The following is a 112,706-nucleotide window of genomic DNA, read 5'->3' on the forward strand; positions in this document are numbered from 1 at the left end:
CTTATTCTTATTTTGAAAAGAACGACGAGACAAAACAAAATGAATCTGAAGAAAAAACAGAAAAAACATCTGCTCCAAATTGGATTGATAAGCAAACAAACGAATCTTTTTATCATCTTGTATTAGGTGATTCACTCGCTAAAGGATATGGATCGACACAAGGTGGGTTTGCTGAATTAGCTTCTAAGCAAATAGAAGCACAAATTCACAAACCAATTACAGTAGAAAACCTTGGGGTAAACGGTCTTACAACAGATCGTCTCGCAAAAAAAGTTCAATCAGAAGATGTAAAGGAAAAAATTAGAGCAGCAAATATAATTACAATTAATATTGGAGGAAATAATTTATTTCGTTTAAATCGTGATGTTGGTGTTATAGATGGTATAAAAATGTTAAATAAAGAAAAAGCCCATTTTGAAGCGGATATAAAAAGTATTGTAAAGACAGTTCGAGATCAAAATCCTGACGCTTTACTCATTCTCTCAGAACTCTATAATCCGTTACAACTCGATGACTCCATCGCAAGTTATGCAGATATGTTTTTAGATGGCTGGAATGAATCTGTTTATTCCATTTCCAAAGCAAATCAACCATCTATCGTTTTACCAATTCGCAAATTAATATCGAATGATAAAAAAGAGTTATTATTTGACCAAGTACACCCAAATGATAACGGCTATGCGATTATTGCCAATATATTTACAAAGCAAGTGTTATCCTACAAATATTAAAGCGACCATGAAACAATTCTATTTTTATAACATGTCTTTTTTGTTACAATGATAGTGGAAGGGGGCCTTTATATGGAATCACGCGAGTGGGAACGTATTGTTGATCATCTTCTTTCGCTAGTGCCTCTTTTTTATCGCAAATTTATGCTTCCTGGAGAATTTTCTTCTCAAAGACATATGCCGCCATCACATACACAAGTATTACTGCTTTTGCATGAAAACGGCACATTAGCAGTTTCCGAAATCGGCAAGCGGCTAGCGATTTCACGGCCTAACATGACACCTCTATTAAACAAACTTATTCAAGAAGAACTAATAGAGCGTCATTATAGCGAAAAAGATCGACGGGTCATTTTAATTTCTCTAACAGCTGAAGGGAAATTATTAGTAAATCAGTATCAGCAATTCATTTTAGACAAACTAAAAGAAAATTTCCAAACATTATCTGAGGAAGAGCGCGAAAAGCTCATTCATTCTCTTCAAACCATTCAAAATTTAATTTTGAAAACAAACGTATAAAGCTGCTTCTAAATAGAAGCAGCTTTATGATTCGTAATAGTTACCATAGTATACATTGGAATATGGCCATGTTGTTAAATATGGTTTTTTTTCCTGCGTAGGCTGTTGTGTTGGTAATTGTGGTATTTGTGATAATTGCTGTAATTGTTGTTGCCGATATAATTCGTATTGTCTACTCGTATCATAAACCGGATAATAACTTACATATGGATATACTTGAGGTACGTAATAATAATACATTATCCTCTCCTCCTTTTTCTTAAACATATTCAAAGGAGAAAATGAATGTGACATTGTTTATAATTGTACAAGTGGTTCTCTCACTCGTTTCTTCCTTTTCTTCAAACGTAACTTACGGTTCTTTTCGTATAAATAATGCACAACGAAATATGAAATGAGACCAAACCCAACTCCTAAAATCGTCATTCCAATTAATACATACACTTCACTTTGTAATAAGCTCTTTAATATCGTAAAAATGTGACTTGAAAACAAGTCCGATATCGTAAATGGTTCATGTTGAATTTTCTGTACATGAAATGGATAAATCATTTTTCCTAGCGCATACGCAAGCGGAAATAAAAATACTGGGAGAAACGATATTTTCCCAATAATATTGCCAATAACTGCCGCAGGAAAAGATCCCTTTGCTAACCTGACGATTGGATAAAATATTACATATACGAGCGATGCCGTATAAATGACTAACATTTCTAAGCCGAATCCTATAGCAAACCCTAACGATACTTTCTTTGCGCCTTCTGGCGATCGAAGCAACTTATAATATTGAAACTTTAATATTCTCCACATCCGCTGAAAAAACGAATATGTTTTCTTAGTTGTTTTCACCCTCATCATCTCTTTAACTATATTTTTATATGTAGTATGTCCTTACACACTCTGAACAACAAATTTAGTTTTCTCTTTTATTATAAATGATATCAAAATGGTTAACCAAATATACATCCAACATTTTAATATAAAAAAACCTCCCTTTTAGGAAGGCTCTTCTACATTTTTAAATAAACTCACTAATAACGCTTTTTGAGCATGCAATCGATTACCAGCTTGCTCAAAGACGATAGACTGTGGTCCATCTATAATTTCTCCTGTTACTTCTTCTTCACGATGGGCAGGTAAACAGTGTAAGAAACGATATGTTTGCTTCGCATGCTTAACAAGTTCGTCATTGATTTGGTAAGGTTGAAATAAAGTATATTTCTCTTTTTCGCCCTCTTGCCCCATGCTCATCCAAACGTCAGTATAAATGAAATCTGCTTCATTCACCGCTAATTCAGGATCATGCAAAACTTCAATTTCAGCTCCTGTTTCCTTGGCAATCGCTAACGCTTTTTTTACAATCTCTTCATTCGGTTCATATCCTACAGGCGTTGCAACAGTCATATGCATTCCGACTTTTGCACTCGCTAGCAACAATGAATGACATACATTATTTCCGTCACCTACGTAAGCCAATTTTATTCCTTTAAATGTATTTGTTTCTTCATATATCGTCATGAGGTCTGCCAATGCTTGACAAGGATGATGATCATCCGTTAAACCGTTAATAACAGGAATACTCGATTCTTTTGCAAGCTCTTCTACATCCGCGTGTGAAAATGTACGTATCATGATCCCGTCAATATACTGTGATAATACTTTCGCAGTATCTGAAACGGTTTCTCCTCTTCCCATTTGCATCTCTTTCCCACTTAAAAACATACCATGTCCCCCGAGTTGTACCATTCCCGCTTCAAAAGATACACGAGTACGAGTTGAATGCTTATCAAAAATAAGCCCTAATATTTTGCCTTGTAATAAAGGCTCTTGCTTATTCTTTTTTAAATATATAGCGAACTCAATTAATGAAATGATTTCTTCTTGCGTCAATTCTTCTAATGTTAAAAGATCTTTCGTATTTAATTTTGGTACTTGTACAGTTGACATGAAACTTCCCCCTTATATAATTGATACGTTTTTTGTAAAAACTACTTTTTTTATTATATATACTGCCTGTTCTAACTCTTCATTCGTGACAATGAGTGGCGGTAATAGTCTTATAACATTAGGCCCTGCTTGTAATACGAGAAGTCCTTCGTTTTCTAGTTGCTCTATAAAACTTGCAACTTCATGCTTACACTCAATCCCAATCATAAGCCCTTTACCACGTATATTTTGAATACATTCGACATGCTGTAATTCCTCTTGCAACTTCTGTAATACGTACTCGCCCTTTTCCTTTACTTCTTTTAAAAACGATGGTTTCTTAGTTATTTGCAATACTTCTTTCGCTGCAGCCATTGCAATATAATTTCCACCAAACGTTGAACCGTGTGATCCTGCAGGAAACGATGTTCCAAGTTCTTTCCGGCCAATCATTGCTCCGACAGGAATCCCATTCCCAAGTGCCTTTGCAACGGTAACGATATCAGGCTCTATTCGCACTTGTTCATAAGCGAATAGTGTTCCAGTTCTTCCTATCCCCGTTTGAACTTCGTCTATAATAAATAAGGAACCGAACTTATTACATAATGTTTCAATCTCTTTCAAAAAAGATAGATCAGCAGGTATTACTCCTCCCTCTCCTTGAACAACTTCTACCATTACCGCCGCAACTTCTTCATTCATTACTTCCTCTAATGCTTTAATATCGTTAAAAGGGATATGTAAAAAAGATGGAAGTAATGGACCAAATCCTTCTTTTACCTTATCTTGGCCCGTTGCACTCATCGTTCCAAATGTTCTACCGTGAAAAGACTGCTGGCATGTTACGACGAGAGATTTTCCAGTATGCTTACGTGCTAACTTTAAAGCCGCTTCATTTGCCTCTGCCCCACTATTACAGAAAAACACATAATCTAATGCTCTATTTTCTGTTAATAATGACGCAACTTCTTCTTGTAAGCTGTTTGTAAACAGGTTAGATATATGCCATATATCATCAAGTTGCTCTTGTACACTTTTGAAAACAGTAGGGTGACAATGTCCTAAATTACATACGCCAATTCCTGATGTAAAATCTAAATATTGCTTACCTTTATTATCAATAACTTTCGTTCCAGTTCCCTTTACAAACTCAATAGTTCTTCTGCCATACGTTTGAAAAAGATGACTCGTCATACAATACTCACACCTTTCGTTACCGTCGTTCCAATACACTCTCCCGTAACCTCAGTAAAATCTTTTGTACCATTCACAATACTTATCTTTTGCACTCCCATTTTTAATGATGCTAGTGCCGCCTGTACTTTCGGAATCATCCCACCTGTAATAACACCTGTTTCTATAAAAGTAGCAATTTCAGATTCATCCGTTTCCTTTACCAAATTCCCTTCATGTAATATTCCATCTACATCCGTAATAAAAACAAGCTCTTTTGCCCCTAACGCGGCCGCAATCCCAGCTGCAGCATTGTCCGCATTTATGTTATAAATTTCATTACCATTTACCCCGATTGGAGCAATAACAGGAATATAATTCATATTCATTACCCCTTTTAGTAAGGACGTTTCGACATAACTTACTTCTCCCACATATCCTATCTCCTCGTTGACAGGTTGAATTTGAAGTAAATTGCCGTCACACCCTGAACAACCTACCGCAAGTAAATTGTGCTTTTGTAAATTCATTACGAGTTTTTTATTCGTACTTCCGCATAGCACCATTTGAACAATATCCATAACTTCTTTTGGTGTTACGCGTAATCCATCTCTTTTTTCTACGTTGATGTTACAATCTTTTAATTTGGCATCAATTTCTGGCCCACCACCATGGACAATCACTACTTTATACTTCTGCTGTAATTTCTTTATACAATCAAAAAACACATCATTTAATTGATCCAACATACTACCGCCGCATTTCACTACAATATAATCGCTCATCTTCCCTCTCCTTATGTACGATAACAAGCGTTTATTTTCACATATTCATAGCTTAAGTCACAGCCCCAAGCTGATCCTGTCTCTTCTCCTAAATGTAAATACACATCAATCATAATTTCATGTTCTTTTAATTTCATTTCCATTTCCTCTTCAGAAAACATTTGAGGTTCACTATTTTTCAGCACCGTAATAGATTGAAGAGTAATATCAATTGTATTTGGGTTAATCGTGACTTCACTTTGTCCAATACTGCTAATAATTCGCCCCCAGTTTGGGTCTTCACCATGTATTGCTGTTTTCACAAGACTCGAACCGACTATTTTCTTTGCAATTTTCTTTGCCTCTTCATTCGTTCGAGCTCCTAACACATTTACTTCTATTAACTTCGTAGCGCCCTCACCATCTTGTGCGATTTTTTTCGCTAAATCTTCACATACCTTCTGTAAAGCAAATACGAAAGTTTCCCAATCTGCATGTTCCATATTGATTGGTTTCGTTTCTGATAATCCACTTGCCATAACGATGACCATGTCATTCGTAGAAGTATCTCCATCTACCGTAATTTGATTAAATGTACGATTCGTTATTTGTGATAATGCTGTTTGCAATTCTTCATGTTCTATATTGGCATCTGTCGTAATAAAACTAAGCATCGTTGCCATATTCGGATGAATCATCCCTGAACCTTTTGCAACACCAGCAATCGCCACTTTCTTCCCATCAATAATCATTTCATAGCAAGTTTCTTTCGTTATAAGATCCGTCGTTAAAATTGCTTCCGAAAAAGAATATGATTCACTTTCTTCCTTCGTCGGTATAAGAGTTGCAACTCCCTTTCGGATTATATCCATCGGCAGCGGAACACCAATTACACCTGTTGAGGCTATTGCAACGTAGTTTTCTTTCATCCCAAAATGTTCTGCCCCTAATGCGCGCATCTCGTAAGCATCTTGCAATCCTTTCATTCCTGTACAAGCATTTGCATTTCCACTATTAACGATAATAGCTTGTAATTTCCCCTCAGCCGTTATACTATCCTTCGTTACTTGCAAGGGGGCTGCTTGTATTTGATTCGTTGTATACACAGCGGCACATGATGCTGGTACATCACAAACGATGGCACCTAAATCCTTTTTCTCCTTTTTCAAACCATTTGCAGTACCAATTGCCGAAAAGCCTTTCGGCGTTACAATTGAACCATTTTCTAATTTTGTAATAGACGCTACTTTAATCATCATGTCCCCCTTATGGATAAAGCGGCATATGTTGTAAACCTGTTGTCTCTTCTAGTCCCGCTATTATGTTTGCATTTTGCATCGCTTGCCCAGCCGCGCCTTTCATCATATTGTCTATAACAGAAACGACCGTAACTCTTTCTGTTCTTTCATCGTAAGCTATGCCAATATCACAATAATTTGAGCCTCTCACTTCCTTTGGACTTGGAAATTTGCCTTGCGTACAAATTCGGATGAAAGGCGATTGTTCATACGTTTCTTCATACAATTTTTGAAGTTGCTTTATTTCCATCTTTTGTTTTACTTTTGCATAAAGTGTAATCATGATTCCTCGTGATATCGGTATTAAATGTGTGCTAAATGTAATTGGCTGTAATTCACTATTCCATTCTGTAAGCATTTGCTCAATCTCTGGAACGTGCTGATGCTGGTTTACTTTATAGATATGTAAGTTATCGTATAGCTCAGGAAAATGAGTCATTGTTGTTGGTGTTTTTCCTGCTCCTGATACCCCTGATTTCGCATCAATAATAATCGAATCTTCTTCAATCATGCCGCTACGTACTAACGGCGCTATCGCTAGCAATGTGGCTGTAGCAAAACATCCTGGGTTTGCAATTAAATTTGCATTTTGAATCTCAGACCTTTTCCATTCACTTAACCCATACACTGCTTTTCTAAGAATTTCTTCTTTCGCTGCTGGCCTTTTATACCACAGTTCATATGACGAAGGATCTATCATACGAAAGTCTCCAGATAGGTCAATTACTTTTAAACCTTCTGCTAATAACTTGGGAGTTAACTTCGCCGATACTCCTGCTGGTGTTGCTAGAAATACAATTTCTGCTTCTTTCCCTATTGTCTCCACATCAATTTCTTGTAACGTATGAACGAGAACATTTCGAAGGTGTGGATATACATTTGTTATACACTCACCAACTTGTGAAAAAGAATGAAGAGATGCTATAGAAAAATATGGATGTTGTTCTAATAAACGAATTAACTCAATGCCCCCATATCCAGTGGCTCCAATAATTGCGACTTTCATAAGTTCCTCCTCATATTGATTCTTTAAATTAAGTATGATTATAATATTGTATATTTATAGAGTCAATTAAATATTTATAAATTTTTAAAACTAAAAAAACTTAATTTTACTAGAAAAACAATATGCACAACCGAATTTTTATACACAAATAGTGCATGATAGTTTTTTTATTTCACTTCAAGTACAATAAAACAATACATACGTACATACAGGCGGGAAAAAATATGAACGAAAAATTAATTGAGAAAATGATTATAAAAAGTTTTCAACAATATCAATGCAGTCCAATATCAAAAGAAGATCGGGAAATGCTAGTGAAACATATTCAAACGGTGACTCATTCAAATATTGAAATTGATTTATACGAGGAGATTGAGGATATTGTTTATGATTATGTGACTGGAAAACAATAAAAAATAGGAGATTTCCATGTGGAAATCTCCTATTTTTTACTTAATGATTTACCTGCTACACGTTCAAATAAACCTGGGAATAAAGCATAAAGTTTCGGGCCAATTCCCATCCACTTCGGTAAGTTTACTTCACGTTTTTTCGTGTGCATCGACTTTACGATTTGTTCTGCTACGTATGTTGGTTTTAACATGTAACGTCCCATATTCTTTACATATGTACCAGATTGATCCGCTATTTCAAAAAAGTTTGTATCTATCGGACCTGGATTAATTGCTGTAACATAAATATGTGTATTCGCTAATTCCATGCGTAAACTATTCGTAAAACCTAATACAGCATGTTTCGTTGCTGCATAAGCACTCGATTTCGGAGTTGCAATTTTTCCAGCAAGTGAAGCAATATTAATAATATGTCCTTCGTTCTTGTTTACCATATAAGGTAGTACCGCTTTCGTACATGCTACTAATCCAAATACATTTACTTGGAACATATCTTTTACTTCATCCATTGACGCATCTTCAAACGTTTTAAAAATACCAAATCCCGCGTTGTTTACTAATATATCAATACGTCCTACTTCTTGTAATACCTTTGAAAAAACAGACTGTACTTCTATCTCTTCACTTACATCTAATACATAATAATAGCAAGGCGTATTATAAGTTTCTTTAATTTTGTCTACTAACGCTTGTAGTTTCTCTTCTGTTCGAGCCATTAATACGGGAGTCGCTCCCTGTGCTGCAACTTGCATTGCAACTTGCTCACCAATCCCACTAGAAGCACCTGTAATGACGATTACTTTATTTTGTAAACGTCCTGTCATTGCTGTCACCTACTTTGCATAATAAATCAATCGTTGCGATGACTCATCAATCATCACTTGTTGATTATATGCTAAATAGTCCAATTGTCCAACCGTTTCTGAAATAGTAAGTGGTAACTGTTCTTTATATAATACCGGAAATAGTTTTACACATACTTCAAATGCTGTCATTGGTTTTTCCTTTAATAACTCAAGCACTTTAAAAGCACGTGTTTCTTGCTTTTGTAATCTCGTTTCAATAAGTTGTTTCACATTTAGAACATCTTCCCCATGCCCTGATAAAATGCGTGAAATATTCATTTCGCTTAAACGCTGTAATGTTTGATTATATTGTAGTAATGGGTGTGCCCGCTCTGTTTGCCCTTCATATGGCGGTTCTAGTATTGGATTCGAAGAAATATGACTAATGAGAGCATCTCCACCAATTAATATTCCATCAGATTCTCTATATAAAGAAATATGAGTAGAAGCATGACCTGGTGTTTCAAGTACTATAAATCCAGGCAAAGAATCAATACGATCTCCTTCTCTGACAGTATGCGTTAACGATCTATTACAAGAATATTTAAGTGTCCTCGTCGTCAATAACGACTCGTCTTTCAAAAATGCTGCTGGCACACCAAACTGTAAGGCCGTCTCTCTAAAAAATTCATGATACCGCTTTAAAAATTCTGGATTTTGTGTAATCCAAGGCTCATTCCAAGGATGTCCAATAATATTCGTCTTCTCAGAAAATATATTTAAAAGTCCACAATGATCTGCATGATGATGCGTAATGACTACTGTTTCAATTTCTTCTATCGTATGCCCTAATGCACCTAATTGACTTTCTAACGCATTCCTTGCCTCTTCTGTATTCGTCCCTGTATCAATTAATGTTAATGTCTCCCCCTCAACTAAAAACACATTCACAGTTTCCACTGCAAATGGTACAGGAATCTCCATTCGGTGAATCGCCGTCATGCTTAGCCCCCCTGTCTCTTTCCGGTTCAAAAATGAATACTTCTTCAGTTTACAACTTCTATATATATTTGTCATTATTTTCAGACAAAAAGAGGTGTTTCCTATAAAAAAACGAATGTATGTACATTTATAAGAATTTCTAACCAAAATTAAAGGAGGAACATCATGTCTATTCAAAACATTTCCTTTCTCGGTGCAGGCTCTATTGCCGAAGCTATTATTGGTGGCTTGTTACATGCAAATGTCGTTAAAGGTGAACAAATTACTGTAAGTAATCGTTCTAACGAGACAAGATTACAAGAGCTACATAAAAAATACGGTGTCAAAGGTACTCATAATAAAAAAGAATTACTTACTGATGCAAATATTCTTTTTCTAGCAATGAAACCAAAGGATGTTGCAGAGGCGCTTACCCCTTTTAAAGAATACATAAATAATAACGTGCTTATTATTTCATTACTAGCAGGTGTTTCTACTGACTCAATTAGAAAACTACTTCAAAAAGACATTCCAATTATTCGTGCAATGCCAAATACATCCGCAGCCATTTTAAAATCAGCTACCGCTATCTCCCCTTCAAAACATGCAACAGCGGAGCATATTCGCACTGCAACATCTTTATTTGAAACGATTGGTCTCGTCTCTGTTGTAGAGGAAGAAGATATGCATGCTGTCACTGCATTATCCGGAAGTGGACCTGCTTATATTTATTACGTAGTGGAAGCTATGGAAGAAGCTGCAAAAAATATTGGTTTAAAAGAAGATGTTGCAAAATCACTTATTCTTCAAACGATGATTGGTGCTGCTGAAATGCTAAAAGCAAGTGACAAACACCCTTCTATTTTGCGAAAGGAAATTACTTCTCCTGGTGGAACTACCGAAGCAGGTATTGAAGTATTACAAGAACATAAATTTCAACAAGCACTTATTTCTTGTATTACACAGGCAACGAAACGATCACATAACCTTGGAAAAACATTAGAACAACTAACAAAAGAAAAATAGAAAAAGGAGCTCAAGTTTATTTGAGCTCCTTTTTCTATAATTACACTTAGTTATTGTTCTTCCCAAAAATCTCTTCTTGCAGGCGACGACCAGTTGGCGTTGCTGCAAGTCCACCTTCTGCTGTTTCACGAAGTGCTACTGGCATCGTTTGTCCGATTCTAAACATTGCCTCAATTACTTCATCACATGGAATTGTACTCGTTACACCAGCTAATGCTAAATCTGCTGAAATCATCGCATTTGCAGCTCCTGCTGCATTACGTTTTACACAAGGTACTTCTACAAGTCCTGCAACAGGATCACACACTAAACCAAGCATGTTCTTTAATGAAATTGCCATCGCTGTAGCTGCTTGATCTTGTGTTCCACCAGCCATCTCAACTGCAGCTGCAGCCGCCATTCCACTTGCTGAACCAACTTCAGCTTGGCATCCTCCCGCTGCACCAGAAATACAAGCGTTATTCGCAACAACCATACCGAAAGCTCCTGCTGTAAATAAGAATTCAATCATTTCTTCACGTGTAGGCTGCAATTTTTCTCTTAGTGCAAATAGTACACCTGGCACTGTTCCAGCAGACCCTGCTGTTGGTGTTGCACAAATAATTCCCATCGCCGCGTTTACTTCATTTGTTGCAACAGCTTTGCTTACTGCGTCCAAAATCGTATCTCCTGATAAGCCTTTTCCGCTCTTCATATGCGCTTGAACTTTTACAGCATCTCCACCAGTTAAACCAGTTGGTGATTTCACGCCGCGAATACCACGTTCTACTGCTTGCTCCATCACTACTAAGTTCTTTTCCATACCAGCAATTACTTCTTCACGTGAAATACTTCTTGTTTCCATTTCACATTGAATCATAATTTCTGCGATTTTTACATTTTGTTCTTTAGCTTGCGCCACTAGTTCCGCTGCGTTCCGAAACATGGTGTGTCCCCCCTGCAATTATTCCATAATAGTTACTTGACAAATATTTTGTTGCGCTTTTATTTCTTCAATTACTTCATCTGCTAATAATTCATCTGTTTCAATGACCATAAGTGCTCTTCTTCCTTTTTCTTTACGAGAAACACTCATTGTACTAATGTTAATCTCATGTTTCGCAAGGATTGAAGCTACCGCTGCAATAGCACCGAAGCGATCGTTATTTACAATAAGTAGTGCTGGGCTCGTGCCTGATAATTGAAGATCGAATCCGTTTAATTCTACAACTTCAATTTTACCGCCACCAATTGAGCAAGCAACAACTTCAATTTCATCTTCACCTTTATACAAACGAATTCTCGCTGTATTTGGGTGAGGTGCATTGGCATCTTCTTCAATGAATTCCACTTCAATTTCGCGCTCTTTTGCTATTTCTAGCGCCTCTGGAATACGTAAGTCATCTGTTTCAAATCCTAATATTCCACCGATTAGTGCTACATCCGTACCATGCCCTCGATACGTCTTTGCAAATGATCCATATAACGAAATGCTTACTCTTTCTGGTTCATGACGAAACAGCTGGCGAGCAACTTGCCCCATTCTTGCTGCGCCTGCTGTATGTGAACTTGATGGTCCAATCATAACTGGACCGATAATATCAAATACTGAGCGATACTTCATCATAACTCCCCCTAAACCTCTATGAAAAAAATTTATTCTACTATTCTATTAAGCTGCTACATCTGTCGCTTTTCCAGTTGTACCACGAATTTGTTCTGCTGTACGAATTGGATAGTTTTTGAATAAAAGTAATCCAATATAACCTGAAATAATACCAGTTATCATAATACATAAGAATCTTAGCATTATTTTCATTTAAAAATGATACAAGATAATCCACAATAAAGTCTGGTAGCAATCCAAAGTTTAACACAGAAGCCATTGCAAGCATAGCATAAACAAGTGATATAACCATTGCTAATGCAACTAAATTTGCACCCGCTATTCCGCCTATACTACCTGCTGATGTTCTGAACTCTTTTAAAGAGTGGTGTACCAATTAAATCTCCACCACCTTATTAATAAAAAGCTTCTACTAAGGAACTCGCAATAGATACACTTGCTAATCATATCGTTTAGCTAAAAAGTGAAAAAGACTTATGACAAATAATAGTAATATCTTTCCTATTATAATTCTCGTGTTACTCTCTCATGATTTAGTCAACTTCACTTGTTACGATAATGACTAAAATACATGTGACTTATCATAAATTATAATCTGCCCTCATTATAGCTTGTTTTTTATAAAACGCTTACTTTTGTTGAATTTTAAAAGTTCTGAATAAAAGTCCATTTCTGCTATTTGTATCACTTGTATGTCATCTGACTTATATAACAGTTTTTCTAAATAATCATTATTTCGTATTTTTATCCTATATATTCAAACCATCCTAATTTTCTGTATCATCCAAGTATAAGTATAAAATAATAACAGTTTTATTTTTAAATTTTTTTAAACATAAAAAAATGGTAACCCGCCGTTACCATTTTTTACGAAATTATCATTTTTCTACTGGGAATGATTTCAAATCTGTCGCTATTTCTGTATTAGAAAACAACTCTCTAGCCTCTTTCAATAATTCCTTATATGTATCTCCTTGATAGCGAGAACTAATGTGAGTTAATATTAGTCGCTTCGCATTTGCCTGAAGTGCAATGCTCGCAGCTTGCTTAGATGTAGAATGAAAATAATCATACGCTTGTTGCTCATCTTCTGCTGCGAAAGTCGCTTCATGGACAAGTACATCTGCATCTTGCGCAAGCTCCCTACTCGCTTCGCAATATCGCGTATCACCTAAGATAGTAATAATTCTTCCTTTTTGAGGTGGGCCGATAAACTCATTTCCATTTAATATCGTGCCATCCTCTAATTCAACTACTTCACCATCTTTTAAACGTTTAAAGATTGGACCTGGTTTCACACCCATCTCAAGCAACTTATCAACTAAAAGAGCACCTTGTATATCTTTCTCTACAATACGATATCCAAAGCATTCTATACCGTGTGACAATCTTTTCGTTTCTACATAAAATTCATTATCTTCAAATACGGTACCTTCTTCTGTTATCTCCACAACTTCAAGTGGATATTTCACATGTGTCGTACTTACCGATAATGCCACTTCAATAAATTGTTTAATTCCTTTCGGTCCATACACCGTTAAAGGCGTAGTTCCTCCTTGAAATGAACGGCTACCTAATAAACCAGGCAACCCAAAAATATGATCGCCATGTAAATGCGTAATAAATATTTTTTCAATGCGGCGCGGACGTACAGATGTATGTAATATTTGATGTTGCGTGGCCTCACCACAATCAAATAACCAAGTTTGTCCTCGTTCTTCTAACAATTGTAAAGCAATTGCTGAAACGTTCCTTCCTTTTGAAGGAACACCTGCACCAGTTCCTAAAAATACAAATTCCACTTTCTTTCCTCCAGCTCTAAATATACTCTATCTCTCATCTTACGGAATGTTATTTCAAATGGCAAATTGAATTTACATAACGAAACATCTAGACAACTATATAACACGAACGTTATACTTAAAAAATTTAGCTATCGTTCGTTTTTTGTGTTAAAATAATTATACTACATTTTAAGGGAGCGTTTTATTATGAAAGAAGTATTTCGTTTACAAACTGATTTTTCATCTTCATTTGATCGCTGGGTAAGTTCTTTCGTGTCTGATCACCCAGCACAATTAGAATGGACAACTTTAAAGGAATTAATCCATGAATATACAACATCACATACAAATGATACGTTACCAGCATATATTTCTTCAGCTTTAACATATTACGCCCAACGCGTTTCAACTACAAACAGTTCAGAGATTGTTATTTTTGAAAACCCTACAATCTCGTAATCTATAATAAAAAAAGCACTAGTTACAGTGCTTTTTTTATTTATACTTATTTAACAAATAATCATATTCCGTCCAAAAGTCGGTATACATACTTCGCTCAAACTCATTTGAAATTATCTTTTCACTTGATTTATTAAATAATTCTTTTGCTTGTAGTGCAAAAGAAACAATTTGTTTTCTATATTCATTTTCATTCAATTCTATATGAAGTCCTTCATAGTATATAGCCTTTTGATTAGTAGAAATAACTTTGACAAAGTCCTTTAAAATCACGTTTTCACCTATATGGTTTATAGTCCAATGAATTGAAATTGGGCATCCTAACATTAACATAGTGCCACATCCGTGCAAAATAAGCCCCTCTTCATTTTCAATATCACAAATATATTCTTTATCCAAAGTTCGTAACAAAGCTAAAGCTGATTCACTTATTCCCCATTCCTCATCCATACCTGTCTGCGTAATAATCGTTCCAGCCACATTTAAATATATTTCTCCATGAGAACATAAATCTTCCTGCTCATTAAACAACCATTTTTGATTTTCAATTAAAGATTTATTTTTTAATCAATCTTCTTTGACAGGGGAAGCACTTCCTGTAGAAAAATACGAACACTGCTACCATACAGAAAATAAGCATATCTTACCGAAAAACATGAAAAAAATTACAATCCACTCGATACGGAAAACCTTTGCTTCATGGGAACAAATATTGTAAGTGGTAGCGCAAAAGCTGTTGGCATCTCAACAAGTACCGATACGTATTTCCGCTCTTTAGCAAATAAGGTAATTGGAAAGCGTGTAGAAACAAGCTTTGATAAAGGTGTAAACAAAGTAAGCTGGCTCTTAATTACATTCATGCTTATTATGGCAATCGGGATTTATATTCCATTCTCATCACTTGGTGCCTGTATAATAGGAAAGGTGTCATGATTTTACTACTTCATGACACCTTCTACATAAACTTATTTTCTAACTTTTGTTGAAACGACTTCTCTTGCTTACGTAGTAGTTGACTACCTCGTTGTAAAATTGGTGTTCCATACTTATCATTAATTTGATCAATGACAGCAAGTAGTGGTTCTTTTTTCGCATCCTCTTCAAATGAAAACAAATCTAATTGTTTCACCGATTCTGTCTTCCACTCTATTTCAGTAGCTGTAACACCTAGTAAACGAACGGAATCACCATCCCAATGTTGCTTCCATAAACGGGATGCTGCTTGAAAAATATCACGTTCCTCCCAAATTGCATTTTTCAATTGCTTACTCCGTGTTACTGTTCGCCTATCATGGTATTTAATCATAATTTGAATATTATAGCTGACAAGGGTTCGCTTTTGTAATCTTTTACTCACTGATTTTGATAACCGTTCTAACATATCAAGTAATTCTTTCTCTTCATCCATATCCTTTGAAAAAGTCATCGAGTTACCGACACTTTTATGTTGGCCCATTTGACTAGGATCCACTTCCCTATCATCCGTACCTTTTGCACGCTTTTGTAAATCAATACCGTGCTTCCCAATTTTAGCGCGAATGATATGCTCGTCTCCCTTCGCTAATTGTTCAATTGTATGTATATGAATTTCATTTAATTTTTCAGCTGTTTTTTCTCCAATCCCATGCATTGCTTCAACTGGAAGTGGCCAAATCATTTCTGGAATATCACGTTTTCGAAGTACGGTAATACCGAGAGGTTTTTTCATATCAGAAGCTGTTTTTGCTAGGAAAAGATTTGGAGCGATTCCGATACTACACGGAAGCTGCAACTCTGTTAGTAGTGCTTGTTGAATCATCTTTGCTATTTCAAGAGGCGAACCAAGTGCGTAGCAATCTGTAATATCTAAATATCCTTCATCTATTGAGACTGGTTGTATCTTTTCTGTAAAACGAGAAATGACTTGAAACATTTGAAATGAAGCTTCGCGATATAATGTGAAATTAGGACGCCTTACAACTAATTGCGGGCATAACCTTTTCGCTTCCCAAAGGGGCATCGTCGTACGTATTCCGTATTCTCTCGCCTCATAACTACATGTTATAATAATTCCTTTTCTCTCTTTTTCATTTCCAGCAACCGCTAATGGCTTTCCTTGTAATGATGGATCATGAGCAATTTCAACAGATGCGAAAAAACAATTCATATCTACATGTAAAATTACACGACCATTTTTCGGATACATTTCTCGCATAGTACTCACTCCTAATCAGAACGTTCGTTCTTTTATTATATCAAATTTTGCACAATAGTTATAATAATTACTTGTTCTTTTTTATAGTCGATATAAAGAGGATATATAATAAAGTGAAAGTTTAATCAGCCCTCACCAATCGGGCCTTTACGGGCAGCAGGGCCCCACCTAACTTTTTTACTTTCGCTGAATTTTGAGGTAGGGGTGTTACTGCCCGGCAAATAGCGGGATAAACTCAACTATACATTCCTTTTTGTTATATTAATCATTGCAATTAATTATTTACTACTTCCCATTTTCAATATGAATACGTTAGGATTATTCCCTCGTCTAGTATATGTAGCAACAACGTATATACTTCCATAGGTTTTCTTATATTGGCTTATACGTTTTGTCAAAGCAATCGAGTCAAAATAAAAAGCGTGTAAATCACAATTGATTTACACGCTTTTTCTATTCCATTACTTCGCTACTTCTTCAATAATTGCAACAACTAATTCTGCTGTTTTTGCTAACTCTTCAACAGGAATCTTCTCGTTTGTTGTATGAATTTCTTCATAACCAACTGCTAAGTTAACTGTTGGGATACCATGTCCTGCAATTACGTTTGCATCACTTCCGCCACCACTTTGGTGAAGAGAAGGTGTACGACCAATTTTTTCAGCTGCACGTTTTGCGACTTCTACAACGTGATCGCCATCAGCAAATTTAAATCCTGGGTACATAACGTTTACTTCAACGTCTGCATGACCGCCCATTTCTTTTGCAGTTGTTTCAAATGCTTCTTTCATTTTCGCAACTTGTGCTTCCATTTTCTCATTGATTAAAGAACGAGCTTCTGCAAAGATTTGTACATGATCGCAAACGATATTCGTTTGTGTACCACCTTCAAAACGTCCAATATTTGCAGTCGTTTCAGAGTCAATGCGACCAAGTGGCATCTTCGCAATTGCTTTCGCTGCGATAGTAATTGCAGATACACCTTTCTCCGGCGCTACACCAGCGTGAGCTGTTTTCCCGCGAATAATTGCGTTCACTTTCGCTTGTGTTGGAGCTGCAACAACGATTTCACCAACTTTTCCATCGCTATCTAATGCGTAGCCATATTTCGCTGTAATACGCTCACGGTCTAATGCTTTTGCACCAACAAGACCTGATTCTTCTCCGACTGTAATAATAAATTCAATTTTACCATGAGGGATATTTTTCTCTTTTAAAACACGGATTGCTTCGAACATTGATGCTAATCCAGCTTTATCATCCGCACCTAAAATTGTTGTACCGTCTGATACGATATATCCATCTTTAATAGAAGGCTTAATTCCATTACCAGGAACTACTGTATCCATATGAGAAGTAAAGTAAATTGTATCAACACCCTCTTTTGTTGCTGGTAAAGTACAAATTAAGTTACCTGCACCATGACCAGTTACAGCCATTGTGTCATCTTCAAATACTTCTACACCTAAATCTGTAAATTTCTTCGTTAATACTGTGCAGATTTCTGCTTCAAATTTCGTTTCAGAATCTACTTGTACTAATTCCATAAATTCATTTACTAAACGTTCTTGATTAATCATAAGACTGCGCCTCCTGCACTACCATTATGTATGTAACACTATTAATTATAACAGAATTTCGCAAAAGTTTCGAAATACAAGACAAAAAACAGATGGTTTACATGTCTAGATAACCATCTGCTTTCTATTACTCATTTAACAATACCCAGCGCATATGATCTTCCCACACGCCATTTACCATTAACATCTTCCTAGACACGCCTTCATATTGAAAACCTATCTTCGTTACTACTTGTATAGATGCTAAATTACGAGGCATAATCGGAGCTTCTATACGATGTAACTGAAATTCCTCAAAAGCAACTTGAATCGCTTTTCTAAGTGCTTCTGTCGTATACCCTTTGTTTAACTCTGCTTTATCTAATTTATAACTGAGTACACAAGATTGATAAATGCCACGAACGATTAAATTAAATGAAATACACCCAATTATTTTCGTATCATCACCCTTTTTAAAAATCCATAGTCTGATGATTTTCCCTTCTTCGAACTCTTTTCTATCCTTTTGCAATTTTTTCTTTTGATAATCTAGCGTAAAAAAATCATCCGGTCTATACTCTTCCCAAGCTTTTAAAAATTCACGATTTCTGTCGTAATATTGAAGAACTGTTTCAGCATACGACTCATCAATTTCCCTTAAGTATAAACGATCTGTTTCGTATATTTTCATCATCGTATCTCCATTCTTCAGCTTGCCCAACTAAAAATTAACAATATACCCTTTAACTATATTCTCTATACACACTCAAATTTCCTGTTATATTTTGCAATCCCCTCCCGAATTTTGTCCTCACTCTCCTCTTGTCCATAATTTCATTTCTCGTTACAATGAAATTGTACTGATTTGCAAGGAGGTATAACGATGCATAAAAAAGCTCAAAAAATTATGGTTTATGTGATGCTAATTTCTATGCTTGTAACAACATTACTTGCTGGCGCGAGTATGTTTTGGTAAAAAGGGCGATGTGTTCGTCCTTTTTTTACTTTTTACACATGAAAAAATAAACCATCTCGACATCGAGATGGTTTATTTTATATAAAACACAATCGCTACAATACTAAAGGAAAATGACATTACAAGTGCTATTACAAAACTTGTATATTGTTTCTGCTGAAATGCCCCAATAACAAAAGTGAGATTAAGTAATGCCATACATACAATCGCTACAAGATAAGAACATATATTAAAAGTTGCCAATATGAATGTAATAACAAATAGAAATCCCATAAAAAACTGCATATATGAAAGTTTCGGATTCAAGTACATATGAGCAACCCCTTTATCTAATTTTATCTTTCTATACTCTCATTAACGCACGGTTATGTACACATGTCAAGACAACTTATTATAATAGAAAAAGCCAACCTTTTCGTTGGCTTTTTCATATGCAACGGCTCCTTTTTCTTTTGCCAATTGCTGAAATGATTTTTTCGATTTCACAATCCATACTTTCGTTCCAATTGGAATGCGATCAAACAAATATTCCACATCGTTTTTCTTCATTCTTATACACCCTTGTGAAATATACTTTCCAATTGAACTCGGTTGGTTTGTTCCATGTATTCCATATTTACTTCCATCAGTTCCTCTTGCATTAAATCCAATCCACCTTGACCCAAGTGGATTTTTTGGCGATCCACCTGGAATATCCTTCGCAATGTAATACGGATCCTTTGCTTTCATTACAACATCAAAAGTTCCTTCTGGAGTTAATTCATTCGTTTTCCCTGTCGCTACTGGAAAAACCTTTTGAATCTTTCCATCGTCAATGTAAGCTAATTTATTCGTTGCTTTATTTACAATAATAAAAGGATCTCCGGCACGTGGATTATCCCCAAGAGGCCAAATCGGCGATAAAGAAAGACATAATATGATAGAGAGAAGATACGGCATAGATAATTCCTACCTTCTATATAAGTTCTTTTATATTATCCTTTCCCTTAAAGCGACTTTTAATGAGTAAATATTGTTCCATTTCATACACAAGTTGAACAAGTTTCGCACGTATCTCAAATTCTTCGCGTGTAACTGGCAATGGCATGTCTCTAAATAATTCCCTCATTTCTTGAAGCTGCCTTAAGGAAATAACGCCAGTACTCTCAGGGCTAATAGCATTACCAATGTTTTCAACAACATCTGCAATCATGTCAGCTTGTTCATATGTCCACGATAAAGAAGCTGCTAGTGGTATCATTCGCTCTAAAATTTCGAATTGTTGCATGCGCATATTAAAATAACGATAGTAATAATCATCTTCTCGCATAAATGCATTCTCAAGTTTTTTAAACGATAAATCCCTTGCTTCATTTAACATATTCTCGGTTTCAATGAGTTCTGCTCCACTCCAACTACTTTCTCGATTTCGTAAATACACAACCATTTCAAACAAAATCGTTTTAAAATTACTCTCTATTTTATCCTGATACTCTTTTAGCTTATTTTCACTACTCGGCATATACATATTTACTAATAACGCCACGCTAATCCCTATCGTTAATATAGCAATTTCATTTCCAACTATAAGCCATGTAATTTGCTTCAATGAATATAGATGCATAACAATAACTGAACTCGTGACAATACCTTCTTGAATTTTAAGCATTACTGCAGTCGGAATAAATGTAAGTAACAATATGCTAATTGCAAGTGGTGTATAGCCTATCGTTTCAAAAATACAAAACGCGAATACCATTGATAATACACACGCTAGAAAACGATGTAACGACACTTGAAGCGATTTGCGCTTCGTATTTTGTACACATAAAATAACTAAAATACCTGCTGAACTATAAAATTCTAACCCTAATAACTGAGCAATAAAAACTGCCGCGCCTGTCCCTATTGCTGTTTTTACTGTACGATATCCAATTTTAAACATATCATTACTCCTATATGTATAAACGTATTTACAGCTAGTATAAAAAAAGGATGACACAATGTCATCCTTTTCTACTTATTATTCACATAACCTTTTCATATTACAATATTTTTTGTAAAAATTGTTGCGCACGTTCACTTTTCGGCGCTGCAAAAAATTCTTCTGGCGCACTATCTTCTACAAGCTTTCCTCCGTCCAAGAAAAGAACACGATCTGCCACTTCTTTTGCAAAACCCATTTCATGTGTAACGATAGCCATCGTCATTCCTGTCGTAACTAACGATTTCATAACTTCTAACACTTCTTTCACCATCTCTGGATCTAGCGCCGATGTCGGTTCATCAAATAACATAACTTCCGGTTCCATTGCTAACGCTCTTGCAATTGCTACACGTTGCTTTTGTCCTCCCGAAAGACGATTTGGATACGTATCTTTTTTATCTACTAATCCAACCTTTTCTAAAAGTTTCTCAGCTTTCTTTTCAGCTTCTTGCTTCGTTACCCCTCTTACATTGATAGGAGCATACGTAATATTTTCTAATACAGTCATATGAGGAAATAAGTGAAAATGCTGAAATACCATACCGACATTTTCACGAACATGCATAACATTCGTTTTCGGATTGGTTACTTCTTCCGTTCCAATCCAAATGTGACCATCCGTTGGTGCTTCTAACATATTCATACAACGTAAAAATGTTGATTTTCCTGATCCAGAAGGTCCTATAATTGCAACTACTTCCCCTTTTTCAATCGTTGTTGTAATTCCTTTTAATACTTCGTTTTTACCAAATGATTTATGAAGGTTTTCAATTTTAATCACTTTTCTTCATTCTCCCTTCAATTGCCTTCCCGACTAATGTAAGAATAATGACTAACATATAATAAATCAGTCCAACAAAAAGTAATGGTTCAAGATATTTAAATGTCTCACCGCCTACAATGTAAGCACGACGCATTAAATCAGTCGCGCCTATTACTGTTACTACAGCCGATTCTTTCGTAAGTGTCGCAAATTCATTCACAAGCGCTGGTAATATATTTTTTAATGCTTGAGGGAAAATAATATTTCTCATCATTTTTCCGTATGGTATCCCTAAAGCCATTGCTGCTTCTGTTTGTCCTTTATCAACCGCTTGAATACCAGCACGAATTACTTCTGACATGTATGCACCTGAATTCAAGCTAAACGCAAGTACAGCTGCTAAGAATGCTGGTATTTCATAACCAATTATTTGTGGGACGCCGAAATAAATAATCATTAATTGCAATACAAGTGGTGTACCACGAAAAATTGATGTATAAAAATCTGCTGCTATATTTAATGCTCGTATTCTAACAATTTTACAAAGTGCTAATAGCGTTCCTAAAATAAATCCTGCTAAAGCTGATACCGCTACAATTTTCAAAGTAACTTCTAAACCTTTTAGTATATATGGTATCGAAGGCGTAATCGCCGAAAAATCTAAATTCATTCTTTTCATTCCCCTCACAGAAAAGTGAAAGGCAGCTTATTTTCCGCTGCCAAACCATTTCTTCACTAATTTATCCATTTCTCCATTTCCTTGCATTTTTTTAATTACTTTATTAAATTCAGCTGTTTTATCACTGTTTTTCGGAAGGGCAATTGCTGCTCCAACTTCTTCTGGTGCTTCTTTAATTTCAATTCCTTGTAAATCTTTCATTTTCTCTAAATAATTTTTAGCAACTGTGTCTTCTATAATTGCAGCCTCAAAACGACCAGCTTTAATTTCTTGTACGATTTCTGGTATACGGTCACGTCCCTCAACTTGGAAATCTACTTGTTTTTTAAATTCGGCTGCTTTCTCTTCTTGAATAGACCCTGTTTGTACTCCTACTTTTTTCCCTTTTAAATCCTCTACAGATTTAATGTTAGAATCCTTTTTAGAAACGACCATATTTTTCGCAACAAAATAAATATCTGTAAAATCAACATTATTTTTACGCTCTGCAGTTGGCGTCATGCCTGCCATTACGAAATCAACTTTTCCTGAACTAAGAGATGCTAATAAACCACCAAAATCCATATCTTTCACTTTCACTTCATACCCAAGTTCTTTTCCGATATATTTAGCAACATCAACATCAAAACCAATAATTTCATCACTTTTTGAAGCTTCCACGTATTCATATGGTTTATAATCCGCTGAAGTCCCCATTACGAGTACTTTCTTATTTCCTTTTCTTTCTTTCGGCTCCCCATTACTACAAGCGCTGAATATACTTACAATTAAAATAAGTGCAAACGATATTGATACTAACTTCTTCATCTTTCTTCCCCCTAATAATGTATATTTAAAAGTTTAATAGAATATTTATTCGATGTTTGTATTGTATCAGCACTTTTATTTTTATGCAATATATAAAATAAAAATAAATAAAACAGCAATACAAACGCTGTTTATTATGTATAAAAAATGCATAAAAAAACATAACTATGCATATCTCAGAAATTTTAATAATAAATAAAAAAGCGGCACATCCACTTGATTGTGGATGTGCCGCTTTTTCTCTTATTTTTTATAGTTCTTCACAATTCTCTTCGAAATACGATTGTAGTTTCGCAATAACTTGCATCGGTTCATGACCTTCAATTTCATGACGCTCTACCATCGTTACAATTTTTCCATCTTTTAATAAAGCAAATGATGGAGAAGAAGGTGGGTACCCTTCGAAATATTCACGCGCTCTTGCTGTCGCTTCTTTATCTTGACCTGCAAACACCGTTACAAGGTGGTTAGGACGTTTATCATAATGTACGGAATGCGCAGCAGCAGGACGAGCAATACCACCTGCACAACCACATACAGAGTTTACCATTACAAGTGTTGTTCCATTTCTTTTAAATGCTTCTTCTACCGCTTCTGGCGTCGTCAATTCTGTATATCCAGCAGAGACAATCTCTTCACGCGCTTGGCGGACAACATCATTCATAAAAAAGTTAAAATTAATCACTCTTTTCCCTCCTCTAAAACTACCTATTTGTATCTTACCAGTTAATGTTTATGAAATACAAGTAAGTTTACTTGTATTTAAGTATAGAAAAGGTGTTAGAGCTCTTGCTCTAACACCTTTTCTTTAATGACCACGATGTTTTTGCTTTGCTTTTTGTACTTTAATTAAACGTCTTCTTTCTTTTTCAGCTTCTCGCTTCTCTTTAGACTGCACTTTCTTTTCTTGCTTATGCAATTCATAAGATAAACTAATCGCCTCTTGCGCCTTAGTAAAACGTTTAATAGTTGTTTCTTTTGCTGCTTGTCGTATGATACGCTTTATGTTTTTAGGACGCTGTTTTTCATTAACTTCTACACCACATTTTGCAAAGTGCTGAAAATGCTCTAAAATTGAACCATTCACAAACATAAGCACTTCTTCATCTGACGGTTCCGCTCCAAAAATATACCTCGCTCCATACAATTTCCCTTTTTCTTTACATGTAATAATTCCAACAAAAAATTGACCATCGTGATATACTGTCAAATCCATTGACAGCCCCTCCTTTAAAAGATTAGAAATACGGGACATCCCGGAGGGGAAGGTTACTGACATGAAATCATGCGTCTGGACTACCAACCAGAGCTGTGTTTTTGTATTTCTTTCACTATTATTATATCTTTTTTTCCATAATCTTCATATATTCAGCAATCATTTTTTTATGCGATCCTACAATATAGTCAGGTAGTTCTGTTAGTGAAAAGAATTTAAGCTGAACTGCTTCTTCTTTATTCATAACAAAATCCCCTTCGTATTCATCCGTATAATAGGCGGTTGTTACAGATTGAAATTCATCACCGTTTGCTAATTTTGTAAAGTAGTTCGCTCCAGAAAATACATTGATTAGTCGCAAATTCTTCACTTTTATTCCTGTCTCTTCATATACTTCACGATAAGCTGTTTCTTCTGGTGATTCACTAAGCTCCATTAGCCCGCCAGGTAGCCCCCATTTTCCGTACGGCTCTGTCCGCTGCTGTAATAAAACATATCCATTTTCATTTATAACGAGTACAACAGCACCAACTAAAATTAAAGGGCGATGACCAACTATTTTTCGTAATTCTTCTACATATCCCACCGTATCGCCTCCTTTTTCGTTGTCCACACTATTGTATCATATGTACGAAACGACAAAATGCGTATATCTTTCATTTTTTTAACAAAATATTTATTTTATGTGATTCATCTATTGTAGCTAACATGATAGATTCGACTTCTGTACTCTCCTCTAGCAATTCTCTCGCCCACGCTTCTGTTTTTCCTAATAATGCAAGAACATCTTTCTGTATCCTCCCATCCTTTACTAATACAAAAGAAACTGGAGATTTTTTTCCCGCCACTTTAAGATCAAGCCGCGAAACTGCTTCATATTTTGGATACCGAAATATAGAAACGACACCGTTTGCTTCCCATAATGCTAATTTAATCGTTTGAATATCGCTCACATTTCGCATACGAAATTCCGAAAATAAATATCCCGCCGTAATTCTCGCCTTTTTCAAATTGCTACAATCAATGGAACCATTATGTATAAGAATAATCGGTGCAGGCTTTAAAAACCGTCTCCATCTATCCCATTTCAACATTAAAATAGAGCTTACAATATGAAGTACAACTAGTATACAAATTGTACTCATTGAACCAAGTAATCCGACCTTTTCATCAAAAACTGCATTAGAAATATTCCCGCCAAGTAATAACACTAATACGACATCTAAAAAGCGCAACTAATATTAAAAATATCTACGCTATTATAACTCGAACAACCCATTCACCAATTGAAAGATGCTTTGCTCCTTCAAAAATATGCATATGCATCACTTTGCACTCCTTACCCGTCTCAAACTGCTATCCTGTTTTAGTTTGCAACGTTTATGAGCATATATGTAAAAAAGCTGGTTCGTTTAAAAACGAACCAGCTTTTTTTACTTAACTGAAAACATATATTTTTTATAAGTTTTCCGTACCGATAGTATGAGCCCCATCATAATCATATTCGAGAATAAGGAACTTCCCCCATATGATAAGAAAGGTAATGCAATACCTTTTACAGGCATTAATCCAACAATCATACCGATGTTTTGGAATATTTGAACTGTTAATATACCGATCGATCCAGCGCATAATAATGTACCAAATAAATTATCAGCAGAATAACCAATAATAATTGTTCGATATAGTAGTAATAGGAACAAGAAGACAACTAAGGCTGCTACGATAAATCCACCTTCTTCGGCAATTGTAGCGAAAATAAAGTCAGTATGCTTCTCTGGGATATAGACGCTTCCTCCCCCAAACCCTTTGCCTTCCATTCCTCCACTACCTACAGCTAAAATCGATTGCTGTGTTTGATAACCTTGATCTGCATTTTCAAATGGATTTAACCAACCTACAATACGCGACTGTTGGTGAGGTTTTAGTAAAGTAACTAACTTATTATAGAAAAAATCTGGATACTTAAAGAAAATAAATATTAATGTAGATAATATGGTCACCGGAATAACTGTACATAATGCTATCAATTTTTTTTGAATACCTGACATAAATAAAATACATGCAATAGCAGCAGCATATAAGAACACCATACCTGTATCCGGTTGGCTATATACAACAGCCATAGGAGGAAGAGAAACTAGCATAATTTTACCTACTAATTTTAAATCCGTTTGGAATGTCCTTGCCATATACTGCGCATTATGTTTCACAGCTATGCTTGCTACTACAAGAAGCAATGCAATTTTGAAAAACTCAGACGGCTGAATTTGTCCAAGTACTGGAAAAACGAACCATCTTTTTGCACCTAATTTTTCAGGTGTGAAGGTGGAAACCGGTAGTATTTTCAAAAGAATAAGTGAACCAAACCCGGCAATATAAAGTGGCCAAGACAATTTTTGCAATTGATCTAAGTCGATGCTTGCAACAAGAAGTAACAATACAATCCCAATTATGTAGTTAACACCTTGTTTCATAGCAAAGTTTGCAGCTCCATACTGGCCCGTTTGCTGACTGCTATATATAGCAGCTATACTCGTCACACATAGTGCACACAAAATTAAAATTAATTTTACATCTAAACTTTTTAGAAACTCGGTACTTCTTTTCATGACATCCTCCTGAAACATTGTTACGACAAAAATAAAAAACCAGGAGTCAACATTCTTCATGTTTTGACGACTGATTACACATTATCTATAAAACACTTATATAGAATAACTCTCTTTTTCATACAATACAATATCTATTATACTACAGTTTCATCAGTAAGATTTGCCAAAAAAATTATTCTTTTCTTATTTTATATCCATATACCATATATCAGCAATGTATTTTCGTAAATTCCTAATACATAATTGTTTATTGTAAGATTACTGGGAAAGGTATTATACATATAGTAGGATGTAGATGAAGAAATAAGATGATAGGCTGAACTCTTTTGTTTCGCTCATAATAATTTTCAAGGCGAATGTTTGTTTCTTTTTTTCTTACGATATCATGTAGATAAGGAGGGAATAGATTGTAAGACAACGAAATTAGATAATGATTATCATTCCGCTACTTGATCCAAAAGGAATTACGATGAAGACCATGTTCGCATGTTGTTTCATTTCGTTTCAAATATTGATTTGTCAAAAGTAATGAACTCTCTAAGAAAGGTGGTGAAAGAAATGGCTAGAAAGAAAGCAGTGAAAGTATTACGGAAACAAAAGAAAAGAGAAAAGATGCAACGATTCACGCAGAAACAGAATATCGGACGAACTATCCTGACTGCAAAAGAATTTCGTTTACTTGAGCGTATGTCGCATAGTTCAAAAGCTTTGCGAAATGTTGGCTTGTACACGATGAAACAAAGTTACTTAAACAATAACAGGATGGCTACTGTAAAAGAAGTGGATACTGCCATGCAAGCCGATATGAACTACTCGGGCGTTCAATCAAACTCTGTTCAAGCGATTCGTAGAGCCTTATTTACAGAAGTGAAGAGCTTTTTTAAAGCAATGGAACAGTGGAAGAAACATCCTGACAAGTTCACAGGTCGTCCTAAGTTTCCGAATTATTCTCGTTCCACTGACAAACGAATCATCGAAATCTATAAAGTTCCAAAAGTGGATGATAATGGGTATTGGATAATTCCGATGAATGTGGCATTCAGAAAAAAATTCGGTTCCATTAAAATACGTATGCCAAAAAATTTAAGACATAAAAAAATCTCCTACATTGAGATTGTACCGAAGCAAAAAGGTCGGTTCTTTGAGGTGCATTATACATATGAAATGCACGTTTCTCAAATGAAGAAACCATCCACGACTACGAGTAACGCTTTGAGTTGCGATTTAGGTGTAGATAGATTAGTAAGTTGCGTAACCAATACAGGTGACGCCTTCTTAATTGATGGGAAAAAATTAAAATCTATAAATCAATACTTCAACAAAACGATACGTAATCTACAACAGAAAAATATGGAGAATGGACTTTCAAAACGAGTTGTAACGAATAAAATCGCTGCACTTTGGCATAACCGAGAAAAACAAATAAATGGTTACATTTCACAAGCGGTAGGCCTGTTGTTCAAAAAAGTGAAAGAATTCGATATAGATACGATTGTTGTAGGGTATAACGCTGGTTGGAAACAAAAATCTCATATGGGGAAACAGAATAATCAAAAGTTTGTTCAAATCCCATTTCATAAACTGATTGCAGCGATTGAGAATAAATGTATAAAAGAAGGCATTCGATTTTTAAAACAAGAAGAAAGCTATACTTCAAAAGCTAGTTTTCTTGATAAAGATCCGGTTCCAGTTTGGTCTAAGGATGATAGGACGCAGTATCGCTTTAGTGGCAAACGAATTACTCGCGGTCTGTACCAAAGTAAAGCAGGAACATGTATCTATGCTGATATTAATGATGCGTTGAATACATTGAAAAAATCAAAAATTGTAGAATTGGATGAAAATCTGAAAGTGAAAACGCCGATTCTATTAGAAGTGCAAAAACGTAAGGCTGTTACTTCGCGCATAGCTTAGTGGGTGCGTCAACCATCCATGTGTACTTGACTTGTCGGGGCTTGTAGCACACGCCGGATTCATCTGAGCGGTGGCTTCTTCCATAGGGAAGAACTTCTCTTTTTCGAAAGAGTGGTGCAAGTGGGAAAACAATCGTTCGTTGTCAGTACCGACCAAAAATATACTTGGGGTGTTACCATAAGGTGGCATGAATGCTAGAGCGTCAAACTGTCTAGCGATAGACGAAAAGACCTAGCGTTCAAACTCAAGCCCCCACTGAAATGCTTCATCTCAGTGGGGGTAGTTGACTAATATACAGATGTATTATTTTCTGACATGTTTTCTAAAATTTCTTTAACACGTCCTAAGAACTTACCACAAATTAAACCATCAAGTACTCGGTGATCAAGTGATAAACATAAGTTAACCATATCACGAGCACCGAACATACCGTTATCCATAATTACTGGGCGTTTTACAATTGATTCAACTTGTAAAATAGCCGCTTGTGGGTAATTAATAATACCCATAGATTGAACAGAGCCGAATGATCCTGTGTTATTAATTGTAAATGTTCCACCTTGCATTTCGTCTGCTTTTAACGATTTCGTACGTACTTTTCCTGCAAGTTCTGTAATTTCACGAGCGATACCTTTAATTGTTTTCTCGTCCGCTTGCTTAATTACTGGTACAAATAGTTCTTCCTCTGTTGCAACAGCGATAGAAAGGTTAATATCTTTCTTCTGAACAATTTTATCGCCAGCCCACATTGAATTAATTTGAGGATACTCTTTTAACGCTTGTGCTACTGCTTTTACGAAGAAAGCAAAGAACGTTAAGTTAAAGCCTTCACGCTTCTTAAATTCACCTTTAATTGAGTTACGGTATGACACAAGGTTTGTCACATCTACTTCAATCATCATCCAAGCATGTGGTGCTTCGTGTTTACTACGTAACATGTTTGCTGCGATTGCTTTACGCACACCTGTTACTGGAATTTCGATATCTCCAGGCATTGTAGGTACAGAAACTGGTTTCGCAGCTTCTATTTTTTGCGCTACTGGTGCTGCTTTTGGTGCTTCTGGGCGAGCTTCTACTACTGCCGCTACAGCTTCCTCTTTCTTCGCCGCACCTGCTTGTGGAATATTTCCAGATTCCACTAGCTTTAAAATATCTTTACGAGTGATACGGCCGTTTGCTCCCGTACCTTCTACTAAATCTAAATCAACGTTATGCTCACCCGCAAGTTTTAACACAGCTGGTGAAAAACGTGGTTTTCCATCAGTTGGTTGTTTTACTTTCGGTGCTTTTTCAGACGTAGCTACTTCTGCATTTGGTTCTTCTTTTGTTTTTTCCTCAACAGCTGTTGCTGCTACTTCATCTGCGCCTTCTACTTGAATCACACAAACTACTTCACCTACAGCTAACGTATCACCTTCACCAGCGATTAACTCTTTCACAATACCCGTGAAAGAAGATGGTACTTCAGCATTTACTTTATCAGTCATTACTTCTGCAAGCGGATCATACTTGTTTACGTGATCGCCAACATTAACGAGCCATTTACTAATTGTGCCCTCTGTAACGCTCTCCCCGAGCTGAGGCATTGTAATATTTTCTACAGCCATGTATAGTCCCCCCGATTAAAATTCCGCAAGTTCACGCATTGCTTTTTCAACTTTATCTGGATTTACCATAAAGAATTTTTCCATTGTTGGTGCATATGGCATTGCTGGAACGTCTGGACCTGCAAGACGTGCGATTGGCGCATCTAAATCAAATAGACAGTTTTCAGCAATAATTGCTGCCACTTCACTCATAATGCTTCCTTCTTTATTGTCTTCTGTTACAAGAAGAACTTTACCTGTTTTAGAAGCTGCTTCAATGATTGCTTCTTTATCTAATGGATATACAGTACGTAAATCAAGAATGTGTGCAGAGATGCCATCTTGTGCTAACTTTTCAGCCGCTTGAAGAGCAAAATGAACACATAATCCGTACGTGATAACTGTAATATCATCACCTTCACGTTTTACATCTGCTTTTCCGATTGGTAATACGTAGTCATCCTCCGGCACTTCACCTTTAATTAAACGATATGCACGTTTATGTTCGAAGAATAATACTGGATCTTCATCACGAATGGCTGCTTTTAATAAGCCTTTTGCATCATATGGTGTAGAAGGGATAACGATTTTTAAACCTGGTTGGTTTGCAAACATCGCTTCTACAGATTGTGAATGATACAATGCACCGTGAACACCCCCGCCAAATGGTGCACGAATTGTAACTGGACAAGTCCAATCATTATTAGAACGATAACGAATTTTTGCTGCCTCAGAAACAATTTGGTTTACTGCTGGCATGATGAAATCAGCAAACTGCATTTCAGCGATTGGACGCATACCATACATTGCCGCACCAATTGCTACCCCAGCAATTGCAGATTCTGCAAGCGGTGCATCAAGCGCACGATCTTCACCAAATTGATCATACAAACCGTGTGTCGCTTTAAACACACCACCTTTTTTACCAACATCTTCTCCTAAAACGAATACTTTCTCATCGCGTTCCATTTCTTCGCGCATTGCTAATGTAATAGCATCAATATAAGACATTACAGCCATGAAACGTTCCCCCCTATTCTGCGTATACGTGCTTCAATGCATCTTCAGGTGCTGCATACGGAGCATTTTCTGCATATTCTGTTGCTTCATTTACGATATGCATAATTTCGTCTAACATTTGTTTTTCCGATTCCTCAGTTAACACACCAGCTTCTTTTAAATAAGCCGCGAATGTTATAATTGAATCTTTTTTCTTTGCTTCTTCTACTTCTTCTTTATCACGATAAACACGATCATCATCGTCACTAGAATGTGCTGTTAAACGATATGATACTGTTTCAATTAAAGTTGGGCCTTCACCACGACGACCGCGATCTGCTGCTTCTTTTACAGCTTTATATACTGCAAGCGGATCGTTTCCGTCTATTGTATATCCAGGCATACCGTAACCAATCGCACGATCTGATACGTTTTTACATGCTAATTGTTTTTCAACTGGAATAGAGATTGCATATTTGTTATTTTCACACATAAAAATAACAGGTAGTTTGTGTACACCAGCAAAGTTTGCCCCCTCATGGAAGTCACCTTGGTTTGAAGAACCTTCTCCAAATGTAACGAACGTTACTAAATCTTTCTTCTCCATTTTTCCAGCTAGTGCAATACCGACTGCATGTGGTACTTGCGTTGTTACTGGAGATGAACCTGTAACAATACGATTTTTCTTTTGACCGAAGTGACCAGGCATTTGACGACCACCAGAGTTTGGATCTCCAGCTTTCGCGAAAGCAGACAACATAAGCTCTTTAGCTGTCATACCAAATGCTAGTACAACACCCATATCACGGTAGTATGGTAATGCATAATCTTTCTCTCTATCAAGAGCGAACGCCGCTCCAACTTGTGCAGCCTCTTGTCCTTGACAAGAAATTACGAATGGAATTTTACCAGCGCGGTTTAATAACCACATACGTTCGTCGATTTTACGTGCAAGTAACATCGTACGGAACATTTCTAATACTTGCTCATCACTTAAGCCAAGCTCTTCATGGCGCTTTTCTTTTACTTCTGCCATTTTTCATAACCTCCTAAATCCACATTTTTATGCGTGTAACGCTCTTCCATCTACAGCAAGTGCTGCTTCACCAATCGCCTCAGATAATGATGGATGCGGATGAATTGTATGTGCTACTTCCCAAGGTGTTGCATCAAGTACTCTTGCAAGACCAGCTTCAGAAATCATATCTGTTACATGCGGTCCGATCATATGAACACCAAGAATGTCATTTGTCTCTTCATCAACTACAAGTTTTACGAAACCATCTGATTCTCCGTATACAAGTGCTTTTCCGATTGCGCGGAATGAGAACTTACCTACTTTTAACTTATAGCCTTTTTCTTTCGCTTCTTGTTCTGTTAAACCGACAGAAGCAACTTCTGGACTGCTATATACGCATTTTGATACCATAGAGTAATCAATTGGTGTAACTTCTTTCCCTGCAATATGTTCTACTGCAGCAATTCCTTCATGAGAAGCAACGTGAGCAAGTTGCAGGCCACCGATTACATCTCCAATTGCGTAAATATGCGATTCTTTCGTTTGATAAAACTCATTTGTTTGAATGTATCCTTTTTCCACAACGATATCTGTGTTCTCTAAGCCAATATTTTGCGTATTCGCTTGTCTTCCTACAGATACAAGCATTTTTTCTGCTTTAAATTCTTTATTTTCACCGTTGTGTTCAGCTTGGATTGTTACTCCATTATCTTTTACCAATGTTTCTGGTAATACTTTTGCACCAGTTACTACTTTAATACCTTTTTTCTTGAATAGACGTTGCATTTCTTTTGAGACGTCTTGATCTTCTAGTGGTAATATCGTTTTCGCATACTCTAATACTGTAACTTCTACACCGAAGTCAGCAAGCATAGATGCCCACTCAATACCGATTACACCGCCACCAACGATAATAATCGAACTAGGAAGCGTTTCCATTTTTAGAGCATGATCTGAAGACATTACGTACTCTCCGTCTAATTCTAAACCTGGTAATGAATTTGGACGAGAACCTGTTGCAATAAGTACATTTTTGGGAATTAACATTTCATTCTCTTCTCCACTTGCAAGTTCAACTGAAATTGTCCCTGGCATCGGAGAGAAAATAGATGGGCCAAGAATACGGCCAATACCTTCAAACACATCAATTTTACCTTGTTTCATTAAGTGTTGAACGCCTTTATGAAGCTGCGTTACAATCTTCTCTTTACGCTCTTGTACTTTCGCAAAGTTTAGTTCTACATTGCTTGCAATAACTCCGAACTCTTCGCTTTTTTTAGCAGTTGCATATACTTCCGCACTACGTAAAAGAGCTTTACTAGGGATACATCCTTTGTGTAAACAAGTACCACCAAGATTTTCTTTTTCGACTAGTGCAGTTTTTAACCCTAGTTGTGATGCACGAATTGCAGCAACATATCCACCAGTACCGCCGCCAACGATGACTAAATCATATTCTTTTGCCATTATCTCAACCCCTAGCTACCGTTTCTTTTTCACGTACAACGTATTCTTTTGGAGCTTCTTCTTCACGTAATACACGAAGTGCTCCTTCTGCTAACGCTTCTAACTCATCTTCGCCTGGATGTACAATAACATCTGCAATCCAGTCCACTCGCTCTTTTATTTCATCGACAAGAATTTTACTGTATGCCAGTCCACCAGTTAATACGATTGCATCGATTTTCCCGTGAAGTACAGCGCTAGCTCCGCCAATCTCTTTTGCAACTTGATATGCCATTGCTTTATAAATAAGAGTTGCTTCAGGATCACCTTTTTCAACCATTTTCTCTACTTTAATCGCATCATTTGTACCGATTAAACTTACAAGTCCACCTTGTCCGACAAGCTTTTTAATCATTTCATCTCGGTAATACTCACCAGAGAAACACATTTCTACTAGTTGCCCTACTGGTACTGTACCAGCACGCTCTGGACTAAATGGTCCTTCTCCGTTTAAACCGTTATTCACATCGATTACTCTTCCTTTTTTATGAGCACCAACTGTAATACCACCGCCCATATGTGTAACTAATAAATTTAAATCCTCATATTTGTGGTTTAACTGTTCGGCTACTTTACGAGCAACTGCTTTTTGATTTAATGCATGGAAGATACTTTTACGTTCCATACCAGCAATACCACTTATACGAGCAACTGGCTCCATCTCATCTACAACGACAGGATCCACAATAAATGCAGGAATGTTTAATCCAGAAGCAATTTCATATGCTAAAATGCCTCCAAGGTTTGAAGCGTGATGACCGCTAAACCCATTTTTTAAATCTTCTAACATCGCATCGTTTACTGTATACGTACCGCCTTCGATTGGACGAAGTAATCCACCACGTCCACAAACAGCGTTTAATTTTGAAATGTTAATACCATGAGAATGTAGAACTTCTAAAATCGTTTCTTTTCGAAACTCATATTGGTCGATAATTCGCTTGTATTTCCCAATCTGTTCTACGTCATGACGAATCGTTTCTTCTAAAACGGGTCTTTCATTATCAAAAACACCAATTTTTGTGGATGTACTACCTGGGTTAATAACAAGAATTCGATTTACAGACAATGTTGCTACCTCCACTAATAAATTCAAAAGGAAGCGGAAACCTCATAAGAGGTAACCACGCCTTTTGTAAAAGTTATATATGAATGATTAGCGACGGCTAATAATATCGTGACCGTTGCGTAAGTAAGTGCTACGAGAATTTTTCAAGCTTGCAATGCGCTCTTCAGCTAGACGATCTGCCGCTACATAAGTTGCTATGCCATCGCGTTTTGAAATTTCGATTACTTTTGCAATTGTGTCATAAATAGACTCAACACGTTTTAGTGCACGTTCTCTATTGTATCCATATAATTCGTCTGCTACGTTAATTACGCCACCTGCATTAATTACATAATCTGGTGCGTATACAATACCCATTTCATGAATGATGTCACCGTGACGATTTTCTTTTAATTGGTTATTTGCAGAACCTGCGATTACTTTTGCTTTAAGTTGTGGAATAGTTTCATCATTAACTGTTGCGCCTAATGCACATGGTGCGTAAATATCGCATTCAACACCGTAAATTTCATTTGGTTCAACTGCTGATGCACCGAATTCTTCTACAGCACGTTGTACAGCTTCTTTATTAATATCTGTAACGATTAATTTTGCTCCTTCAGCGTGTAAATGTTTGCATAGGTGATATGCTACGTTACCAACGCCTTGAACAGCAATTACTTTTCCTTCTAAATTGTCAGTACCGAAAGCTTCTTTTGCAGCTGCTTTCATACCACGGTAAACACCGTATGCAGTTACTGGAGATGGGTTACCAGAAGAACCGAATGATGGTGAGATACCTGTTACAAAGTCAGTTTCTTCATGGATAATATCCATATCATCTACTGTTGTACCAACATCTTCAGCTGTAATGTAACGTCCGTTTAGTCCTTGGATATAACGTCCTAGTGCACGGAACATTGCTTCGCTCTTATCTTTACGAGGATCACCGATAATTACTGTTTTCGCACCACCTAAGTTTAAACCAGCTGCTGCGTTTTTGTATGTCATCCCTTTTGCAAGACGCAATGCATCTTCAATCGCCGCTTCTTCAGAATCATATGTCCACATTCTTGTTCCACCAAGAGCCGGTCCAAGTGTTGTATCATGAATTGCAATAATTGCTTTTAAACCAGATTCTTTATCTTGACAAAATACTACTTGCTCATAATCATATTTTTCTAAGTATTCGAAGATTTCTAATGTCATTGTCGTTTCCCCCTAATGTTTTACCCTTTTTGGTTTATTTTGAAGCAGTCGCAACTGCCAATGCTAATGAATATACTTTTGTTTCTGCTGAATCAGCACGAGATGTTAAAACAATCGGTGCTTTTGCGCCAGCAATCATTGCTCCTACTTTTGCATCCGCAAAGTATACGAGTGATTTATATAGCACATTTCCAGCTTCAATCGTTGGGACGAGTAAAATATCTGCCTTACCTGCTACATCACTTACTATGCCTTTATGCTCTGCTGCAATTTGTGATACTGCATTATCTAAAGCAAGTGGTCCATCAACGATACAATCTTTAATTTGTCCGCGGCGATTCATTTGTGTTAACATCGCTGCATCAATTGTCGCCTGCATCGCTGGATTCACAACTTCTACTGCTGCGATTGGTGCCACTTTGGGCAAGTCGATTCCTATTGCCTGGGCAACTTCTACAGTATTTTGTATAATAGCAGCTTTTTGTGTTACGTCAGGTGCGATGTTCATCGCTGCATCTGTAACGAAAATAAGACGGTCGTAATTTTGAACTTCAAATGCTGCTACATGTGAAAGTACGCTACCTTTACGTAGGCCCCACTCTTTGTTTAACACAGCCTTCAAAATATTTGCTGTTGGGATGTTCCCCTTCATAAGCACATCTGCTTCACCATTTCTCACAGCTTTAATAGAAAGTTCTGCAGCTTCAGCACTAGACATTGCTGCAATCACTTCAACATGTTCTGAAGTTTGTAAACCATGTTCTTGTAGCATCCCCATTATTTTTTCTTGATTTCCATATAGACGAAATTGAGCTAGCTGTAATTTAATTGCTTTCGCTACAGCTTCAATTACTTCATGATCTTCAGCTACTGCTACAGCCACAGTTTTTTTAGGCTGTCCTGCTTGATCAATTAAGTATTCTAACTTCATATTTTGTAATCAACCCTTTCCGTCGTCCCTCGTCCATTTATAAAGCAAATACCGTGCCAACTTTTAAAAGTGGTCTTACCAATAATGAAAACGTATTCAAAATGCAGTAAAATCAATACTTTGGAAAATAACGAAAAATTCCGTCTTATCTTGTCGCTTTTTGCATACCATGCAATAAATTGCACGGTATGCAATTTATTGCGTGCTATTTTTTGCATGGTTATACTTTTCTAGCTTGTAATATAAATTTCGAACGGAAATTCCTAACGCTTTTGCAGTTTGTGTTTTATTCCCATCAAATCTCTCCAAATATTCATAAATAATATTCCCTTCAAACTCTGTCACTAAATGTTCAAGTGGCTTTTCTTCTAATTCAGGTAATAAATGAGATTGCTTTGACTCCACCTGCTCTTCGTTATGTAATGGCGGTAAATGGTGTACATCAATATAGGTCTCGTTATAATTCATAAAGATAATAGCTCTCCCCAAAATATTTTCAAGTTCCCTCACATTTCCTGGCCATTCGTATGATTGTAAATATAAAACGGCTGAATCAGTGAGCCCTTCTACATTACGACCGTAATCTTGATTAATTTTTTGAATCAACCTGTCCGCAATTGTCGGTATATCTCCTTTACGTTGACGAAGAGATGGAATTTGAATTGGGATTTTATTTAATCGATAATATAAATCCTCCCTAAACTTCCCTTCTAGAATAGCCTTTTCTAAATTCACATGTGTCGCTGCAATTACTCGAACATTAATAGGTATCGCTTTCGTTCCACCAACTTTTACAATTTCTTTTTCCTGCAATACACGAAGGAGTTTCGCTTGTGTATTTGCAGACAACTCCCCTATTTCATCTAAAAAAATACTACCGTTATTCGCTTCCTCAAAGAACCCACGTTTCCCGCCTCTTTTCGCTCCAGAAAACGCCCCTTCCTCATAACCAAATAATTCACTTTCTAACAACGTCTCCGAAATGGCCGCACAGTTTACACGGACGAACTTATTGTATTTTCGATTACTTCCATTATGGATTGCATGTGCAAACAATTCTTTACCAGTCCCAGATTCCCCGCGTAACAGTACTGTTGCTGGTGTATTCGCTCCTAGCTTCGCCTGTTCGATAGCTGCAGTTGTTTCATCTGAATTTCCGACAATATCATCAAATGAATATTTCGCTTCTAATGTGCGAATAATTTGCCTTGCTCTATTCAATTCATTTGTTAATTTTTGAATTTCCGACACGTCACGGATAACGCCGACGCTTCCTTTCAATATTCCATCCACAATAACTGGTGCTACGTTTACAATTACATCTCGCTTTTTTTGCCCAATCTTCATATGTATTCCGCGCACCGCACGACGCGTTCGAAGTACTTTCATATGCATACTTTCGCCTTCTACAATATCAGTTGTAGCAGGCTTCCCAATAATATCTTCTTCTGTTAAACCCGTTAATTTCGTATATGCCGGGTTAATGACTAAACCTCTTCCTTTTTCATCCACAACTGAAATCGCTTCTTCAGATGAGTTAATAATTGCCTCTAATAGTGTTTGAATTTCTTTTAAATCTGTAACTTCTTCCGCAAGATCTACAACTTCTGTTATATCTTTAAAAATTGCAAATGCCCCTTGCACCTCTCCGCCTTCTTTTAATATTGGAATACGCGTTGTAATAATTTTCTTTCCATTCTCTAATGTCAGTTCATAATTTACTTCTATTTGTTTCGTACGTATAATGCGAAGTAATTTACTAGTTGGAATGACTTCTAAAATATATTTTCCTATCGCCTCTTCTTTTTTATATCCGATAATACGCTCTGCACTTTTATTAAAAAGACGAACTTGTCCCTCTCGATCAATTACGATCATGCCGTCATGTGTAGAATTTAAAATTAATTCTCCTTGTTGCGTTTGTTCCTCTAACTGCCCAATTAGCCCTTCCTTCTCATGCGCTAATCCTGTAACAATTTTTGCGATATCACCTGGTATAAGAAGAGTGTCTTTTTTCTTTTTTTCCAATAAAACTTTATGTACATCATCTTCACCTGTCATATCAAATATTACATCAATATGCATAGAAAGAAATGGAGTTACACTTTCTCCAATTGCAATCCCGTATTCCTTAGCAATTTGTAATCCTTTTGCCAATGGATTTATATCAATAATCCCTATAATTTGAAATATATTCGAACTTTGTAACAGATTCAGCAGTGCGCTCCCGCCTTCACCTGCACCAACAATTAATACTTTTTGTTTCATATATTACACTTCCTCTCGAAGTAACTCTGCAAATTTTTTCACACCCTTATCTTACTCGTTCAGCACCCTCTTGACAAACCCCTTTCCGTATAACATCATTAAAATATACGAAATAATCTGAAAAGGAGTATTATGTATGCAGCGTTACGTTGCTCTACTATTAGCACTCATCCCTATTTCATTAGCTGTATTTGGTATAAAGTTAATGAGAGATACGGTATTCGGGATTCTATTTCCACCAATTTCTATACTGTGGTTACAATTTTTAATCGGCGCTCTCTGCTTCGCGCTCGGCTTTTATATCTTTGGTGGCTTCGTCTTGCACCGAGATCGCAAACGAAATAAAGTACAAGCTCGCTTTAGAAGATAGGAATGCCCCACTATTTATAAATAAAAAAATGAGACCGTTACACGCGGTCTCATTTTTTTATTGGCAATAACGTTCTTGCCGTTTCAGGGTAATCAGTAATAATCGCCGATATATTCATATCAAAATATTTACGCATAAGCGTTTCTTCATTAATTGTATAAGGGCGAACCTCTACACCACTTTCCATCGTTAGTTCGACAATAGCATCTTGAAGGTAACGATAATTCGGATGTACTGCTGTAGCCCCCATTTTTTTCGCGTATGCCCACGGACTATGCAAACCTTCGCGATATAAAATTGCTGTTTGAATATCAGGAGCCATCATATGGCACCGTTTCATACTGTAGTGATTAAACGAAGAAAATACAACACGATCCTCTAAACTAAATTTCCGTACAAGCGTTATAACTTCTTCCTCTAAACCTCTGTATGGAATTTTATTATTTTTAAGTTCAATATTAAGTAGCAAACTCGTTTGTTCAAGCCATTCTAATACCTCTTCTAAAAGTGGTATTTTACAAAAACCTACTTTATCACCAAATTTATAACTTGCATCTAACTTACATAAGTCCTCATATACATAATTCCGAACCGCACCTTTTCCATTTGTTGTCCGGTCCACCGTTTCATCATGAATGACGACAACTTTCCCATCTTTCGTTAATTGAACATCAAGTTCAATTCCATCCGCTCTAAAAGACTCAGCCGCTTCAAATGAAATCATTGTATTTTCTGGGTACGTTCCAGCCGCACCACGATGTGCGAATATAAGAGTCATCCTCACTCCCCCAATCTTATGCTATACTATACGAAAAAGGAGGTACTTCTATGAAACCATTACAAATTTCTCCAGACACTGCAGTCCGCTTATCAAAAGCACTAGGTGTTCCACTTGAACAACTCATGCATATGCCGCAGCACATTTTAATTCAAAAGCTAGTTGAATTAGAAAAACAAAATAAAGACGAAGAATAATACAGTCCTGTTTTGCAGGACTTTTTATTATTTTCTATTATATCATGGATGCCTTTCCTACTAAAATCCTTTAACAGATGTGCTACGATGCAATTTAGCCGTCCCTTCATCCTTTAATAATGAATCACACCTTTTCTTTTTTGTTACATGTAATAAAGAAAGCAGACCATTTATTTATAAGTTCCCATTGCGTCCTAAAAACACGATCATAAAAAAACTAGAAGCCCTTTATATTATTTTTTATTGAACGTGCGGAGCATCCCCTGATTCGTACAATTCTTTCGCTTTTTCCTCCCCGAATGTAGTTAAAATATAATGTTGCTCTTCTAACGCATCCATTGCTCTAGTTGCTTTACAAATGCTATCTTCTTGAGCATCCGACAAATAACTGTGATCTTCTACAATTTTACTAAAATCCTTTTGTACCCATCTATTAGCAATTGCTAATAGCTCATTTTTCTTCGCAAAGCTATTCTTATTTATAATTTCTTTTAATTTTTTAGCATTATTTTGAATAATTGGGATAGAGCCCGATTTTCGTCCTGCCACCACTTTTTGATGAGTCATGCGATGCATTGCTGTAATGACTTCTCTTTCAGTAGAATTTTCAGTAACATACACATCAACAAAGACTCCATCTATCTACTATTGTTTGGTCTTCTTTTTTATCTATTTGAGCACTCTCTTCTTTATCTACTGGATTATGGGCAAGTTCTAACATTCCAAATGTAACTGCAATAGCAAGAACTCCCATAGCTGCTACTATTCCTAGCCAAGTTGAAATTTTATTTTTCATTCCCCTTCTCCCTATCTATATCTATTTAATTGCCTTATAAAAAACTCACTTACATGTAATATTACTAAAAGTAGGTTTTATTTTCCATGATATCAAATAGTCTCTTTTTCTCAACAAAATAAAAAGACCAACGAATTATAACATTCATTGGTCTTTCATTAAAAAGTTTATTGATTTTAAAATTACTATTGAGCATAGAGTTCCAGCATGCATCGGTTTTACTAAAACGAAAACCCTTTGGTACTTCTACTCTCAGCTAGCTTTATGTTCAAGTCTCAACTTATCCGCAACCATTGCGATAAACTCAGAGTTCGTAGGTTTTGCTTTTGACATGGATACTGTATAACCAAATAAGGACGATATAGAATCAATATTCCCACGGCTCCACGCTACTTCAATTGCGTGACGAATTGCGCGCTCCACACGGCTCGCTGTCGTATTATATTTCTTTGCGATATCTGGATACAATACTTTCGTAATCGATCCTAATAATTCGATATCGTTGTATACCATGGAAATCGCTTCTCGTAAATACATATATCCTTTAATATGAGCGGGTACACCAATTTCATGAATGATACTCGTAATACTCGCATCTAAGTTTTTCGGTTTTCCATCTACTGTTGTTGCTGATCGGAATGATGGTAGTGGACGTTTAATCATAGCGTTTGCTTTACCACTCACTTGACGAATATGACTTGTTAAATTCTCCATATCAAATGGTTTTAATATGAAATATGAGGCACCTAAGTCAACAGCTTTTTTCGTCACATCTTCTTGCCCGAATGCCGTCAACATAATTACGCTAGGCTGTTTTAACCTTTCAATATGTCGCATTTTTTCCAATACAGCTAAACCGTCTAAGTGTGGCATAATAATGTCTAAAACGAGTACATCAGGTTGCTTATCTGTTAATAAGTTTAAACACTCTTGACCATTATAAGCAGTACCGATTACTTCCATATCATCTTGAGCGGCTACATAGCTCTCTAACATTGATACTAGTTCTTTATTATCATCCACAAGACATACTTTAATTTTCTCCACAGCTTTTCCTCCCTTACCGAATCGATTCTCCGACATGTGTATCCTTCTAGGCTACATGAATTGTTCGACAATTGTGTGAAAATTCCCTTTTAAAGTTTCTTACTTTCCGATAAAATCACAAAAAAATATGTTTATCGTTCATTTATTCCCTTTCGCAACACATTCCATCATAGAAATACAACGAAACGTTCAACCCTTTCCTTTTATTTTACAACAAAAAACACCTCTTGCGGAGCTTTTACAAAATTTCAACGAATTTTTCAACAGAAAAAGCGAGCTAATAATATATATTAGCTCGCTTTTTTCTCTTGATCATAAATATTAATTCCAGCTTGATGTAACATCCATTCAATATGAACACCATATCCTGATGTTGGATCATTTACAAATACATGTGTAACAGCACCAATTACTTTTCCATTTTGTACAATTGGACTTCCACTCATTCCTTGTACGATACCGCCCGTTTTCGCTAATAGACGTTTATCTGTTACTTTTATTACCATACCCTTTGTAGCTGGGAATTTTTGCTGCACTGTACTAACAACTTCAATATCAAACGCCTCTACTTTATCTTGATTAATAACTGTTAATATTTTTGCTGGTCCTTCTTTTACTTGATGAGATAATGCAATAGGCATTGCTTTATCCATTATACCGTTTTTCATATTCGTCTTTAATTTTCCAAAAATACCATATGGACTATTAATTGTAATATCGCCAATCACTTCACGGTCTGGTGAGAATCTTGCTAATTTCTCTCCTGGATTCCCATGACTACCTCTTTCAATCGATGTAACTGTCGAGCGCATAATTTGTCCATCTTCGACTTGAATCGGCTTTTTCGTATCATTATCAGAAATAACATGACCAAGTGCCCCATATTTCATAGAATCTGGATGAACAAATGTCATCGTTCCAATTCCAGCTGCCGAATCACGGATATACAAGCCAATTCGATAAGACGATTCACCGTTGTCTTTTTGTGGAGTTAGCTTCGTACGAATATATTTTCCATCTCTTAACAATACAAGATTAAGCGGTTCACCTGTTTCTCCACTATTATGAATAAACGGTGCTACATCACTCATTCTTTCAATTGTTTTACCATTAATTTCAGTAATCATATCTCCGATTTGTACACCTGCTGTTTCACCAGGAGATATTTTACCTTTTTCAGTTTGAATTAAATGATGGCCTACAACAAGTACACCTTTTGTATTTAATTTCACACCAATTGATTGTCCACCTGGAATCACTTTAAAATCTTTTAACACTTTCACATTTACTTTTTTCACTGGAAAACCAGCAAGCTGAAATACCATATCAGCTTCACCATTTTGATGAGAATTTACCATAAGTCCTTGTTTTTGTTCATTCGAACTCACTGTAAATACATGACGATTTGTGGATGAAGCTTTGAAAACTGGTAATGATGATATTTCTGATTGTTGTCCTTCAAAAACAACAAGTTGTTTCGGTGATGAAATAAACGTTCGAAGCGGTTTAAAACATCCAATAAAAACTAAAGAAACAAGGAGACAAAGACCTATTATTTTTCGAAATTTTTCTAATTTCAACTTGTTCACTCTCCTCGCTCCTACCCCACATTCAGCCTCTTGGCTTCACTTTTTAATCTCTCCTTGCAATGCTTTATTTATAACCGGAAGAATTAAGAAATCTTCATTTGAGAAAAAAAGCTATCCATTACTGGATAGCCTCTGCTGTCTGTTTAAAATGATGCGCTTGCGTAAGTAATTCTTTCGCATGCTCTGTCGTTAAATCTGTAATTTCCACACCAGAAATCATTCGAGCTATTTCTGTTACTTTATCCTCCATAGTTAAAACAGTAACCGAAGTAATTGTCCGATCATTCGCTACTTGTTTTCGAATAAATAAATGCGAATCCGCCATTGAAGCTACTTGAGGTAAGTGCGTAATACAAAGTACTTGCGAGTTTACTGATACTCGATAAATTTTTTCTGCAATAGCCTGTGCGACCCGGCCACTTACACCCGTATCCACTTCATCAAAAATAACAGATGCAACCCCTTGATGCTTAGAAAAAATGCTTTTTAAAGCTAAAATGATACGAGATAACTCTCCTCCAGAAGCAACCTTTGAAAGTGGTTTTAGCGGCTCTCCTGGGTTCGTTGAAATATAAAATTCCACATGATCGTAACCGTCCGCCGTAAGTCTTACCGGTGCACCTTCCACAAGGGGCTCTTCTGCATTTCCTTCTCTCTTCATAATTCTCACTTCAAATTTCGTTTTTTCCATATATAATTCTTTTAATTCCTGATGAATTGCATTTGTAAGATGTTCTGCAAGCTCATGACGCATATTACTTAACAACGTTGCTTCTTTCAGAATAACACTTTCTAATTCCTTCAACTGTTTCTTCGTCGTTTCAATATGAACGTCTTTATTTTCAATCGTAAAAATTTCCTTTTCAATTTTATCAGCATACGCTAAAATCTCTTCTACAGTATTTCCATATTTTCTCTTTAGCATACGAATTTCATTCAAACGTGTTTCGATTTCATCTAAACGATTTGGATCATATTCCATCATATCGAGCTTTTCTCTCAGTTGATAGGCAACCTCTTCTAATAAGTAATAACTATTTGCAATTGAATCATGATTCTCTTGATACACTTCATCTAAATGTGTAATACTTTCCATTTGCCCCATTGCACTTCTTACATTATCTAATCCTTGTCCGTCGGCACTTAACGAACGATATGCATCACCTAATGCTTTATAAATCTTTTCAAAATTAGAAATTTGTAATCGTTCCTCAGTTAATTCATTTTCTTCATCCAGCTTTAAATCCGCCTTGCGAATTTCTTCATGCTGAAACTGAATTAAATCTAAGCGATGTGCCATTTGTTGTTCATTTTCACTTAACGATTTCAATTGTTTTTTTAATTTTTCATAGTCAGCGTATACGTTTTGATATATATCTAATTGTTTAACGATTCGATCCCCATCAAAATGATCAAGCATAAACAGATGTCGTTCTTCATTCATTAAATCTTGCGTTTCATGCTGTCCATGAATATCAACAAGTGTTTTCCCAATTTCTTTTAATATGCTAAGTGTAACAAGCTTCCCATTTACACGACATACACTCTTCCCGTTCGCAGCAATATCACGCTTTAAAATAATCATGCCATCTTCTATTTCTATATCTAACTCTTCTGCCTTTTCAATACATGGATGCTTCTCATCTTCAACATAAAATAACCCTTCAATCTCAGCCTTTTCTGTTCCATATCGAACAAATTCTGCTGACCCACGGCCACCTACAAGTAAACTAATTGCATCAATAATAATCGATTTTCCGGCCCCTGTTTCACCGCTTAAAACCGTTAAACCTTTTTGAAAAGAAATATTTAATGCTTCAATAATAGCAAAGTTTCTAATCGATAATTCCGATAACAATGCCCCATTCACCTCGTTATAAAATAATCCCTTACTAAAGGATTTTCTCAGTTCTTCATTCAAATAATCATGCTATATATTTGTATGTATATACTCTTCTAACCCGCTTCATTGTACCAAACATTTGTTTTACGGGTCAATCCATCTATTTTTTAACTTTATACACACAAAATATTATATTACAATTGAAAATTCATATTTTTAAACAATAAAAATATCTTGTTCACTTTCCACTTTATGATGGAAAGCAAACAAGATTTTTTGTTACAACATATTTAAGAAACGATCAGAGACAACACCTGTATCTTCAGGTGTACGGCAAATAATTAAGCAAGTATCATCACCACAGATGGTTCCGATGATCTCATCCCACTCTAAATGATCAATAAGTGCTCCAAGTGAATGAGCGTTACCAGGCAATGTTTTTAGCACAAGCATATGTCCTGCCGTGTCTAATTTTACAAATGAATCCACTAGATTTCGTTTTAATTTTTGTAACGGGTTAAATCGTTGATCTGCTGGCAAGCTATATTTATAGCGCCCATCATGTAATGGCACCTTCACTAAGTGCAATTCTTTAATATCGCGCGATACTGTTGCTTGCGTTACATTAAATCCCTCATTACGTAAAATATCAACTAATTCATCTTGTGTTTCAATTTCTTTGTTTGCAATAATTTCCCTGATTTTAATATGGCGCTGACCTTTATTCATACATTTGCACCTCACACTATCTCTTACCATAGTTTAAACATTGGTATACTTCACTTATTTATGTTAACTTATAATTCGTTTCTTGTACACAATTGTTTTTGCAATCATTATACAATTACAGCAAAAAGAGGAACAACGTATGTTATTCCCCTTTCCCTTTTTGTTTTAGAACGTCATGCGCTTCTGTAACAACTTGCTCTATAGAAATTGGAGAATGATTTTCGCCATTCTCACGTTCACCATGCCATTTCAGATGAATTAAAAATTCAATATTACCATCCCCACCCGTAATTGGTGAGAATGTTAAACCTTCCACATCATAGCCTTCTTTTAAAGCAAAATCGACAATCATTTCTACAACAGCTTCATGTACTTTTCTATCACGAACGATACCTTTTTTCCCAACTTGCTCTCTTCCAGCTTCAAACTGCGGTTTAATTAACGCTGCTACATCTCCGTTAGGCATAAGCATTGTTTTTAAAACTGGCAGTATAAGCTTTAATGATATAAATGAAACATCAATACTTGCAAATTGCGGTAAACCACGTTCTAAATCTGCTGGTGTCACGTAACGGAAGTTTGTTCGTTCCATTACAACAACACGCTCATCTTGACGTAATTTCCACGCTAGTTGATTGTATCCTACATCTAATGCATAAGATAATTTCGCTCCATTTTGAAGCGCGCAATCTGTAAAGCCACCAGTTGATGAACCAATATCTATCATAACTTTATCTTGTAAATCAAGATGAAATGTCTCTAATGCCTTTTCAAGTTTATAACCACCACGACTTACATACGGCATAACTTGTCCTTTCACCGTAATCTCAGTATCTTGCGAGATTTTCTCTCCTGGCTTATCAAGTCTCATCTCATTTGCATATACGAGTCCGGCCATAATGGCGCGCTTTGCCTTCTCACGCGTTTCTATAAGTCCTCGCTCTACTAATAGTACATCTACTCTTTCTTTTTTTACGCTCATTTGTTACGCCCTTTTTTGTTTTGATGGAATCATTGTATGAATACGGTCTACAACAGCATCTGTCGTTAAACCAATTTCTTCTAATAATTTTGTTACACTTCCGTGCTCTATGAAGCGGTCTGGAATACCCATTCGTTCAACTAATGCACTATGGTAACCATTTTCAGATGCAAATTCAACTACTCCTGTTCCAAAACCACCAATTAAACAAGCTTCTTCAATCGTTAAAATCGGTATATTCTTTCCTAGAAGATCATGTAAATATGCTTCATCCATTGGTTTAATAAAGCGAGCATTCACTACTTTCACTGAAACCCCAGCTTTTTCAAGACGCTCAGCTGCTTCCATTGCCATTGGTATTGTCGTACCAAACGTTAAAATAGCTGCTTGTGTACCCTCTTTTAACGTCTCCCACGTACCGATTGGAATCGCCTTTAATTCTTCATCCATATGAACGCCAAGTCCATTACCGCGCGCATAACGCAATGCGATTGGTCCATCTTCATATTGCATCGCCGTATAAACTAAATGTTGCCCTTCATTTTCATCTTTCGGCATCATAAGCACCATATTCGGCAAGTGACGTAAGAATGAGATATCAAATACGCCTTGATGCGTTTCACCATCTGCTCCTACTAATCCCGAGCGATCTATTCCGATGAAAACATTTAAATTTTGGCGGCATATATCATGAACAACTTGGTCATATGCTCTTTGTAAAAATGTCGAATAAATTGCTAAGAATGGCTTCATTCCTTGCGTTGCCATACCTGCTGCCATTGTTGTAGCATGCTGTTCTGCAATACCTACATCAATCATACGATCTGGGAATTCTTTTTGGAATTTCTCAAGTTTTGATCCAACAGGCATTGCAGGTGTAATTGCTACGATACGCTCATCTGCTCTCGCTAGCTTAAGTACTGTTTCACTAACGACAGCACTCCATGCTGGTGCAACTTCTTTCGGCTTAACGAAGTCACCTGATTCAATTTTATAAGGTCCTGTTCCATGCCAAGTACCGATAACGTCACTCTCAGCCGGTTTATAACCTTTTCCTTTTTTCGTAATAACGTGAACGAGTACTGGGCCTTTTGTTTTCTTTGCATATTGCAACGTTTCGAATAACTTTTCATAATCATGCCCATCGACTGGACCTAAATATGTAAAGCCTAACTCTTCGAAAAAGACACCAGATACTAGTAAATATTTAAGACTATCTTTTATTTTCTCTGCTGTCGCAGCCACTTTCCCGCCAACTGCTGGAATTTTCTTTAATATATACTCTAATTCATCTTTTACCCAGTGATATTTTCCTGCAGTACGTAAACGACCGAGTACATTATGAAGCGCACCAACGTTTGGTGCAATTGACATTTCATTATCATTCAAAATAACAATCATGTCTGTTTTTTCATGTCCAATATGGTTCAATGCCTCTAAAGCCATTCCGCCTGTTAAAGCACCATCTCCAATAATTGGTATAACATATTCTTTCGTTTTCTTTAAATCACGTGCCAGAGCCATTCCCATTGCAGCCGATAACGAAGTCGAGCTATGACCAGTTTCCCATACATCGTGCTCACTCTCGCAACGTTTCGGGAAACCACATAGACCTTGATATTGCCTTAATGTACCAAACTCTTTCGCGCGTCCAGTTAAAATTTTATGTACATAGGATTGATGTCCTACATCCCATAAAAATTTATCTTGCGGGCTATCAAATAATTTATGCAGAGCAATTGTGAGTTCTACTACACCTAAATTAGGTGCAATATGTCCACCTGTTTGAGAGAGCTCTTCAATTAAAAACTTACGAATATCCTCACTCAATCCCTCTAGTTCACTGATAGACATATCTTTCAAAAAACTAGGGTTTTGAATTTGCGTTAGATCCACATGGATCACTCACTTTCATTTCATAATCTGTCAACATGTCAAATATTATAAAAAAACATTTACACAAAACAAGAAATTCTCTTTTCTATTTTTCGTCTTGTCCCGCTATTAACCAGTCTATTGCGCCCTAATCCTATTATAAACCATATTTCTTTAGGCGATGAAAAAAATAGCCGCTAACACGAAGTGATAACGGCAATGTAATCTACATATATTTTTGCCAATAACAAGAAAAGAAAAACCTTTTCCTACATTTATATCATAAAATGATGAATGACTCAACAAATGAAAACGCTGTTATATTAGTTATTACGTTTTGCAATCAAATCACAAATAGATAGTAAATATTCATCTTGTAATTGCAAGGAGCTAATCGCACCTTTTGCTTCTGCAATTGTTTCTTCTAAAATATCCTTTGCTCTATCTATAGTAAACAACGTCGTATATGTGCTCTTTTCGTTAGAAAGATCGCTACCAATCGGTTTTCCAATCTCTTCTTCAGTTCCTTCGACATCTAAAATATCATCTCGAATTTGGAAAGCTAGACCGATATATTTAGCAAAAGTAAGCAACTTTTCTTCTTGCTCTTCTGTCGCATCAGAAAGTATCGCACCCGCAAGTACAGCAAATTCAAGCAGTTTTCCGGTCTTATGTTTATGGATGTACTCCAATTCATCAATCGTAAGGCGTTTCCCTTCCGCTTCCATATCTGCCACTTGTCCGCCAACCATTCCTTCTGGTCCTGCTGCTTTTGCAAGTTCAAGTACAAGTCTTACTTTTTTTTCAGCAGAAATTTCTTTTTGCTCATATGCCATAATAACTTGAAAAGCATACGTCAATAAGCCATCTCCTGCTAAAACTGCCATCGCTTCACCAAATACTTTGTGATTTGTGGGCTTTCCTCTTCTTAAATCATCATCATCCATACAAGGTAAATCATCATGAACTAACGAATATGTATGAATCATTTCAAGAGCACAAGCTGCACCTACTCCAAGATTTCTTTCTTTCCCAAACGCTTGTAATGTTGCAAACAAAAGTAACGGGCGGAGACGTTTTCCACCCGCTTCCAAAGAATATGCCATTGCTTCACGAAGTACATTTGGACATTGTAATTCATTTGCATAGCTTACAAGTTTTTCTTCTACGAAAGTTTTACTTTCTTTCAAAAAAGTATCAAAAGCAATCGTCACTATGCTTCATCTCCTAAAGCAGTAAACGGTTCAAGCTCTCCATCTTCCCCAAGAATAACTGCCATTTGTTCTTGTACATTCTTCAGCTTCTCATCACAAAGCTTAGATAATTCCATACCTTCTTTAAAATAAGAAATCGCTTCTTCTAAAGGTACGTCACCTTGTTCTAGCTTAGAAACAAGATGCTCAAGTTGCGAAATTGCCTCTTCAAAGCTTAATTTATTTTCCATTATTCAATTCACGCTCCTCTATGCCTGATACGCTACAATCTAGTATTCCATCTTGTAATTGAACTGAAACAGCATCTCCAAGGCTTACATCTTTCACACTTTTTAACACTTGCTTCTCTTCATCATATACAAGCCCGTACCCTCTCATCATTACTTTAAGCGGACTTAACGCTTCAAGTTTTTGAGCAGCTCTTACAAAGGCAAATTCTTTCGTTTGAAGTAACGTTTGCATTTCACGTTGTAATTGCTTTTGCAACGTTTCAACAGCTACCTTTGTTTGCATAATTTTTTGAGATGGGTGGTGCTTCTCTAAATAAAATGAAAGTTGCTTTAACTGATTCACCTTTTTATCAATATAGCGCTCTTTCGCTAAAACAAGCTGTTCTAGCGCTCTATCTAATTGCTCTTCCTTTTGCTCATATACTTGTCTTGGATAACGGAACGCATACGATTTTTGCAACACTTGTAGTTTTTCTTCTTTTTTATGTACTAACTCTCTCATCGCTCTTTGCAATCTCAGAGTTCTTTGTAATACCTTTTCTTGTAACTCTATAATGTTAGGTGCTGCCAGCTCAGCTGCTGCAGTCGGTGTTGGCGCGCGTAAATCTGCAACAAAATCTGCGATTGTAAAATCCGTTTCATGGCCTACTGCCGAAATAATAGGAATTTCACTCTTAAAGATTGCTCTTGCAACCATTTCCTCATTGAAAGCCCATAATTCCTCAATAGAACCTCCACCACGGCCAACGATTAGTACATCTATCTCTCCCATTTCATTCGCTGTACGAATCGCTTGTACAATCGAGGGAGCCGCTGACTCCCCTTGTACAAGTACCGGAAATACAATAACATTCCCAATTGGATAACGACGTTTAATCGTTGTTATAATATCACGAATCGCTGCTCCTGTTGGCGACGTAATCACACCTATTGTTTTAGCGTAAGGAGGAATTGCTTTTTTATAAACTTGAGAAAAAAGTCCTTCTTCTTCTAAACGAACTTTTAACTGTTCGTACGCTAAATGTAAATTTCCGACTCCGTCAGGCTGCATGTCTTGAATATAAATTTGATAAGAACCACTCGCCTCGTAAACAGAGATTTTCCCTTTCACGAGTACCTTCATCCCATTTTCAGGTTTGAATTTAATATTACGATTATGACCCGCAAACATAACCGCTGCGATTCTTGCATTTTCATCTTTCAATGTAAAATACATGTGGCCACGGCTATGATTTTTAAAGTTGGAAATTTCACCTTTTAACCAAACAGACTGCAAATGCGGATCATATTCTATTTTTGTTTTTATATAGCGTGTTAACGCTGTAACGGTTAAATATTGCTTCTCCATTTCTCTCTCCTCATAGCCGATTCAAATTATTTACAAACGACACCTGCACGTTTGGCAGATTCAACAGTATTATGAAGAAGCATTGTGATTGTCATTGGACCAACACCCTTTGGTACAGGTGTAATGTAACCCGCAACATCTAACACGTTGTCAAAGTCAACATCACCACAAAGTTTTCCTGTTTCTAAACGGTTAACACCAACATCAATTACAACCGCTCCTTCTTTCATATAATCAGCTGTTATCATTTTAGGTCGTCCAACAGCTACGATTAAAATATCAGCTAACTTCGATAACTCTTTCATATTTTGCGTCTTAGAATGACAATATGTGACAGTTGCATTTTCATTTAAAAACAATTGCCCCACTGGTTTACCGACAATATTACTTCTTCCAATTACTACTACATGTTTCCCAGAAATATCAAGATTTGTTTCTTTTACTAATTCTACAATACCATGCGGTGTACATGGAAGGAATGTATCTTGTCCCGTCATCATGCGTCCCACGCTGATTGGGTGAAATCCGTCTACATCCTTTTCTGGTGAAATTCTTTCAATGATAGCTTTTTCTTCAATATGTTTTGGTAAAGGTAATTGCACTAATATACCATTAATACGGTCATCGCCATTTAAGCGATCGATTTCAGCAAGCAAACGTTCCTCAGTAATTGTTTCAGGAAGTTCAATTAGCTCTGAGTAAATTCCTACTTGTTCACAGCCTTTTTCTTTTCCTTTCACATAAGAACGAGATGCTGGATCTTCTCCAACTAAAATAACTGCTAATCCTGGTACAATACCTTGCTCTTTCAACTTCACAACTTCTTCTGTTAATTGTGCTCGTTTTTTCTCCGCAACTTCATTTCCTTTGATGATTACTGCTACCATTTTAAGATTCCCCCTTAAAGAATTTACAGTGTATCTTTTATATTAGATAAAACGCCGTTAATAAAACGACGAGATTCCTCATCCCCAAATGTTTTTGCAATTTCAATTGCTTCGTTAATTGTTACGTTATGTGGAATTTCTTCCATGTACTTCATTTCATACACAGCTACACGTAAAATACTGCGATCAACAATACTAATACGCTCAAGCTTCCACTTTTTTAAGTTTTGACGAATCGCTTCATCGATTGCTTCTTTATTTTCTACAAAACCTACTACAAGTGACTCTAGAAACTCATTTGTTTCTTCGCCTTCATCTAGCGTGTTTTCCACTGCTACTTTCGGTTCTAATTCACCTGTAATATCCATTTGGTATAATGCTTGCATTGCTCTTTCTCTAGCCGTCCTACGTTTCATTGTAACTCTCCTTTATGCTTCAAGTCTTTCCTTATACTTTGTTATATTATTATAATTTATAAGCCGTCAATTCACTTACTCTTACAGTTTTCATTGATTTTCCAACCTTATAATACAATGATAATAACACAATTTATCGTTTCACACACGGGTTACAAGGCTGAAAAATAATAAAAAGATTAACTTCAAGTTCCATATCTTATCACAATGTACGTTTTTTGGAAAAACGACACATTTTCTTGTTTATTTCTTATTTTTTGAAATAGTATAATAATTAGAGGGTTGTAATTTGTGAAGAAATGAAACGATAAAAAAGATGCCTATGTTACTAGGCACCTTTTCATTCTTACACTGGTTCGATTTCTGTTTTTTGTGTTTCGAATGTTACGCCAACGATGTGAACATTCACTTCTTTTGGCTCAAGTCCTGTCATTGTAAAGAGTGCTTGGCGAATATTGTCTTGAATCTTTTGTGCAACAACTGGAATTGCTACACCAAAATACATTACAACATAAAGGTCAACGATAATATCTTCGTTTGCTAATTCAACCTTTACACCTTTACCATGATTTTTCTTACCTAACTTCTCAACAACATCTGTAGCAAAATTACCGCGCATTGCCGCTACACCTTCTACTTCAGCAGCTGCAATACCTGCAATTACTTCAATTACTTCTGGTGCAATTTCTACTTTACCAAGAGTTGTATCTTGACCCATATCTAACATATGTTCAGCCATGAAAAAAACCTCCTTTAATGTATCACTGCGTCACAAGTTCATGCTCTTCCAAAAACTTCGTATTAAACTCACCTTTTACAAAATCAGGATGATCTAACAATTGCAAATGGAACGGGATTGTTGTATGTACGCCTTCAATGACAAATTCACTAAGTGCGCGCTTCATTTTTGCAATTGCCTCTTCACGTGTTTTTCCGTGAACAATTAATTTAGCAACCATCGAATCATAGAAAGGTGGGATTGAATATCCCGGATATACAGCTGAATCGACGCGAATACCAAATCCTCCTGGTGGTAAGTACATTTCTACTTTACCTGGAGATGGCATAAATTTTTTGGCAGGGTTTTCCGCATTAATTCGACATTCAATTGCCCAACCATTAAATTGTACTTCTTCTTGCTGTAACGATAACTTTTCTCCTGAAGCAACAAGAATTTGCTCTTTAATTAAGTCCATTCCCGTTACCATTTCAGTAACCGGATGCTCAACCTGAATTCTCGTATTCATCTCCATGAAATAAAAGGTTTTCGTTTTATATTCATAAATAAACTCAACCGTACCAGCACCTGTATAATCAACCGCTACCGCCGCTTTAACTGCCGCTTCACCCATCTGCTTGCGAATATCTTCATCAAGTGCAGGTGATGGACTTTCTTCTAATAGTTTTTGCAAACGGCGCTGAATTGTACAATCACGCTCTCCTAAATGAATGGCATTTCCGTGTGTATCTGCCATTATTTGAATCTCAACATGGCGGAAATCTTCAACGTACTTTTCTAAGTATACACCAGGGTTCCCAAAAGCGGTACTAGCTTCTTGCTGTGTAATTTGAATTCCTTTTATAAGCTCTTCTTCATGGCGTGCAACACGAATACCTTTTCCGCCGCCACCTGCAGTCGCTTTAATAATAACTGGATATCCAATTTGATTAGCAAGCTCGATCGCTTCTTCGGTATTTTTAATAATCCCTTGTGAACCTGGTACAATCGGAACCCCTGCTTCTTTCATTGTATCACGAGCAACGTCTTTTGTGCCCATCTTTGAAATAGCTTCTGGACTTGGACCGATAAAAATCAAGTTACATTCACGGCATAACTCTGCGAAATCTGCATTCTCTGCTAAAAATCCGTATCCCGGATGAATAGCATCGCAGCCTGTTAACTTCGCAACGCTAATAATGTTTGTCAAATTTAAATAGCTTTCTTTCGAAATCGTTGGTCCTACACAATACGCCTCGTCTGCAATCTGTACGTGAAGTGACTCTTTATCTGCTTCTGAATAAATTGCAACTGTTTCAATATCCATTTCTTTACAAGCACGAATAATTCGTACAGCAATTTCCCCACGATTGGCTATTAATACTTTTTTTATCATCACAAAGACTCCCTTATTACGCTTTTACAAGAAATAGCGGTTGTCCATACTCAACAAGCTGTCCGTTATTAACAAGAATTTCAACAATTTCGCCCTCTACATCAGCATCAATTTCGTTAAATAACTTCATAGCCTCGACAATACATACGATAGAATCTTTCGATACTCTATCCCCAACACTTACATATGGAGGTGTATCAGGCGAAGAAGAAGAATAGAATGTACCTACCATCGGTGATGTGATTTTATGTAGGTTTTCATTTTGAACAGCCTTCTTCTCTTCTTGTTTTGGTGCTTCTGCTTGCGCTGCTGCTACTTTCGTTTCAACTTCAACAGGCGCTACTGGTTGCATAGCTTGTTTTGCTGCAGGTGCTTGCACAGCAACAACTTCATTACCACGCTTTTTCATTTTGATTGTTGTACCGTCTTTTTTGTATTCAAATTCATCAATATTAGAGCTATCAATTAATTTAATTAATTCGCGAACTTCTTGAATTTTAAACATGTAAAATCCACTCCCATACTCTTGTTTGTCCCGTTTTTACAGATTCTCGTCACGAAAACTAGATTGACTGTAAAAATACGATGTATTCTATTAGAAAATATATTTCATTAACTAATAGAAATATTTACTATTTCCATCTTACGATAAATTTTTTAAACATTCCAATTTATATTTCTTTATAATAAATCGAAACTCCTGTAAAAATATTATTCCAACAAAAATTTAATACCTAGTAATAATACCAAGTTTCACATGAAATTGGCAAGACCACTTCTTAAAAAACATTCACTACTTTTTCAAAACGTTACACAGCAAACATGCCATTCCCTCTCCACTCTTCACCACATCTATAGTCAATAATATATTTTTACCAAATATTATTTTTTTGTTTACACTCCGTTCATCATTCCTTCATATAAGAATAGTATGTTCAAGGTGTAGAAAATATATTGTGTCGAGGTGTGGAAATATGATATGGCTCATTCTCTTTTTACCTGCCGTAATCGTTTGGGCATGCGTTCTTTTCATCCACGTCAAATCCGGAAAAAGTAATCATCAGTACCATGAACCATTAATCTTTTACTCACAACGTGTTTCTCCATTCCGAGTTGAACATAATAAAAATAAATACAAAGACGAAATAGAAAAAAGCTATCGAAAATGATAGCTTTTTTCTATTCACACGCTTACTTACATACTCTATTTTACTATTTGCATACCTTTTGCTTAGTAAAAGATAATAATCCGCAGGGAAATCCCTACGGATTAAAGTTTCACTTATTTCGCTGGTGGATCAAATTTCACACCTACATCTTTTGATCCACCTTCACTTCTTACAAGTTGAATAATTTTATTTGCTTCTTTCTGTGAATGTTTTGCCGCTTTAACCGTTACTCTAATATCAGTACCATCAGCTCTTACAAGAGCATCTGGATATCCTCCTTGAGATTTAATTACTGTCTCAAGTAATTCTTGCTTCGTTTCCATTGTAGTGATTGCATCAAAGTTATCTTTCGCTTTACTCTTTTCTGTCGCTGAAGATTTCGAAGAATTCATCACTTCTTGTAATTTTGCTTTCTCTTCACTACGCTGATCTTCCATTTGCATACGTAAAGCTGTGAAATTCTCATCACTTGATTGAACTGATACATTACCCTCTTTTTTACTTGTTTCTTTTTTTGCATTTTCTTTTTTGTCTGTTTCTTTATTTGTTGTTTCCTTGCTTGTATTTTCTTTTTTCGGAGTTTCTTTAGGCGCTTCGTTTGTTACCGCTTTATCAGTACCTTGTTTTTCTTGTCCAATCTTTTCACCTGTTGCTGGCGATGCTGTATTCATTTTGTCAGGAGTTGTCACGTAATACACAGATAGTACAACAACTAAACTTAACATCGTTAATAGCCAAACTGTTTGTTTTTTTAACACTTTATTTCCTCCCTATCAATTTTTCGGTGAAACTGAAACGCGATGGGCCGGTACATCTAGCAGCCTTATCACAGCTTCTTTTACCATTGCTTTAACTTGTATATTATCCACTCCCTTTGCTACGACAAGAACACCACGTACTTTCGGCTTCTCTGTTCGTAAAACAACAGGAGTTTCTTTATCCCCTTCACGTATAATGACAGTCTTTTCATCAAGAGACTCGTCCTCTACTTCTCTCTTACCGCCTGTTTTATCTGTTTCACCTGTTGTTTGTGAGCGTTTCACTGTATTTTTTTCTAAAATTTTTTCTTCAGATGAATCTAAATTCACTTTAATCGTTACGTCTTTTACTCCTGCTATTTCTTCTAAAGCAGTTTTTAATTCTTGTTCATACGCTTTTTCATATTTTTCTACATTTGACATACTATCATTACTTTTTTGTCCGAAAGTTGGTACGTCTTTTTCTTGGTTTTGAGTTTTTTGTTCTTTAAATACAGGTACTTCTTCTTTTTTACTTGAAAAGAGACTACTAGAAAACATAAGCAAAATTCCAAGTATGAGTAGGACAAGTAAAAACTTAGGTGTTACCTTTTTACCCTTCTCGTTGCTTTCTTTTTGATCCCCATTCAATAAGTTTCGAAAAAATGAGAACTTCGAATTTTTATCTTTATTGTCCATTTACTCTACCTGTCCTCCCTTCCATTTGAACTTGGATTTGTTTACTCTCTAGTTGCCACCTGCTTGAAAAGAAATCTTTCATTTCTCCATTCGTTTCTTCCACTTTTTTTGGAGGCTCTTTCGTGTTAATTTCAATTGGCTTTACTGTTTCAATTGCATCATTTTTACTACGTTCTTTTTCTTTCAACGTCACAACAACAGATTGAATATCTTTCGCTGACTTTACTTCTTCTGTATTTTCTGCTGCGACTATTTGTATTTCGGAGACAGTCATACCATACTTTTTCTCAAACTCTTTTCCTACTTCTTTTTTCATTTTGGTAGCCATCTCTTCTAAACTATATGCACGTGTTAGAGCTTGTATTTCTTTTTTCTTCGAATCTATTGAATTTTTTACAGATCCTTCTGCTACGTACTTTTCTTCATTAAAATTTGCAATTACTTCATTTATATCTGTCTGCAATAGTTTAAAAAGAGGCGTTAAAATTAATACGACTAACAAAAGACTTACAACGAATTTAACGTATTTTTGCAAATTCGAATTTGGAAGAATAAGATGAAGCATTGTTGCTAAGAGCAAAAAAACGATAATATTTCTGATCCACTCTGTAACAAATTGCATACTCTTCACCTCCTATCGCATCATAAGTGTAATATTCCCCGCAGCAATAATAATTGTAATACTTAAAAAGAACATAAATGATACGATAGCTAAGCAAGCAAATACGTAAATGATGCTTCGTCCAATAATGTCTAAACATTGAATAATTGCTCCGCCGCCAACCGGTTGCAATACTGCTGCTGCAAATTTATAAATAAATGCAATACAGAAAATTTGAATCGCAGGAAAAGCAACAATTAAGCATAAAATGACGAGCCCAATAATTCCGACTGTGTTTTTCAATAATCCTGATGCGCTAATAACAGTATCTGCTGCTTCGGTAAACATCCTTCCAACTACTGGAATGAAGTTTCCTGTTACAAATTTAGCAGTTTTCACAGCTATTCCATCAGCAACGGCTGTCGCTGTTCCTTGTACAGATAATACTCCTAAAAAAATCGTTAAGAAGATACCGATAATCCCAACGCTAACGTTTTGCAGAAGCTTGGACAATTTCGTAACTTTATATTGATCACTCATTGTACTTACAATACTTAATATCGTTGCCAGTAATAAAAGCGGTAGAACGATATAATTCATAAGAAGCCCGCTTGTATTCATTAAGAAAATGATAATCGGATGAAAGAAAGATACAGATACAACCCCGCCACCAGTCGCTATAAGCGCCAATAAAATTGGCAATAGCGCTAATATGAAATCTACCATTGTTTGTATCGTTTCTCTTGCATATGTCATAACGACATAAAAACTATTCAAAGCAAAAATAATAAGTACCATATATACAACAGCATCAGCAATTTTACTTACACTACTTTTTGAAAAAGCAGATTGTAGTGATTGCAACAATGCACTAAAGATTGTGAGCATAATGAGTGTGCCAAGCAGTTTTCCATTAGCTGCAAGCTCATGAAATAAATATTTTAATAACCCTATCATCCACTCTTTTAGAGAGAATTCTTTTTCTCCCTTTACAAACTCCATAAAACTCCCTTTTTGACTCTCTGGCAAATAGCCTCCATATTTTGTAACAAGCCCGTCCCAAAATTGCTTCACATCTTCAATTCCGAGCTTATCCAATTGTTGATCAACGACGTTTGTTTCTACAGGAGAAGCTTGTACAACAACCGGTAAAGAAAAGAAAAGGAAGCAAGCAAATAGCAGCTTAGCTCCAAACCTCCTCAACATTCACTCCCCCTTATCCTGTCGGTAAAAATCCGAGAATAGTTTCAATTACAACCGTCAAAATAGGAATTGCCATAACGAGAATTAAGATTTTCCCAGCAAGTTCAATTTTCGAAGCGATGGCACCTTGACCAGCATCTTTTGTGATTTGAGCTCCAAACTCAGCAATATAAGCAATTCCAATAATCTTTAGTAACGTTTCCACGTAGACATTACTAACTTTCGCTTCACTCGCTACTCTCTCAATCATTTGTAAAATAGAATGAATTTGATCGATTAAAATAAGAAACATCACACTGCCTACGAACACAATAAATAAAGATGTAATACTAGATTTATGCTGGTTCAAAACAGCAGCTAAAAACGTAGCAACGAGGCCTAATCCGACAATTTGTATAATTTCGATTCGAACCGCCTCCTTTACTGGAAGAAAAAGACACTTTTAATCTTGTCGAATAGCGTATTAATTAAAAATGCAACATGAAATAAAATGACGACAAAACCGACAAGGATAACCCAATTTGCAATATCCTCACGCTTCAATTCTTTTAGTACAGTATGAATGAAAGCTAAAACAATGCCGATTCCGGCGATTTGAAATATTAATCCAACATCAATGGACATCGCCTTTCTCCCCCCTATAGCAGTAAAATTACAATTAGTAGTCCTGCTAGTACCCCTAAGCTCTTGATCATTTTTTCGTATTGCAGTTGTAAAGCTTTTGCTTCCTCTTCTTCTCTCTCCAAATGTGTAATACATAAGCGAATATGTTTTTGTTGTGATTCACGATCATGTTGCCCGAGAGTTTCACCAAATTGCTGCAGTATTTCATACTCGGTTTGTTGAAAAGCCGTCAACTTCCAATTCTCTTTCAAACTATCTATCCAAGCTTCCCTTACTGTTTGTTCTCCACTTTCTAGTTTTTTAGCGAAACTTTGAAATATCCAATTTAATGGCTTTGGCATTTGTTTAACTAATCGCTCGGCAGCCTCAGATAAAGGTGTGTGTCCATACATAATTTCTGCCTCTAATGATTGAAGTGCTGATTTTAATAACCTAAGTTGCCTAGGCCTCTCACTGTATCTTTTAGCGTACGAAAACCCGAAAAAGGTGCTGACCGCAACGATTAACACTGCACCAAATATTTTCACCATACGCCCTCAGCCTTTCTATTTGATAACACTGGTTTTCCATATTTATCTTTCACCTGCATAACCGTTCCTGGACCCCTCGCTTTTGACAACTCCACAAACCTATCAAATATACCAAGCTCTAGCACTGCCTTGAGCGATGGACGTCTCACAACATCCTCATAGGAAAATCCGTGTGCACTTATAAAAAGCTGAACACCTGCATGCACTGCCTCCATAATTGCTTCACTATCTTCTTTACGGCCAATTTCATCTACGATCAAAATATCAGGACTCATAGAACGAATCATCATCATCATTCCTTCTGCCTTTGGACATGCGTCTAACACATCGACTCGGGTACCAAAATCGTATTGCGGGATCCCTTTCACACAGCCAGCAATTTCTGACCGTTCATCAACAATCCCCACTTTACAGGAAGGAATTTCCGAAGCACTTACCCCTTGACTCATGCAACGTGCTACATCTCTTAAAAGTGTCGTTTTTCCTGTTTGGGGAGGGCCAATTACCATCGTGTTTAACCACCTTTTTTCATACAAATATGGCAAAAGCGGTTCAGCAATCCCTATTTTTTGACGAGCAATACGAATATTAAAGGAAGAGACATCACGAATCATTTTCACTGCGCTTTTTTCTGTAATGACTTTTCCTGCTAACCCGATTCTATGCCCCCCGCGAAGCGTCACATACCCACGTTTTAATTCCTCTTCCATCGTATAAATTGAGAATTGACTTAACTTATTCAATAAGTAAATAGCATCCTCTGCAGTAGTAATATAGTCATAAAAAAACACCTTTCCGTGTGCAATACACTCTAGCGGCCTTCCAATTCGAACACGAATTTCCTCTAAAGCATCGTATTGCTTACACTCTTCAATTAAGTACTTCATCGTTTTTGGTAAAACTTCTAATACCTCTTTCATCGGCTTCTCCCCACTATACTCGACTTACTATTTCAGTAATGCGATAAAAATACAGCAAATTCCAAGCGCTAGAAAAAAGAGCTTCAAGAAAGAAATTTCACTTGCTACACTCGCTATCCCAATTGTCATTGTTAAAATTAATACGGTAGGTCCAACAAACGCCAACATACCATTTATAAACAACGCTTTCTTCGCATCATTCACATAAAGCATAAGCAAAGCAGCAAATATCTCCGCACTACCTGAAAATAATCGAAGTGCTCCCATAACAAGCACAGATGTTTCCATTGCCGCTAGCCACTGTTTCATTCTTCCACCTTCTCCCGTAACAGTTACTAACTTCGTATTCTAAAAAAGAATATATTTGTACAACCATATGCAGAGGTTGTCTATTTCAGAAGTAAAAACATAATTTTTCTCTAAAGTCTGAATTACAATCTGAATATTCATATTATTTTATGGTATATTAATGGTACATTTAGTTTAAAAGGGGTATAAACCATGCAGCACGTCACTTTATTACCACTAGATTTATGCTATACAAATGTGATTTTCGAGCTATCAAATGATCTACATATAAAAAATGCATTGGGGATAACGGTAGAAAACATCGAAGATACGAAAGCATTTCTTCTTTTTGCAATAGAAGAAGAACGTCAAAAGAAATCCTTATCGAGAATGATTGTGAATGAAGAGGAGGAAATAATTGGCCTCACCACACTTAAACATATTAATAATGAGAAGAAGCAATCTCACATTGGTAGTTGGCTTGGCTATCCGTACTGGGGAAAAGGCTATAACGAGGCTGCTAAAAAAGAAATCTTTAAAATAGCCTTTTTAGACTTACAACTCTCCTACGTATTTGCTGGTGCTAAAACGAATAATATCCGCTCATTAAAAGCACAAGAAAAACTACCTTATATTTCATTGCATGTGGAAAACAAGTTTCCAGACGAACACGCTGCACTAGAGAAAGAAGTAAAGTCACCTTGCTCTCTGCATGTCGTGTCACGTGAAAATTTTTTAAACTGGTTGAAATTACAGAATGAGGAGGAAAAATATGAAGGCATTGAAAGTTAGTTTAACCGTTGTAGTAGAATTAGCTCTTATTTATCTTTTTTCATTATTGGTCGGTTGGTCATTTATAGAGACCTTTTTCCTTGGTAGTTTAGCAATATTTGCAATTATGTGGTTAATTATTATGAGTAACCATAGAAATAACATTACAGATCACGCAATAAGTAAAACATTAACTGGCGTTGAGACTGGCGAAATAAAACCATTTCAAATTGTTTTGACTCCATCTATTATGGGTACTCTTTCACTTGTTTTAGTCAGTTTTATAATAACAGCTATTTACTATCTACCCTATTTCCTATAAAAAAGCACTCGTGAATTATCACGAGTGCTTTTCTACTATGCACGAGAAACGTATTTACCTTCACCAGTGTTGATGATAAGCATTTCGCCTTCGTTAATGAAGATTGGTACTTGTACAACAAGACCAGTTTCTAATGTAGCTGGTTTTGTTACGTTAGAAGCAGTATCACCTTTAATACCAGGCTCTGTTTCTGTAACTTGTAATTCAACTGTGTTTGGAAGTTCAACACCAAGTACTTCGCCTTGGTAAGTCATGATTGCTACTTCCATGTTTTCTTTTAGGAATTTAAGCTCGCGCTCGATTTGGTTTTCACCAAGTTCGATTTGCTCATAAGTTCCGTTATCCATAAATACGTGAGCCTCACCGCTTGCGTATAAGTATTGCATACGACGGTTTTCGATGTGTGCTTTTTCTACTTTCTCACCTGCACGGAATGTTTTCTCTTGAACAGAACCTGTGCGAAGGTTACGTAGTTTAGAACGAACGAATGCAGCACCTTTACCTGGCTTTACATGTTGGAAATCAAGTACTTGCCAAAGGCCATTATCCACTGCAATTGTTAAACCTGTACGAAAATCGTTTACTGAAATCATGTAAAAAAATCCTCCTGTATGTTACAAAATAATAAGTTCTTTTGGTGATTTCGTAATTACTTCATTACCTTCACTTGTTACAATGATATCATCTTCAATACGTACGCCGCCAATACCTGGAATATAAATACCTGGTTCTACTGTTACAGCCATACCTGGTTCAAGAACTGTATCAGAACGGAACGCTAAACCTGGTGCTTCATGGATTTCAAGACCGATTCCATGGCCAGTAGAGTGTCCGAAGTATTCACCGTATCCTTTTTCCGTTATGTAATCGCGCGTTAACGCATCCGCTTCACGGCCTGTTAAACCAGCTTTAATACCGTTCACACCACGTAGTTGTGCTTCTAAAACGATATTATAAATTTCTTTCAATTTATCAGATGGTTCACCAACTGCAATCGTACGAGTAATATCAGAACAATATCCTTTATAATAAGCGCCGAAGTCTAATGTAACGAAATCTCCTGTTTCTATCACTTTTTCAGATGCCACGCCGTGCGGTAATGCCGAACGAAGACCTGAAGCAACGATAATATCAAACGAAGAAGATGTTGCTCCTTGTTTTCTCATGAAAAATTCAAGTTCATTTGACACTTCAATTTCAGATACTCCCGGGCGAATGAATGATAGAATATGCTCAAAGGCAGCATCTGCAATCTGTGCAGCTTCCTTTAATATCTTAATCTCTGAATCAGTCTTTATCAAGCGTAACTTTTCTACAAGGCCAGAAGTCGGGATAAATTCAGCATCAATCGCTTCCTTATGCACTGAATAAGAACTATATGTAAGAGTATCTTGCTCAAAACCAAGCTTTTGAATTCCAAGCTCTTTCACTTGCTTTGCCACTTCATCAATGATCAATCCTGCGTGCTGCACAATCTCATATCCAACCGCTTGTTTACTTGCCTGCTCGACATAACGGAAATCTGTAATAAATTGAGCACGATCTTTTGAAATAAGAACAACACCAGCTGTTCCTGTGAAGTTAGCCATATATCTACGACTATGTTCATTTGTTAACAAAATACCGTCAATACCAGTCTCATCAAATGCACTTCGTAATCTTTCGATTTTCTCCATTACTTTATGCCTCCCTCAATTTCTCCATTAATGCAAATAACGCTAACTTATAGCCATAAAAACCAAATCCAACAATTTGTCCCGCACAAACAGCTGCCGTCACAGATTCATGACGGAACGACTCACGCTGGTGAATGTTAGAAATATGTACTTCAATAACAGGAATCGAAATGCTCGCAATTGCATCTCGAATCGCATAGCTATAATGTGTAAATGCTCCAGGATTTAAAATGATCCCTTCATATATATCTTCCGCCTCATGAATACGATCGATAATCGCACCTTCATGATTCGATTGGAAACATTCTAACTCCACTCCCATTGTTTCTGCTTCTTGCTTCATATCAGCTTCAAGTGTCGCTAGCGTGCCCTTTCCATATACATTTACCTCACGAACACCAAGGCGATTTAGGTTAGGACCGTTTACGAGGAGTACCTTTTTCATATGCTTAAAACTCCTTATTATTAAATGTCTATACAACATTTTAACATAGGAGTTACTTATTTGAATAGTTTGTCTTCTCTTCCCCTTCTCGCTCGGCCTTATTGGTATTTACTGCGTAAGAAACAGAGTAGGCTATAAACACACCATACAATATAAAAATGCATATGGTCGTCACAATTGTTTCTTTCGGTAAATGGAGTGCACTTTTAATAGCAGGAGCCATTAAACCCATCCCCAAAAACAGTAGTGCCCACCAAAATAGCCCATAAATAATTCCCGCTATAATCCCTTCAAACTTCGCAAAAAATGCTTTATACAAAAAGGCAATCAAAATTGAAAGAAGTCCCATACACACTATTCCGGACACATTGCCCCATACACCCTCTTTCCAACTTCCAAACGCAAATGGTAAAAGGAAATAATTTGGTCCCGCCTCCGTGAATGAAAATATATGAAGGAAATACCATATTCCGCCCCAAAAGATTCCACCAAACAAACCAATCTGCACAAAATTCCTTGTTCCTAATTGTTCTTGACTCACATCAACACCTCCGCTCAATAGTATGCCCGAAACTATTTTGAAGCATGTTTAAATACTGCGAAATTTGTCTATAAAAAGAATAAGAAATGTCCGACTCTCATAACATTTTCACTTGTCATCTACTTGTATTTGCCGATAAAATAAAGGAAACTCGGTGATTGTCTTATTTCAAAACGACAGAACCCAGTATGACAATTGCCTCTTTTTCTACATAAGAGAGAAACAAATACAGGTTGGTGTTAACATGGCAGAAGAGTCAAAACAAATATATGGCGGGCAAGCGGTCATAGAAGGAGTTATGTTTGGCGGTAGAGAATATACTGTTACAGCGGTTCGTCGTAAAGATAAATCGATTGAATTTTATCGATTACCACGCGTTCGTAATAAAGTACTATCTACCCTAAAAAAAATTCCATTTTTACGAGGGATTGCCGCTATTGTGGATGCAAGTGCGAATGGAGCAAAGCATTTAAACTTCGCTTCAGAACGATTTGACGTCCACCCAGAAGATGATGAACAAATTGCAAATAAAAAAGAAGAACAATCAAAATTAACGATGGTATTAGGAGTTGCAGCTGTTGGCGTTTTATCTTTTATATTCGGTAAAGTCATTTTCACAGCAGTTCCTGCACTATTAGCTGAATTAACGAGACCGATTTTCCCATCTCATACTGGGCAAATCATTGTCGAAAGTGTCATTAAGCTCATGCTATTATTGAGCTATATATACTTTATTTCTTTAACCCCACTTATTAAGCGGGTATTTCAGTATCACGGTGCAGAGCATAAGGTAATCAATGCTTACGAGAATAACCTTCCTCTGACTGTAGAAAACGTTCAAAAGCAAACTCGTCTCCATTATAGATGCGGCAGTAGCTTTATTATATTTACAGTCATTATTGGAATGTTCGTTTATTTCCTAGTCCCTACAGACCCTCTTTGGGCACGAGTTATAAACCGAATTTTATTAATTCCAGTTGTACTTGGTATTTCTTTTGAAGTATTGCAATTTACAAATCGATTAAGAGATATTCCCGTATTACGCGTACTTGGATATCCTGGGTTATGGCTACAACTATTAACAACGAAAGAACCAACAGATGACCAAGTGGAAGTAGCAATTGCATCGTTTGAAGAATTATTACGTTTAGAGAACAAACAATAATTATTTAAAAATGGTGTTCAACTCCTTTCCTCATCGTTAATATACTAATTTTAATATACGTTTTTAGGAGGTGTCCCTTATGAACGGTCGTTCGTTTACTTTCGCTATATTTGTGCTTATTATCGGATTGGCAATATTCGGCCTTGTTTCATCTGTTATTACAAATCCCATGGGTGTATTAAGAAATATCGGGTACATGTTACTTGTTGTCGGTATCTTTTACTTGCTATACAAGATGTTTACAAATTCCAGTGGTTCTGCAAATTCGCAAAGCTCATATAAGCGTGCGGCAAAACAATCGAACCGCAAACATGGGAAACAAAATGTAGCACCCCTAGGCAATTCTTTCTTTAAGTCAAATACTTCTAATGACAAAATTAAAAAAGGGAATTCTTCCACTTTGAAACGAAAAAGAAAACAGTCTCATTTAACTGTCATTGAAGGCAAAAAAAGCAAAAAGAAAGACCGTGCTTCCTTTTAGGAAGTACGGTCTTTTTTTATACTTTGAAGCACTTCTTTTAAACTTTTCTCTTTCATACTTTCAATTCGAAGATGATGATTTTCAAATGGTAAATTCCGCGTCACATCATTGGGTACCACAATGCACGTTAATCCCGCTGCAACTGCTGCTCTCAATCCATTTAATGAATCTTCAAATACAACAGCTTCAGACGGCTTAATTCCTAATTCTTCTATTGCAACTCGATAAAGAGCTGGATCTGGTTTTACCTTCTCAACATCTTCTCTCGTTTTAATTACTTCAAAATATTCTCGAATTTGTAGCTCTTCTAAAAAATGAATAACCCATTCTCTAGACGAACTAGAAGCTAGTGCGATTTTTAATCCCATTTCTTTCGCTTCTTCTAAATATTCTTTTACCCCGTCACGAGCTTTTGGTATTTTCATTTTCTCTTTATGTAAAGTTGCCACTTTTTCTTTTAATGCACTTTTGTTAAAATTCTCTTTTAATTGATCATTTAAATATGCATAAAGTACCTCATCTGTTGTTCCAATGCATTTCACAAATTCCTCTAAAGGTAGTTCCCCGCCGTATTCACGAACAGCATCTCTGAAAGAGTGAAACCATATCGTTTCTGTGTCCACAATTAATCCATCAAAATCAAAAATAATTGCTTTCATAATTCTCCCATCCTTTTCGAATTGAAATAAAAAAGGAAACGCCATACGTTCCCCTTAATTACTTTTCTCTTCATTTGCTCTTTGAACACCGCGAAGTGTTTCCACTCGGACTGCATCTTGTTCAAAGTATTGCACTAAATCACCAATGCGATCAATCGCTTCCCAACTTAAATGATGTTCAATTCCTTCTACATCATTGTAAATTTTACCTTCATCCACACCGATAATACGCATAAATTGCTCTAGCAAATCATGACGATATACGAGACGTTCTCCGATTTTTTTACCTTTTGTTGTTAATACAAGCCCTCTATATTTTTCATAAATTAGATATTCATCTTTGTCTAATTTTTGCACCATTTTTGTTACAGAGGATGGATGTACACTAAGCGCTTCAGCAATATCAGATACGCGGGCATAACCCTTTTCATCAATCAACAAATAAATTTGTTCAATATAATCTTCCATACTAGGGGTAGGCATCGGTTTCCTCCATCCAAGTTCATTTTGCTTATTCCGTACGAAGCAATCAATAAAATGATACACCAGAAAGAATAACGTGACAAGGTGGAAACGAGCCTAAATATATAAAACAAAAAAGAATCTGTATTTGCATACAGACTCCCCTTAAGTAAAATATTGTATTTCGGCATTAGGGAAAAACTCATTTATATAACCTCTTATCGTTTCTTCCAATACTGTTGCATCATCCTTTTTATATACATATTTTCCGATGCCATATCGGCCCCATTTATACTTTCGCTTCTCTTCATCCATTTCAAGCTTCGTATTTGGATAACGCTCTTGAATAACCTTTTTCGCTGGTTTCGTAAAACGATGCTGAATTAATTCAAACGTTAAATTTGGTATCGTCATATCTTTGAGCGCATTGTACAGTCGCTCAAATAGTTCACGATATCCTTCTTCCCATCCTTCATGCATATAAAGTGGCGCGACTATAAAACCAAGTGGATAACCTGCACCTGCTACTTTACGCGCCGCCTCTATTCGCTCCTCAAACGGCGATGTCCCTGGTTCAAAATTTTTAATTACATATCGTGAATTTATACTAAACCTGAAACGAGTTTTCCCATTATGTTTTGCATCTAATAAATGATCAACGTGCGAATATTTCGTTACGAAACGTAAGCGCCCATGTTCACTTTCTCCAATGAATTCAATCGCCCGCTTTAATGCATGTGTTAAATGGTCAATCCCAACAATGTCTGATGTACACGCTGCTTCAAATCTTGTTATTTCAGGTGCCCTTTCATCCATATATTGCTTTGCCTTCTCAAATATTTCATCAAGATTGACATACACACGAACGTAAGGCTTACTCCCAAGTGTCGTTTGCAAATAGCAATAATGACAATGTCCCATACACCCTGTTGCGAGCGGAATTGCATATTCAGCTGACGGTTTTGACGTATCAAACTTTAGCGTCTTCCTTACTCCAACAACAAGTGTAGCCTTTGCATTACGATACTTTTGCAAATCATTTTCTCCTGGCAAATTTCTAATTTGATTATGTGATGTCGTTTCACGAATTTCTAATCCCATCTTCGTAAACTTCTCATAAAGCTCTTTTCCAAGTGGATATTCAAGTGCCTTCGGTTCAAAGTAAACGAGTTTTGGCATAAATGGTTTCATACGCTTCCCTCCTCTTGTTAGTATGAGGAACGCGGAAAAATTAAAACACATTAAAGTTTTCCACTTCAGTAACTCGCATTGCAAGTTACTGGATGTTATAATTTGGATAACAGCTACCTTGCAACGCAAGTTACCTGAGTAAAAGGTGGTGAAATCATGCACAGCCAAATGTTAAAAGGTGTACTAGAAGGTTGCATCCTATACATCATTTCACAAGAAGAAGTGTACGGATATGAACTGAGCACAAAATTAAATAAACATGGCTTTACATTCGTAAGCGAAGGAAGCATCTACCCTTTATTATTACGTATGCAAAAAGAAAAATTGATCGAAGGAACATTAAAAGCTTCCTCACTCGGTCCAAAGCGAAAATATTATCACGTAACCGATAAAGGGTTAGAACAACTTGAAGAATTTAAACAAAGTTGGGGAATGGTTTCTACTACGGTAAATAACTTATTACAGGGGGAGTGATAGGGATGAATGCACAAGACATGATTGAATTGAATAATAAAAAACGTGAGTTTCTAACTTCCGAAAACGAAGCTGCTTATGGCGATATGTTAGTATATCTTCGAATATCAAACGTACCTGAGCAACAAATGGAGGAACTGTTACTAGAAATATTAGATCACCTCATCGAAGCACAAACAGAAAATAAAAGCGCTTATGACATTTTCGGTAGTGATTTACAATCTTATTGCGATGAACTTATATCAGCTTTACCAGCCCAAACAAAATTAGAAAAAACTTCTTTAATCGGTTTTGTTGTTAGCTTACTTCTTGCTATACAGTTTGGCATAAATGCAATTATTTCATTTTTTATGTTTCTCTTTGAAAAAAACAATACATTATCAAGTCCGCCTTTTAGCATCCTTGGAACTACTTTGTCTGTTTCAATAATTATACTAGGTATACTATTTATTTTATATTTATTAAAGCGTTACTCATTTAATCAGAAAATGAATTGGAAAAGAAGAATTCTATTTGGATTCGCATTTGCTACTCCATTTTGTTCCGCTGTATTCTTAAATATTTATTTCCAAAAGCAACCTTATCTCATTTATCATCTAAACTTTTGGCAAAATGTTTTAATTGCTATCTTATTTTTTATTTTATATAAATTACTATATAAAAAATCAAATTTTTAACAGCCCTTCAAAAGGCTGTTTTTTCTTCTGTCTAATTTTACAAATTGAAAAATTTCATAAAGAAAATAAGAAAAATGCAAAATAATTAAAGTTAATTGTTGACGTGATGCTTTTATTATCGGTATCATAAATCTTCGTGAGCAATTATTTTTCGTTATACGATTTTTTTATTATTACTGAATTTTTGAGAGGAGAAATTAGATGTCAGTTAAGAAGAAAACGCAAGTACGCACCGGCAAAATGGTACGTGAACTAATGTTAGCAGACGAAGATGTAAATGCTTCGCTAATTATGGTATATAGTGAAAACGGTGTAAACGCAGAAATTAAAATCGAGGGCTTAACGCCGAAATGTAACGAAGAATTATTTTTGAGCGGAAACGTGGATTGGAACAAGAGTGTTATTTATAAAATTGTTGATTTCACTGGAAACGCTGAAGTTGGTAAAGTTACATTAACAGCGATGAACAAAAACAATGTTTCTCTAGAAATTGAACGCGTTATGTGGAGTAAAGAAAATAAAGAAGCTGCCGAGCAAGAAGAAACACAGGTAGAAGCAGCACCGAAAAAAGAAGTAGTTGTAGAAGCTCCAAAAGCAATTACACCTGCTCCTAAGCCTGTTACGCGGGTGGAAACACCTGCTATGGCACCTAAGCCACCGAAGCCAGTAAGCGTAGAAGCAGCTGTAGAACTAGCAACTCCAGCGCCTGTGAAAAAAGCAGTCCCTACTCCAGTTACAAAGCAAGAGACAGCACCGGTTGCTCCTGCAAAACCGAAGCAGCCTGCTTTGACTGAAACAAATTCAAAACTACAAGAAAATTATGTTAAACTCGTGAAAAAGACAATTGAAGTTTGTCAAGATTACGAGCTTGGCATCGACATAGATGATTCTATTGAAAGCTTAAAAGAAGAACTACAAAACCAAGGTATTAGCGTTACATTTGACAAAGAAATTATGGACGTTGTAAGTCGCCTTCGTTCTTTACAAGATAAAGGAATCAAAGTAGAAAAAGTACTTAATTTACTATAAAAAATAAGAGATGGCAATTGCCATCTCTTATTTTTTATAGTTCCACTCATTACTTTCATACTTTTCTTTCGCTAACGTTTGAACTTCATGTAACTGTTCTTCTGTTAATTCATATGGAACAAGTTCTATATCTAATCCTTCTTCAAAGCCAACTTCAAACGCTTTAATTAACTGTTCTATCGTAAATGTACGGTCTGTTAATTCATTAATTGCTACTGCTTTAGAAGAGAACATACTCTTCATACGTTCCTTCACACGTTCATTTGGGAATAAAAATAGATCATATAGTTCATCTAAATCAATTTCTAATGGAATCGATCCATGCTGTAAAATAACACCTTTTTGACGTGTTTGAGCACTACCAGCAATTTTTCGTCCTTCCACTACAATTTCATACCAAGATGGTGCATCAAAACATACGCCTGAACGTGGATTTTTTAAATTTTCACGATCTGCTTCTGTTTTTGGAACTGCATAATAGGCTTCTAACCCTAATGCCTTAAAACCATCTAATAAACCTTGCGAAATAACACGATACGCTTCTGTAACTGTTTTCGGCATGTTCGGATGATCTTCAGACACAATAACACTATACGTTAACTCTTTGTCATGTAGTACCCCCCTGCCGCCTGTTTGACGACGAACGAATCCATATTTCTTTTCGTTAACTACATCCATATTAATATCTTTTTCAACACGTTGAAAATATCCAACTGTTAATGTTGGTACTTCCCATTCATAAAAACGAATTGTTGGTGGCATTTTCTTGTCACTTTGCCAATTTAACAAACATTCATCTAACGCCATATTAAATGCCGGTGAACATTGACCAGAGTTAATATAACACCATTTTTCTTTTCCCATCCTGCACCTCATATAACCAATTATTTTTCACATTCTCTAGTCTACCAAATTCGACAAAATTTGTGAAAGAATACGAAATTTCTTCTTATATGCAAATGAATCTGTTGCATAAATACATATGGGCATTATAATATTGAAAGTAGGATAAGAAAAAAGGGAGCGATAGAATCGTGTCAACAACTTGGATTATTTTATTAGCCGTAATCGTAGCATTTATCGGCTACACTGTATGGATGTACTTCTATCAGAAAAAATTAATAAAAACTCTTACAGAAGAAGAATTTCGCGCTGGCTACCGTAAAGCACAGCTTATCGATATTCGTGAAGCAGACGAATATAACGCAGGGCATATTTTAGGTGCACGTAACATTCCGTTATCACAAATTCGCCTTCGCCATAAAGAACTTCGTCAAGATCAACCTGTTTACTTATATTGCCAAAGCGGATTCCGTACAGGTCGTGCAGCGCAATACTTAAAAAAACAAGGCTACAAAGATTTCTACCAATTACAAGGTGGATTTAAATCTTGGACAGGCAAAATTAAAAAGAAATAATAACATACAAAAAACTAGCTGAATAAATCAGCTAGTTTTTTCATTTCATCTTATTCACAATGTATAATAAACTCTGCTTGATTACCTTTTCATCGTTCTCTTCTACATTCCGATATAGCAGGCGATATTCAATGCCTTTCTCTTTCCACGTTATTCTCACACATTTTGACAACACTTTTTGCAAACAAAAAAGACCCCTATTATTCTTACGCCCAAGTGAAAAGGTTACGCGAATAAAAAGAAGTCTTATTAATACCATAGTTTGTGAAAAGCTTTTCAGGTCAAGATTTTTTCTTTCTTATTATTTTCCCTTTATAATAAGGGAAAGAGGTGATACATATGGCCAATATAAAACAAATTGCTAAAACTGCTGGTGTATCGATATCAACTGTTTCTCGTGTCCTGAATAATCACCCTTACGTAAAAGAAGAAAAGCGTAAGCGTGTTCTAGATGCTGTTGAAGAATTAAACTACGCAAAAAATATAAATGCTGTCCATTTAATAAAAGGGAAAACATATACAATTGGCGTTATGCTTCCTTTCATTAACCTCCCCTACTTCAGTACGATTATTGAAGGAATCGGAAACGAAGCGTTATTAGCTGGGTATCATATTAATTTATGTCAAACGAATTACGATAGCATTGAAGAAATTCGTGTTCTTGAAATGATGAAAATGAAACAATTTGATGGGATGATTATTTGCTCCCGAACGAGCTCTTGGGAACAAATCGAACCTTTTGCAAAATTTGCCCCTATTATTTCATGTGAAAAAATGAAGCATCCCCTCATTTCATCCATCTACGTAGATCATTATGAAGGTTTCCGTCTCGGTACTGCCTATTTACTAAGTAGAGGCCATGAAAAAATCGGAATTTGTTTAGCAAGAAAAACAAGTGTAAATTCCATGGAGCGCGAAAAAGCATTCGCCGATACACTTCGTAACGAAGGGAAAACGTTGCATCCTGAATGGATTTTCCACCAATGCTATACAATGCAGGATGGTGCACAAGTACTCCATCGTATTGTAAACATGAAAAATCGTCCAACTGCTATTTTTACAGCGAACGATCAAGTTGCAGCTGGTTTATTAACAGAGGCTCGAAAACATGGCATTCGAGTACCTGAAGACCTTGCTATCCTTGGATTTGATAATCATGAAATTTCAAAGGCATTAGAAATTTCCACAATTGAACATCCCGGTCTCGCAATGGGCTCACATGCTTTTTCTTTATTCCATAAGCAGATCCAAAGCGAGCAAATTGTCGGCAGTGCAAAAGAGCTTTCATTCCATTTAATTGAGCGAGAGACTGTCTAAAAAGAGCGTTACCTATAACGCTCTTTTTCAGCTTTTCACCTATTGACTTTATATTTTCCATCTCATATAATGAACCTAACGAACGGTAGGTAGGGGATGAAAATGACAGCAAACCGCATTAAAGCTGTAGCACTTTCTCATTTCGCACGCTACGGCTACGAAGGAACTTCATTAGCAAATATTGCTCAAGAAGTTGGGATTAAAAAGCCATCGATTTACGCACACTTTAAAGGAAAAGAAGAGCTATATTTTATATGCTTAGAATCCGCTCTTCAAAAAGATTTACAAAGCTTCACTGACGATATCGAAAAATTTTCAAATTCGTCTACTGAAGAATTGCTCTTACAATTACTAAAGGGCTACGCAAAACGATTTGGTGAAAGTGAAGAATCAATGTTTTGGTTACGAACTTCTTATTTTCCGCCTGATGCATTTCGCGAACAAATTATCGAAAAAGCGAATGCGCACATTGAAAACGTCGGAAAACTTTTATTCCCTATATTTAAACAGGCAAACGAGCAAAGTGAACTGCATAACATTGAAGTGAAAGACGCTCTAGAAGCTTTTCTATGCTTACTGGACGGACTTATGGTTGAACTACTATTCGCAGGTTTAAATCGCTTTGAGACTCGTTTAAACGCCTCTTGGCAAGTATTTTGGCGAGGCCTTTCAAACTGACGGATTGCTCCTTTGCAATGCGTCGTTTTTAAGCCCTTTACCTAACGACTGGTAGGAAGGAGAAATGACAAATGGCATGGATTTATGTAATCTTAGCTGGTATTATTGAAATCTTTTGGGTGATTGGATTAAAACACGCGGAAGCACCACTTCAATGGGCTGGTGTTGCTCTATTAATTACAATTAGTTTCGTCTTATTATTTAGAGCTTATAAAGATTTACCTGTCGGCACTGTATACGCAGTCTTTACAGGTATTGGAGCTGGTGGAATCGTTCTTACTGAGATTTTCGTTTTCGGAGAACCTTTCTCTATCGTAAAAGTTTTATTAATCGGTTTAATCTTCTTCGGAGTAATTGGTTTAAAACGAGTAACAGAAGAAAAAGAAGCGAAGGAGGCCGCATAAAATGGCTTGGGTATTTTTAATTCTAGCTGGTATTTGTGAAATTATTGGTGTACTCTTTATGAAAGTAGCCACTGAAAAGAAAGGCTGGGCACCAAAAGTTATCTTAATCGCTAACTTCGGCGTAAGCTTCTTCTTCTTATCCCTTGCGATGAACACATTACCGATGGGAACTGCTTACGCGATTTGGACTGGAATCGGAACTGCCGGAAGTGCACTTCTAGGCATTCTCATTTTCCGAGAATCAGCGGATTGGCGTCGTCTTGCTTTCTTAAGCTGCATTCTATGCGGCGCTGTTGGCTTAAAACTATTAAGCTAACGTGAGGTGAATGTCATGTGGAAAGAAAAAGGAAAGAAAATATTAGCATGGATCACACTTGGTATCGTCATTCTATTACAAATAAGTTTTCATATAATAGAATCATTGTTTCATAAAGTATTATCCATTCTCACATTCCTTCCTAACATGACACTTGAAATTATATCGATTGTTTGGTCCATTATCGCCTCCATTGCAATCGTCATTATATGGAGTATCGCCAAACTATGGAATAAGTTATTAAAAAAGGACAGTACTTCTGAAAAAGAATAACTGTCCTTTTTTATATTCATTCAGACTTTCTGTAGAAGTTAGATGTGATAAGACAAAACAGACCAATTATAACAATACTTATACCAATTGCTTTATGCAAATTAGGAAACGGTGATGGTATGTCTGAATAAAAATTTGCTAATATGAGACCGATTGAAACGAAAAGTACCCCTATTCTATATAACCATTTTCTTTTGTCCATCATTCTCCCCTCCTAAAATTTTTCATACACTCCTTTCTTTTGGACATACTACCTAAAAAAGGAGTGAATAATATGCAAAATTCTATACATAAGCAAATCCTATTTTTATTTTTCCTCTTTCTTATTCTCGTTATCGTTTTCAGCTTTATATTACATACTCCGAAAGATGTGCCAAATAGCGTTTCTTTTTATAAACTACTGCTCTCGTATTGTCGTTATTGAAGAAGGTGCCTTTTATAGGGCACCTTTTAAAATTCTCTTTTTTCATATATTTTTACTGAAACAAAGATAGATGCTATGAACATGCACATTGAACTAATGAATAACAAGCTGTTGTATAGTTGAATTTGTTCTAAGTTAATTTGAAACAAAGCTTCTAAAACAACTATCGGTGCCATGAATATTACTATCGTAATGAAAATGGTTTTCTTATACCCTAGCCAAAAGGATATTGGTAAAACAAAACTTAAATACAATAAAATAAAGCTAATACTAGCAACCATTGTCGTTTCAATAAATTCAAATAAGTTAACCCCGCTCTTCATTCCCATCGTGAAACAACCGACCGTTACACTTATAAAAAGAATAATAATTGCTACTATATATTTCGCATACACAATTTGTTTTCTCAATATTGGTAAACTATTTACTATAACTTCACTCTCATTTTTACTATCTGCTTCAAATGTTTTTACTGTTGCCCCAATTGTAATAATTACTGACATAATGATGAACAAATTTTCCGTATCTGTTAAGGCCATATAAAAGAAAACAGGATACAATATGTACCAAATTAAAAATTTCCATTGAATGATGAAATCTTTTAAAATTAGTGGCTTGATCATGTATTACCCCTCCTAATATGAAAATGTCCCTTCTATAACTCTGCCTCCTGAAACATTTTCATTGAGAGAAACATTGATATGACTATACTTACTAACACTCCGATACCAAGAACACCCATTGCTTGTGTAGCCTCTTGAGAGTGAAGTACTTTTAACATAATTGTTTTATCACCAAAAATATTGCACATAAGACCAATCATACCCATTAAAGGAAAAAGCATAATCAAATTCAAGACAGTAATAGCTTTATATCCCCCAATGTAATTAGTCGGTATCGTTACTGCACAATAAATCAAAGTTGCTACTATTGCTGAAAATATTGCATATCCAGGCATAACTATATCTCTGTTCAATAAAATATTTCCTAATATTACGACTATAAAAGTTACACTCAAACCAGCCATAATAAATAATGTACTTGAAATATATTTAGCTATAATTATCTCTTTTCTCGTTATAGGCAAACTCACTAATACTTTTTCTGCCTTACTTTTCTCGTCATAATAAAAAGAAATATATATAATCGTACTACATGTTATAAATAATCCTATTGCAATCCCCATTGGTTCGACGGAATTCTTAAAAATAGATAAAATGGGTATTAAAAAATAGAAAGGAAACATCTTCTTCTGTAAGAAAAACTCCTTCAAAATCAACTGTTGCATATGAACTCTCCTCTCTATAAATCACACGTTTCATAAATTTTAATTGTAAGAAACATAGAAGCGATATAGACACTAGCTAATATCATTCCTCCAACTATAAATACACCAATATGTACTGGATTCATAATCCACTCACTGAATGAAGATGTTGTTTCATTCAGTCCATCACTAATAAATATCCAAAGAATTACACCCACTCCTATTGATGCTGCTGATACTATACTTCTTACTACCTTCGATTTTGTACCATAATAACTAGGAAAAAACGTGACAACAAAAAATGTGGCATAAACAGCTCCATTTATGACTTCATACCATGGAATTTCAATGTATAGATTAGTATGATATACACCGATATCACTAATAATCACAATACCTCTTATAAGAAAAACAACTAACATCGTAGAGATCATGCCACCTACAATGAATATTGCACAGGAAATATATCTAGCAATTATGATTTCCTTTCGACTTACCGGTAAACTATTTATAACAATGTCACTTTTATTTCTTTCATCCATAACGGTTAACGTCATAACCGATGAAAAGGTTATAAATAGACAACTCATTGGAAATAACAATTCACCACTTGCATCTAACATAAAGAACAAAAGGGGCATAACAAAATTCACTAACCACATAACCCGAAAAAAGAACAAATCTTTATATACGAGCTGACGCATAGGCACCTCTCCCTTTCGCAGTGTAAACGATGATATCGTCTAATGTAGGCTTTTCTATTACAACCTCATTTCCAAACCAATCGATAATTGCTTGTTTATCCTTCGCTAAACCTTCAAAACCAAATTTATTTTTTCGTAATCCAACAAATAGTTCTTTTCCTTCTTGATCTAATAAATCATTGCTTCCCTTTACGATTACGTAGTTCTCCATTAATTCATCTTTTTCACCAGTAAATATAATCTCTCCATCATTGATGAACGTAATATAATCTGCAATGCGCTCTAAGTCTGTTGTAATGTGTGTTGAGAATAATACAGATACTTCATCTTCCATTACAATTTCTTGCAACATATCAAGTAATTCACTTCGGACAACTGGATCTAATCCTGCTGTCGGTTCATCCATAATAATGAATTCAGCATGATGTGAAAGCGCGATTGCAATCGCAAACTTCATTTTCATCCCTTTAGATAGCTCTTTAATTTTTTTATACTTTGGAACTTGTAATCTGTGCATATACGATTGGTATTGATTTTCGTCCCACTTTTTATATAACGGTGCAATAATACGTTTCATTTGTTCACACGTTAAATCTTCGTAGTAATGATTTTCATCATATACAAAGCCGATATTTTGTTTTATGTCCTTTCCGGCTTTCTTATTGTCTTTGCCAAAAATTTTTATATAGCCGCTATCTTTTCTAATTAAATTCATAATCATTTTGATCGTCGTACTTTTTCCGGCCCCATTCGGTCCGACAAACCCCATAATATATCCGCGTGGCAGTGTAAAACTTATATTTTCCACTGCGAAATCTTCATAACTTTTACAAACGTTTTTTAGCTCTAACACCCTTTATTCCCCCTCATATAAACACGCAATCATCTGCTGTAAATCTTCAAGTGAAAGCTGCAACGCTTTACTTTCATTTACAACCTCTTCCGCTTTACTTTCCAATAGACGAAGCCTTTGTTCTTTTAGTAGTTCATTATTTTTACGTGAAACATAAGTCCCCTTCCCAGCAACAGTTTCTATATATCCTTCTTTTTCAAGCTCCTCGTACGCACGCTTCGTTGTAATTACACTAATTTGTAATTCCTTCGCTAAGCTACGAATAGACGGTAATTGGTCTCCACCCTTTAAACCACCATTTAAAATAAGCTGGCTTAATTGTTTTCTTATTTGTACATAAATAGGGTCTTGGGAAGAATTCGAAATAATAATATTCATGTTTTCCTCCAGTGTGTATATACTGTATATACCTTATATATACAGTATATACACACCATCCTATTTTTGGCAAGAAAAAAAGACCAACATTGCCCTGTTGGTCTTTCGTATATGTATCACTTTTCAAAGCGATCTAACATCTCGTCTCTCATTCCGAAACTTACTACTGCAATTCCTATATACATAAACAGAAGGAATGCCGGATGAACCGTGTTGTACCAGCTGCTGTCAACGATTAAGTAAACCGTTAATGCCACAACAAGAACAAACGCTAAGATAAACATATAAAAGTGTCTTGTACTACCCATGATAAACTCCTCTCTTCTCACTTCACCATTCAACAGTTTATTTTATCGAATAATTGGATATGACTCAAGGTTAACTTTCTGTTATGTAATCAAGTTCCACCTTTACAATATCCTCACATGCTATTGAAATGATTGTTCCTTGTTTATCAATCGCCGTCACTTCTCTATTATCCATTACACGATTTGCTACTCTTTCTAACACTTTTCCTTGGTCTCGATAGCAAAATTCTTTTACATCTTTAATTGTTTCTCCATTTTCTAAATGGTATACCATTCTATAACATCGATATCCCACACTTTCACCCCCGTCTTGCTCGTTTTTTCACATATACATAAAAATGAGTAATCTTTGCCTCATCACACCTTCTTAATTTCAATAAAATTCTAACAAAAATAAATACTTTTATCAAACCGACTTTTTCAACAAAACTACCTATAAAACTACATCTTTACACCATTAGGAAACAAAAAATATAATTTTTCAACATTTTCTTCACTATTTCTGCATAAAGTGAAACTTTAATCAGTGGGGATTTTTGTTCATCCCCACTGATTATTAGTTGAACCAATCGGGCATTAACGGACAGTTTATCTCCCACCTGACTTCTTTGCACCAGCTAAGTTTTGAGTTGGGAGTTTACTGTCCGTTAATGCGGGACAAATTCTCCATACAAAAAAAGAACTCGCATATAGCGAGTTCTTCCTTTGTTATTCTAATCAAACTTGTACAGGAGCTGGCTTTTCATAACGTAAAACTGGTTTACGTGCAGCCATCGTTTCGTCTAAACGTTTAATGACTGTCGTATGCGGTGCTTCTTGTACAACTTCTGGATTTTCTTCTACTTCTTTAGCGATTTGAATCATCTTATCAATGAAACCATCTAATGTTTCTTTTGATTCTGTTTCTGTCGGCTCAATCATAATACATTCTTCCACATTTAATGGGAAGTAAATTGTTGGTGGATGGTAACCGAAATCAAGCAGACGTTTTGCAATATCTAATGTACGTACACCAAGTTTCTTTTGACGACGACCTGATAATACAAATTCATGCTTACAATGTCTATCGAATGGAAGATCGTAGAATGGTGCTAATCTTCTCATCATATAGTTCGCATTTAATACAGCATACTCAGTTACTGCACGCAAGCCATCTGGACCCATAGAGCGAATATACGTGTATGCACGAACGTTAATTCCGAAGTTACCATAGAATGGTTTCACACGACCAATTGCTTCTGGGCGGTCGTAGTTGAAGTGATAACCATTTTCCGTTTTCTCTAAAATCGGTTTTGGTAAGTACGGAATTAAATCAGCTTTCACACCTACTGGACCAGAACCTGGGCCACCACCGCCGTGAGGACCTGTAAATGTTTTATGAAGGTTTAAATGCACAACGTCAAATCCCATATCTCCTGGGCGTGCTTGGCTTAATACCGCATTTAAGTTTGCACCATCATAGTATAATTTACCGCCTGCATTATGGACGATTTCTGCCATTTCTAAAATATTTTCTTCGAATAGACCTAATGTATTAGGATTTGTTAACATAAGTGCTGCTGTTTCTTCGTTTACAACACGTTTTAAATCTTCTAAGTCAACAAGACCATGTTCATTTGATTTTACTGTAATTGTTTCAAAACCAGCTACAGTTGCAGATGCTGGATTCGTTCCGTGAGCAGAGTCAGGAACAATTACTTTCGTACGGTTAAAATCACCATTTGCTTCATGGTATGCACGAATTAACATTAACCCTGTCCATTCTCCGTGTGCACCAGCTGCTGGTTGTAATGTAACAGTATCCATACCTGTAATTTCAATTAAATGCTCTTGTAAGTCGTACATTAATTCCATTGCACCTTGTACTGTCTTTTCATCTTGCAGTGGATGAGTATTTGCAAATCCTGCGAAACGAGCTACATTCTCATTAATTTTCGGATTATATTTCATCGTACAAGATCCAAGTGGATAGAATCCAGAATCAACACCGTGGTTACGGTTTGAAAGTGCTGTATAATGGCGCATAATATCAAGTTCAGATACTTCTGGTAGCTCCGCATCTTCTACTCGAATATAATCGCTCTCAAATACATCTTCTAGTTTCACTTCTTCTACATCTAATTTTGGTAGGCTATATCCTATGCGTCCTTCTTTACTCACTTCAAAGATAAGTGCTTGGTCTTGGTTCTTCATTGGATAGCCCCCATTTCGTTTACAAGTGTGTCAATTTCCTCTTTTGTTCGAAGCTCAGTTACTGCTACAAGCATATGGTTTTCATGCTCTTTATAATCACGGCCTAGGTCGTAACCGCCGATAATATTCTTTTGTAATAATGCATCGTTTACTTCTTTCACTGGACGTTTGCAATCTACAACAAACTCATTGAAGAATGGTCCAGAAAATGTTACTGTGAAGCCTTTCGCTTCAAATTGACGTTTGGCATATTGTGCTTTAGAAATGTTTTGACGTGCCATTTCCTTCACACCTTGTTTGCCAAGTGCCGTCATTGCAACAGAAGCTGCTAATGCATTTAACGCTTGGTTTGAACAAATGTTAGATGTCGCTTTATCACGACGAATATGCTGTTCACGTGCTTGTAACGTTAATACAAATCCACGTTTACCATCTGAATCTACAGTTTGTCCAACAAGACGTCCTGGAATTTTACGCATAAATGCTTTCGTTGTTGCAAAGTAACCACAGTGCGGTCCACCAAACTGCGTTGGAATACCGAATGGTTGTGCATCACCGATTACAATATCAGCACCAAATTTCCCTGGTGGTGTTAATGCGCCTAATGATAATGGATTTGAAGAAACGATAAATAATGATTTTTGTTGATGAACGATTTTTTCAATATCAGCTAATTTTTCAACTTGTCCGAAGAAGTTTGGATATTGAACGATTACACAAGCAACTGTATCATCTACTTCACTTTGTAATACGTCTAAATCTGTTACACCATCTTTATGATTAATTTCAACAACTTCAAGATTTTGACCTTTTGCATACGTTTCAAGTACTGCTCTTGATTCTGGATGAACCGCACTAGATACAAGAATTTTCTTTTTGCGAGTATGGCCAGCTGCTAACATTGCCGCTTCAGCTAAAGCTGTCCCCCCGTCATACATAGAAGAGTTTGCTACATCCATTCCTGTTAATTCACAAATCATTGTTTGGAATTCAAAGATTGCTTGTAATTCCCCTTGTGAAATTTCTGGTTGGTATGGTGTGTAAGCTGTATAAAATTCTGAGCGAGAAATAACATGATCTACAATTACTGGAGCGTAATGATCGTATACGCCTGCTCCTAAGAAAGAAGCGTATTCTTTTAAGTTAGCATTTTTACTAGCCATTTGAGATAGCTCTTTTAAAAGCTCTGGCTCTGATTTTGCTTCTTTAATTTTTAAATCCCCTTTAAAACGAACACTCTCTGGAATATCAGAGAATAATTCATCGATCGTTTGAACACCGATCGTTTGTAACATTTCTTTTTTGTCTTCTTCTGTCATTGGAAGATAACGATGCAACATGAAATCTACCCCTCTCCCCGTTACTTTGAACGTTTGTAAAATGGTGTTGGAACAACTACTGCTTTGACGCGTTTATTACGAATTTCAATTTCTACTTCTGTATCAACTGCTGCGTATTTTACATCAATTAGTGCTAAACCAATGCTTTTCTTTAACGTTGGAGATTGTGTACCACTCGTTACTTCCCCAATTTTTTCTTCACCAATAAATACAGGGTAATGCGTACGAGGAATTCCACGTTCGATTACTTCGATGCCGACTAATTTACGAGGCGCACCGTTTTCTTTTTGCTCTTTTAACGTTGCTTTTCCAAAGAAGTCTGCTTCTTTATTTGTTTTTACCGCAAAGCCAATTCCAGCCTCAATCGGTGTAATATCTTTTGATAATTCTTGTCCATAAAGTGGTAATGTTGCTTCGAATCGAAGTGTATCACGAGCACCTAAACCACATGCTTTTAAGCCCTCTTCTGCTCCAACTTCAAGAAGTTTCTCCCAAAGTTTTGCAGCATCTTCACTCTTACAATAAATTTCGAATCCATCTTCACCTGTGTAACCTGTACGAGATACAAGTGTTGGAATTCCATCTACAAGAATATCGTTTTTAAATTTAAAGAACTTAATTTCTTTCAAATCTTCTGACACAACTTTTTGTAAAATGCCTTCTGCTTTTGGTCCTTGAATTGCAAGCTGTGCAACTTCACTAGAAACATTGACTACTGTCGCATCGCCAATTACATGACTTGCTAACCATTCGTAATCTTTCTCGATATTTGATGCATTGATTACTAATAAATAGTCTTCTTCACCACGTTTGTAGATTAATAAATCATCTACTGTACCACCATTTTCGTAGCACATAGCTGTATATTGTGCGCCCCCTACCTTTAAGGTAGATACGTCATTTGTAACAACACGTTGTAAAAATGCTAAACTATCTACACCTTTTACCTCAACTTCTCCCATATGAGACACATCGAACAAACCCGCAGCTGTACGTACAGCTTCGTGTTCTTCTTTAATGCTTGAAAATTGAACTGGTAATTCCCAACCACCGAAGTCGATTGTTTTCCCACCATACTTCGCGTATACATCAAATAACGGTGTACGTTGTAATGTAATCATGCTCTCTCCCCCTTATGCTTTGACAAATCAATAAAAGTTGCTTCCCTTTTCTAAACATTTTCATTCTGAAAAGATAGGATATACGGAATCTCATTATATTTTTTTATGAAAGCGTAAATAAAAAATCACTTTCTTGGATAAAATACGAAAGATTCCACACATTTCACACCATTATCCTAACATCATTCGCTATATTTCATCAATATTCTAGCATAAAAAATAATTTAGAATTTTTTATGTTAAAACACAATAAATACAGCTTTTGAGATTTAATACTTTATTATTGTCTATCATATAGCCTTTAATAACGATAATTATGCCTTCTTTTAAGGCAAATCATCATACATTAAAAAATAATTACTTTAGTTTATAAAAGGTGGGAGAGTTGTAATGAATGTCGATATTTCCGTAGATCGGACATGGCAAAACAATTTTTTAAATAGAATTGACGAAGATGGTCCTTGGACAAACTGGGATTTATATCACTTAGCTTATGAAACAGAAAAATCGTTACTTGTTCCTACTTTTGATGGACTACAAGCACCGAAACATTTATCCCATTTCACACCGCTTCCGCATCAATTAGAAGTCGCTCAAAATGTGATTGAACAAATGAACGGTAAAGCGATTCTAGCAGATGAAGTAGGCCTTGGAAAAACAATCGAAGCTGGACTTATTTTGAAAGAATACATGGTCCGCGGGCTTGTGAAAAAGGTACTTATACTTGTCCCAGCTTCTCTCGTATCACAATGGGCATACGAACTGAATACAAAGTTTTTCATTCCCGCTGTAGCACAAAAGAAAAGCTACTCATGGGAACAAGCTGACGTAATCGTATCATCAATTGATACTGCGAAACGTTCACCACATCGCGATATCGTGTTGAACTTGGAATATGACCTTATTATTATCGATGAAGCACATAAACTGAAAAACAATAAAACAAAAAACTATGAATTTGCACAACGATTAAAAAAGAAGTTTTGTTTATTACTAACCGCTACTCCTGTTCAAAATAAGATTGATGAAATTTTTAACCTTGTTTCTTTATTAAAACCAGGACATTTAGGCAATCAATCCAACTTTGAAGAATATTACGCTTCCAAAAATCGCTCAGCCGAATCAGATGAAGACTTAAAAGCTCTCATTAATAAAGTAATGGTGCGAAATAGACGACATAATACCGGTATCGATTGGCCGAAGAGACATGTACGTACAATTTTTGTTGAGTTTAATGAACAAGAACAAGCTCTATATAATGATATCGAAAATTGGCGAGGACAAGACGCCTTCACATCTGCTTTCTCATCGTTAACTTTAAAACGGGAAGCGTGTAGTAGTCGGGAAGCTGTTTACTATTCATTGAAAAAGCATGTAGAAAAAAGACAGAAAGAAAATGAACATTATATAAAAGATCCACATATCGATGTGCTAATGGACAAAATTAATCATATTCCTTTCAACTCAAAAGCAAATAAAGCTCTTGAGCTTATAAAAGAAATTGACGATAAAGTCGTTATCTTCACAGAATATCGAGCGTCACAAATGTACTTACAATGGTTTTTACAACAACACGGTATTTCTTCCGTTCCATTCCGCGGCGGGTTTAAACGCGGGAAGAAAGATTGGATGAAGGAGCTTTTCCAAAACCACGCACAAGTATTAATTGCAACTGAAGCTGGTGGTGAAGGGATTAACTTACAGTTTTGTAGCCATATGATCAATTATGATTTGCCATGGAATCCAATGCGTCTTGAGCAAAGAATCGGACGTATTCACCGTCTTGGACAAAAAAATGATGTTCATATTTATAACTTAGCTACAAAGCATACTGTTGAAGAACATATTCTGAAACTGTTATATGAAAAAATCAACTTATTCGAGCGTGTTATCGGTGAACTCGATGAAATTTTAACAAGAATTAATATGAAAAACATCGACGCGCACATTCAAGAAATTTTCGCGCAATCAAAAAGCGAAGGTGAAATTAGAATTAAGATGGAAAACTTAACATCTATTATCGACTTTGCGAAACGAAATGAAGCTGAGGTGCAAGGCTATGCAGCAACATGAAATTCATAATTACTTATACAATTTCTTTGAGGCGAATAACTGTGAAATTTTAGAACGTTCTCCTCATTTATTAGATGTACAGTTAACAATTGAGATGGATAAATTATTAATGAATCGCCCTTTTTATTGGCACTATCTTGAGAAAACAGGAGGCGTACCGAATCCAATGCGCCTTACTCTTATTACAAATCCAGAAAATGAAGAAAATGATGGTGAGCTTATTCACTACGGTTCACCACGTCTACATCAAATTTTCCAAACGACAAAAGAATTAGGCTCATACATACGTTTATATGAGGATGTAAAACATAATGGGGCAACACATACACCGCTCCACCCTTGGCTCGGTATTAATATAAAAGTTTCCTATCAATGTGATCGAAAAAAAGACATCCTTCACTCGATTGGTATTCATCTCATTTCTGGAACAATGATGGCAAACTTTCATGAAACATTAACAAACATTAAACTTACACCAAAAATACCTGATTTTTGTTTTACGCTCTCGCCCATCATTAAACCTCAAAGTGGTTTACAACGCATAGAAGACGCTTTAAAAAATATAATTGCAGAAGATGACCATACGTGGGCAAAAGAAGCAAGAGTGCGTTGGAATCATGATTTAGACCTTTTAAACCGTTTTTATGAAGAAAGTGACGAACTTCCTGAGAGCTATGAAATTGAAAAACAAGCTCTGCAAGAACAGTATGAACCACGTATTACAGTGCAAATTATTAACGGTGGACTCTTTTATGTTACCGCGAATCATTTTCTATCAAAATAAAGCTCCTTCTGCTTTAGAAGGAGCTTTATTTCGAGTTATTCTCTATCCTCATTACGCTCTTGTTGTTTTTGCTTTGCCATGCGTTTTTGATACGCACGATCCTTCGCGCTCACATGATTTGCATCAGTTGGAAGATTTTCTTTCGAACGTCCAATTCCATTGCTCATCTTTCCCACTCCTTTTTACGTTTTTCAGAATACATGTTTATTTTCAGCTAGAGTTACAATCCTTATACAAAAAAAAATAAGAGCAGCCATTGGCCACTCTTACTCGCTCACATATTTTTGAAACATATCATGGATGCCTTTATTTACTAGGTTCGAGATCTGCTCGTCAGATTTATTCGGATAACGATCACGCAATCTGATAGATGCCTTCACCATTAAATTTTCTAATACAGAACGGCCACCTTCTCCATAAATAATTTCAGCATATTTAACAAGCCTTCCATCCTCTACTGTTGCTGGATTATGATTGAAGAAAAATTTACTCATTGTCTCCACCTCTCTCTTTTGATAACGTTTACATTTATATAGATTATTTATGTTATTTATTTCACAATATTGTATGCATGTATATTTAATTAGTTTCATTATAAAGCAACATATAGATAGTAAATATGTGATTTTCCGTCCATTTTGTGAACAAATCAAAATGAAAGCGTTTCCTTTATTATATACTAAAAAAACTTACTACGCTAGGGGCAATTTTTTTCAATCTACTAACCCCTCGAAAATTGATATATTTTTTCTTTTCCCATTAAACCTTATACAATTTTCAGAAATTATATTATAAAATATATGTATGACTTAAGGAGGCTTTGTATGAATCAAAATAAAAAAGCTATATTAGATCTTGTCTTTTATCTCGTAATCCCATTCCTCATTTGGAAATTTGCAAAACCTTATATCGATCCTTATTACGCGATGTTACTTTCCTCTGTTCCGGGGATTATTTATACACTGTATACCTTTAAAAAAGAAAAACAGTTTAACGTGACAGGGTTCTTTATTTTAATTACACTTATTTCTAATACAACGGTAGATTTATTATCTGGGTCAGCTGAACGAATGTTGTGGAATGATGCATATTATCACATCGTACTCGGTATTATCGTCATCTGTACAATTTTCATAAAAAAACCACTCATGTTATATTTCGCTGCGGATATTGCAGCGCTGCAAGGGCATGACCGCGATAAAAGTCGTGAGCTTTATCGTGATAGTCGTATCTATCCAGCACTACAATATTTAACGTTATTTTTCGGGCTGCAATTTATATTAAAAAGCTTTTTAAAAATTTATTTCATCTCTGTTTTTGGTGTAGATGGCTATGGTGAAATGAGAGCGATTATGACCGCTGTCGGCTGGGGCATTTCTATTTGTATCGGAATAGGGTTCGTATGGGTTAACAATAAAATACATGCCGTTACGGAAGAAAAAGAATCCGTGCAGTAAATAAAAATCCCCTAGTGTAATACGACACTAGGGGATTTTTGGTTTGCTAGACATATGACTAAAATTTAACTTGATTTTTTTCTTTTACTTTTTACATTTCGGTAAAACAAAGCAGCACTCAGCGGCATAACACCGAACCACTTATTCATAAATGGCTCTTTTTCAGCACGGCGTTGTTCTTTCTTTTGTTTTCGATCTTCTTTTGGAGCATCCATATACGACACAAACTGCTGCGTCACAAAGCGAACATAATCATTAGTAGACATATTATCATCACCTCTACTTGATTAGTATGTCCACTTTTTTATACATTAATCTTTTCCTTTAACTCATTCATAATTTGCCTTACAGACTTATTTGTCGTATCGATATGAATGTGAGCCTCTTCATAATAAGCTCGGCGTGATTCAAATTTCTTTACGAATGCATCTATATCTTTCTTTTGAAATAGTGGACGTGTCGTATCTTCACGAAGCCTTTCTGCAATTACATGCGGATCACAATATAAATACACGACAGTTCCGTTCTCTTTCATCCACTTGCGATTTTCCGCTCGTTCAATAATTCCCCCACCAGTTGTAATAATGACATTATGGACTGGTAGCGAACGTAACATTTCGCTTTCATATTCCCGAAAAGCCATTTCACCTTCTTCGGCAAAAATATTTCGAATTGCCTTCTCTTGCTTCTCTTCAACTTTTTGATCAGTATCTACAACATCTATTTGAAGTTCTTTACTTAACGCTTTTCCAATTGTTGTTTTTCCTGCTCCCATATAGCCGGTTATGTATATAGATTTCATTTTCTGTCCTCTCAATCGTCATTTATTAATTGTTATTATAACGAAAGATGCTACTTTGTTTAATAAAAAACGTTTTGTTCTTATACTATGAAGAACAAAACGTAACACTCGCTTTTATTTATAAGTACCTCTTCTCACCCACTGCGTTGCAATCCATTTCTCGCCTTTCGTTACAGGTGCCCCTCCGTGTAACGTAAGCTCATTTAGTGATTGATCTTGATAAAAATACTCAAAGTATACTGCCATTCCCTTTCTAGGGTGTACAGAAAGATTTAATTTCGGGAAGTACGTTTCCCCGCCTTCTTCTACATCATTTAAGTACATTACAAGCGTACTAATACGATTGTTAGCAGCTGATCTACTATGTTCCGCAAAATAATCATAGTGTGCTTTATATTGTTGATCCACTTCATAATTTAAAATGTGCAATCCTTCACCATGCGACGCAGGAACATTCATGATAGATGAAATTCGTTTTTCAATCTTTAAAGTAAGTTCACTGTCTTCTAAAAATGCACCGCTACTTGTTCGAATATCATTTACATCACGTGATGAACCAACTTTAGAACGCTTCATTTTATTTTTAGACATTTCAATTAATTCATCACACTCTTCATCACTCAGTACATTTGCTAATACGACAATAAGAGGTTCTTCGAATTTTGAAATAATGTGTATTTCTCTATCTTCTGTCATAATCGTATTTCCTTTATGATCAAAAATAGTTTGTTCCTTATTTTCACCTATTTGATTGTTGTTTGTCATTTCCCTATTCTCCCTAAAAATAATGATTGGATAGCATGAATATATCACATTCTTTCTACCTTTCTCTTTTTTGAGAAAATTTAAACTTTTAATCATTATATTTATCCATTTCTTCTAAAAAATCAATTCAATTTACAATAGAAATCCCTGGTTTTTCTTCGTATTTTTTACATATTATCCTTCTATCCAATCGACTATTTTTCCATCCTTTTTTCTATACCGAAAGCTCACCGTATAGAAAGCTTCCTGTTTGAGTGTGCACTGTAACGCAACGAGAATTAAATCATTTTCAAAGACATAATTTCCACTCGCTTCTCCCTTTTCATACTGAAAGAAGAATGTACCTTCATTTTCTTGTTGCTGTAAGTCTTTTTTTATATCTGTAATAGATCGGTTAAGTAGTTCATCCAGTAAAAACTTTTGTTCTATTTCTATATAAAAATTTTTATCTGTAAACAACATATTTGTTTCGTATATAAAAAAAGAAGTTAATAAAATAAGAAAGATAATCGTCCCAGGCATTGTAAATCCATTTTGCTTTCTCATACGTTTATTCCTATTTCGCTATATCGCATAACTACACCTTCATATATTTCCCCACTAGTATCTTTCACATTTATAATGAGTACATGAGGTGTTAGTTTGTAAGAAACCGTTCCAATATTTTGTAAAACAACTTCCCTCCCGCGCCTATTTACCTTTCTTATAAGACGACTATTCTCTTTTTCATACGATACTTCACTCCCATTACGCGATCGGAATCGTAAAATACTTTCTCCATTTTCAAATGCTAGCTGTTCTCCAGATGATACTTCACGAAACTCCAATTGCATTTGACCTAAAAACACATTCCACTCCCAATCATTTAACCCTTTCGACTGTTTATTTTCCATTTCAATGAAATGTAGGCGGGGAAAGAGCAAAAAAAATATTGATAATAGAAACAGACATACAATCATTTCTATTAATGAAAAACCAAATTCTAATTTATTTTTTCTCCTACATAAAAGCATTGTTCCATCATTCTGTCTTTCACATCTCTCCACATGGTACAAACTTCGTTGCCTCCCCAATATGTGTAATACACAATTCCATTTATATTCTTTTCTATTATTCGCTTTTCTTCATTTCCATACATATATATAGCTGCTTCTTTTTTTAATAACCCAGATGCCTTATAACGAATTTGTATATTTTTTCTTTCTTGCATAACTAATGCTGTTTGCGGTAGTAGTAACGATACAGCCATCATTAAAACACTTAACGATACAATCATTTCAGCCATTATGGATCCTTTTTGACATTTCACGATACGTAAATCTCCCTCTTCCAAGCTGAAATACAATTTCATATTTATAATTTCTATACGAAATTATAATCGTACCACCTCTATTAATATTTCCACTTGGATTATATGTCATCGGATTTGGAAACGTATGCAAATCGATTTGTATATCTTCTTCATACTCTCGCTTGACGATATAATACTTTGTACCTGACTCTTTTATAGCATACATATTTCTATCTTTATGCCAACGTAATGTATAGTGCTTTTGACGGTTTATCGCTAATTGCTGCATATATAAAATATCATTTGAAAACTGTCTCAAAAATTGTTCAACTTTTTGTCGCTCGTATAAGGAATGAACACTAAAATACGTAACTATACTTAATACAGAAATAGCAAATAAAACGAGTAACATTTCTAAAAAAGTAAATCCTTGCTGTTTCACAATGCCCTAATTGATACTGTGCCATCATCTGATATATGAATAGATTCGCCATTCGGACACTTATCAGCTGTAATATACTTTTCATCTGCCAGTTCTTTTAACGATGGAATTTTATTATGTTGTAATTGATATACTTGTATTTGCGCTTCTATAGATTTCACGTAAGCTGCACACCCTTTTCCTTGGACCGATGAGCGCTGTGTAACTACATTCGGAATAATTAATAGTAATAATATAGTTATGACAACCATTACTAATAGCATCTCTAACAGAGTAAATCCTTCCTCATTTTGCATACAAATGCCCCCTAAATAGAATCCATCATTTGAAACATCGGCATAATCATCGCTAAATACATAAGGACAACGATTCCTCCAATACATGTAAATAAAATAGGCTGAATGATAACTAACATATGTTTAATTTTCCGTTCCATCTTTTCCATAATAAGATCGCTATAGTCACCTAATTCAATCCCTAAATTGCCGTTTGCTTGTCCATGGGTAATAACATAAGAAAGTTCTTTCTCGTAATACCCACTTTTAGCAATGATAGATTGTAACTGTTCTCCTCCAATTAATTGTCTTTCAATCCGGCTCGCTTCATATTGAAAGAACGGATGATATCTTTGCTCCATCATTATTGTTAAAGCTTCGCATACTGATAGTCCACCATTTAATAAACCACTCAACTGAGTAGCAAAATAATGTGAATGCTTTAAAATAAGAAATGTTTTGATGAGAGGAATACGAAGCATGATTTTTACCTGTCTAATATGTGGAAGTTTCCTAAAATACAACATATATAAACTACATCCAATAATAACAGTTAAAATAGCGGTTAAAATAATGTAAGGTAGCAGTTTTATTGCACTTAGAATTTGTTCTGTAAGTAGTGGTGTATTAGAACCGAACGAACTATAAACCATTTCAACCTGAGGTAATAAAATAAGTTTAAAAATAAAAAGCATGATTAGTAAAAAAAACATCAAAAACATAGGATACTGCATTATTTTCATCATGTCTCTCCTATACTTATCTTTCTTATAAAGAAGTGCACTTCCTTGTTGCAAAGCAAAAGAAATATCACCATGTTGCTCGGCATAAAATAAATAACTTAACATGTCCTGATGAAACTTTAACTGATGAAAAGAATCGTGTAGACTTTTCCCATCTTTTAACCCCTCAATCATGCCCTGCAATTGTACTTTCTTTTCTACAGGTAATTGAAACTGTAAAAATTCTAATGCTTGTAAAAGAGAGTAGCCTTTTTCTAATAATTCTCCTAAACGTTTCAACAATACTACTTGATCACTTAAACTCCAAGTTTTCTTAAACATAAACATCTTCTTCTAAAAAACCTAAAGCATATCCTTTTCGTATTGACGATTCTAAAGTCTCATGTTTGTAAGTAACACATTCTCCATCTGCTTCTTTAAGCGCTTGTTTTAACTCATATCCATATAGTAGCTCATAAATGCTTGCTTGCCTTACTTGCCTCATTGATTTACATAAAATTGAGCACTTTCCTCTGCAAAACGGACACTTCAATTCGACAAGTCGCTGTGCAGCCACAGCCAATAAAGACTGTTCAATCTCTTGCCTCGTTATACCATAATCCATGAAACGAATGATTGCTCCTTTCGCATCATTCGTATGCAGCGTTGTCATTACTAAATGTCCTGTCAAACTTGCTCTTATAGCTATTTTTGCTGTTTCTTCATCACGTATTTCACCGACTAAAATAATATCTGGATCATGACGTAAAATAGCCTTTAATCCTGTTTCATATGTGAGACCCGCTTTTTCATTTATTTGAATTTGTAATACATCGTCACTTCTTTTTTCAACCGGATCTTCAAGTGTAATGATGCGGCGTGTTTTCTTTTTTCTAATTACCTCTAATAATGCATACATTGTCGTCGTCTTCCCAGATCCAGTCGGTCCAGTAAACACGAGTAGCCCCTGTGAATAGCGTAAAAACGAGAGTAGTTTTGCTGCTGTACTTGGAAATAACGAAAGATGTGATAAGGGCTGAACAGATGCTTGTAAATGGAGGCGAATAACAAGACTTTCTTGATATACTGTTGGAAGTGTTGAAAGGCGTAAATACACTTCTTGTCCATCAATTTGCAAATACAACGAACCATTCTGTGGCTTCCGTTTCTCTCCTATGTCCATAGATGCTAAAAATTTGAAATGTGAGACAAGTTTTTCTCCAAACTCCTTTTCAATACACTGTCTCGTCATTAAATCTTTTCCTATACGTAGTTGCACCGCTACATCCTTCTGCCGGGGCACAATATGTAAATCTGACGCTTGTACCCTACACGCTTCTTTTAAAATTGCATTCGCAAAAATTTCAATCCCATTCATCACTTTTCCCTCCTCACTATGTATATAGCATGAAAACATGCGCAATAAAAATTGGGACTTTTGTATTTTCAATAGAAGAAAAAGGAAAAATATGTTTGTGAAATTATGAACAATTTCCGAATTATTGTCTGAAATTACCTATACTTATGTTTATCTGTATTATAATGTTATTATCTTGGATAAAGTGATAAAGGTGGAGATCCTCATGGAACAAGCTTTAAAAATTACAGGTGTTTTAGCTGACCCAACTCGTTATTACATTTATAAATATATTTCGCAAAAACATAGTTACGTAACGGTACAAGAAATTGCAGATGAATTCGATATTCATCCAAACGTAGCACGTTTACATTTATCTAAATTAGAAGATGTTCATATGCTTAAATCGGAAACGAAGAAAACTGGAAAAGGCGGAAGACCAAGCAGATTATATGTCTTATCTGAAGATGTTATTCAATTGCAATTTCCATTCCGTGATTATCAATTGTTAGCAAGAATCGCATTCAATTCTTTACTTAGCCTTGGCGCTGCTGGTGAGAAAGCGCTATACGAAACAGGAAAACAATTTGGGGCAGAATTAATGCAACAACATATGCTGCGTTTAAATGTGAGTGAAGATGCTTTAACAGTGGAACAAAAGGTTCAAATTGCAAAAGAAGCTTTCTCAACAGCTGGCTTATCACCTGCATTTGAATTAAGTGCAGATGGAACAAAAATTTTCTATGATGTACACAATTGTCCATTTAAGGAAGTTGCTGTTCATCACCCAACTGAAATTTGTAACATGCACGGAGATATGATGAAAGGAATTTTTGAAATCCTATTCCCTAACATGGAATTAACTCGAAATGATAGTCTATTAGATGGATGTAAATCTTGTAATTATAAACTAACAATTTAATTTCTCATATAAAAAGAAGCCATTTATAAATGGCTTCTTTTTATATGAACGAATATTTACAATAGTAAGAAAAATAAACTATAATGAGGTGAGGTTTACTTTTTTTAGAAAAGGAGGGAGATGGCATGGAGCGCATGTTTCGCGTTCTCGGCTTTTGGACTGGAATTTTCTCGGTTATGTTTTACGTAGGGGATATGCAACAGGCCGCACTACTATTTTTAGGACAAACAGGATTCTTCGTACTTTTAAGCTATTTAAAATTAACAGAGCGTATGTATATATACGTATTCGGGGCATATTTAACTGTTTTCTTCATAGGATTTACATACTACACGACATTCTTACTTGTGCCTGGAGCTGGACATTAAAAGATGGCATTTTGCCATCTTTTTTTAATTCCGTAATTTCCTAGTTGACTTATAGGTTTTATTACCTTATATTCTATATAACAGATTGGAATTAGGGGGAATCAACATGAATACACTGCTTGTCGGAATTAACGTTGCAGTCATGCTCATCTTAGTTGGCGTATTATATTATATGCAACGTAAGCATGTATCTTTTAATAAACGTGTATTTACCGCTTTAGGAGTCGGTATTTTATTCGGTCTTATATTACAATTTATTTATGAGCCAACTTCTAAAGTAATTATTGAATCAAATACTTGGTTTGGCTTAATCGGTAACGGTTATGTAAAATTACTTCAAATGATCGTTATGCCACTTATTTTAGTATCTATTATTTCAGCATTTACAAAATTACAGTTAACGAAAAATCTTGGTAAAATTAGTGGCCTTATTATCGGTATTTTAATTCTTACTACAGGAATCGCTGCAGCTGTCGGTATCGCTGCAAGTGCAGGATTTGATGTATCTGCAACAGGCCTACAACAAGGTGATGCAGAATCTGCTCGTCTGAAACTAGTTGAAGAAAGATTTACTTCTATTGAAAAGACAACAATTCCAGATAAATTATTAGAGCTATTACCTACAAATCCGTTTCTTGATTTAACAGGCGCTCGTCCAACATCAACAATTTCTGTCGTAATATTTGCAGCCTTTATCGGCATTGCCTTTATAGGTGTAAAACGAAAATATCCAAAACAAGCAGAGCTATTTAAGAATATGCTTGATGCTGTATATGCAATCGTAATGCGTATGGTAACATTAATTTTACGCCTTACTCCATACGGCGTATTAGCTCTTATGGCAAAAACAGTTGCTGGTAGCGATATAAATGCTATTTTAAAACTTGGTAACTTCGTGTTAGCCTCTTACGTAGCACTTATCGTAATGTTTATCATTCACTTATTATTAATTGCATTGTCTGGTTTAAATCCAATTCAATATTTGAAAAAAGTGTTCCCTGTACTAACTTTTGCATTCACATCTCGCTCTAGTGCTGGTGCGATGCCATTAAATATTGAAGCTCAAAAAGAAAAGCTTGGTATTTCCGAAGGAATTGCAAACTTCGCAGCTTCATTTGGGGTATCTATCGGACAAAACGGTTGCGCAGGTATTTATCCAGCAATGCTTGCAATGATGGTCGCTCCAACTGTAGGAATTGATCCATTACAACCACAATTTATTTTAACTTTAATCGCTGTTGTTGCTATTAGCTCATTCGGTGTTGCCGGAGTTGGTGGCGGCGCAACATTCGCAGCTTTAATCGTACTATCTACGATGAACTTACCAATCGGTATTGTTGCTCTAGTTATCTCGGTTGAGCCATTAATCGATATGGGGCGTACAGCTCTTAACGTAAGTGGTTCTATGACAGCAGGTCTTATTTCAAGTAAATGGCTTGGTGAATTAGATCAAGATACGTACAATCAAGATGATACAAAAACTGGTGAAATTGCTTCATAATGAAAAAAGACGCTAACATACAATTGTTAGCGTCTTTTTTATTCCGTTCCCTCTTTATAGATTTTATCTTGAGAATTATCACTCCAAGTATTCTTCTAGTTACTCTTTTAACTCTTCCTCAATCTCATAACAAGATTCATCAGCGAGTTCCCCTACTTTCTTACTCCCCAAAATGTTTGATTGAATTGGCATTCCTAAAAAGATTCTTTCGCATTTCCAAATTAGAATATTATGAAATTCAATCATCTCTTTTTCTTCATCTAATATAGCTATAGCAACTGATGAATAATAACCCACCTCAAAGGGATTCTCTTTTTCTCTTGCAAATCCCATATCTAATTCCATGTGTTTTTCTATTTATAAATGCGAATACTCTTTATGCAGTTTAAGTGATATTCGCTCTATTTCCTTCTCCATACATTGAATGTTCTCTTTTAACTCCAACGTAAACTCCTGTTCTTTATATTTTATTTTCGCCTCCTTAAACATAGAAAAAGAGAATACAATAACATATCCTCTTTCCTCAAATATATTTCATTATCTCACAGCCCGTCCTTTTCACAAATAACCATTTTGTTCGCACCATTTATGAAATTGTCCTACGTCTACTCCAACTAACACGATATCCTTTAGCTCTACATCAATGATTTGTTCTCCAATTACAATAGCAAACTGCGATGCTAATTTTGTCTTGTTTTTCTTTACAATTCCAATTCGGTTCCGATGCGGTCCATCTTTTATATATGCTTTTTGTCCTACAATATCAAAGTTCAAGATTCTCACCTCTTTTACTGCGCTCAAATTGGAAATACGATCTCCACCTCGGAAAATTTCCTTTCATTGCACTATTTCTCTATATATATGACGAAACAATAAAAGAGTCCTTCCTTCTTTACAATTATTTTTTCTTTGTTTCATTTTTGTGATTGAAACGTAAAGTTTATAATAAAATACATTTGGAAGCGCTTTCTATGTAATTTTTTATGTTATAATATATAAGTAGAACTTCGCAAAGAGGGTTAAAAAATGAATACAAAAATGATTAAAAAAGTAATTGAAGCATTAAAAGTATATGGCTTTCAGGATGTATCATTCTGTGACAAAACGAAGCAATTTTTATTTCATAACGAAACCGATATTATGAGCGGCTATGCAGAAATAACATATAGTAGTCAATTTGAAAAATTCAACGTACAAATTCATCCAATTGAAACACATCACCAAGCAGAGTTACAAGAGATTGAAAGACATATACAAGCTTGTATAAGAAAAGTGGAATATTTAAACGCACTTCTTACCGGGCAGACAAAACTAGATGATAAAATTATTATTATGTAAAAAAGAACGTGATCCAATCACGTTCTTTTTTCATTATACGTTCATCTTTTCCTTTAGTTGTAATCCTGTAACAGATTCTAATACATCCATCGATTCTCCAAATGTCATATCAAAAATTGTCTTGTCCTCTATGTATGGAAATTGTCTGAAACGCTTTTCTAACACCTTCACAGCATCTGATGTAAAGCTTGCACTATCAATGCCAAATTCTGTTTCAAGAAGAACTATCCAATCTAGCACATGAAAACCTAATCCATTGACGAATGAAATAAGTTTTTCTTCTGGGTTTGAAGATAAGAATACTTGGCGTTCCATCTCACTAAAAAGTTCTTCTCCTAAGATTTCAGCTAACTCATCATCATGTTCACGTTCAACAAGTTCTTCGTAGCCGTAATCATCCACAAGCTCTTCTACTTCTTCACTATCCTGACAAAGCAATTGACTAAGAAGTGCCTCTTTCTTAAATTCACTATTTTGTACGACTTCTAAAAAGCTCGTTTCCCATCCATTTTCTAATTTCATATTATGTACTCCTTTATATACGTTTCTTATCATCACTGTACCCAAAAGATCACTTTTATAACCTTTTAGGTAGTTACTATTATTTCATATGATTCATAACATAAGATGCAAACTCAGCTACATCTCCTTCAAAAATATTTATTTCCGGCAAGTGATAGAACGTTGTTTGGAGCGGGTTTTCTGCCTGATATACATATATCGTTTTCTCTAGTGCAATCGCCATTCCAAACTCTGTATGGCTCCCGTTTCCGCCATCTAATATAAGTAAAAATACATCCGCTTTTTTTACAGCGTTTTGTTCTGCCTGACCAATTTCTCTTAATTGTTCTTCATTCGCTACTCTTTCGTTTTTTGTCCAATCATATGTATGGTGCCATCCTGCATGTTTCAGTTCATTTGCTACGGAACGTACAAGATGTTTATTTTGGAAACCTGAGGCGATATAAAAATTCATTTATATACACTCCTTCATTATGTATGGGGAAACTCCTTTTTAGCGTTATTTGTTATAGCTATAATAAAGAACAACTTCAAAAAAAATCCCCATCTTTAAAACTTATTTGCGTTTAAATGATGGGATGCTTCATGGTCTTCTTTTATTTTTTGTTTTTTATAACTTTCATCAGCTAACATTTCTAGTTCAGCTGTTATCTCTGACTTTTCAAGCTCTCTTTCTTGCGAAAATTTCCTTGAAATATAAACAATAACACTACCAACGTACAACACAAAGCATATAATAAGTGCAGTATTTTCATAGAGACTTAGCTCCAACACAGTCACTCCTAATCCATTCGTATTTTCACGCTTCATTAATTGGAATTTCCCTATTAACCCATTTGTTATCCCGCTATTTGAGGGCAGTAAGACTCCCTCCTCAAAATTCAGTAAAAGTAAAGAAGTTAGATGTGGGATGCACCCAACTGATTAAAGTTTCACTTTATTGTAACATAAAAATATCAATTCTTGGAATCTTTCACCCTACTAAAAGAGGCATGATTGTTTCATCATGCCTCTGAAATATTTTGAATGATTGTTTTAATTGCTTCTTTTCCATTATATTTTTTTAGTGCTGTTTTATACTTCTCATTATTTTGATTCAATTCTTCGACATACTTTATAAGAGATTTTACAGTTACATCTTCTTCATATAATACGGAGGCATACCCTTTCCTTTCAAAGGACTCTGCATTTAATATTTGATCTCCACGGCTTGCAAATTTCGATAATGGAATTAAAACCATCGGCTTTTGTAATGTTAAAAATTCAAAAATTGCGTTGGAGCCCGCGCGTGAAATAACAAAATCTGTTACCGCTAATATATCTGGCAGTTCCCCATGTACATATTCAAATTGTCTATATCCATCTTTATTTTGTAAACTTTCGTCAAGGTTACCTTTTCCGCAAAGGTGAACAATTTGATACTTGTTAAGAAGTTCTGGTAATGCTTCTCGAGCCGTATCATTAATTTTTTTCGCGCCCAAGCTGCCCCCCATAATCGTAATAACTGGCTTTTTACGTGAAAAACCTAAAAATGCTAAACCTTTTTCACGATTTCCCTTCAGCACTTCTTCACGTACAGGAGATCCCGTATATATTACTTTTTCTTTCGGTAAATGTTTCGCTGCTTCTTCAAATGTAACAAATATTTTCGAAGCAAAACGAAGCGCAATTTTATTTGCTAGTCCTGGCGTCATATCAGATTCATGTAATAAAACTGGTACTCTATTTAGCCATCCTCCAATTACGACTGGTACAGATACGAAACCGCCTTTTGAAAAAATCACATCTGGTTTTAGTTTTCGAATCCTTACATACGCATCCATAACACCCTTCATTACAAGAAAAGGATCTTTTATATTTTTCAAATCAAAATAACGACGTAGCTTTCCACTCGAAATACTATAGTAGGGAATGCCTTCCTTTTCTATAATCGTTTTCTCAATACCTTGATGAGAACCAATATAAGAGATATCCCAGTTGTCTTCCTGTAAATATGGGATAATGGCTAAATTAGGTGTTACATGTCCTGCCGAACCGCCACCTGTAAAGACTATTTTCTTCATACGTCTCCCCCTTCAAGACTATAATACACTAAAATATCTTGCCTCAGGGTGAGAAAATACCATAGCCGTTACGGATGCTTCTGGCTCCATCATGAATCCTTCTGTTAATGAAATACCTATTTCCTCTGGATGAATTAAGCGAAATAGCTTTTCTTGATCTGCAAGTTCTGGACACGCTGGATAACCAAATGACACACGTATTCCTCTATATTTCGTACGGAAACGTTCTTCCATCGTCAGTTCAGGTGAGTCCGGAATGCCCCAGCGATCACGAATGAGCATATGTGTTTTTTCAGCAAGTCCTTCTGCTAATTCAAGCGCTAACGATTGAATGGCATGACTACGTAAGTAATCACCTTTCCCCTTCCACTCTTCAGCAATGTCCCGAACTCCTTCCCCAACCGTAACAGATAAGAAAGCAACATAGTCCATCTCATCTCCAATTGGGCGCAAATAATCACTTAAAGTACGATAGGGGGCCTTTCCTTGTCTAGGGAATGTGAAACGCTCTATAACACGCGTATGATCTTCTGGATCATATATTACAATGTTTTGTCCGTCGCTTTGCGCTGGGAAAAATTGATACACTGCTTTCGGCTTTAACCAAGATTGTCCTTCCTGCAATAATTCATCTATTAAATCATTTAATTCATGCGCTCTCTTATCTCCCTCTTTCAAAAGCTTCTTCACATTTCCTTTTAATCCAAGGTGATGCCCAAGTAGCATTTGTCTATTTAAAAATGGGGCGAGATGAAGGGCCGGAATATCGCGTAATACAATTCGTTTTGTTGAATCAGGCACGATAACTTCAGCCTTCGGTAATAGCTCAATTACTGCTGGAATTTCTACTTTCTTCTCCTCTTTTTTTACGATATGAAGATGACGTTCTTTTTTATCCTGTTTCATCTTCTCACGCTCTTCTTCTTTTTGAAGCTTATTAATAATATCGAGCCCCGTCATCGCATCACTCGCATAACAAACGAGCCCTTTATATGATGGTGAAATCCGATTATCTGTAAACTTTCTCGTTAACGCTGCACCACCTACAACAATGGGCACATCAATATTTGCTGCTTTTAAATCTTCAGCAGTCGTTACCATTTGTTGCGCTGATTTTACTAATAAACCTGAAAGACCTATAATGTCTGGCTTCTTTTCTTGTACTTCTTGAACAATTCGATCCGAACGTACATTAATTCCTAAATTAATAATCTCATATCCGTTATTCGCTAAAATAATTTCAACGAGATTTTTCCCAATATCATGCACGTCACCTTTTACAGTTGCTAATAACACTTTCCCTTTTTTCGCACTATCACTAGATTCCATATGTGGCTCTAAATAGCTTACAGCGGCTTTCATACTTTCGGCACTTTGCAATACTTCAGCAACAATAAGTTCATTATTATTAAATAGTCGTCCTACCTCGTCCATCCCTGTCATAAGCGGACCGTTAATAATATCAAGAGGTTTTCTTCCTTCTTCAAGTGCAAGACTTAAATCCTCGTGTAATCCTTGTTTCGTACCTTCTACAATATAATTTGCTAGTCTTTCATCAAGCGTTAACGTTTCTTGCACAACGACATCTTTCTTTTTAGCAACTCGGTAAAAATTTGTAAATTCTTCCAATGTCTCTTTCGTCGTTTCAAACAGTAATGCATCTGCAAGTCGTTTTTCTTCCTCTGGAATCGACGCATAGCGTTCTAATTTTTCCGTATTCACAATCGCGTAATCTAATCCTGCTTTCGTAGCATGGTATAAAAAAACTGAATTTAATACTTCACGTCCAGCCGGTGGTAAACCAAATGATATGTTACTTACACCTAAAATCGTTAAACACTCTGGTAACGCTTCTTTAATAAGGCGAATTCCTTCTATAGTCGCTGCCGCTGAACCAATATATTCTTCATCACCTGTCCCTACTGGAAACACAAGTGCATCAAAAATAATATCTGACGGGCGTATCCCATACTTCTTTGTAAGTAATTCATAGCTTCTTTTTGCAATTTCTATCTTTCGTTCCGCACTAACCGCCATACCGTCTTCATCAATTGTTCCTACAACTATAGCGGCACCATACTTCTGAAGAAGCGGTGTCACTTTTTTAAATCGTTCTTCTCCATCTTCTAAATTAATTGAATTAATAACAGCTTTTCCTTGAATATAAGTAAGAGCTCGCTCCATCACATTTTCATCTGTTGAATCAATCATAATCGGTACTTTTAAAACTTTCGTAACTTCTGCTAAGAAGTTTTCCATATCTTCTATTTCATCGCGATCAGGATCTGCCATACAAATGTCAATAATATGAGCATTTTTCTTCACTTGCGCTCTTGCCACTTCAGCAGCCTCTTCAAATTTCCCTTCTGCTACTAATCGTTTAAATTTACGTGACCCAATAACATTCGTTCTTTCACCCACAAATAACGGTCTCATAGACTCATCATATTGCAGTGCTTCTAATCCACTAACTCCATGTCCTTCTCTCTCATGATGGTCACGAGGCTTAAGAGGTGCTAGCGCGGATTTCATTGCTTTTATATGTTCTGGTGTCGTGCCACAACAACCACCAATAATATTAACCCATCCTTCTTCAGCAAATCGCTTCACCTTTTCAGCAAGAGAAGATGGAGATTCATGGTAATGTCCATCTTCATCAGGAAGACCTGCATTTGGATAACAAGAAATGTAACACTCCGATAAATCAGATAGTGAACGAATATGGTCCCTCATAAACTCCGGACCAGTCGCACAGTTTAACCCAACAGATAATGGTTTCATATGTTCTACTGATAAATAAAAAGCTTCAATTGTTTGCCCAGCCAGAGTCGTTCCCATTGGCTCAATCGTTCCTGAAATCATAATAGGAACCGTTTTTTTCAGTTCTTCAAATGCAGCTTGAATTCCAATATAAGCTGCTTTCACGTTACGCATATCTTGACTCGTCTCAACGAGTAATACATCAACTTCTCCTTTTAATAATCCTCGTGCTTGCCTTGTATAAGCCTCAATCAATTCTTCAAAAGTCACACCACCAGTAACACTAATTGCTTTCGTTGTTGGTCCCATCGCTCCCGCAACATATACTTCCTTCCCGCTTTCTTTAACAGCTTGCTTCGCCAAAAGTGCTGCCTTTTCATTTAGTTCTTCATCTAAATGAGACAGCTCATAATCACTTAGTACAATATTCGTTGCCCCAAATGTATTTGTTTCAATAATATCCGCTCCAGCTTCAATATAAGCTTTATGAATCTTTAAAATAACGTCTGGTCTTGTTTCTACTAAATATTCATTACAGCCCTCGTACTCTTCCCCTCCGAAATCTTCAGCAGTTAAATCCTCTTGCTGAATCATTGTCCCCATTGCACCATCTAATATTAAAATGCTATTTTTTAATTTTTCTTCTATACACTTCATCAATTAATACCTTCTTTCACTTCTTGCTTTTCTCTTACATATTTAACAAGATGTTCTGTAATTTCATACTTTAAAAATGGTGTAATAAGATAAATACCATTAAAATATTTCATCGCTGCGTCAATCAATTCTTGTGAAATGCGAATCCCTTCCTCAATTGCTGCCTCTTTCGTTTCATGTCCATCCATTCTCTCTCTTATTTCTTCAGGAAGAGTAATACCCGGCACCTCAAAATGAAGAAAATCTGCATTCCGCTTACTTACTAACGGCATAATTCCAATAAAAATAGGTTGTTCCAAATGCTTTGTCGCTTCATACACTTCTTCAATTAACTTGATATCATAAATTGGCTGAGTTAAAAAATACTCCGCTCCAGCATCTATTTTTCGTTCCATCCGCTTAACCGCTGCTTTTAAGTGCCTTACATGAGGATTAAATGCGCCGCCTACAGAAAACCTTGTCGCCGGTCCAATTGATTTCCCTAAAATTGAACGTCCACCGTTCATTTCTTTAATCATTTTAATAAGCTCAATAGAGGATAAATCATATACAGAAGTGGCACCGGGAAAATCACCAACGCGCGCTGGATCACCAGTTAAAGCTAACACTTCTTCCATCCCTAACGCCGATAAACCTAACAAATGAGATTGTAGTCCAATGACGTTATGATCTCTACACGTTAAATGCGTCAATACCGGGATATCATGCTTCGTTAATAACGCACCCATTGCCATATTAGAAACACGAGGTGATGCTAATGAATTATCTGCTAGAGTAATAGCATCTGCTCCCGCTCTTTTTAACGCTCTTGCTCCTTCAAAAAAACGCTGTGTATCTAACGTTTTCGGTGGATCTAATTCCACTACAACTGTCGTTTGTTTTTTCGCTTTCTCTGCTAGAGTGACGTGAGCCTTCGAGCGTTTCTCATGCGTATGAACTACTTTCGGCCTTTGAATCGTGTCTTTTTCTATTACAGGGGTAATATTCGCAACAGCGCGCTTCATACTTTGAATATGTTCTGGAGTCGTACCACAACAACCACCCAATAACCGAATACCTTGCTCAATAAATCTCGGTGTCATCGCTTCGAAATAAGCTGGGCTTCCCTCATATACGTAACGTCCCTCCACATAATTCGGGAGACCTGCATTTGGGTATGCTGATAAATAGCCATTTTGCGGAATCGATATCATTTTGAAAGCTTCCGTCATATGAAGCGGCCCTAGTTGACAATTCAATCCAACAACATTTGCACCGTAATCTATAAGTTGCTTTAATATTTCATTGACATCATTTCCATTTTGAGTCGTACCTGCTTCATGTAACGCTAATTGAGCAACAATTGGAATATTCGTTTGCTTACGCAATACTTTAACGGCATGAAGTAATTCAAATTCATCGTAAAAAGTTTCTAATAGTAATCCATCAACCTGTTCTTCTAGTAAAGCCTCCGCCTGTTCAAGTAACATAAACTCTCTTTCCATATCAGTCGTTGTAACAGCTCCGATATGTTTCATACCACCGATTGTTCCTAAAATTGCATTTTTATCTGCCACAGATGCTTTCGCCAGTTTTACTGCCGCTCTATTAATTTCTGTAACTTGATTTTCTAAACCATACATACGTAATTTCGCCTCATTTGCTCCATACGTATTCGTTTGAATTACATCTGCTCCAGCAGCTACATATTGTTTATGAATTGATATAATTAAGTCTGGATCAGATACATTCAATTCTTCAAAACTACTTTGCAAACCATGTGAATGCAATAACGTCCCAACCGCACCATCACCTATTACAATTCCTTTTGATAATAAATCTAGTAATTTCACGAATCTCCCTCATTTCTATCAATATAAAAAACCCCTCTTCACTTTGAAGAGGGGGACATAATCGTTCCTCCTCTTATTATGCAAAACATTCGTTTTGCAGGTATTAGCACCGTTTCAAACATTTCGTTTGAAGGTTGCCGGGTTTCACAGGGCCTTTCCCTCCACCGCTCTCAATAAGAGTTGTCTTTATTATTTTATTTATGTAGCTAAAAGGAAATGTGTTCCCCTTTTAACAATGTTTGTTAATTTTTTATAAATTTAGCATGCACAAAAGTAAAAGTCAATGACAATTGCAGAAAAATAAAAATTATTTAAAATAAAGTTGCAATTCAATTATCTTTTGTTGTAAAGTTAAAAACATAATAAAAATTTCATACGAACATTCTTATCTAGAGAGGTAGAGGGACTGGCCCTGTGACGCCTCAGCAACCATTAACATTTTGTTAATAAGGTGCTAATTCCAGCAAATTGTGAAAGATTTGACAGATGAGAAGAAGACTCTATTCAAACCGAAAGCCTTCTTCTTAGAAGGCTTTTTTTATTTTATATTCACTTAATGTTTCAATTTAAAAAGGAGGAATTTTCACATGTCAACAATCGAAACAAAACTAGCACAAATCGGAAATCGCAGTGAAACTAAAACTGGAACGGTTAATCCACCAGTTTATTTCTCAACCGCTTATCGTCACGAAGGAATTGGTAAATCTACTGGCTTTGACTATTCACGAACTGGCAATCCAACTCGCGGTCTTTTAGAACGGGCGATCGCAGACTTAGAATATGGCGAACAAGGTTATGCCTGTAGTTCAGGGATGGCGGCTGTTCTCCTCGTCCTTTCTCTATTCCGCTCTGGAGACGAACTTATTGTATCTGAAGATTTATACGGGGGAACGTATCGATTATTTTCTGAGCATGAAAAAAAGTGGAATGTTCGATGTAGATACGTAAATACACAGTCTATTAAACAAATTGAGCAAGCTATCACAACTGAAGTGAAGGCTATTTTTATAGAAACTCCAACTAATCCATTAATGCAAGTTACTGATATTGCTGCTGTCGCAACTGTAGCGAAAAGGCACGGACTACTTCTTATTGTAGACAACACATTCTACACACCTTATATACAGCAACCATTAACAGAAGGTGCTGACATTGTACTTCATAGCGCAACGAAATATTTAGGGGGACATAACGATGTACTAAGCGGGCTTGTCGTTGCAAAAGGAAAGGAACTTTGCGAGGAAATCGCTCATTATCATAATGCATCAGGTGCAGTTTTAAGTCCATTTGACTCATGGTTATTAATTCGCGGTATGAAAACGTTAGCGCTTCGCATGAGACAACACGAAGAAAATGCGAAAGCAGTTGTTGCGTATTTAAACGATGAAGACGGGGTAACAGATGTATTTTATCCAGGAAGAGGCGGCATGATTTCATTCCGCCTTAAAGATGAAGCTTGGATTAATCCATTCTTACAGTCTTTATCCTTAATTACATTTGCCGAAAGTCTTGGTGGTGTAGAAAGTTTAATGACTTATCCAGCAACGCAAACACATGCTGATATTCCTGAAGAAATTAGAACAGCAAACGGCGTATGTAATCGTCTTCTTCGATTCTCAGTTGGCATTGAAAATAGTAACGATTTAATTCAAGACTTAAAGCAAGCTATTAAACTCGTAAAAGAAGGTGTAAGAATATGAGCTATTCTATAGATACACTCTTACTACACAACCAATATAAACATGACTCGCAAACAGGCGCTGTGAACGTTCCTATTTATAACACATCAACTTTTCACCAGTTTGATGTAGATACGTTCGGAAAATATGACTATAGCAGGTCAGGAAACCCAACTCGTGAAGCTCTTGAAGATATCATTGCTTTATTAGAAGGCGGAACAAAAGGATTCGCCTTTGCATCAGGCATTGCAGCGATTTCCACTGCATTCCTCCTTCTTTCACAAGGTGATCACGTACTCATTTCTGAAGATGTATACGGAGGCACTTACCGAGTGATAACTGAGGTACTCTCCCGTTACGGTGTTTCACATACATTTGTTGATATGACCAATTTAGAAGAAATAAAACAAAACATTAAACCAAATACAAAGCTCTTTTATGTAGAAACACCTTCTAACCCACTTTTAAAAGTGACAGATATTCGCGAGGTTTCTAAACTCGCAAAGTCTATTGGCGCTCTTACTTTTGTTGATAATACATTTTTGACACCACTATTCCAAAAACCATTTGAACTTGGAGCTGATGTCGTTCTTCATAGTGCTACAAAATTTATTGCTGGTCATAGTGATGTTACTGCCGGATTAGCAGTAGTAAAAGATGCAGAACTCGCTCAAAAGCTTGGATTTTTACAAAATGCATTCGGTGCTATTTTAGGGCCTCAAGATTGTTCTCTCGTACTTCGCGGTCTAAAAACATTACATGTACGCCTCGAGCATTCAGCTAAAAATGCCAATAAAATTGCACATTATTTACAAGAGCACGCTAAAGTACAAAATGTCTATTATCCGGGATTACAAACACATCTCGGATTTGATATTCAACAATCTCAAGCAACATCAGCTGGCGCGGTCTTGTCGTTTACTTTGCAGTCTGAAGATGCACTCCGCCAATTTTTATCAAAAGTAAAATTACCTGTTTTTGCAGTTAGTTTAGGAGCTGTAGAGTCTATTCTTTCTTATCCAGCAAAAATGTCACATGCAGCACTGTCGCAAGAAGCTCGTGATGAAAGAGGAATCTCTAATTCATTACTTCGGTTATCAGTCGGTCTTGAAAATGTTAACGATTTAATATCCGATTTTGAAAATGCCCTTTCTTATGTAGAAGAACCTATAAATGCATAGAGAAAAAAGAAGATATGAGATTAGGTTTTCATATCTTCTTTTTATGCGGTTTAGTTATATTCATTTGAATTTCTTCTTTTCTTATAGTCCATAAAAAAATAAAAGTATATCATCTATTTCTAAATAATGGATTAATTGATATATTAAGAAATGAACAGGGGTGAAAATAATGGTTACTTGTGCAGATATTTTAATCGTTATCGATTTACAAAATGGCGTATGTTATAGCGGAGAGCATTTATTTGATTTACAGAACTTACTAACAAAAGTAAATAAAAGAATTTCTTCATACAGAAAATTAAATAAACCAATCCTTTTTGTTCAACATTGTGATGATGATTTAGTACCCGAGAAAGAACTTTGGACTATTCATACCGATCTAGATGTTCAAGAACAAGATTTTTTTGTAAGAAAAACACATGCAAATTCATTTTATAAAACAAACTTAAAAGAAATTTTAGATCAATTATCTGTAAATCGCATTGAATTTTGTGGTGCCCAAACAGAGTACTGTATGGATGCTACGATTAAGTTTGCCCACGGGCTGGGATACGAAAACTTTATGGAACAGAAAACAACCTCTACGTTGAATAATCCTTTTATGTCCGCAAAAGAGACAATTGATTTTTACGAGAACATATGGAATCACAGATTTTTAACGTTGCTAAAAGATGAATTTTAGAATAAATGACTACTGACTTGATTATCCTAAGATTTATCAGCCGTAATCAAATATTTCATTATCACCATAAAGAAGCGAATTACATTCAGCTTCTTTTCTTTTAACCTGTTTTATATTCTATATATATCATTATAATTCCTTTGTCATATTATTTTAAAAATTTAGTATATTCATTTGAAAGAATAAGAAAATCATGATAAAATTGTGTTACAAATATATTTATATCTTTCAATTTTTAAAACGCATCGAAATTTTCACCCAAAAATGTCATTTTACAAAAACGTGCTAATTTACCTATTTTATTTACATCAGGGTCTCTTTTCTTACAATTTCTTTACTTTAGGACTTTTTTTCTGCAACAACTATTTTCTTTTCTTTAAATTTTTGGTATGTATAGTATGGTATAATAGCTCACACGGAGGTGGAAAAGAACATGTTAGAAACCTTTCAAAAAGAATTAGAACTATATGAAAGTAATGCAGAATTATTAAAAGTGCTAGCTCATCCTGTTCGTTTATGTATCGTAAAAGGATTAATCGAGCGCGGTCCAAGCAACGTTTCTACAATGTATACTGGATTAAACATGCCACAATCTACAATTTCACAGCATTTAGCAAAATTAAAAAGCGCTAAAATCGTTTCTAGTGAAAGAAAAGGATTAGAAATTTATTACAAAGTAGAGAACGAAACAATAATTCAACTCGTTCGCGTATTATTAGGTTAGGGACTAATAATCGCAGAAAAAGAACGTATTCTATATTTTTTATCTCATATCTTTAATATAAATATATATCATGAGAGGAAATATATAATACTACATAAGTCGTATTAAAAAACAAGACACAGTATATACTGTGTCTTGTTTTTTATATTGTTACATACCGATCCAAATGTAAATGTTGCATATCTTTTGTATGTATAACAACATCAAACGAACTCCCTACTCCTCCATTTAAAATCATAGAACGAACTGCTCGATTTTGTTTTTGCGTTTCAGAAAAAGGATTCATATCTTGATGGCTCGTAAGCTGTTCTAATATCCCTGCAGCTAACAAGAACTCAGATTGTTTCTTATGCCATACTGCACTCATTCCTTGCATACTAAACATCTCCTTTAGCTCGTCCCAATGAATATGAGTAGTAAGATCCATTTCACCTGGATGCGCTAGTGGATTACGTATTAGCTTGTGCTGATAATACCCTCGCAAACTTCCTTCACGGTGTGCTGGATGCATCCATTCTTCTTTTGTGTATCCGTAATCAACTGTAATACATATACCTCTTTGAAACCATTTCGCAATTTCTTTTATATAATCCTCCATCACAATTGGTACTTCAAAACGTTGCCCTTCAGCAATATGAATATTATATTTCAATAAATAGCGACCAATTCTTTTATCTAACGGCCTACATACTTCCGAAAGGTTTCCTTCCT

At 35.9% G+C, this 112,706-nt stretch carries 131 protein-coding genes, 6 pseudogenes and 2 riboswitches (2 of these 139 only partly in view); of the genes and pseudogenes, 36 read left to right on the forward strand and 101 right to left on the reverse strand.

What is annotated here, in order from left to right; all coding sequences use genetic code 11:
• Together BAQ53_RS19430 and BAQ53_RS19435 are read left to right on the forward strand one after the other, a co-directional pair.
• On the forward strand, window positions 1-731 hold the 3' portion of the coding sequence (locus BAQ53_RS19430) for a GDSL-type esterase/lipase family protein (protein WP_208906178.1). It extends 49 nt beyond the left edge of the window; only the last 731 of its 780 coding nucleotides appear in the window; its start codon lies beyond the left edge, outside the window; it ends in the stop codon at window positions 729-731.
• A gap of 72 nt (window positions 732-803) precedes the next feature.
• Complete coding sequence (locus tag BAQ53_RS19435; RefSeq protein ID WP_000445819.1) at window positions 804-1,250, forward strand: MarR family winged helix-turn-helix transcriptional regulator; 447 nt, start codon at window positions 804-806, stop codon at window positions 1,248-1,250.
• Between the two features lie 24 nt (window positions 1,251-1,274).
• Here the strand turns inward: BAQ53_RS19435 and BAQ53_RS19440 are convergent, their stop codons facing one another.
• The 7 genes from BAQ53_RS19440 to argC form a co-directional block, all read right to left on the reverse strand.
• Complete coding sequence (locus BAQ53_RS19440) at window positions 1,275-1,490, reverse strand: hypothetical protein (protein ID WP_000291961.1); 216 nt, start codon at window positions 1,488-1,490, stop codon at window positions 1,275-1,277.
• 57 nt (window positions 1,491-1,547) lie between these two features.
• On the reverse strand, window positions 1,548-2,108 hold the full coding sequence (locus tag BAQ53_RS19445) for a DUF2062 domain-containing protein (protein WP_033672806.1): 561 nt from the start codon (window positions 2,106-2,108) through the stop codon (window positions 1,548-1,550).
• A 138-nt stretch (window positions 2,109-2,246) separates the two neighbouring features.
• Window positions 2,247-3,197, reverse strand: coding sequence for an ornithine carbamoyltransferase (gene argF, locus BAQ53_RS19450; RefSeq protein WP_000108892.1), 951 nt, complete (start codon window positions 3,195-3,197; stop codon window positions 2,247-2,249).
• A 12-nt stretch (window positions 3,198-3,209) separates the two neighbouring features.
• Window positions 3,210-4,370: an acetylornithine transaminase gene (locus tag BAQ53_RS19455; protein ID WP_000200542.1), complete on the reverse strand. Its 1,161-nt coding sequence runs from the start codon at window positions 4,368-4,370 to the stop codon at window positions 3,210-3,212.
• A complete protein-coding gene (gene argB, locus BAQ53_RS19460) occupies window positions 4,367-5,134 on the reverse strand; it encodes an acetylglutamate kinase (RefSeq protein WP_001286778.1) in 768 nt (255 codons plus the stop codon). The genes BAQ53_RS19455 and argB overlap by 4 nt, the downstream gene beginning before the upstream one ends.
• 11 nt (window positions 5,135-5,145) lie before the next feature.
• Window positions 5,146-6,369, reverse strand: a complete 1,224-nt coding sequence (gene argJ / locus BAQ53_RS19465; protein ID WP_000598381.1) for a bifunctional glutamate N-acetyltransferase/amino-acid acetyltransferase ArgJ — start codon at window positions 6,367-6,369, stop codon at window positions 5,146-5,148.
• Window positions 6,370-6,379: 10 nt separating this feature from the next.
• On the reverse strand, window positions 6,380-7,417 hold the full coding sequence (gene argC, locus BAQ53_RS19470; RefSeq protein WP_000861255.1) for an N-acetyl-gamma-glutamyl-phosphate reductase: 1,038 nt from the start codon (window positions 7,415-7,417) through the stop codon (window positions 6,380-6,382).
• Between the two features lie 224 nt (window positions 7,418-7,641).
• On the opposite strand from argC, the gene BAQ53_RS19475 reads away from it, so the two are divergent.
• Window positions 7,642-7,830, forward strand: a complete 189-nt coding sequence (locus BAQ53_RS19475; protein ID WP_001003225.1) for a YqzH family protein — start codon at window positions 7,642-7,644, stop codon at window positions 7,828-7,830.
• Window positions 7,831-7,859: 29 nt separating this feature from the next.
• On the opposite strand, the gene BAQ53_RS19480 is transcribed toward BAQ53_RS19475, so the two are convergent.
• Entirely contained in the window at window positions 7,860-8,654 is a 795-nt protein-coding gene (locus BAQ53_RS19480) for an SDR family NAD(P)-dependent oxidoreductase (RefSeq protein WP_000147790.1), read from the reverse strand.
• A gap of 9 nt (window positions 8,655-8,663) precedes the next feature.
• Window positions 8,664-9,617, reverse strand: a complete 954-nt coding sequence (locus tag BAQ53_RS19485; RefSeq protein WP_208906179.1) for an MBL fold metallo-hydrolase — start codon at window positions 9,615-9,617, stop codon at window positions 8,664-8,666.
• A gap of 165 nt (window positions 9,618-9,782) precedes the next feature.
• On the opposite strand from BAQ53_RS19485, the gene proI reads away from it, so the two are divergent.
• Window positions 9,783-10,622 (forward strand): pyrroline-5-carboxylate reductase ProI, encoded by an 840-nt coding sequence (gene proI, locus BAQ53_RS19490; protein ID WP_000027247.1) that lies wholly within the window; start codon window positions 9,783-9,785, stop codon window positions 10,620-10,622.
• Between the two features lie 46 nt (window positions 10,623-10,668).
• Here proI and sdaAA read toward each other — a convergent pair whose 3' ends face one another.
• The 3 genes from sdaAA to rnz all read right to left on the reverse strand — a co-directional run bounded on the left by sdaAA (window position 10,669) and on the right by rnz (window position 14,030).
• Entirely contained in the window at window positions 10,669-11,547 is an 879-nt protein-coding gene (sdaAA, locus tag BAQ53_RS19495) for an L-serine ammonia-lyase, iron-sulfur-dependent, subunit alpha (protein WP_208906180.1), read from the reverse strand.
• Window positions 11,548-11,565: 18 nt separating this feature from the next.
• On the reverse strand, window positions 11,566-12,225 hold the full coding sequence (gene sdaAB, locus BAQ53_RS19500; RefSeq protein WP_000877445.1) for an L-serine ammonia-lyase, iron-sulfur-dependent subunit beta: 660 nt from the start codon (window positions 12,223-12,225) through the stop codon (window positions 11,566-11,568).
• Window positions 12,226-13,106: 881 nt separating this feature from the next.
• Window positions 13,107-14,030 (reverse strand): ribonuclease Z, encoded by a 924-nt coding sequence (rnz, locus tag BAQ53_RS19510; protein WP_000397455.1) that lies wholly within the window; start codon window positions 14,028-14,030, stop codon window positions 13,107-13,109.
• Between the two features lie 189 nt (window positions 14,031-14,219).
• Here rnz and BAQ53_RS19515 point away from each other — a divergent pair, with 189 nt between their 5' ends.
• Window positions 14,220-14,471: a DUF3932 family protein gene (locus BAQ53_RS19515; RefSeq protein WP_000665709.1), complete on the forward strand. Its 252-nt coding sequence runs from the start codon at window positions 14,220-14,222 to the stop codon at window positions 14,469-14,471.
• Window positions 14,472-14,507: 36 nt separating this feature from the next.
• Here the strand turns inward: BAQ53_RS19515 and BAQ53_RS19520 are convergent, their stop codons facing one another.
• Complete coding sequence (locus BAQ53_RS19520) at window positions 14,508-15,020, reverse strand: hypothetical protein (protein WP_033690062.1); 513 nt, start codon at window positions 15,018-15,020, stop codon at window positions 14,508-14,510.
• Between BAQ53_RS19520 and BAQ53_RS19525 the strand changes: the two are divergent.
• Window positions 15,016-15,344 (forward strand): annotated as a pseudogene (locus BAQ53_RS19525) (P-type ATPase actuator domain-containing protein); the annotation flags it as partial. The gene BAQ53_RS19520 and the pseudogene BAQ53_RS19525 overlap by 5 nt on opposite strands.
• 82 nt (window positions 15,345-15,426) lie before the next feature.
• Here BAQ53_RS19525 and BAQ53_RS19530 read toward each other — a convergent pair.
• The 3 genes from BAQ53_RS19530 to BAQ53_RS19540 all read right to left on the reverse strand — a co-directional run bounded on the left by BAQ53_RS19530 (window position 15,427) and on the right by BAQ53_RS19540 (window position 18,918).
• Window positions 15,427-16,665, reverse strand: a complete 1,239-nt coding sequence (locus tag BAQ53_RS19530; protein WP_001208853.1) for a DNA polymerase IV — start codon at window positions 16,663-16,665, stop codon at window positions 15,427-15,429.
• 461 nt (window positions 16,666-17,126) lie between these two features.
• A complete protein-coding gene (locus BAQ53_RS19535; protein WP_000609824.1) occupies window positions 17,127-18,245 on the reverse strand; it encodes a tripeptidase T in 1,119 nt (372 codons plus the stop codon).
• 127 nt (window positions 18,246-18,372) lie between these two features.
• Window positions 18,373-18,918, reverse strand: coding sequence for a GNAT family N-acetyltransferase (locus tag BAQ53_RS19540; RefSeq protein ID WP_033672813.1), 546 nt, complete (start codon window positions 18,916-18,918; stop codon window positions 18,373-18,375).
• Window positions 18,919-19,107: 189 nt separating this feature from the next.
• Here BAQ53_RS19540 and prli42 point away from each other — a divergent pair, with 189 nt between their 5' ends.
• Window positions 19,108-19,200, forward strand: coding sequence for a stressosome-associated protein Prli42 (gene prli42 / locus BAQ53_RS19545; RefSeq protein WP_000549037.1), 93 nt, complete (start codon window positions 19,108-19,110; stop codon window positions 19,198-19,200).
• A gap of 72 nt (window positions 19,201-19,272) precedes the next feature.
• Here prli42 and BAQ53_RS19550 read toward each other — a convergent pair whose 3' ends face one another.
• The 11 genes and pseudogenes from BAQ53_RS19550 to BAQ53_RS19600 all read right to left on the reverse strand — a co-directional run bounded on the left by BAQ53_RS19550 (window position 19,273) and on the right by BAQ53_RS19600 (window position 27,243).
• Window positions 19,273-19,512 (reverse strand): DUF3894 domain-containing protein, encoded by a 240-nt coding sequence (locus BAQ53_RS19550; protein ID WP_000281167.1) that lies wholly within the window; start codon window positions 19,510-19,512, stop codon window positions 19,273-19,275.
• Window positions 19,513-19,578: 66 nt separating this feature from the next.
• Window positions 19,579-20,139: a L,D-transpeptidase gene (locus BAQ53_RS19555; RefSeq protein WP_001146566.1), complete on the reverse strand. Its 561-nt coding sequence runs from the start codon at window positions 20,137-20,139 to the stop codon at window positions 19,579-19,581.
• 16 nt (window positions 20,140-20,155) lie between these two features.
• Window positions 20,156-21,124, reverse strand: coding sequence for an aromatic acid exporter family protein (locus tag BAQ53_RS19560; RefSeq protein WP_000472672.1), 969 nt, complete (start codon window positions 21,122-21,124; stop codon window positions 20,156-20,158).
• Between the two features lie 100 nt (window positions 21,125-21,224).
• Entirely contained in the window at window positions 21,225-21,947 is a 723-nt protein-coding gene (locus BAQ53_RS19565; protein ID WP_000590204.1) for an amino acid ABC transporter ATP-binding protein, read from the reverse strand.
• Complete coding sequence (locus BAQ53_RS19570) at window positions 21,940-22,599, reverse strand: amino acid ABC transporter permease (RefSeq protein ID WP_001046920.1); 660 nt, start codon at window positions 22,597-22,599, stop codon at window positions 21,940-21,942. Before BAQ53_RS19570 ends, BAQ53_RS19565 begins: the two co-directional genes overlap by 8 nt.
• Before the next feature lie 36 nt (window positions 22,600-22,635).
• Complete coding sequence (locus tag BAQ53_RS19575; RefSeq protein ID WP_208906181.1) at window positions 22,636-23,415, reverse strand: transporter substrate-binding domain-containing protein; 780 nt, start codon at window positions 23,413-23,415, stop codon at window positions 22,636-22,638.
• Window positions 23,416-23,665: 250 nt separating this feature from the next.
• On the reverse strand, window positions 23,666-24,079 hold the full coding sequence (locus BAQ53_RS19580) for a BrxA/BrxB family bacilliredoxin (protein WP_001979317.1): 414 nt from the start codon (window positions 24,077-24,079) through the stop codon (window positions 23,666-23,668).
• Window positions 24,080-24,223: 144 nt separating this feature from the next.
• Window positions 24,224-24,631 (reverse strand): YjdF family protein, encoded by a 408-nt coding sequence (locus BAQ53_RS19585; RefSeq protein WP_000366582.1) that lies wholly within the window; start codon window positions 24,629-24,631, stop codon window positions 24,224-24,226.
• A gap of 121 nt (window positions 24,632-24,752) precedes the next feature.
• On the reverse strand, window positions 24,753-25,217 hold the full coding sequence (locus tag BAQ53_RS19590; protein WP_000542550.1) for an NUDIX hydrolase: 465 nt from the start codon (window positions 25,215-25,217) through the stop codon (window positions 24,753-24,755).
• A 70-nt stretch (window positions 25,218-25,287) separates the two neighbouring features.
• Window positions 25,288-25,957, reverse strand: a pseudogene (locus BAQ53_RS19595) (DUF421 domain-containing protein).
• A gap of 107 nt (window positions 25,958-26,064) precedes the next feature.
• Window positions 26,065-27,243 (reverse strand): FtsW/RodA/SpoVE family cell cycle protein, encoded by a 1,179-nt coding sequence (locus tag BAQ53_RS19600; RefSeq protein WP_000831178.1) that lies wholly within the window; start codon window positions 27,241-27,243, stop codon window positions 26,065-26,067.
• A gap of 561 nt (window positions 27,244-27,804) precedes the next feature.
• Between BAQ53_RS19600 and BAQ53_RS19605 the strand changes: the two genes are divergently transcribed.
• Window positions 27,805-29,160, forward strand: a complete 1,356-nt coding sequence (locus BAQ53_RS19605; protein WP_208906182.1) for an RNA-guided endonuclease TnpB family protein — start codon at window positions 27,805-27,807, stop codon at window positions 29,158-29,160.
• A gap of 287 nt (window positions 29,161-29,447) precedes the next feature.
• Here BAQ53_RS19605 and BAQ53_RS19610 read toward each other — a convergent pair whose 3' ends face one another.
• The 8 genes from BAQ53_RS19610 to BAQ53_RS19645 all read right to left on the reverse strand — a co-directional run bounded on the left by BAQ53_RS19610 (window position 29,448) and on the right by BAQ53_RS19645 (window position 39,725).
• On the reverse strand, window positions 29,448-30,767 hold the full coding sequence (locus tag BAQ53_RS19610) for a dihydrolipoamide acetyltransferase family protein (protein WP_061884560.1): 1,320 nt from the start codon (window positions 30,765-30,767) through the stop codon (window positions 29,448-29,450).
• Between the two features lie 15 nt (window positions 30,768-30,782).
• Window positions 30,783-31,766, reverse strand: a complete 984-nt coding sequence (gene bfmBAB, locus BAQ53_RS19615; RefSeq protein ID WP_000290071.1) for a 3-methyl-2-oxobutanoate dehydrogenase subunit beta — start codon at window positions 31,764-31,766, stop codon at window positions 30,783-30,785.
• 13 nt (window positions 31,767-31,779) lie between these two features.
• Window positions 31,780-32,781, reverse strand: coding sequence for a 3-methyl-2-oxobutanoate dehydrogenase subunit alpha (bfmBAA, locus tag BAQ53_RS19620; RefSeq protein WP_000852551.1), 1,002 nt, complete (start codon window positions 32,779-32,781; stop codon window positions 31,780-31,782).
• A 27-nt stretch (window positions 32,782-32,808) separates the two neighbouring features.
• On the reverse strand, window positions 32,809-34,230 hold the full coding sequence (lpdA, locus tag BAQ53_RS19625) for a dihydrolipoyl dehydrogenase (protein WP_001051289.1): 1,422 nt from the start codon (window positions 34,228-34,230) through the stop codon (window positions 32,809-32,811).
• Between the two features lie 4 nt (window positions 34,231-34,234).
• A complete protein-coding gene (buk, locus tag BAQ53_RS19630) occupies window positions 34,235-35,338 on the reverse strand; it encodes a butyrate kinase (RefSeq protein ID WP_000115780.1) in 1,104 nt (367 codons plus the stop codon).
• Between the two features lie 87 nt (window positions 35,339-35,425).
• Complete coding sequence (locus tag BAQ53_RS19635; protein ID WP_000171357.1) at window positions 35,426-36,526, reverse strand: leucine dehydrogenase; 1,101 nt, start codon at window positions 36,524-36,526, stop codon at window positions 35,426-35,428.
• A 34-nt stretch (window positions 36,527-36,560) separates the two neighbouring features.
• Window positions 36,561-37,457: a phosphate butyryltransferase gene (gene yqiS, locus BAQ53_RS19640; protein WP_208906183.1), complete on the reverse strand. Its 897-nt coding sequence runs from the start codon at window positions 37,455-37,457 to the stop codon at window positions 36,561-36,563.
• A gap of 195 nt (window positions 37,458-37,652) precedes the next feature.
• Window positions 37,653-39,725 (reverse strand): sigma-54 interaction domain-containing protein, encoded by a 2,073-nt coding sequence (locus tag BAQ53_RS19645; protein WP_000810969.1) that lies wholly within the window; start codon window positions 39,723-39,725, stop codon window positions 37,653-37,655.
• Between the two features lie 136 nt (window positions 39,726-39,861).
• On the opposite strand from BAQ53_RS19645, the gene BAQ53_RS19650 reads away from it, so the two are divergent.
• Window positions 39,862-40,095 carry a DUF2627 domain-containing protein gene (locus BAQ53_RS19650; protein WP_001190210.1) on the forward strand — a complete coding sequence of 78 codons (234 nt, stop codon included), beginning with the start codon at window positions 39,862-39,864 and terminating at the stop codon, window positions 40,093-40,095.
• 49 nt (window positions 40,096-40,144) lie between these two features.
• Here BAQ53_RS19650 and BAQ53_RS19655 read toward each other — a convergent pair whose 3' ends face one another.
• Complete coding sequence (locus BAQ53_RS19655) at window positions 40,145-40,873, reverse strand: glycerophosphodiester phosphodiesterase (protein ID WP_000172585.1); 729 nt, start codon at window positions 40,871-40,873, stop codon at window positions 40,145-40,147.
• Between the two features lie 50 nt (window positions 40,874-40,923).
• On the opposite strand from BAQ53_RS19655, the gene BAQ53_RS19660 reads away from it, so the two are divergent.
• A complete protein-coding gene (locus BAQ53_RS19660; RefSeq protein WP_000803575.1) occupies window positions 40,924-41,070 on the forward strand; it encodes a YycC family protein in 147 nt (48 codons plus the stop codon).
• Window positions 41,071-41,310: 240 nt separating this feature from the next.
• Here the strand turns inward: BAQ53_RS19660 and BAQ53_RS19665 are convergent.
• From BAQ53_RS19665 to accB, 15 genes and pseudogenes are all read right to left on the reverse strand, one after another.
• Window positions 41,311-41,866 (reverse strand): annotated as a pseudogene (locus tag BAQ53_RS19665) (PRK06770 family protein).
• Between the two features lie 252 nt (window positions 41,867-42,118).
• Entirely contained in the window at window positions 42,119-42,913 is a 795-nt protein-coding gene (gene spo0A / locus BAQ53_RS19675; protein ID WP_011110369.1) for a sporulation transcription factor Spo0A, read from the reverse strand.
• 290 nt (window positions 42,914-43,203) lie between these two features.
• Window positions 43,204-44,502, reverse strand: a complete 1,299-nt coding sequence (gene spoIVB, locus BAQ53_RS19680; RefSeq protein ID WP_002164177.1) for a SpoIVB peptidase — start codon at window positions 44,500-44,502, stop codon at window positions 43,204-43,206.
• A gap of 118 nt (window positions 44,503-44,620) precedes the next feature.
• Window positions 44,621-46,360, reverse strand: a complete 1,740-nt coding sequence (recN, locus tag BAQ53_RS19685; RefSeq protein ID WP_000947761.1) for a DNA repair protein RecN — start codon at window positions 46,358-46,360, stop codon at window positions 44,621-44,623.
• 264 nt (window positions 46,361-46,624) lie between these two features.
• Entirely contained in the window at window positions 46,625-47,074 is a 450-nt protein-coding gene (gene argR, locus BAQ53_RS19690; RefSeq protein WP_001032581.1) for an arginine repressor ArgR, read from the reverse strand.
• Between the two features lie 142 nt (window positions 47,075-47,216).
• A complete protein-coding gene (locus BAQ53_RS19695) occupies window positions 47,217-48,056 on the reverse strand; it encodes a TlyA family RNA methyltransferase (protein WP_000111872.1) in 840 nt (279 codons plus the stop codon).
• Window positions 48,057-48,059: 3 nt separating this feature from the next.
• Window positions 48,060-49,952 carry a 1-deoxy-D-xylulose-5-phosphate synthase gene (gene dxs / locus BAQ53_RS19700; protein WP_000366452.1) on the reverse strand — a complete coding sequence of 631 codons (1,893 nt, stop codon included), beginning with the start codon at window positions 49,950-49,952 and terminating at the stop codon, window positions 48,060-48,062.
• A gap of 302 nt (window positions 49,953-50,254) precedes the next feature.
• Window positions 50,255-51,145 carry a (2E,6E)-farnesyl diphosphate synthase gene (gene ispA, locus BAQ53_RS19705; RefSeq protein ID WP_000150373.1) on the reverse strand — a complete coding sequence of 297 codons (891 nt, stop codon included), beginning with the start codon at window positions 51,143-51,145 and terminating at the stop codon, window positions 50,255-50,257.
• Window positions 51,145-51,375 (reverse strand): exodeoxyribonuclease VII small subunit, encoded by a 231-nt coding sequence (gene xseB / locus BAQ53_RS19710; protein ID WP_000428423.1) that lies wholly within the window; start codon window positions 51,373-51,375, stop codon window positions 51,145-51,147. Before xseB ends, ispA begins: the two co-directional genes overlap by 1 nt.
• The gene (gene xseA / locus BAQ53_RS19715) at window positions 51,365-52,723 is read right to left on the reverse strand and encodes an exodeoxyribonuclease VII large subunit (protein ID WP_000415249.1); all 1,359 of its coding nucleotides are present in this window, start codon (window positions 52,721-52,723) and stop codon (window positions 51,365-51,367) included. Before xseA ends, xseB begins: the two co-directional genes overlap by 11 nt.
• Before the next feature lie 26 nt (window positions 52,724-52,749).
• A complete protein-coding gene (folD, locus tag BAQ53_RS19720; RefSeq protein ID WP_000226734.1) occupies window positions 52,750-53,610 on the reverse strand; it encodes a bifunctional methylenetetrahydrofolate dehydrogenase/methenyltetrahydrofolate cyclohydrolase FolD in 861 nt (286 codons plus the stop codon).
• Window positions 53,611-53,633: 23 nt separating this feature from the next.
• Complete coding sequence (gene nusB / locus BAQ53_RS19725; protein WP_000830247.1) at window positions 53,634-54,026, reverse strand: N utilization substance protein NusB; 393 nt, start codon at window positions 54,024-54,026, stop codon at window positions 53,634-53,636.
• Between the two features lie 346 nt (window positions 54,027-54,372).
• Window positions 54,373-54,765, reverse strand: coding sequence for an Asp23/Gls24 family envelope stress response protein (locus BAQ53_RS19730; protein WP_000807630.1), 393 nt, complete (start codon window positions 54,763-54,765; stop codon window positions 54,373-54,375).
• Window positions 54,766-54,787: 22 nt separating this feature from the next.
• Entirely contained in the window at window positions 54,788-56,140 is a 1,353-nt protein-coding gene (gene accC, locus BAQ53_RS19735) for an acetyl-CoA carboxylase biotin carboxylase subunit (protein WP_000592870.1), read from the reverse strand.
• Between the two features lie 16 nt (window positions 56,141-56,156).
• On the reverse strand, window positions 56,157-56,645 hold the full coding sequence (gene accB, locus BAQ53_RS19740; RefSeq protein ID WP_000472859.1) for an acetyl-CoA carboxylase biotin carboxyl carrier protein: 489 nt from the start codon (window positions 56,643-56,645) through the stop codon (window positions 56,157-56,159).
• Window positions 56,646-57,114: 469 nt separating this feature from the next.
• On the opposite strand from accB, the gene BAQ53_RS19745 reads away from it, so the two are divergent.
• Window positions 57,115-57,309 carry a hypothetical protein gene (locus BAQ53_RS19745; RefSeq protein ID WP_000638001.1) on the forward strand — a complete coding sequence of 65 codons (195 nt, stop codon included), beginning with the start codon at window positions 57,115-57,117 and terminating at the stop codon, window positions 57,307-57,309.
• Between the two features lie 113 nt (window positions 57,310-57,422).
• Here BAQ53_RS19745 and BAQ53_RS19750 read toward each other — a convergent pair whose 3' ends face one another.
• The 9 genes from BAQ53_RS19750 to BAQ53_RS19790 are packed head-to-tail and all read right to left on the reverse strand — an operon-like array spanning window position 57,423 to window position 62,932.
• Window positions 57,423-58,067, reverse strand: coding sequence for a SpoIIIAH-like family protein (locus BAQ53_RS19750; RefSeq protein ID WP_000914709.1), 645 nt, complete (start codon window positions 58,065-58,067; stop codon window positions 57,423-57,425).
• 15 nt (window positions 58,068-58,082) lie between these two features.
• Window positions 58,083-58,745 (reverse strand): stage III sporulation protein AG, encoded by a 663-nt coding sequence (gene spoIIIAG / locus BAQ53_RS19755; RefSeq protein ID WP_000368890.1) that lies wholly within the window; start codon window positions 58,743-58,745, stop codon window positions 58,083-58,085.
• Window positions 58,735-59,367, reverse strand: coding sequence for a stage III sporulation protein AF (spoIIIAF, locus tag BAQ53_RS19760; RefSeq protein ID WP_001161027.1), 633 nt, complete (start codon window positions 59,365-59,367; stop codon window positions 58,735-58,737). Before spoIIIAF ends, spoIIIAG begins: the two co-directional genes overlap by 11 nt.
• A gap of 12 nt (window positions 59,368-59,379) precedes the next feature.
• Window positions 59,380-60,552 carry a stage III sporulation protein AE gene (gene spoIIIAE, locus BAQ53_RS19765; protein ID WP_000946110.1) on the reverse strand — a complete coding sequence of 391 codons (1,173 nt, stop codon included), beginning with the start codon at window positions 60,550-60,552 and terminating at the stop codon, window positions 59,380-59,382.
• Between the two features lie 10 nt (window positions 60,553-60,562).
• Entirely contained in the window at window positions 60,563-60,946 is a 384-nt protein-coding gene (gene spoIIIAD / locus BAQ53_RS19770) for a stage III sporulation protein AD (RefSeq protein WP_077393170.1), read from the reverse strand.
• A 23-nt stretch (window positions 60,947-60,969) separates the two neighbouring features.
• Window positions 60,970-61,173 (reverse strand): stage III sporulation protein AC, encoded by a 204-nt coding sequence (gene spoIIIAC / locus BAQ53_RS19775; RefSeq protein WP_208906184.1) that lies wholly within the window; start codon window positions 61,171-61,173, stop codon window positions 60,970-60,972.
• A gap of 14 nt (window positions 61,174-61,187) precedes the next feature.
• Window positions 61,188-61,703, reverse strand: coding sequence for a stage III sporulation protein SpoIIIAB (gene spoIIIAB, locus BAQ53_RS19780; RefSeq protein ID WP_000238702.1), 516 nt, complete (start codon window positions 61,701-61,703; stop codon window positions 61,188-61,190).
• The gene (spoIIIAA, locus tag BAQ53_RS19785) at window positions 61,697-62,623 is read right to left on the reverse strand and encodes a stage III sporulation protein AA (protein ID WP_000665905.1); all 927 of its coding nucleotides are present in this window, start codon (window positions 62,621-62,623) and stop codon (window positions 61,697-61,699) included. Before spoIIIAA ends, spoIIIAB begins: the two co-directional genes overlap by 7 nt.
• A gap of 27 nt (window positions 62,624-62,650) precedes the next feature.
• The gene (locus BAQ53_RS19790) at window positions 62,651-62,932 is read right to left on the reverse strand and encodes a YqhV family protein (RefSeq protein WP_000816050.1); all 282 of its coding nucleotides are present in this window, start codon (window positions 62,930-62,932) and stop codon (window positions 62,651-62,653) included.
• Window positions 62,933-63,124: 192 nt separating this feature from the next.
• Here BAQ53_RS19790 and BAQ53_RS19795 point away from each other — a divergent pair, with 192 nt between their 5' ends.
• Window positions 63,125-63,703 (forward strand): GNAT family N-acetyltransferase, encoded by a 579-nt coding sequence (locus tag BAQ53_RS19795; protein ID WP_208906185.1) that lies wholly within the window; start codon window positions 63,125-63,127, stop codon window positions 63,701-63,703.
• Window positions 63,684-64,004: a hypothetical protein gene (locus BAQ53_RS19800; protein ID WP_000645695.1), complete on the forward strand. Its 321-nt coding sequence runs from the start codon at window positions 63,684-63,686 to the stop codon at window positions 64,002-64,004. The genes BAQ53_RS19795 and BAQ53_RS19800 overlap by 20 nt, the downstream gene beginning before the upstream one ends.
• 35 nt (window positions 64,005-64,039) lie before the next feature.
• On the opposite strand, the gene efp is transcribed toward BAQ53_RS19800, so the two are convergent.
• From efp to BAQ53_RS19820, 4 genes are read right to left on the reverse strand one after another with little or no spacing between them, the layout of a single operon-like run.
• Entirely contained in the window at window positions 64,040-64,597 is a 558-nt protein-coding gene (gene efp / locus BAQ53_RS19805; RefSeq protein ID WP_000626510.1) for an elongation factor P, read from the reverse strand.
• Between the two features lie 21 nt (window positions 64,598-64,618).
• Window positions 64,619-65,680 carry a Xaa-Pro dipeptidase gene (gene pepQ / locus BAQ53_RS19810; RefSeq protein ID WP_208906186.1) on the reverse strand — a complete coding sequence of 354 codons (1,062 nt, stop codon included), beginning with the start codon at window positions 65,678-65,680 and terminating at the stop codon, window positions 64,619-64,621.
• A gap of 4 nt (window positions 65,681-65,684) precedes the next feature.
• Window positions 65,685-66,125 carry a type II 3-dehydroquinate dehydratase gene (gene aroQ / locus BAQ53_RS19815; protein ID WP_000757087.1) on the reverse strand — a complete coding sequence of 147 codons (441 nt, stop codon included), beginning with the start codon at window positions 66,123-66,125 and terminating at the stop codon, window positions 65,685-65,687.
• 52 nt (window positions 66,126-66,177) lie between these two features.
• Complete coding sequence (locus tag BAQ53_RS19820; protein WP_000076884.1) at window positions 66,178-66,666, reverse strand: YqhR family membrane protein; 489 nt, start codon at window positions 66,664-66,666, stop codon at window positions 66,178-66,180.
• Between the two features lie 244 nt (window positions 66,667-66,910).
• On the opposite strand from BAQ53_RS19820, the gene BAQ53_RS19825 reads away from it, so the two are divergent.
• Together BAQ53_RS19825 and BAQ53_RS19830 are read left to right on the forward strand one after the other, a co-directional pair.
• Window positions 66,911-67,831, forward strand: a complete 921-nt coding sequence (locus tag BAQ53_RS19825; RefSeq protein WP_000807121.1) for a DUF1385 domain-containing protein — start codon at window positions 66,911-66,913, stop codon at window positions 67,829-67,831.
• A 79-nt stretch (window positions 67,832-67,910) separates the two neighbouring features.
• Entirely contained in the window at window positions 67,911-68,312 is a 402-nt protein-coding gene (locus tag BAQ53_RS19830) for an SA1362 family protein (protein WP_001014460.1), read from the forward strand.
• On the opposite strand, the gene BAQ53_RS19835 is transcribed toward BAQ53_RS19830, so the two are convergent.
• The 3 genes from BAQ53_RS19835 to splB all read right to left on the reverse strand — a co-directional run bounded on the left by BAQ53_RS19835 (window position 68,309) and on the right by splB (window position 70,624).
• Window positions 68,309-68,971 carry an HAD family hydrolase gene (locus tag BAQ53_RS19835; RefSeq protein WP_196478039.1) on the reverse strand — a complete coding sequence of 221 codons (663 nt, stop codon included), beginning with the start codon at window positions 68,969-68,971 and terminating at the stop codon, window positions 68,309-68,311. The two genes, BAQ53_RS19830 and BAQ53_RS19835, sit on opposite strands and share 4 nt — an antisense overlap.
• Before the next feature lie 54 nt (window positions 68,972-69,025).
• Window positions 69,026-69,454, reverse strand: coding sequence for a transcriptional regulator MntR (mntR, locus tag BAQ53_RS19840; RefSeq protein ID WP_001143082.1), 429 nt, complete (start codon window positions 69,452-69,454; stop codon window positions 69,026-69,028).
• 144 nt (window positions 69,455-69,598) lie between these two features.
• A complete protein-coding gene (gene splB / locus BAQ53_RS19845; RefSeq protein WP_000802101.1) occupies window positions 69,599-70,624 on the reverse strand; it encodes a spore photoproduct lyase in 1,026 nt (341 codons plus the stop codon).
• Window positions 70,625-70,780: 156 nt separating this feature from the next.
• Here splB and BAQ53_RS19850 point away from each other — a divergent pair, with 156 nt between their 5' ends.
• The 3 genes from BAQ53_RS19850 (at window position 70,781) to BAQ53_RS19860 (ending at window position 72,804) form a co-directional block, all read left to right on the forward strand.
• Window positions 70,781-71,098 carry a PadR family transcriptional regulator gene (locus BAQ53_RS19850; RefSeq protein ID WP_000556083.1) on the forward strand — a complete coding sequence of 106 codons (318 nt, stop codon included), beginning with the start codon at window positions 70,781-70,783 and terminating at the stop codon, window positions 71,096-71,098.
• A 5-nt stretch (window positions 71,099-71,103) separates the two neighbouring features.
• Entirely contained in the window at window positions 71,104-71,775 is a 672-nt protein-coding gene (locus tag BAQ53_RS19855; protein ID WP_208906187.1) for a DUF1129 family protein, read from the forward strand.
• 201 nt (window positions 71,776-71,976) lie between these two features.
• A complete protein-coding gene (locus BAQ53_RS19860; RefSeq protein WP_208906188.1) occupies window positions 71,977-72,804 on the forward strand; it encodes a hypothetical protein in 828 nt (275 codons plus the stop codon).
• Between the two features lie 27 nt (window positions 72,805-72,831).
• Here BAQ53_RS19860 and BAQ53_RS19865 read toward each other — a convergent pair whose 3' ends face one another.
• A complete protein-coding gene (locus tag BAQ53_RS19865) occupies window positions 72,832-73,668 on the reverse strand; it encodes a lipoate--protein ligase family protein (RefSeq protein WP_000514065.1) in 837 nt (278 codons plus the stop codon).
• 170 nt (window positions 73,669-73,838) lie between these two features.
• On the opposite strand from BAQ53_RS19865, the gene BAQ53_RS19870 reads away from it, so the two are divergent.
• Window positions 73,839-74,222, forward strand: a complete 384-nt coding sequence (locus tag BAQ53_RS19870; protein ID WP_000108653.1) for a rhodanese-like domain-containing protein — start codon at window positions 73,839-73,841, stop codon at window positions 74,220-74,222.
• A 40-nt stretch (window positions 74,223-74,262) separates the two neighbouring features.
• Here the strand turns inward: BAQ53_RS19870 and BAQ53_RS19875 are convergent.
• A pseudogene (locus BAQ53_RS19875) lies at window positions 74,263-74,376 on the reverse strand (DNA polymerase III subunit delta); the annotation flags it as partial.
• A 185-nt stretch (window positions 74,377-74,561) separates the two neighbouring features.
• Here BAQ53_RS19875 and BAQ53_RS19880 point away from each other — a divergent pair.
• From BAQ53_RS19880 to BAQ53_RS19900, 5 genes are all read left to right on the forward strand, one after another.
• Window positions 74,562-75,539, forward strand: a complete 978-nt coding sequence (locus tag BAQ53_RS19880) for a LacI family DNA-binding transcriptional regulator (protein WP_001273977.1) — start codon at window positions 74,562-74,564, stop codon at window positions 75,537-75,539.
• Window positions 75,540-75,635: 96 nt separating this feature from the next.
• Window positions 75,636-76,217, forward strand: coding sequence for a TetR/AcrR family transcriptional regulator (locus BAQ53_RS19885; protein WP_002181118.1), 582 nt, complete (start codon window positions 75,636-75,638; stop codon window positions 76,215-76,217).
• A gap of 71 nt (window positions 76,218-76,288) precedes the next feature.
• Complete coding sequence (locus BAQ53_RS19890; protein ID WP_000312354.1) at window positions 76,289-76,621, forward strand: DMT family transporter; 333 nt, start codon at window positions 76,289-76,291, stop codon at window positions 76,619-76,621.
• 1 nt (window position 76,622) lies between these two features.
• The gene (locus tag BAQ53_RS19895; RefSeq protein WP_000312623.1) at window positions 76,623-76,937 is read left to right on the forward strand and encodes a DMT family transporter; all 315 of its coding nucleotides are present in this window, start codon (window positions 76,623-76,625) and stop codon (window positions 76,935-76,937) included.
• A 15-nt stretch (window positions 76,938-76,952) separates the two neighbouring features.
• Window positions 76,953-77,210, forward strand: a complete 258-nt coding sequence (locus tag BAQ53_RS19900) for a DUF3975 family protein (RefSeq protein ID WP_000265370.1) — start codon at window positions 76,953-76,955, stop codon at window positions 77,208-77,210.
• Window positions 77,211-77,226: 16 nt separating this feature from the next.
• On the opposite strand, the gene BAQ53_RS19905 is transcribed toward BAQ53_RS19900, so the two are convergent.
• The 11 genes from BAQ53_RS19905 to gcvT form a co-directional block, all read right to left on the reverse strand.
• Window positions 77,227-77,415 carry a hypothetical protein gene (locus BAQ53_RS19905; RefSeq protein WP_002181117.1) on the reverse strand — a complete coding sequence of 63 codons (189 nt, stop codon included), beginning with the start codon at window positions 77,413-77,415 and terminating at the stop codon, window positions 77,227-77,229.
• Window positions 77,416-77,660: 245 nt separating this feature from the next.
• Window positions 77,661-78,254 (reverse strand): ABC-2 transporter permease, encoded by a 594-nt coding sequence (locus tag BAQ53_RS19910; RefSeq protein ID WP_074593489.1) that lies wholly within the window; start codon window positions 78,252-78,254, stop codon window positions 77,661-77,663.
• Between the two features lie 35 nt (window positions 78,255-78,289).
• Window positions 78,290-78,922, reverse strand: coding sequence for an ABC-2 transporter permease (locus BAQ53_RS19915; protein WP_001186559.1), 633 nt, complete (start codon window positions 78,920-78,922; stop codon window positions 78,290-78,292).
• 14 nt (window positions 78,923-78,936) lie between these two features.
• A complete protein-coding gene (locus BAQ53_RS19920) occupies window positions 78,937-79,605 on the reverse strand; it encodes an ABC-2 transporter permease (RefSeq protein ID WP_001249561.1) in 669 nt (222 codons plus the stop codon).
• Window positions 79,586-80,458 (reverse strand): ABC transporter ATP-binding protein, encoded by an 873-nt coding sequence (locus tag BAQ53_RS19925; RefSeq protein ID WP_000891284.1) that lies wholly within the window; start codon window positions 80,456-80,458, stop codon window positions 79,586-79,588. Before BAQ53_RS19925 ends, BAQ53_RS19920 begins: the two co-directional genes overlap by 20 nt.
• A 3-nt stretch (window positions 80,459-80,461) precedes the next feature.
• A complete protein-coding gene (locus tag BAQ53_RS19930; RefSeq protein ID WP_001021358.1) occupies window positions 80,462-80,836 on the reverse strand; it encodes a GntR family transcriptional regulator in 375 nt (124 codons plus the stop codon).
• Between the two features lie 116 nt (window positions 80,837-80,952).
• On the reverse strand, window positions 80,953-81,144 hold the full coding sequence (locus BAQ53_RS19935; RefSeq protein WP_000535936.1) for a hypothetical protein: 192 nt from the start codon (window positions 81,142-81,144) through the stop codon (window positions 80,953-80,955).
• A 70-nt stretch (window positions 81,145-81,214) separates the two neighbouring features.
• Window positions 81,215-81,418 (reverse strand): DUF3929 family protein, encoded by a 204-nt coding sequence (locus tag BAQ53_RS19940; protein WP_000262496.1) that lies wholly within the window; start codon window positions 81,416-81,418, stop codon window positions 81,215-81,217.
• A gap of 443 nt (window positions 81,419-81,861) precedes the next feature.
• Window positions 81,862-83,337: an aminomethyl-transferring glycine dehydrogenase subunit 2 gene (gcvPB, locus tag BAQ53_RS19945; protein ID WP_208906189.1), complete on the reverse strand. Its 1,476-nt coding sequence runs from the start codon at window positions 83,335-83,337 to the stop codon at window positions 81,862-81,864.
• Window positions 83,334-84,677, reverse strand: a complete 1,344-nt coding sequence (gene gcvPA, locus BAQ53_RS19950) for an aminomethyl-transferring glycine dehydrogenase subunit 1 (RefSeq protein ID WP_000903242.1) — start codon at window positions 84,675-84,677, stop codon at window positions 83,334-83,336. Before gcvPA ends, gcvPB begins: the two co-directional genes overlap by 4 nt.
• A 20-nt stretch (window positions 84,678-84,697) precedes the next feature.
• Complete coding sequence (gene gcvT, locus BAQ53_RS19955; RefSeq protein ID WP_000631774.1) at window positions 84,698-85,798, reverse strand: glycine cleavage system aminomethyltransferase GcvT; 1,101 nt, start codon at window positions 85,796-85,798, stop codon at window positions 84,698-84,700.
• Window positions 85,799-86,188: 390 nt separating this feature from the next.
• On the opposite strand from gcvT, the gene BAQ53_RS19960 reads away from it, so the two are divergent.
• Both BAQ53_RS19960 and BAQ53_RS19965 read left to right on the forward strand, forming a co-directional pair.
• Window positions 86,189-87,871, forward strand: coding sequence for a DEAD/DEAH box helicase (locus BAQ53_RS19960; RefSeq protein WP_001100037.1), 1,683 nt, complete (start codon window positions 86,189-86,191; stop codon window positions 87,869-87,871).
• Window positions 87,858-88,655: a YqhG family protein gene (locus tag BAQ53_RS19965; RefSeq protein WP_208906190.1), complete on the forward strand. Its 798-nt coding sequence runs from the start codon at window positions 87,858-87,860 to the stop codon at window positions 88,653-88,655. The genes BAQ53_RS19960 and BAQ53_RS19965 overlap by 14 nt, the downstream gene beginning before the upstream one ends.
• Window positions 88,656-88,690: 35 nt before the next feature.
• Here the strand turns inward: BAQ53_RS19965 and BAQ53_RS26390 are convergent, their stop codons facing one another.
• Window positions 88,691-88,822, reverse strand: a complete 132-nt coding sequence (locus BAQ53_RS26390; protein ID WP_000064668.1) for a hypothetical protein — start codon at window positions 88,820-88,822, stop codon at window positions 88,691-88,693.
• 99 nt (window positions 88,823-88,921) lie between these two features.
• A complete protein-coding gene (locus tag BAQ53_RS19970) occupies window positions 88,922-89,149 on the reverse strand; it encodes a hypothetical protein (RefSeq protein ID WP_000032702.1) in 228 nt (75 codons plus the stop codon).
• Window positions 89,150-89,222: 73 nt separating this feature from the next.
• Between BAQ53_RS19970 and BAQ53_RS26305 the strand changes: the two are divergent.
• Together BAQ53_RS26305 and BAQ53_RS19975 are read left to right on the forward strand one after the other, a co-directional pair.
• Window positions 89,223-89,338, forward strand: a pseudogene (locus BAQ53_RS26305) (GTP pyrophosphokinase).
• A 141-nt stretch (window positions 89,339-89,479) separates the two neighbouring features.
• Window positions 89,480-90,112: a VC0807 family protein gene (locus BAQ53_RS19975; RefSeq protein ID WP_001073110.1), complete on the forward strand. Its 633-nt coding sequence runs from the start codon at window positions 89,480-89,482 to the stop codon at window positions 90,110-90,112.
• Window positions 90,113-90,177: 65 nt separating this feature from the next.
• Here the strand turns inward: BAQ53_RS19975 and BAQ53_RS19980 are convergent, their stop codons facing one another.
• The 10 genes from BAQ53_RS19980 to comGA form a co-directional block, all read right to left on the reverse strand.
• A complete protein-coding gene (locus BAQ53_RS19980; protein WP_000106083.1) occupies window positions 90,178-90,378 on the reverse strand; it encodes a YqzE family protein in 201 nt (66 codons plus the stop codon).
• A gap of 38 nt (window positions 90,379-90,416) precedes the next feature.
• A complete protein-coding gene (locus tag BAQ53_RS19985; protein WP_000836648.1) occupies window positions 90,417-90,914 on the reverse strand; it encodes a shikimate kinase in 498 nt (165 codons plus the stop codon).
• A 114-nt stretch (window positions 90,915-91,028) separates the two neighbouring features.
• Window positions 91,029-91,679 carry a 2OG-Fe(II) oxygenase gene (locus BAQ53_RS19990; protein ID WP_000183865.1) on the reverse strand — a complete coding sequence of 217 codons (651 nt, stop codon included), beginning with the start codon at window positions 91,677-91,679 and terminating at the stop codon, window positions 91,029-91,031.
• 174 nt (window positions 91,680-91,853) lie between these two features.
• Window positions 91,854-92,225, reverse strand: a complete 372-nt coding sequence (gene comGG, locus BAQ53_RS19995) for a competence type IV pilus minor pilin ComGG (RefSeq protein WP_001231319.1) — start codon at window positions 92,223-92,225, stop codon at window positions 91,854-91,856.
• The gene (comGF, locus tag BAQ53_RS20000; protein WP_000923105.1) at window positions 92,222-92,692 is read right to left on the reverse strand and encodes a competence type IV pilus minor pilin ComGF; all 471 of its coding nucleotides are present in this window, start codon (window positions 92,690-92,692) and stop codon (window positions 92,222-92,224) included. The genes comGG and comGF overlap by 4 nt, the downstream gene beginning before the upstream one ends.
• Window positions 92,662-92,964: a hypothetical protein gene (locus tag BAQ53_RS20005; protein ID WP_000829463.1), complete on the reverse strand. Its 303-nt coding sequence runs from the start codon at window positions 92,962-92,964 to the stop codon at window positions 92,662-92,664. Before BAQ53_RS20005 ends, comGF begins: the two co-directional genes overlap by 31 nt.
• Window positions 92,957-93,412 (reverse strand): competence type IV pilus minor pilin ComGD, encoded by a 456-nt coding sequence (gene comGD / locus BAQ53_RS20010; RefSeq protein WP_000813141.1) that lies wholly within the window; start codon window positions 93,410-93,412, stop codon window positions 92,957-92,959. Before comGD ends, BAQ53_RS20005 begins: the two co-directional genes overlap by 8 nt.
• Window positions 93,409-93,708, reverse strand: a complete 300-nt coding sequence (gene comGC / locus BAQ53_RS20015) for a competence type IV pilus major pilin ComGC (protein WP_001178685.1) — start codon at window positions 93,706-93,708, stop codon at window positions 93,409-93,411. The genes comGD and comGC overlap by 4 nt, the downstream gene beginning before the upstream one ends.
• Before the next feature lie 11 nt (window positions 93,709-93,719).
• Entirely contained in the window at window positions 93,720-94,757 is a 1,038-nt protein-coding gene (gene comGB / locus BAQ53_RS20020; RefSeq protein WP_002164182.1) for a competence type IV pilus assembly protein ComGB, read from the reverse strand.
• Window positions 94,744-95,787 carry a competence type IV pilus ATPase ComGA gene (gene comGA, locus BAQ53_RS20025; protein ID WP_208906191.1) on the reverse strand — a complete coding sequence of 348 codons (1,044 nt, stop codon included), beginning with the start codon at window positions 95,785-95,787 and terminating at the stop codon, window positions 94,744-94,746. Before comGA ends, comGB begins: the two co-directional genes overlap by 14 nt.
• 205 nt (window positions 95,788-95,992) lie before the next feature.
• On the opposite strand from comGA, the gene BAQ53_RS20030 reads away from it, so the two are divergent.
• The 3 genes from BAQ53_RS20030 (at window position 95,993) to BAQ53_RS20040 (ending at window position 98,557) form a co-directional block, all read left to right on the forward strand.
• Window positions 95,993-96,688 (forward strand): helix-turn-helix transcriptional regulator, encoded by a 696-nt coding sequence (locus tag BAQ53_RS20030; protein WP_000434104.1) that lies wholly within the window; start codon window positions 95,993-95,995, stop codon window positions 96,686-96,688.
• A gap of 125 nt (window positions 96,689-96,813) precedes the next feature.
• Complete coding sequence (locus BAQ53_RS20035; RefSeq protein WP_000440717.1) at window positions 96,814-97,056, forward strand: DUF2626 domain-containing protein; 243 nt, start codon at window positions 96,814-96,816, stop codon at window positions 97,054-97,056.
• A gap of 106 nt (window positions 97,057-97,162) precedes the next feature.
• Entirely contained in the window at window positions 97,163-98,557 is a 1,395-nt protein-coding gene (locus BAQ53_RS20040; protein ID WP_208906192.1) for an L-cystine transporter, read from the forward strand.
• A 99-nt stretch (window positions 98,558-98,656) separates the two neighbouring features.
• Here BAQ53_RS20040 and BAQ53_RS26310 read toward each other — a convergent pair.
• Both BAQ53_RS26310 and BAQ53_RS20050 read right to left on the reverse strand, forming a co-directional pair.
• Window positions 98,657-99,046: pseudogene (locus BAQ53_RS26310) on the reverse strand (hypothetical protein).
• Window positions 99,047-99,115: 69 nt separating this feature from the next.
• A complete protein-coding gene (locus BAQ53_RS20050) occupies window positions 99,116-99,331 on the reverse strand; it encodes a DUF3912 family protein (RefSeq protein WP_001008332.1) in 216 nt (71 codons plus the stop codon).
• Window positions 99,332-99,583: 252 nt separating this feature from the next.
• Here BAQ53_RS20050 and BAQ53_RS20055 point away from each other — a divergent pair, with 252 nt between their 5' ends.
• Window positions 99,584-99,895 carry a hypothetical protein gene (locus BAQ53_RS20055; protein WP_001093237.1) on the forward strand — a complete coding sequence of 104 codons (312 nt, stop codon included), beginning with the start codon at window positions 99,584-99,586 and terminating at the stop codon, window positions 99,893-99,895.
• A gap of 33 nt (window positions 99,896-99,928) precedes the next feature.
• Here the strand turns inward: BAQ53_RS20055 and BAQ53_RS20060 are convergent, their stop codons facing one another.
• The 6 genes from BAQ53_RS20060 to BAQ53_RS20085 all read right to left on the reverse strand — a co-directional run bounded on the left by BAQ53_RS20060 (window position 99,929) and on the right by BAQ53_RS20085 (window position 107,729).
• Complete coding sequence (locus BAQ53_RS20060; RefSeq protein WP_000764269.1) at window positions 99,929-100,417, reverse strand: hypothetical protein; 489 nt, start codon at window positions 100,415-100,417, stop codon at window positions 99,929-99,931.
• A gap of 79 nt (window positions 100,418-100,496) precedes the next feature.
• Window positions 100,497-100,871: a nucleoside 2-deoxyribosyltransferase gene (locus tag BAQ53_RS20065; RefSeq protein WP_001012347.1), complete on the reverse strand. Its 375-nt coding sequence runs from the start codon at window positions 100,869-100,871 to the stop codon at window positions 100,497-100,499.
• Window positions 100,872-100,966: 95 nt separating this feature from the next.
• Complete coding sequence (locus tag BAQ53_RS20070; protein WP_000817964.1) at window positions 100,967-101,227, reverse strand: DUF3966 domain-containing protein; 261 nt, start codon at window positions 101,225-101,227, stop codon at window positions 100,967-100,969.
• Window positions 101,228-101,421: 194 nt separating this feature from the next.
• On the reverse strand, window positions 101,422-102,480 hold the full coding sequence (gene murG / locus BAQ53_RS20075) for an undecaprenyldiphospho-muramoylpentapeptide beta-N-acetylglucosaminyltransferase (RefSeq protein ID WP_000724778.1): 1,059 nt from the start codon (window positions 102,478-102,480) through the stop codon (window positions 101,422-101,424).
• 18 nt (window positions 102,481-102,498) lie between these two features.
• Entirely contained in the window at window positions 102,499-105,897 is a 3,399-nt protein-coding gene (gene metH, locus BAQ53_RS20080; RefSeq protein ID WP_046945819.1) for a methionine synthase, read from the reverse strand.
• On the reverse strand, window positions 105,897-107,729 hold the full coding sequence (locus BAQ53_RS20085; RefSeq protein WP_000770349.1) for a bifunctional homocysteine S-methyltransferase/methylenetetrahydrofolate reductase: 1,833 nt from the start codon (window positions 107,727-107,729) through the stop codon (window positions 105,897-105,899). Before BAQ53_RS20085 ends, metH begins: the two co-directional genes overlap by 1 nt.
• A 70-nt stretch (window positions 107,730-107,799) precedes the next feature.
• A riboswitch (SAM riboswitch) is annotated at window positions 107,800-107,909 on the reverse strand.
• A gap of 202 nt (window positions 107,910-108,111) precedes the next feature.
• Window positions 108,112-108,222, forward strand: a riboswitch (SAM riboswitch).
• Between the two features lie 94 nt (window positions 108,223-108,316).
• On the opposite strand from BAQ53_RS20085, the gene metI reads away from it, so the two are divergent.
• The 4 genes from metI (at window position 108,317) to BAQ53_RS20105 (ending at window position 111,995) form a co-directional block, all read left to right on the forward strand.
• A complete protein-coding gene (metI, locus tag BAQ53_RS20090; protein ID WP_000103871.1) occupies window positions 108,317-109,429 on the forward strand; it encodes a cystathionine gamma-synthase/O-acetylhomoserine thiolyase in 1,113 nt (370 codons plus the stop codon).
• Complete coding sequence (gene metC, locus BAQ53_RS20095; protein ID WP_000122295.1) at window positions 109,426-110,589, forward strand: cystathionine beta-lyase; 1,164 nt, start codon at window positions 109,426-109,428, stop codon at window positions 110,587-110,589. Before metI ends, metC begins: the two co-directional genes overlap by 4 nt.
• 169 nt (window positions 110,590-110,758) lie before the next feature.
• Window positions 110,759-111,271, forward strand: coding sequence for a cysteine hydrolase family protein (locus BAQ53_RS20100; protein WP_000255614.1), 513 nt, complete (start codon window positions 110,759-110,761; stop codon window positions 111,269-111,271).
• Between the two features lie 433 nt (window positions 111,272-111,704).
• The gene (locus BAQ53_RS20105) at window positions 111,705-111,995 is read left to right on the forward strand and encodes an ArsR/SmtB family transcription factor (protein WP_000894377.1); all 291 of its coding nucleotides are present in this window, start codon (window positions 111,705-111,707) and stop codon (window positions 111,993-111,995) included.
• Window positions 111,996-112,137: 142 nt separating this feature from the next.
• Here BAQ53_RS20105 and BAQ53_RS20110 read toward each other — a convergent pair whose 3' ends face one another.
• Window positions 112,138-112,706: the 3' portion of a class I SAM-dependent methyltransferase gene (locus BAQ53_RS20110; RefSeq protein ID WP_000525138.1), read on the reverse strand. The gene runs 544 nt beyond the window's last position; 569 of the gene's 1,113 nt are visible here — the last part of the coding sequence; its start codon lies off the right edge, out of view — the gene reads right to left on this strand; it ends in the stop codon at window positions 112,138-112,140.

It is taken from the genome of Bacillus sp. B25(2016b) (assembly GCF_001679765.1).
In the GTDB taxonomy this organism is placed as follows: Bacteria; Bacillota; Bacilli; order Bacillales; family Bacillaceae_G; genus Bacillus_A; species Bacillus_A thuringiensis_K.

What these genes read in the sequence shown, in the direction of transcription:
- spoIIIAB (WP_000238702.1), bottom strand. Translation starts at nt 61,703, where the DNA reads ATGGTGAAAATATTTGGTGCAGTGTTAATCGTTGCGGTCAGCACCTTT.
- BAQ53_RS26390 (WP_000064668.1), bottom strand. Translation starts at nt 88,822, where the DNA reads ATGAGCAATGGAATTGGACGTTCGAAAGAAAATCTTCCAACTGATGCA.
- BAQ53_RS20005 (WP_000829463.1), bottom strand. Translation starts at nt 92,964, where the DNA reads ATGGCTGAAATGATTGTATCGTTAAGTGTTTTAATGATGGCTGTATCG.
- BAQ53_RS19905 (WP_002181117.1), bottom strand. Translation starts at nt 77,415, where the DNA reads ATGATGGACAAAAGAAAATGGTTATATAGAATAGGGGTACTTTTCGTT.
- BAQ53_RS19660 (WP_000803575.1), top strand. Translation starts at nt 40,924, where the DNA reads ATGAAACCATTACAAATTTCTCCAGACACTGCAGTCCGCTTATCAAAA.
- BAQ53_RS19475 (WP_001003225.1), top strand. Translation starts at nt 7,642, where the DNA reads ATGAACGAAAAATTAATTGAGAAAATGATTATAAAAAGTTTTCAACAA.
- xseA (WP_000415249.1), bottom strand. Translation starts at nt 52,723, where the DNA reads ATGGAGAAGCAATATTTAACCGTTACAGCGTTAACACGCTATATAAAA.
- BAQ53_RS19975 (WP_001073110.1), top strand. Translation starts at nt 89,480, where the DNA reads ATGAATCAAAATAAAAAAGCTATATTAGATCTTGTCTTTTATCTCGTA.
- BAQ53_RS19980 (WP_000106083.1), bottom strand. Translation starts at nt 90,378, where the DNA reads ATGTCTACTAATGATTATGTTCGCTTTGTGACGCAGCAGTTTGTGTCG.
- argC (WP_000861255.1), bottom strand. Translation starts at nt 7,417, where the DNA reads ATGAAAGTCGCAATTATTGGAGCCACTGGATATGGGGGCATTGAGTTA.
- BAQ53_RS19480 (WP_000147790.1), bottom strand. Translation starts at nt 8,654, where the DNA reads ATGACAGGACGTTTACAAAATAAAGTAATCGTCATTACAGGTGCTTCT.
- folD (WP_000226734.1), bottom strand. Translation starts at nt 53,610, where the DNA reads ATGGTAGCAGTAATCATCAAAGGAAATGAAGTTGCGGAGAAAAAACGA.
- spoIIIAF (WP_001161027.1), bottom strand. Translation starts at nt 59,367, where the DNA reads ATGCAATTTGTTACAGAGTGGATCAGAAATATTATCGTTTTTTTGCTC.
- gcvPA (WP_000903242.1), bottom strand. Translation starts at nt 84,677, where the DNA reads ATGTTGCATCGTTATCTTCCAATGACAGAAGAAGACAAAAAAGAAATG.
- BAQ53_RS19930 (WP_001021358.1), bottom strand. Translation starts at nt 80,836, where the DNA reads ATGAATATTATTATTTCGAATTCTTCCCAAGACCCTATTTATGTACAA.
- argB (WP_001286778.1), bottom strand. Translation starts at nt 5,134, where the DNA reads ATGAGCGATTATATTGTAGTGAAATGCGGCGGTAGTATGTTGGATCAA.
- BAQ53_RS19455 (WP_000200542.1), bottom strand. Translation starts at nt 4,370, where the DNA reads ATGACGAGTCATCTTTTTCAAACGTATGGCAGAAGAACTATTGAGTTT.
- BAQ53_RS19635 (WP_000171357.1), bottom strand. Translation starts at nt 36,526, where the DNA reads ATGACATTAGAAATCTTCGAATACTTAGAAAAATATGATTATGAGCAA.
- BAQ53_RS19900 (WP_000265370.1), top strand. Translation starts at nt 76,953, where the DNA reads ATGTGGAAAGAAAAAGGAAAGAAAATATTAGCATGGATCACACTTGGT.
- BAQ53_RS19920 (WP_001249561.1), bottom strand. Translation starts at nt 79,605, where the DNA reads ATGCGTCAGCTCGTATATAAAGATTTGTTCTTTTTTCGGGTTATGTGG.
- spoIIIAG (WP_000368890.1), bottom strand. Translation starts at nt 58,745, where the DNA reads ATGGACAATAAAGATAAAAATTCGAAGTTCTCATTTTTTCGAAACTTA.
- BAQ53_RS20030 (WP_000434104.1), top strand. Translation starts at nt 95,993, where the DNA reads ATGGAACAAGCTTTAAAAATTACAGGTGTTTTAGCTGACCCAACTCGT.
- spoIIIAE (WP_000946110.1), bottom strand. Translation starts at nt 60,552, where the DNA reads ATGTTGAGGAGGTTTGGAGCTAAGCTGCTATTTGCTTGCTTCCTTTTC.
- splB (WP_000802101.1), bottom strand. Translation starts at nt 70,624, where the DNA reads ATGAAACCATTTATGCCAAAACTCGTTTACTTTGAACCGAAGGCACTT.
- proI (WP_000027247.1), top strand. Translation starts at nt 9,783, where the DNA reads ATGTCTATTCAAAACATTTCCTTTCTCGGTGCAGGCTCTATTGCCGAA.
- BAQ53_RS19880 (WP_001273977.1), top strand. Translation starts at nt 74,562, where the DNA reads ATGGCCAATATAAAACAAATTGCTAAAACTGCTGGTGTATCGATATCA.
- BAQ53_RS19790 (WP_000816050.1), bottom strand. Translation starts at nt 62,932, where the DNA reads ATGAAACAGTGGCTAGCGGCAATGGAAACATCTGTGCTTGTTATGGGA.
- metH (WP_046945819.1), bottom strand. Translation starts at nt 105,897, where the DNA reads ATGAAGTGTATAGAAGAAAAATTAAAAAATAGCATTTTAATATTAGAT.
- BAQ53_RS19655 (WP_000172585.1), bottom strand. Translation starts at nt 40,873, where the DNA reads ATGACTCTTATATTCGCACATCGTGGTGCGGCTGGAACGTACCCAGAA.
- BAQ53_RS19695 (WP_000111872.1), bottom strand. Translation starts at nt 48,056, where the DNA reads ATGAGCGTAAAAAAAGAAAGAGTAGATGTACTATTAGTAGAGCGAGGA.
- BAQ53_RS19530 (WP_001208853.1), bottom strand. Translation starts at nt 16,665, where the DNA reads ATGCGAGAAATGTATCCGAAAAATGGTCGTGTAATTTTACATGTAGAT.
- argF (WP_000108892.1), bottom strand. Translation starts at nt 3,197, where the DNA reads ATGTCAACTGTACAAGTACCAAAATTAAATACGAAAGATCTTTTAACA.
- BAQ53_RS19970 (WP_000032702.1), bottom strand. Translation starts at nt 89,149, where the DNA reads ATGAGTAAATTTTTCTTCAATCATAATCCAGCAACAGTAGAGGATGGA.
- BAQ53_RS19540 (WP_033672813.1), bottom strand. Translation starts at nt 18,918, where the DNA reads ATGATGAAAATATACGAAACAGATCGTTTATACTTAAGGGAAATTGAT.
- xseB (WP_000428423.1), bottom strand. Translation starts at nt 51,375, where the DNA reads ATGGAAAATAAATTAAGCTTTGAAGAGGCAATTTCGCAACTTGAGCAT.
- BAQ53_RS19585 (WP_000366582.1), bottom strand. Translation starts at nt 24,631, where the DNA reads ATGGATTTGACAGTATATCACGATGGTCAATTTTTTGTTGGAATTATT.
- gcvPB (WP_208906189.1), bottom strand. Translation starts at nt 83,337, where the DNA reads ATGAAGAACCAAGACCAAGCACTTATCTTTGAAGTGAGTAAAGAAGGA.
- argR (WP_001032581.1), bottom strand. Translation starts at nt 47,074, where the DNA reads ATGAATAAAGGTCAGCGCCATATTAAAATCAGGGAAATTATTGCAAAC.
- bfmBAB (WP_000290071.1), bottom strand. Translation starts at nt 31,766, where the DNA reads ATGGCTGTAATGTCTTATATTGATGCTATTACATTAGCAATGCGCGAA.
- BAQ53_RS19895 (WP_000312623.1), top strand. Translation starts at nt 76,623, where the DNA reads ATGGCTTGGGTATTTTTAATTCTAGCTGGTATTTGTGAAATTATTGGT.
- spoIIIAA (WP_000665905.1), bottom strand. Translation starts at nt 62,623, where the DNA reads ATGAAAGAGGTATTAGAAGTTTTACCAAAAACGATGAAGTACTTAATT.
- BAQ53_RS19935 (WP_000535936.1), bottom strand. Translation starts at nt 81,144, where the DNA reads ATGGGTAGTACAAGACACTTTTATATGTTTATCTTAGCGTTTGTTCTT.
- BAQ53_RS20040 (WP_208906192.1), top strand. Translation starts at nt 97,163, where the DNA reads ATGAATACACTGCTTGTCGGAATTAACGTTGCAGTCATGCTCATCTTA.
- BAQ53_RS19825 (WP_000807121.1), top strand. Translation starts at nt 66,911, where the DNA reads ATGGCAGAAGAGTCAAAACAAATATATGGCGGGCAAGCGGTCATAGAA.
- bfmBAA (WP_000852551.1), bottom strand. Translation starts at nt 32,781, where the DNA reads ATGGCAGAAGTAAAAGAAAAGCGCCATGAAGAGCTTGGCTTAAGTGAT.
- argJ (WP_000598381.1), bottom strand. Translation starts at nt 6,369, where the DNA reads ATGATTAAAGTAGCGTCTATTACAAAATTAGAAAATGGTTCAATTGTA.
- BAQ53_RS19555 (WP_001146566.1), bottom strand. Translation starts at nt 20,139, where the DNA reads ATGCCGTATCTTCTCTCTATCATATTATGTCTTTCTTTATCGCCGATT.
- BAQ53_RS19865 (WP_000514065.1), bottom strand. Translation starts at nt 73,668, where the DNA reads ATGGGAAAAGAAAAATGGTGTTATATTAACTCTGGTCAATGTTCACCG.
- nusB (WP_000830247.1), bottom strand. Translation starts at nt 54,026, where the DNA reads ATGAAACGTAGGACGGCTAGAGAAAGAGCAATGCAAGCATTATACCAA.
- metI (WP_000103871.1), top strand. Translation starts at nt 108,317, where the DNA reads ATGTCAACAATCGAAACAAAACTAGCACAAATCGGAAATCGCAGTGAA.
- accC (WP_000592870.1), bottom strand. Translation starts at nt 56,140, where the DNA reads ATGATAAAAAAAGTATTAATAGCCAATCGTGGGGAAATTGCTGTACGA.
- BAQ53_RS19570 (WP_001046920.1), bottom strand. Translation starts at nt 22,599, where the DNA reads ATGAATTTAGATTTTTCGGCGATTACGCCTTCGATACCATATATACTA.
- accB (WP_000472859.1), bottom strand. Translation starts at nt 56,645, where the DNA reads ATGTTTAAAATTCAAGAAGTTCGCGAATTAATTAAATTAATTGATAGC.
- BAQ53_RS19605 (WP_208906182.1), top strand. Translation starts at nt 27,805, where the DNA reads ATGGCTAGAAAGAAAGCAGTGAAAGTATTACGGAAACAAAAGAAAAGA.
- BAQ53_RS19650 (WP_001190210.1), top strand. Translation starts at nt 39,862, where the DNA reads ATGCAGCGTTACGTTGCTCTACTATTAGCACTCATCCCTATTTCATTA.
- BAQ53_RS19610 (WP_061884560.1), bottom strand. Translation starts at nt 30,767, where the DNA reads ATGGCTGTAGAAAATATTACAATGCCTCAGCTCGGGGAGAGCGTTACA.
- BAQ53_RS19890 (WP_000312354.1), top strand. Translation starts at nt 76,289, where the DNA reads ATGGCATGGATTTATGTAATCTTAGCTGGTATTATTGAAATCTTTTGG.
- BAQ53_RS20100 (WP_000255614.1), top strand. Translation starts at nt 110,759, where the DNA reads ATGGTTACTTGTGCAGATATTTTAATCGTTATCGATTTACAAAATGGC.
- sdaAA (WP_208906180.1), bottom strand. Translation starts at nt 11,547, where the DNA reads ATGTTTCGGAACGCAGCGGAACTAGTGGCGCAAGCTAAAGAACAAAAT.
- comGG (WP_001231319.1), bottom strand. Translation starts at nt 92,225, where the DNA reads ATGAGAAAGCAAAATGGATTTACAATGCCTGGGACGATTATCTTTCTT.
- mntR (WP_001143082.1), bottom strand. Translation starts at nt 69,454, where the DNA reads ATGCCTACCCCTAGTATGGAAGATTATATTGAACAAATTTATTTGTTG.
- comGA (WP_208906191.1), bottom strand. Translation starts at nt 95,787, where the DNA reads ATGAATGGGATTGAAATTTTTGCGAATGCAATTTTAAAAGAAGCGTGT.
- BAQ53_RS19855 (WP_208906187.1), top strand. Translation starts at nt 71,104, where the DNA reads ATGAATGCACAAGACATGATTGAATTGAATAATAAAAAACGTGAGTTT.
- BAQ53_RS20055 (WP_001093237.1), top strand. Translation starts at nt 99,584, where the DNA reads ATGAATACAAAAATGATTAAAAAAGTAATTGAAGCATTAAAAGTATAT.
- gcvT (WP_000631774.1), bottom strand. Translation starts at nt 85,798, where the DNA reads ATGATTACATTACAACGTACACCGTTATTTGATGTATACGCGAAGTAT.
- BAQ53_RS20060 (WP_000764269.1), bottom strand. Translation starts at nt 100,417, where the DNA reads ATGAAATTAGAAAATGGATGGGAAACGAGCTTTTTAGAAGTCGTACAA.
- comGC (WP_001178685.1), bottom strand. Translation starts at nt 93,708, where the DNA reads ATGCAAAATGAGGAAGGATTTACTCTGTTAGAGATGCTATTAGTAATG.
- BAQ53_RS19985 (WP_000836648.1), bottom strand. Translation starts at nt 90,914, where the DNA reads ATGAAATCTATATACATAACCGGCTATATGGGAGCAGGAAAAACAACA.
- BAQ53_RS19745 (WP_000638001.1), top strand. Translation starts at nt 57,115, where the DNA reads ATGATATGGCTCATTCTCTTTTTACCTGCCGTAATCGTTTGGGCATGC.
- pepQ (WP_208906186.1), bottom strand. Translation starts at nt 65,680, where the DNA reads ATGGAGAAAATCGAAAGATTACGAAGTGCATTTGATGAGACTGGTATT.
- BAQ53_RS19435 (WP_000445819.1), top strand. Translation starts at nt 804, where the DNA reads ATGGAATCACGCGAGTGGGAACGTATTGTTGATCATCTTCTTTCGCTA.
- sdaAB (WP_000877445.1), bottom strand. Translation starts at nt 12,225, where the DNA reads ATGAAGTATCGCTCAGTATTTGATATTATCGGTCCAGTTATGATTGGA.
- spoIIIAC (WP_208906184.1), bottom strand. Translation starts at nt 61,173, where the DNA reads ATGTCCATTGATGTTGGATTAATATTTCAAATCGCCGGAATCGGCATT.
- BAQ53_RS19515 (WP_000665709.1), top strand. Translation starts at nt 14,220, where the DNA reads ATGAAAGAAGTATTTCGTTTACAAACTGATTTTTCATCTTCATTTGAT.
- BAQ53_RS19600 (WP_000831178.1), bottom strand. Translation starts at nt 27,243, where the DNA reads ATGAAAAGAAGTACCGAGTTTCTAAAAAGTTTAGATGTAAAATTAATT.
- BAQ53_RS19575 (WP_208906181.1), bottom strand. Translation starts at nt 23,415, where the DNA reads ATGAAGAAGTTAGTATCAATATCGTTTGCACTTATTTTAATTGTAAGT.
- BAQ53_RS19730 (WP_000807630.1), bottom strand. Translation starts at nt 54,765, where the DNA reads ATGGCTGAACATATGTTAGATATGGGTCAAGATACAACTCTTGGTAAA.
- BAQ53_RS19860 (WP_208906188.1), top strand. Translation starts at nt 71,977, where the DNA reads ATGTCAGTTAAGAAGAAAACGCAAGTACGCACCGGCAAAATGGTACGT.
- BAQ53_RS20065 (WP_001012347.1), bottom strand. Translation starts at nt 100,871, where the DNA reads ATGAATTTTTATATCGCCTCAGGTTTCCAAAATAAACATCTTGTACGT.
- BAQ53_RS19485 (WP_208906179.1), bottom strand. Translation starts at nt 9,617, where the DNA reads ATGACGGCGATTCACCGAATGGAGATTCCTGTACCATTTGCAGTGGAA.
- BAQ53_RS19645 (WP_000810969.1), bottom strand. Translation starts at nt 39,725, where the DNA reads ATGAAACAAAAAGTATTAATTGTTGGTGCAGGTGAAGGCGGGAGCGCA.
- BAQ53_RS19990 (WP_000183865.1), bottom strand. Translation starts at nt 91,679, where the DNA reads ATGACAAACAACAATCAAATAGGTGAAAATAAGGAACAAACTATTTTT.
- aroQ (WP_000757087.1), bottom strand. Translation starts at nt 66,125, where the DNA reads ATGAAAAAGGTACTCCTCGTAAACGGTCCTAACCTAAATCGCCTTGGT.
- BAQ53_RS19915 (WP_001186559.1), bottom strand. Translation starts at nt 78,922, where the DNA reads ATGCAACAGTTGATTTTGAAGGAGTTTTTCTTACAGAAGAAGATGTTT.
- prli42 (WP_000549037.1), top strand. Translation starts at nt 19,108, where the DNA reads ATGCATAAAAAAGCTCAAAAAATTATGGTTTATGTGATGCTAATTTCT.
- BAQ53_RS19800 (WP_000645695.1), top strand. Translation starts at nt 63,684, where the DNA reads ATGAAGGCATTGAAAGTTAGTTTAACCGTTGTAGTAGAATTAGCTCTT.
- BAQ53_RS19560 (WP_000472672.1), bottom strand. Translation starts at nt 21,124, where the DNA reads ATGTTTAAAATTGGATATCGTACAGTAAAAACAGCAATAGGGACAGGC.
- BAQ53_RS19835 (WP_196478039.1), bottom strand. Translation starts at nt 68,971, where the DNA reads ATGAAAGCAATTATTTTTGATTTTGATGGATTAATTGTGGACACAGAA.
- comGF (WP_000923105.1), bottom strand. Translation starts at nt 92,692, where the DNA reads ATGCTTTTATGTAGGAGAAAAAATAAATTAGAATTTGGTTTTTCATTA.
- BAQ53_RS19960 (WP_001100037.1), top strand. Translation starts at nt 86,189, where the DNA reads ATGAATGTCGATATTTCCGTAGATCGGACATGGCAAAACAATTTTTTA.
- BAQ53_RS20105 (WP_000894377.1), top strand. Translation starts at nt 111,705, where the DNA reads ATGTTAGAAACCTTTCAAAAAGAATTAGAACTATATGAAAGTAATGCA.
- BAQ53_RS19580 (WP_001979317.1), bottom strand. Translation starts at nt 24,079, where the DNA reads ATGAATGATGTTGTCCGCCAAGCGCGTGAAGAGATTGTCTCTGCTGGA.
- BAQ53_RS20035 (WP_000440717.1), top strand. Translation starts at nt 96,814, where the DNA reads ATGGAGCGCATGTTTCGCGTTCTCGGCTTTTGGACTGGAATTTTCTCG.
- metC (WP_000122295.1), top strand. Translation starts at nt 109,426, where the DNA reads ATGAGCTATTCTATAGATACACTCTTACTACACAACCAATATAAACAT.
- BAQ53_RS19885 (WP_002181118.1), top strand. Translation starts at nt 75,636, where the DNA reads ATGAAAATGACAGCAAACCGCATTAAAGCTGTAGCACTTTCTCATTTC.
- BAQ53_RS19965 (WP_208906190.1), top strand. Translation starts at nt 87,858, where the DNA reads ATGCAGCAACATGAAATTCATAATTACTTATACAATTTCTTTGAGGCG.
- yqiS (WP_208906183.1), bottom strand. Translation starts at nt 37,457, where the DNA reads ATGAAGTTAGAATACTTAATTGATCAAGCAGGACAGCCTAAAAAAACT.
- BAQ53_RS19850 (WP_000556083.1), top strand. Translation starts at nt 70,781, where the DNA reads ATGCACAGCCAAATGTTAAAAGGTGTACTAGAAGGTTGCATCCTATAC.
- lpdA (WP_001051289.1), bottom strand. Translation starts at nt 34,230, where the DNA reads ATGGCAAAAGAATATGATTTAGTCATCGTTGGCGGCGGTACTGGTGGA.
- BAQ53_RS19535 (WP_000609824.1), bottom strand. Translation starts at nt 18,245, where the DNA reads ATGATTAATCAAGAACGTTTAGTAAATGAATTTATGGAATTAGTACAA.
- BAQ53_RS19795 (WP_208906185.1), top strand. Translation starts at nt 63,125, where the DNA reads ATGCAGCACGTCACTTTATTACCACTAGATTTATGCTATACAAATGTG.
- comGB (WP_002164182.1), bottom strand. Translation starts at nt 94,757, where the DNA reads ATGTTTATGTTTAAGAAAACTTGGAGTTTAAGTGATCAAGTAGTATTG.
- BAQ53_RS20070 (WP_000817964.1), bottom strand. Translation starts at nt 101,227, where the DNA reads ATGAAGCGTGAAAATACGAATGGATTAGGAGTGACTGTGTTGGAGCTA.
- murG (WP_000724778.1), bottom strand. Translation starts at nt 102,480, where the DNA reads ATGAAGAAAATAGTCTTTACAGGTGGCGGTTCGGCAGGACATGTAACA.
- BAQ53_RS19940 (WP_000262496.1), bottom strand. Translation starts at nt 81,418, where the DNA reads ATGGTATACCATTTAGAAAATGGAGAAACAATTAAAGATGTAAAAGAA.
- BAQ53_RS19440 (WP_000291961.1), bottom strand. Translation starts at nt 1,490, where the DNA reads ATGTATTATTATTACGTACCTCAAGTATATCCATATGTAAGTTATTAT.
- efp (WP_000626510.1), bottom strand. Translation starts at nt 64,597, where the DNA reads ATGATTTCAGTAAACGATTTTCGTACAGGTTTAACAATTGCAGTGGAT.
- BAQ53_RS19550 (WP_000281167.1), bottom strand. Translation starts at nt 19,512, where the DNA reads ATGTACTTGAATCCGAAACTTTCATATATGCAGTTTTTTATGGGATTT.
- BAQ53_RS19445 (WP_033672806.1), bottom strand. Translation starts at nt 2,108, where the DNA reads ATGATGAGGGTGAAAACAACTAAGAAAACATATTCGTTTTTTCAGCGG.
- BAQ53_RS19830 (WP_001014460.1), top strand. Translation starts at nt 67,911, where the DNA reads ATGAACGGTCGTTCGTTTACTTTCGCTATATTTGTGCTTATTATCGGA.